106 protein-coding genes and 1 pseudogene (1 of these 107 running past the window's edge) are annotated in these 115,343 nt (G+C 51.1%); 65 read left to right on the top strand and 42 right to left on the bottom strand.

Annotated features, from left to right (window positions below):
* The 4 genes from AC2FNV_RS02955 to AC2FNV_RS02940 form a co-directional block, all read left to right on the top strand.
* On the top strand, positions 1-660 hold the 3' portion of the coding sequence (locus AC2FNV_RS02955; protein WP_170604007.1) for a Gfo/Idh/MocA family protein. It extends 345 nt beyond the left edge of the window; only the last 660 of its 1,005 coding nucleotides appear in the window; the start codon falls outside the window, past its left edge; its stop codon occupies positions 658-660.
* A gap of 152 nt (positions 661-812) precedes the next feature.
* Complete coding sequence (locus AC2FNV_RS02950; protein ID WP_170604008.1) at positions 813-1,700, top strand: NAD(P)-dependent oxidoreductase; 888 nt, start codon at positions 813-815, stop codon at positions 1,698-1,700.
* A 3-nt stretch (positions 1,701-1,703) separates the two neighbouring features.
* On the top strand, positions 1,704-2,585 hold the full coding sequence (locus tag AC2FNV_RS02945; protein WP_170604010.1) for a DMT family transporter: 882 nt from the start codon (positions 1,704-1,706) through the stop codon (positions 2,583-2,585).
* Positions 2,582-3,445, top strand: a complete 864-nt coding sequence (locus tag AC2FNV_RS02940; protein ID WP_170604012.1) for a sugar kinase — start codon at positions 2,582-2,584, stop codon at positions 3,443-3,445. Before AC2FNV_RS02945 ends, AC2FNV_RS02940 begins: the two co-directional genes overlap by 4 nt.
* On the opposite strand, the gene AC2FNV_RS02935 is transcribed toward AC2FNV_RS02940, so the two are convergent.
* Both AC2FNV_RS02935 and uxaC read right to left on the bottom strand, forming a co-directional pair.
* Positions 3,432-4,628 (bottom strand): mannitol dehydrogenase family protein, encoded by a 1,197-nt coding sequence (locus tag AC2FNV_RS02935; RefSeq protein WP_170604014.1) that lies wholly within the window; start codon positions 4,626-4,628, stop codon positions 3,432-3,434. The two genes, AC2FNV_RS02940 and AC2FNV_RS02935, sit on opposite strands and share 14 nt — an antisense overlap.
* Positions 4,629-5,972, bottom strand: a complete 1,344-nt coding sequence (gene uxaC, locus AC2FNV_RS02930; RefSeq protein ID WP_170604321.1) for a glucuronate isomerase — start codon at positions 5,970-5,972, stop codon at positions 4,629-4,631.
* 124 nt (positions 5,973-6,096) lie between these two features.
* Between uxaC and AC2FNV_RS02925 the strand changes: the two genes are divergently transcribed.
* From AC2FNV_RS02925 to AC2FNV_RS02900, 6 genes are all read left to right on the top strand, one after another.
* Entirely contained in the window at positions 6,097-7,113 is a 1,017-nt protein-coding gene (locus AC2FNV_RS02925) for a Gfo/Idh/MocA family protein (protein ID WP_170604016.1), read from the top strand.
* Positions 7,110-8,111 (top strand): Gfo/Idh/MocA family protein, encoded by a 1,002-nt coding sequence (locus AC2FNV_RS02920; protein WP_170604018.1) that lies wholly within the window; start codon positions 7,110-7,112, stop codon positions 8,109-8,111. The genes AC2FNV_RS02925 and AC2FNV_RS02920 overlap by 4 nt, the downstream gene beginning before the upstream one ends.
* On the top strand, positions 8,108-9,160 hold the full coding sequence (locus AC2FNV_RS02915; protein ID WP_170604020.1) for a Gfo/Idh/MocA family protein: 1,053 nt from the start codon (positions 8,108-8,110) through the stop codon (positions 9,158-9,160). Before AC2FNV_RS02920 ends, AC2FNV_RS02915 begins: the two co-directional genes overlap by 4 nt.
* The gene (uxuA, locus tag AC2FNV_RS02910) at positions 9,157-10,338 is read left to right on the top strand and encodes a mannonate dehydratase (protein WP_170604022.1); all 1,182 of its coding nucleotides are present in this window, start codon (positions 9,157-9,159) and stop codon (positions 10,336-10,338) included. Before AC2FNV_RS02915 ends, uxuA begins: the two co-directional genes overlap by 4 nt.
* A gap of 225 nt (positions 10,339-10,563) precedes the next feature.
* Entirely contained in the window at positions 10,564-11,454 is an 891-nt protein-coding gene (locus tag AC2FNV_RS02905) for an NAD(P)-dependent oxidoreductase (RefSeq protein WP_170604024.1), read from the top strand.
* Positions 11,455-11,471: 17 nt separating this feature from the next.
* On the top strand, positions 11,472-12,335 hold the full coding sequence (locus AC2FNV_RS02900) for a sugar phosphate isomerase/epimerase family protein (RefSeq protein ID WP_170604026.1): 864 nt from the start codon (positions 11,472-11,474) through the stop codon (positions 12,333-12,335).
* 63 nt (positions 12,336-12,398) lie between these two features.
* Here AC2FNV_RS02900 and AC2FNV_RS02895 read toward each other — a convergent pair whose 3' ends face one another.
* From AC2FNV_RS02895 to AC2FNV_RS02880, 4 genes are all read right to left on the bottom strand, one after another.
* Positions 12,399-13,679 carry a TRAP transporter large permease gene (locus AC2FNV_RS02895; RefSeq protein WP_496772345.1) on the bottom strand — a complete coding sequence of 427 codons (1,281 nt, stop codon included), beginning with the start codon at positions 13,677-13,679 and terminating at the stop codon, positions 12,399-12,401.
* Positions 13,680-13,688: 9 nt separating this feature from the next.
* Positions 13,689-14,216, bottom strand: coding sequence for a TRAP transporter small permease (locus tag AC2FNV_RS02890; RefSeq protein ID WP_170604030.1), 528 nt, complete (start codon positions 14,214-14,216; stop codon positions 13,689-13,691).
* 74 nt (positions 14,217-14,290) lie between these two features.
* The gene (locus AC2FNV_RS02885; RefSeq protein WP_170604322.1) at positions 14,291-15,268 is read right to left on the bottom strand and encodes a TRAP transporter substrate-binding protein; all 978 of its coding nucleotides are present in this window, start codon (positions 15,266-15,268) and stop codon (positions 14,291-14,293) included.
* A 58-nt stretch (positions 15,269-15,326) separates the two neighbouring features.
* Positions 15,327-16,112, bottom strand: a complete 786-nt coding sequence (locus AC2FNV_RS02880) for an SDR family NAD(P)-dependent oxidoreductase (RefSeq protein WP_170604032.1) — start codon at positions 16,110-16,112, stop codon at positions 15,327-15,329.
* 263 nt (positions 16,113-16,375) lie between these two features.
* On the opposite strand from AC2FNV_RS02880, the gene AC2FNV_RS02875 reads away from it, so the two are divergent.
* From AC2FNV_RS02875 to AC2FNV_RS02860, 4 genes are all read left to right on the top strand, one after another.
* Positions 16,376-17,056 (top strand): GntR family transcriptional regulator, encoded by a 681-nt coding sequence (locus tag AC2FNV_RS02875; RefSeq protein ID WP_170476247.1) that lies wholly within the window; start codon positions 16,376-16,378, stop codon positions 17,054-17,056.
* A gap of 37 nt (positions 17,057-17,093) precedes the next feature.
* Positions 17,094-17,405 carry a cupin domain-containing protein gene (locus tag AC2FNV_RS02870; protein ID WP_170604034.1) on the top strand — a complete coding sequence of 104 codons (312 nt, stop codon included), beginning with the start codon at positions 17,094-17,096 and terminating at the stop codon, positions 17,403-17,405.
* Between the two features lie 12 nt (positions 17,406-17,417).
* Entirely contained in the window at positions 17,418-17,837 is a 420-nt protein-coding gene (locus tag AC2FNV_RS02865; protein ID WP_496772342.1) for a secondary thiamine-phosphate synthase enzyme YjbQ, read from the top strand.
* A gap of 73 nt (positions 17,838-17,910) precedes the next feature.
* On the top strand, positions 17,911-18,798 hold the full coding sequence (locus AC2FNV_RS02860; protein ID WP_496772368.1) for a sulfotransferase domain-containing protein: 888 nt from the start codon (positions 17,911-17,913) through the stop codon (positions 18,796-18,798).
* 189 nt (positions 18,799-18,987) lie between these two features.
* Here the strand turns inward: AC2FNV_RS02860 and AC2FNV_RS02855 are convergent, their stop codons facing one another.
* Entirely contained in the window at positions 18,988-19,629 is a 642-nt protein-coding gene (locus tag AC2FNV_RS02855; protein WP_254442447.1) for a TetR/AcrR family transcriptional regulator, read from the bottom strand.
* An 85-nt stretch (positions 19,630-19,714) separates the two neighbouring features.
* Here AC2FNV_RS02855 and AC2FNV_RS02850 point away from each other — a divergent pair, with 85 nt between their 5' ends.
* The gene (locus tag AC2FNV_RS02850) at positions 19,715-20,875 is read left to right on the top strand and encodes an efflux RND transporter periplasmic adaptor subunit (protein ID WP_170604040.1); all 1,161 of its coding nucleotides are present in this window, start codon (positions 19,715-19,717) and stop codon (positions 20,873-20,875) included.
* A 12-nt stretch (positions 20,876-20,887) separates the two neighbouring features.
* Positions 20,888-24,031, top strand: a complete 3,144-nt coding sequence (locus tag AC2FNV_RS02845; RefSeq protein ID WP_170604042.1) for an efflux RND transporter permease subunit — start codon at positions 20,888-20,890, stop codon at positions 24,029-24,031.
* Positions 24,032-24,188: 157 nt separating this feature from the next.
* Here AC2FNV_RS02845 and AC2FNV_RS02840 read toward each other — a convergent pair whose 3' ends face one another.
* The 5 genes from AC2FNV_RS02840 to AC2FNV_RS02820 form a co-directional block, all read right to left on the bottom strand.
* Positions 24,189-25,163, bottom strand: a complete 975-nt coding sequence (locus AC2FNV_RS02840; RefSeq protein ID WP_174823137.1) for a zinc-dependent alcohol dehydrogenase family protein — start codon at positions 25,161-25,163, stop codon at positions 24,189-24,191.
* A 125-nt stretch (positions 25,164-25,288) separates the two neighbouring features.
* Positions 25,289-25,696, bottom strand: coding sequence for a universal stress protein (locus AC2FNV_RS02835; RefSeq protein ID WP_170604046.1), 408 nt, complete (start codon positions 25,694-25,696; stop codon positions 25,289-25,291).
* A gap of 58 nt (positions 25,697-25,754) precedes the next feature.
* Entirely contained in the window at positions 25,755-26,204 is a 450-nt protein-coding gene (locus tag AC2FNV_RS02830) for a phasin family protein (protein WP_170604048.1), read from the bottom strand.
* Positions 26,205-26,665: 461 nt separating this feature from the next.
* Positions 26,666-26,959 carry a DUF1127 domain-containing protein gene (locus AC2FNV_RS02825; RefSeq protein ID WP_254442448.1) on the bottom strand — a complete coding sequence of 98 codons (294 nt, stop codon included), beginning with the start codon at positions 26,957-26,959 and terminating at the stop codon, positions 26,666-26,668.
* Positions 26,949-27,173: a DUF1127 domain-containing protein gene (locus tag AC2FNV_RS02820; protein WP_170476265.1), complete on the bottom strand. Its 225-nt coding sequence runs from the start codon at positions 27,171-27,173 to the stop codon at positions 26,949-26,951. Before AC2FNV_RS02820 ends, AC2FNV_RS02825 begins: the two co-directional genes overlap by 11 nt.
* A gap of 131 nt (positions 27,174-27,304) precedes the next feature.
* On the opposite strand from AC2FNV_RS02820, the gene AC2FNV_RS02815 reads away from it, so the two are divergent.
* A complete protein-coding gene (locus tag AC2FNV_RS02815; protein ID WP_496772337.1) occupies positions 27,305-28,225 on the top strand; it encodes a LysR family transcriptional regulator in 921 nt (306 codons plus the stop codon).
* A 40-nt stretch (positions 28,226-28,265) separates the two neighbouring features.
* Here the strand turns inward: AC2FNV_RS02815 and AC2FNV_RS02810 are convergent, their stop codons facing one another.
* Positions 28,266-30,203 carry an FAD-dependent monooxygenase gene (locus AC2FNV_RS02810; RefSeq protein ID WP_496772335.1) on the bottom strand — a complete coding sequence of 646 codons (1,938 nt, stop codon included), beginning with the start codon at positions 30,201-30,203 and terminating at the stop codon, positions 28,266-28,268.
* Positions 30,204-30,340: 137 nt separating this feature from the next.
* Between AC2FNV_RS02810 and AC2FNV_RS02805 the strand changes: the two genes are divergently transcribed.
* From AC2FNV_RS02805 to AC2FNV_RS02750, 12 genes are all read left to right on the top strand, one after another.
* Positions 30,341-30,784, top strand: a complete 444-nt coding sequence (locus AC2FNV_RS02805) for a MarR family winged helix-turn-helix transcriptional regulator (RefSeq protein ID WP_170604053.1) — start codon at positions 30,341-30,343, stop codon at positions 30,782-30,784.
* 338 nt (positions 30,785-31,122) lie between these two features.
* The gene (locus AC2FNV_RS02800) at positions 31,123-32,163 is read left to right on the top strand and encodes a TRAP transporter substrate-binding protein (RefSeq protein WP_170476272.1); all 1,041 of its coding nucleotides are present in this window, start codon (positions 31,123-31,125) and stop codon (positions 32,161-32,163) included.
* Positions 32,164-32,222: 59 nt separating this feature from the next.
* Complete coding sequence (locus AC2FNV_RS02795; RefSeq protein ID WP_170604055.1) at positions 32,223-32,807, top strand: TRAP transporter small permease; 585 nt, start codon at positions 32,223-32,225, stop codon at positions 32,805-32,807.
* A complete protein-coding gene (locus AC2FNV_RS02790) occupies positions 32,804-34,117 on the top strand; it encodes a TRAP transporter large permease (protein ID WP_170604057.1) in 1,314 nt (437 codons plus the stop codon). Before AC2FNV_RS02795 ends, AC2FNV_RS02790 begins: the two co-directional genes overlap by 4 nt.
* 90 nt (positions 34,118-34,207) lie before the next feature.
* On the top strand, positions 34,208-34,972 hold the full coding sequence (locus AC2FNV_RS02785; RefSeq protein WP_496772331.1) for an SDR family NAD(P)-dependent oxidoreductase: 765 nt from the start codon (positions 34,208-34,210) through the stop codon (positions 34,970-34,972).
* A 10-nt stretch (positions 34,973-34,982) separates the two neighbouring features.
* Complete coding sequence (locus AC2FNV_RS02780; RefSeq protein ID WP_170604059.1) at positions 34,983-35,750, top strand: crotonase/enoyl-CoA hydratase family protein; 768 nt, start codon at positions 34,983-34,985, stop codon at positions 35,748-35,750.
* A 4-nt stretch (positions 35,751-35,754) separates the two neighbouring features.
* Positions 35,755-36,237: a MarR family winged helix-turn-helix transcriptional regulator gene (locus tag AC2FNV_RS02775; RefSeq protein WP_170476281.1), complete on the top strand. Its 483-nt coding sequence runs from the start codon at positions 35,755-35,757 to the stop codon at positions 36,235-36,237.
* Positions 36,238-36,239: 2 nt separating this feature from the next.
* Positions 36,240-38,057: a feruloyl-CoA synthase gene (locus tag AC2FNV_RS02770; RefSeq protein ID WP_170604061.1), complete on the top strand. Its 1,818-nt coding sequence runs from the start codon at positions 36,240-36,242 to the stop codon at positions 38,055-38,057.
* Between the two features lie 15 nt (positions 38,058-38,072).
* The gene (locus tag AC2FNV_RS02765) at positions 38,073-38,948 is read left to right on the top strand and encodes an amidohydrolase family protein (RefSeq protein ID WP_170476284.1); all 876 of its coding nucleotides are present in this window, start codon (positions 38,073-38,075) and stop codon (positions 38,946-38,948) included.
* Positions 38,945-39,412, top strand: a complete 468-nt coding sequence (locus tag AC2FNV_RS02760) for a DUF3237 domain-containing protein (protein ID WP_254442449.1) — start codon at positions 38,945-38,947, stop codon at positions 39,410-39,412. Before AC2FNV_RS02765 ends, AC2FNV_RS02760 begins: the two co-directional genes overlap by 4 nt.
* Positions 39,413-39,414: 2 nt before the next feature.
* Complete coding sequence (locus AC2FNV_RS02755; RefSeq protein WP_170604063.1) at positions 39,415-40,965, top strand: acyl-CoA dehydrogenase family protein; 1,551 nt, start codon at positions 39,415-39,417, stop codon at positions 40,963-40,965.
* 48 nt (positions 40,966-41,013) lie between these two features.
* On the top strand, positions 41,014-42,297 hold the full coding sequence (locus tag AC2FNV_RS02750; protein ID WP_170604065.1) for a flavin-dependent oxidoreductase: 1,284 nt from the start codon (positions 41,014-41,016) through the stop codon (positions 42,295-42,297).
* Here the strand turns inward: AC2FNV_RS02750 and pcaQ are convergent.
* The gene (pcaQ, locus tag AC2FNV_RS02745) at positions 42,294-43,214 is read right to left on the bottom strand and encodes a pca operon transcription factor PcaQ (RefSeq protein WP_170604067.1); all 921 of its coding nucleotides are present in this window, start codon (positions 43,212-43,214) and stop codon (positions 42,294-42,296) included. The two genes, AC2FNV_RS02750 and pcaQ, sit on opposite strands and share 4 nt — an antisense overlap.
* Positions 43,215-43,314: 100 nt before the next feature.
* Between pcaQ and pobA the strand changes: the two genes are divergently transcribed.
* The 7 genes from pobA to AC2FNV_RS02710 are packed head-to-tail and all read left to right on the top strand — an operon-like array spanning position 43,315 to position 49,002.
* A complete protein-coding gene (gene pobA, locus AC2FNV_RS02740; protein ID WP_170604069.1) occupies positions 43,315-44,484 on the top strand; it encodes a 4-hydroxybenzoate 3-monooxygenase in 1,170 nt (389 codons plus the stop codon).
* The gene (pcaD, locus tag AC2FNV_RS02735) at positions 44,484-45,269 is read left to right on the top strand and encodes a 3-oxoadipate enol-lactonase (RefSeq protein ID WP_170604071.1); all 786 of its coding nucleotides are present in this window, start codon (positions 44,484-44,486) and stop codon (positions 45,267-45,269) included. Before pobA ends, pcaD begins: the two co-directional genes overlap by 1 nt.
* Positions 45,266-45,664, top strand: a complete 399-nt coding sequence (pcaC, locus tag AC2FNV_RS02730) for a 4-carboxymuconolactone decarboxylase (RefSeq protein WP_170604073.1) — start codon at positions 45,266-45,268, stop codon at positions 45,662-45,664. Before pcaD ends, pcaC begins: the two co-directional genes overlap by 4 nt.
* 28 nt (positions 45,665-45,692) lie before the next feature.
* Positions 45,693-46,421 (top strand): protocatechuate 3,4-dioxygenase subunit beta, encoded by a 729-nt coding sequence (pcaH, locus tag AC2FNV_RS02725; RefSeq protein ID WP_170604075.1) that lies wholly within the window; start codon positions 45,693-45,695, stop codon positions 46,419-46,421.
* 3 nt (positions 46,422-46,424) lie between these two features.
* A complete protein-coding gene (gene pcaG / locus AC2FNV_RS02720; protein ID WP_170604077.1) occupies positions 46,425-47,045 on the top strand; it encodes a protocatechuate 3,4-dioxygenase subunit alpha in 621 nt (206 codons plus the stop codon).
* Between the two features lie 14 nt (positions 47,046-47,059).
* The gene (locus AC2FNV_RS02715; RefSeq protein ID WP_170476301.1) at positions 47,060-47,899 is read left to right on the top strand and encodes a 3-oxoadipate:acetyl-CoA acetyltransferase; all 840 of its coding nucleotides are present in this window, start codon (positions 47,060-47,062) and stop codon (positions 47,897-47,899) included.
* Between the two features lie 32 nt (positions 47,900-47,931).
* The gene (locus AC2FNV_RS02710; protein ID WP_170604079.1) at positions 47,932-49,002 is read left to right on the top strand and encodes a 3-carboxy-cis,cis-muconate cycloisomerase; all 1,071 of its coding nucleotides are present in this window, start codon (positions 47,932-47,934) and stop codon (positions 49,000-49,002) included.
* A gap of 83 nt (positions 49,003-49,085) precedes the next feature.
* Here AC2FNV_RS02710 and AC2FNV_RS02705 read toward each other — a convergent pair whose 3' ends face one another.
* From AC2FNV_RS02705 to AC2FNV_RS02690, 4 genes are all read right to left on the bottom strand, one after another.
* A complete protein-coding gene (locus tag AC2FNV_RS02705) occupies positions 49,086-49,847 on the bottom strand; it encodes an FkbM family methyltransferase (RefSeq protein WP_170604081.1) in 762 nt (253 codons plus the stop codon).
* Positions 49,848-49,904: 57 nt separating this feature from the next.
* A complete protein-coding gene (locus AC2FNV_RS02700) occupies positions 49,905-50,771 on the bottom strand; it encodes a GNAT family N-acetyltransferase (protein ID WP_170604082.1) in 867 nt (288 codons plus the stop codon).
* Positions 50,768-51,586, bottom strand: a complete 819-nt coding sequence (locus tag AC2FNV_RS02695; protein ID WP_170604084.1) for a polysaccharide deacetylase family protein — start codon at positions 51,584-51,586, stop codon at positions 50,768-50,770. The genes AC2FNV_RS02700 and AC2FNV_RS02695 overlap by 4 nt, the downstream gene beginning before the upstream one ends.
* Positions 51,587-51,746: 160 nt before the next feature.
* On the bottom strand, positions 51,747-52,709 hold the full coding sequence (locus tag AC2FNV_RS02690; RefSeq protein WP_170610331.1) for a LysR family transcriptional regulator: 963 nt from the start codon (positions 52,707-52,709) through the stop codon (positions 51,747-51,749).
* Between the two features lie 129 nt (positions 52,710-52,838).
* Between AC2FNV_RS02690 and AC2FNV_RS02685 the strand changes: the two genes are divergently transcribed.
* From AC2FNV_RS02685 to AC2FNV_RS02660, 6 genes are all read left to right on the top strand, one after another.
* The gene (locus AC2FNV_RS02685; protein ID WP_170476312.1) at positions 52,839-53,843 is read left to right on the top strand and encodes a TAXI family TRAP transporter solute-binding subunit; all 1,005 of its coding nucleotides are present in this window, start codon (positions 52,839-52,841) and stop codon (positions 53,841-53,843) included.
* Between the two features lie 84 nt (positions 53,844-53,927).
* Positions 53,928-56,141 carry a TRAP transporter permease gene (locus tag AC2FNV_RS02680; RefSeq protein ID WP_170604088.1) on the top strand — a complete coding sequence of 738 codons (2,214 nt, stop codon included), beginning with the start codon at positions 53,928-53,930 and terminating at the stop codon, positions 56,139-56,141.
* A gap of 4 nt (positions 56,142-56,145) precedes the next feature.
* Entirely contained in the window at positions 56,146-57,384 is a 1,239-nt protein-coding gene (locus AC2FNV_RS02675; RefSeq protein ID WP_170604090.1) for an NAD(P)/FAD-dependent oxidoreductase, read from the top strand.
* 48 nt (positions 57,385-57,432) lie between these two features.
* Complete coding sequence (locus AC2FNV_RS02670; RefSeq protein ID WP_170476317.1) at positions 57,433-58,173, top strand: aspartate/glutamate racemase family protein; 741 nt, start codon at positions 57,433-57,435, stop codon at positions 58,171-58,173.
* Positions 58,174-58,248: 75 nt separating this feature from the next.
* Positions 58,249-58,977 carry a TSUP family transporter gene (locus AC2FNV_RS02665; protein ID WP_170610334.1) on the top strand — a complete coding sequence of 243 codons (729 nt, stop codon included), beginning with the start codon at positions 58,249-58,251 and terminating at the stop codon, positions 58,975-58,977.
* A 16-nt stretch (positions 58,978-58,993) separates the two neighbouring features.
* Entirely contained in the window at positions 58,994-59,998 is a 1,005-nt protein-coding gene (locus AC2FNV_RS02660) for a D-cysteine desulfhydrase family protein (RefSeq protein WP_170604094.1), read from the top strand.
* An 80-nt stretch (positions 59,999-60,078) separates the two neighbouring features.
* Here AC2FNV_RS02660 and acdA read toward each other — a convergent pair whose 3' ends face one another.
* A complete protein-coding gene (acdA, locus tag AC2FNV_RS02655) occupies positions 60,079-61,299 on the bottom strand; it encodes a 3-sulfinopropanoyl-CoA desulfinase (protein WP_170604096.1) in 1,221 nt (406 codons plus the stop codon).
* A gap of 116 nt (positions 61,300-61,415) precedes the next feature.
* On the opposite strand from acdA, the gene AC2FNV_RS02650 reads away from it, so the two are divergent.
* Positions 61,416-62,276, top strand: coding sequence for a LysR family transcriptional regulator (locus AC2FNV_RS02650; RefSeq protein WP_170610337.1), 861 nt, complete (start codon positions 61,416-61,418; stop codon positions 62,274-62,276).
* A 185-nt stretch (positions 62,277-62,461) separates the two neighbouring features.
* The gene (locus tag AC2FNV_RS02645; protein WP_170604100.1) at positions 62,462-63,964 is read left to right on the top strand and encodes a winged helix-turn-helix domain-containing protein; all 1,503 of its coding nucleotides are present in this window, start codon (positions 62,462-62,464) and stop codon (positions 63,962-63,964) included.
* A 96-nt stretch (positions 63,965-64,060) separates the two neighbouring features.
* On the opposite strand, the gene AC2FNV_RS02640 is transcribed toward AC2FNV_RS02645, so the two are convergent.
* The 3 genes from AC2FNV_RS02640 to AC2FNV_RS02630 all read right to left on the bottom strand — a co-directional run bounded on the left by AC2FNV_RS02640 (position 64,061) and on the right by AC2FNV_RS02630 (position 67,522).
* Positions 64,061-64,441 (bottom strand): group I truncated hemoglobin, encoded by a 381-nt coding sequence (locus tag AC2FNV_RS02640; RefSeq protein WP_170604102.1) that lies wholly within the window; start codon positions 64,439-64,441, stop codon positions 64,061-64,063.
* Positions 64,442-64,494: 53 nt separating this feature from the next.
* Positions 64,495-65,319 (bottom strand): class I SAM-dependent methyltransferase, encoded by an 825-nt coding sequence (locus AC2FNV_RS02635; RefSeq protein WP_170604104.1) that lies wholly within the window; start codon positions 65,317-65,319, stop codon positions 64,495-64,497.
* Positions 65,320-65,629: 310 nt separating this feature from the next.
* On the bottom strand, positions 65,630-67,522 hold the full coding sequence (locus tag AC2FNV_RS02630) for an amidohydrolase family protein (RefSeq protein ID WP_496772315.1): 1,893 nt from the start codon (positions 67,520-67,522) through the stop codon (positions 65,630-65,632).
* A 394-nt stretch (positions 67,523-67,916) separates the two neighbouring features.
* Here AC2FNV_RS02630 and AC2FNV_RS02625 point away from each other — a divergent pair, with 394 nt between their 5' ends.
* The 8 genes from AC2FNV_RS02625 to AC2FNV_RS02590 all read left to right on the top strand — a co-directional run bounded on the left by AC2FNV_RS02625 (position 67,917) and on the right by AC2FNV_RS02590 (position 76,548).
* A complete protein-coding gene (locus AC2FNV_RS02625; RefSeq protein WP_170476331.1) occupies positions 67,917-68,090 on the top strand; it encodes a periplasmic nitrate reductase, NapE protein in 174 nt (57 codons plus the stop codon).
* Between the two features lie 31 nt (positions 68,091-68,121).
* Positions 68,122-69,309, top strand: coding sequence for a pentaheme c-type cytochrome TorC (gene torC, locus AC2FNV_RS02620; RefSeq protein WP_217362359.1), 1,188 nt, complete (start codon positions 68,122-68,124; stop codon positions 69,307-69,309).
* Positions 69,310-69,320: 11 nt separating this feature from the next.
* A complete protein-coding gene (torA, locus tag AC2FNV_RS02615; protein ID WP_170604108.1) occupies positions 69,321-71,786 on the top strand; it encodes a trimethylamine-N-oxide reductase TorA in 2,466 nt (821 codons plus the stop codon).
* Complete coding sequence (locus AC2FNV_RS02610; protein WP_170604110.1) at positions 71,783-72,364, top strand: molecular chaperone TorD family protein; 582 nt, start codon at positions 71,783-71,785, stop codon at positions 72,362-72,364. Before torA ends, AC2FNV_RS02610 begins: the two co-directional genes overlap by 4 nt.
* Before the next feature lie 173 nt (positions 72,365-72,537).
* Positions 72,538-74,073, top strand: coding sequence for a cryptochrome/photolyase family protein (locus AC2FNV_RS02605; protein ID WP_170604112.1), 1,536 nt, complete (start codon positions 72,538-72,540; stop codon positions 74,071-74,073).
* Between the two features lie 208 nt (positions 74,074-74,281).
* A complete protein-coding gene (locus tag AC2FNV_RS02600; protein WP_170604114.1) occupies positions 74,282-74,794 on the top strand; it encodes an aggregation factor core in 513 nt (170 codons plus the stop codon).
* A gap of 16 nt (positions 74,795-74,810) precedes the next feature.
* Positions 74,811-75,281 (top strand): TspO/MBR family protein, encoded by a 471-nt coding sequence (locus AC2FNV_RS02595; RefSeq protein WP_254442450.1) that lies wholly within the window; start codon positions 74,811-74,813, stop codon positions 75,279-75,281.
* Between the two features lie 232 nt (positions 75,282-75,513).
* Positions 75,514-76,548 carry a zinc-binding dehydrogenase gene (locus AC2FNV_RS02590; RefSeq protein ID WP_170476341.1) on the top strand — a complete coding sequence of 345 codons (1,035 nt, stop codon included), beginning with the start codon at positions 75,514-75,516 and terminating at the stop codon, positions 76,546-76,548.
* Between the two features lie 138 nt (positions 76,549-76,686).
* Here AC2FNV_RS02590 and AC2FNV_RS02585 read toward each other — a convergent pair whose 3' ends face one another.
* Positions 76,687-77,529 carry a nitroreductase family protein gene (locus AC2FNV_RS02585; RefSeq protein WP_170604116.1) on the bottom strand — a complete coding sequence of 281 codons (843 nt, stop codon included), beginning with the start codon at positions 77,527-77,529 and terminating at the stop codon, positions 76,687-76,689.
* A 124-nt stretch (positions 77,530-77,653) separates the two neighbouring features.
* On the opposite strand from AC2FNV_RS02585, the gene AC2FNV_RS02580 reads away from it, so the two are divergent.
* Genes AC2FNV_RS02580 through AC2FNV_RS02555 form a run of 6 tightly spaced genes read left to right on the top strand, consistent with a single transcriptional unit; the run spans position 77,654 to position 82,435 of the window.
* Entirely contained in the window at positions 77,654-78,376 is a 723-nt protein-coding gene (locus AC2FNV_RS02580; RefSeq protein WP_496772310.1) for a succinate dehydrogenase/fumarate reductase iron-sulfur subunit, read from the top strand.
* The gene (locus AC2FNV_RS02575; RefSeq protein ID WP_170604118.1) at positions 78,376-78,708 is read left to right on the top strand and encodes a succinate dehydrogenase; all 333 of its coding nucleotides are present in this window, start codon (positions 78,376-78,378) and stop codon (positions 78,706-78,708) included. The genes AC2FNV_RS02580 and AC2FNV_RS02575 overlap by 1 nt, the downstream gene beginning before the upstream one ends.
* Positions 78,705-79,058 carry a succinate dehydrogenase, cytochrome b556 subunit gene (locus AC2FNV_RS02570; protein ID WP_496772308.1) on the top strand — a complete coding sequence of 118 codons (354 nt, stop codon included), beginning with the start codon at positions 78,705-78,707 and terminating at the stop codon, positions 79,056-79,058. The genes AC2FNV_RS02575 and AC2FNV_RS02570 overlap by 4 nt, the downstream gene beginning before the upstream one ends.
* A gap of 1 nt (position 79,059) precedes the next feature.
* The gene (locus AC2FNV_RS02565) at positions 79,060-80,820 is read left to right on the top strand and encodes an L-aspartate oxidase (RefSeq protein ID WP_496772307.1); all 1,761 of its coding nucleotides are present in this window, start codon (positions 79,060-79,062) and stop codon (positions 80,818-80,820) included.
* Positions 80,817-81,773, top strand: coding sequence for a fumarate hydratase (locus AC2FNV_RS02560; RefSeq protein ID WP_170476351.1), 957 nt, complete (start codon positions 80,817-80,819; stop codon positions 81,771-81,773). The genes AC2FNV_RS02565 and AC2FNV_RS02560 overlap by 4 nt, the downstream gene beginning before the upstream one ends.
* Positions 81,770-82,435, top strand: coding sequence for a fumarate hydratase C-terminal domain-containing protein (locus tag AC2FNV_RS02555; protein WP_170604123.1), 666 nt, complete (start codon positions 81,770-81,772; stop codon positions 82,433-82,435). Before AC2FNV_RS02560 ends, AC2FNV_RS02555 begins: the two co-directional genes overlap by 4 nt.
* Here the strand turns inward: AC2FNV_RS02555 and AC2FNV_RS02550 are convergent.
* The 5 genes from AC2FNV_RS02550 to AC2FNV_RS02530 all read right to left on the bottom strand — a co-directional run bounded on the left by AC2FNV_RS02550 (position 82,432) and on the right by AC2FNV_RS02530 (position 87,269).
* Complete coding sequence (locus AC2FNV_RS02550; protein ID WP_170604125.1) at positions 82,432-83,058, bottom strand: glutathione S-transferase family protein; 627 nt, start codon at positions 83,056-83,058, stop codon at positions 82,432-82,434. The genes AC2FNV_RS02555 and AC2FNV_RS02550 overlap by 4 nt on opposite strands.
* 44 nt (positions 83,059-83,102) lie before the next feature.
* Positions 83,103-83,846, bottom strand: a complete 744-nt coding sequence (locus AC2FNV_RS02545; protein ID WP_170604127.1) for a sulfite exporter TauE/SafE family protein — start codon at positions 83,844-83,846, stop codon at positions 83,103-83,105.
* On the bottom strand, positions 83,843-84,745 hold the full coding sequence (locus tag AC2FNV_RS02540; protein WP_170476357.1) for a LysR family transcriptional regulator: 903 nt from the start codon (positions 84,743-84,745) through the stop codon (positions 83,843-83,845). The genes AC2FNV_RS02545 and AC2FNV_RS02540 overlap by 4 nt, the downstream gene beginning before the upstream one ends.
* Before the next feature lie 289 nt (positions 84,746-85,034).
* Positions 85,035-86,144, bottom strand: a complete 1,110-nt coding sequence (locus AC2FNV_RS02535; RefSeq protein WP_170604131.1) for an HlyD family secretion protein — start codon at positions 86,142-86,144, stop codon at positions 85,035-85,037.
* A 237-nt stretch (positions 86,145-86,381) separates the two neighbouring features.
* Positions 86,382-87,269, bottom strand: coding sequence for an NAD-dependent epimerase/dehydratase family protein (locus AC2FNV_RS02530; protein ID WP_170476361.1), 888 nt, complete (start codon positions 87,267-87,269; stop codon positions 86,382-86,384).
* A 420-nt stretch (positions 87,270-87,689) separates the two neighbouring features.
* On the opposite strand from AC2FNV_RS02530, the gene AC2FNV_RS02525 reads away from it, so the two are divergent.
* Positions 87,690-88,160 (top strand): c-type cytochrome, encoded by a 471-nt coding sequence (locus AC2FNV_RS02525; RefSeq protein WP_254442467.1) that lies wholly within the window; start codon positions 87,690-87,692, stop codon positions 88,158-88,160.
* A gap of 55 nt (positions 88,161-88,215) precedes the next feature.
* On the opposite strand, the gene AC2FNV_RS02520 is transcribed toward AC2FNV_RS02525, so the two are convergent.
* From AC2FNV_RS02520 to AC2FNV_RS02500, 5 genes are all read right to left on the bottom strand, one after another.
* Positions 88,216-89,868 (bottom strand): caspase family protein, encoded by a 1,653-nt coding sequence (locus AC2FNV_RS02520; RefSeq protein ID WP_170604138.1) that lies wholly within the window; start codon positions 89,866-89,868, stop codon positions 88,216-88,218.
* Between the two features lie 209 nt (positions 89,869-90,077).
* A complete protein-coding gene (locus tag AC2FNV_RS02515) occupies positions 90,078-91,910 on the bottom strand; it encodes a caspase family protein (RefSeq protein ID WP_170604140.1) in 1,833 nt (610 codons plus the stop codon).
* A gap of 42 nt (positions 91,911-91,952) precedes the next feature.
* The gene (locus AC2FNV_RS02510) at positions 91,953-92,639 is read right to left on the bottom strand and encodes a DUF928 domain-containing protein (RefSeq protein ID WP_170604142.1); all 687 of its coding nucleotides are present in this window, start codon (positions 92,637-92,639) and stop codon (positions 91,953-91,955) included.
* On the bottom strand, positions 92,636-94,546 hold the full coding sequence (locus AC2FNV_RS02505; protein WP_170604144.1) for a CHASE2 domain-containing protein: 1,911 nt from the start codon (positions 94,544-94,546) through the stop codon (positions 92,636-92,638). The genes AC2FNV_RS02510 and AC2FNV_RS02505 overlap by 4 nt, the downstream gene beginning before the upstream one ends.
* A 505-nt stretch (positions 94,547-95,051) precedes the next feature.
* A complete protein-coding gene (locus tag AC2FNV_RS02500; protein WP_170476373.1) occupies positions 95,052-95,993 on the bottom strand; it encodes a response regulator in 942 nt (313 codons plus the stop codon).
* Between the two features lie 557 nt (positions 95,994-96,550).
* Here AC2FNV_RS02500 and AC2FNV_RS02495 point away from each other — a divergent pair.
* Together AC2FNV_RS02495 and AC2FNV_RS02490 are read left to right on the top strand one after the other, a co-directional pair.
* A complete protein-coding gene (locus AC2FNV_RS02495; RefSeq protein ID WP_254442452.1) occupies positions 96,551-97,300 on the top strand; it encodes an acyl-homoserine-lactone synthase in 750 nt (249 codons plus the stop codon).
* A 284-nt stretch (positions 97,301-97,584) separates the two neighbouring features.
* Positions 97,585-98,718 (top strand): response regulator, encoded by a 1,134-nt coding sequence (locus AC2FNV_RS02490; RefSeq protein ID WP_170604146.1) that lies wholly within the window; start codon positions 97,585-97,587, stop codon positions 98,716-98,718.
* Positions 98,719-98,779: 61 nt separating this feature from the next.
* Here AC2FNV_RS02490 and AC2FNV_RS02485 read toward each other — a convergent pair whose 3' ends face one another.
* Complete coding sequence (locus tag AC2FNV_RS02485) at positions 98,780-100,126, bottom strand: cytochrome P450 (protein WP_367648108.1); 1,347 nt, start codon at positions 100,124-100,126, stop codon at positions 98,780-98,782.
* Between the two features lie 504 nt (positions 100,127-100,630).
* On the opposite strand from AC2FNV_RS02485, the gene AC2FNV_RS02480 reads away from it, so the two are divergent.
* On the top strand, positions 100,631-101,851 hold the full coding sequence (locus AC2FNV_RS02480; protein ID WP_496772300.1) for a sensor histidine kinase: 1,221 nt from the start codon (positions 100,631-100,633) through the stop codon (positions 101,849-101,851).
* Between the two features lie 532 nt (positions 101,852-102,383).
* Here the strand turns inward: AC2FNV_RS02480 and AC2FNV_RS02475 are convergent.
* The 5 genes from AC2FNV_RS02475 to AC2FNV_RS02455 form a co-directional block, all read right to left on the bottom strand.
* Positions 102,384-103,205 (bottom strand): 3-methyl-2-oxobutanoate hydroxymethyltransferase, encoded by an 822-nt coding sequence (locus AC2FNV_RS02475; RefSeq protein WP_170604152.1) that lies wholly within the window; start codon positions 103,203-103,205, stop codon positions 102,384-102,386.
* Positions 103,202-104,371 carry a fatty acid desaturase gene (locus AC2FNV_RS02470; protein ID WP_170604154.1) on the bottom strand — a complete coding sequence of 390 codons (1,170 nt, stop codon included), beginning with the start codon at positions 104,369-104,371 and terminating at the stop codon, positions 103,202-103,204. The genes AC2FNV_RS02475 and AC2FNV_RS02470 overlap by 4 nt, the downstream gene beginning before the upstream one ends.
* Positions 104,372-104,598: 227 nt before the next feature.
* Positions 104,599-105,369, bottom strand: a complete 771-nt coding sequence (locus tag AC2FNV_RS02465) for an SDR family oxidoreductase (RefSeq protein ID WP_170604156.1) — start codon at positions 105,367-105,369, stop codon at positions 104,599-104,601.
* Complete coding sequence (locus AC2FNV_RS02460; RefSeq protein WP_170604158.1) at positions 105,366-106,406, bottom strand: zinc-dependent alcohol dehydrogenase; 1,041 nt, start codon at positions 106,404-106,406, stop codon at positions 105,366-105,368. Before AC2FNV_RS02460 ends, AC2FNV_RS02465 begins: the two co-directional genes overlap by 4 nt.
* A complete protein-coding gene (locus AC2FNV_RS02455) occupies positions 106,403-107,503 on the bottom strand; it encodes a mandelate racemase/muconate lactonizing enzyme family protein (RefSeq protein ID WP_367648109.1) in 1,101 nt (366 codons plus the stop codon). The genes AC2FNV_RS02460 and AC2FNV_RS02455 overlap by 4 nt, the downstream gene beginning before the upstream one ends.
* 302 nt (positions 107,504-107,805) lie before the next feature.
* Between AC2FNV_RS02455 and AC2FNV_RS02450 the strand changes: the two genes are divergently transcribed.
* Entirely contained in the window at positions 107,806-109,521 is a 1,716-nt protein-coding gene (locus tag AC2FNV_RS02450; protein WP_170610351.1) for a MerC domain-containing protein, read from the top strand.
* 4 nt (positions 109,522-109,525) lie between these two features.
* On the top strand, positions 109,526-110,794 hold the full coding sequence (locus tag AC2FNV_RS02445) for a HupE/UreJ family protein (protein WP_170604162.1): 1,269 nt from the start codon (positions 109,526-109,528) through the stop codon (positions 110,792-110,794).
* A 108-nt stretch (positions 110,795-110,902) separates the two neighbouring features.
* On the opposite strand, the gene AC2FNV_RS02440 is transcribed toward AC2FNV_RS02445, so the two are convergent.
* The 3 genes and pseudogenes from AC2FNV_RS02440 to AC2FNV_RS02430 all read right to left on the bottom strand — a co-directional run.
* A complete protein-coding gene (locus AC2FNV_RS02440) occupies positions 110,903-111,778 on the bottom strand; it encodes an isocitrate lyase/PEP mutase family protein (RefSeq protein WP_170604341.1) in 876 nt (291 codons plus the stop codon).
* Positions 111,779-111,880: 102 nt separating this feature from the next.
* Positions 111,881-112,162: an IclR family transcriptional regulator domain-containing protein gene (locus AC2FNV_RS02435; protein ID WP_496772365.1), complete on the bottom strand. Its 282-nt coding sequence runs from the start codon at positions 112,160-112,162 to the stop codon at positions 111,881-111,883.
* A 228-nt stretch (positions 112,163-112,390) separates the two neighbouring features.
* Positions 112,391-112,597: pseudogene (locus AC2FNV_RS02430) on the bottom strand (helix-turn-helix domain-containing protein); the annotation flags it as partial.
* Positions 112,598-112,635: 38 nt separating this feature from the next.
* On the opposite strand from AC2FNV_RS02430, the gene acnA reads away from it, so the two are divergent.
* Positions 112,636-115,221 carry an aconitate hydratase AcnA gene (gene acnA, locus AC2FNV_RS02425; RefSeq protein ID WP_170604166.1) on the top strand — a complete coding sequence of 862 codons (2,586 nt, stop codon included), beginning with the start codon at positions 112,636-112,638 and terminating at the stop codon, positions 115,219-115,221.
* The last annotated feature ends 122 nt before the right edge of the window (positions 115,222-115,343 follow it).

The raw sequence follows: 115,343 nt of genomic DNA, 5'->3' as shown, positions 1-115,343 counted from the left end.
TATCATCAGACCTTGCAAAGATTGAAAAGCCACATTGAACAAGGCGCAATCGGTAAGGTCGTAAACGTTTCGTTGATTTGGGCAATGCGCAAGCCAGACAGTTATTTTGAGGGAAACTGGCGCACCTCTGGCGGAAGCCCCGTCATGATAAATTTAGTCCACGATATAGACGTACTACGCTTCGCAATCGGCGAAATCTCCGAAGTTGTTGCCTTACGCGGGGCTTCGGTCCGTGGAGCGAACCGAATAGAAAGCGGAGCGGTAGCGATTGCGTTTGATAATGGCGCGACTGGAACAATCAGCTTTGCCGATACTACTCCCAGCCCATGGGGTTTTGAGGCTGGTATTGGCGAAAACCCAAATATTGGCACAACTCATCAAGACATGATGTGGATCACGGGTACCGAAGGTGCAATTAGTTTCCCGTCGCTGAACCTGTGGAACGGTCGTGATTGGGGTACGGCAGCGCAAAAAGAGCAGCTGCCAAAACCAGTTCAAAAACGAACTCCGCTTGAGGCTCAGTTAGATCATTTCCTAGAAGTGATCGATGGTGCGCCTCCGCTTATCGACGTTTCCGATGCAGCGCGAACTCTAGCCGTCGCAACTACGATAGAAGCCGCGCTCAAAGAGCAAGTAACTCACATTCAAGCTAGGGCTTGAAATCTAATTGCGATTATCCCGAATGGGCAGTCTACCTGGCCCAGGTCAAAAAGAATGAGGATCGATTTCAGGGCGTTGTCGGGCTTAAAAAACAGAAACCTCGGCTTCAGATGCGTTGATGAAACCGACTTTACAGATTGAAAGGAAAACCAATGAGCAAACCATCTATTGGGTTCATCGGCCTGGGACTAATGGGCGGAGCCATGGTTAACCGCCTGCAGGACTTGGGGTATTCAATTACAGTACTTGGCAATCGCGATCGAACTTATTTGGATGCGGCAATCGTCCGTGGCGCGCGCGAAGCTGAAAACGCTAAACAGCTGGCAAAATCAAGCGACATAGTGATGCTTTGTATGGGGACATCTGAACAGGTCGAAAACCGCATGCGCGGGGATAACGGCGTCATTTCCGGACTGAATAATGGGGCTATTGTTGTTGATTTTGGCACTTCGCTTCCTGGCAGCACCAGAGCTTTGGCTCAAGAAGTTGCTGACGCAGGCGGCAGCTTCTTGGACGCCCCTCTTGGCCGGACACCTTCACATGCGCTGGAGGGGAAGCTGAATATCATGACCTCAGGGGATAAAACGGCTTTTGACAGAGCAGAACCCGTTTTGAAGGACTTGGGAGAAAACGTATTCTATCTCGGTGCAGTTGGATCGGGGCATACGATAAAACTGATCAACAATTTCTTTGGAATGACCGTCGCAAACGCAATGGCCGAAGCGTTTGCGATGGCTGACGTCGCAGGAGTAAACCGGAAACAGGTGTATGACGTAATGGCCGCCGGGCCTTTGCACTCGGGCATGATGGACTTCGTGAAAGCGTACGGTGTTGAGAAAGATCCAAATCAGTTGGCTTTTGCGATCAAGAACGCTGCAAAGGATCTTGGGTATTATGACCAAATGGCGCGAGATGCAGGAGTGACAAGCGTAATGTCGCAGGGAACGCTTGCTGCATTAAACGATGCGCGAGATAACGGTCAGGCAGATGACATGGTCAGCCAAATGGTCGACTATTATGTAAATCGCTTCAAGACCTGATTGATGGCCGTCACCGCCAGCTCAACCGCGGACCTGCCGCGTCTTGGCATCTTGTTGATGCTGTCGGCATGGCTGCTGTTTTCTTTTGTTGATTTGGGCGCAAAGTGGCTGGCCGTGGCCGGAATTCCGGCGTTTCAATTGGCCTTTATGAGGTATGCTGGGCACTTTGTGATCTCACTAGGTGTGATCGCGAAAGGCGGAGTGGATCCAAGCCGGTTTAAAACCGATCATCCTTGGCAGGTCATCAGCAGGGCGCTTCTTCTGATATCCGCGACTGTTTTAAATTTCTACGCGCTGCAATTCCTTCCGTTGACGGTGGTGTCGGCCATAATGTTTTCAAGCCCTGTCATCGTGTGTTTTCTTTCAGTTTTTGTGCTGAATGAATCTGTTGGCCCTTGGCGTTGGGCTGCCATCTTGCTGGGATTTGTGGGCGTCCTTGTTGTCGTTCGACCATTTGGAGCCTCATTTCATCCGACAATGCTCCTTATCATCTACAATTCGACGGCGCTAGCGCTCTATTCAATTATGACCCGAAAACTTTCCGGAATCGTTGCTGTCGATACAATGCAATTTTATCTGGGGTTAGTCGGAACAGTCGTATTGCTGCCATTTGCTTTGTGGTTCTGGATTCAACCTGAGAACGCTTGGGGTTTGATTGTTCTAATCGGGTTAGGCGTGTTTGGTTGGGGCGGACATCAACTGCTCACCAATGCTCATCGATTTGGTACGGCCAACCAGTTGATGCCTTTCACTTATTCGTTCCTGATTTATGTGGCGATTTGGGGCTATCTGTTTTTTGGAACAGTACCTGACGGCAGTACGCTCGCAGGTGCTGCACTGATAATGACTGCGGGGCTGATTATCTGGAAACGGGAAAAAAAATGACTCGAATAGCCTGCATCGGCGAAGCAATGATTGAATTGTCCATATTGGATGATGGCGCAATAGTGGGCGTTGCTGGCGATACTCTGAACACCGCAATCTACCTGCACCGTCAAGCACCTGATTTGCAAGTGGATTACGTTACCTGCATTGGGGATGATCCGTTTTCAAATCGAATATCCGAGTTTATTTCCGGCCATGGTATTGGAACAGCAGAGATCCATACCATTGCCGGTGCATCTCCTGGTCTTTACGCAATTACAACATCTCACAGTGGTGAACGCAGCTTTACTTATTGGCGAAGTGAGTCCGCTGCGCGGCAACTGTTTTCCGACCTCGATTTTAGTGGACTGGAAATTTACGACGCATTGTACTTGTCCGGAATTTCAGTGGCCATCCTCCCGCACGAAGTCAGGATTGCTTTGCTGAATTGGCTCGATCGAAACCCAGCCAAGTTTATCTACGACAGCAATTATCGACCACGCCTCTGGGAAAGTGCTGATCACGCCCGGCAAATTAATGAACGGCTTTGGCACCGTGCAGACGTGGCCTTGCCATCGATCGACGACGAGATGGCCTTGTTTGGTGAAAGCGCCGAACAAGTCGCCGATCGGTTCGCCAAACACCCCGGCCTTGGTGCCTTAAAACGTGGCGCACAAGGTCCCCTTTCAATCGGTGAAGAGGTACATCAAACCTATTTGCCAGCGGAAAACGTTGTGGATACAACTGCCGCCGGCGACAGTTTTAATGGAGGATACTTGGCCGCTTTGTTGTCCGGAAAATCGCAGGCCGAGGCATTGCTGGCTGGTCATGCGATGGCATCCAAGGTTGTGCAGTTTAGGGGCGCTATTATTCCTGAATAAGCTGCGCTAAATCCTCGGCCCCTATGAGTTTCAATAATCCGATTTCGGGTTCAGATTGTTTAGCTATTCGAGCGATCTCGACAGCTTTGGGATCGTTTACAAGCCTGCCATTAGCTGTCTCCGTAAGACAATACGATATCCACGCTCGCATTCCTTCAACAACCGCATTCGATCCCGTTTCCCGCAACGTAGGAACAAACCGGTAAGGCAGCTTTTGACTCCCATCCATTGCTATTTGGTCCAAACGATGAGCCAACTCCGGGTTTTCGAACCTTCTCATCAGCGCATCCAAATAAGCTGAAACCTGATCCTGAATTTGAGACGGCAAAGTTGAAGCGGCATCTTTCATCAACTGAATTACAAGTGTGCGCAAAACTGGGTCTTGAACAGCCTCATGCACATATTCCAAACCCCTCGCGAGCCCGGCATACGCCAAGAATGAATGTGCGCCATTCAACATGCGAAGCTTTCGCATTTCGTACGGCGCTACGTCTTGAACAATCTGAACACCCGGCCAATCTGGTCGTGGCCCCGCAAAATCGTCTTCAATCACCCATTCCGAAAACGCTTCGGTTGGAACAGCCATCGGATCGCCGCTTATAGCGCGGACGGTATCTGTTGTGGCCGGAGTGATCCGGTCCACCATCGAATTTGGGAAGCGAATGGCACTCCAGTCTATTTCCAATTCTGCGGCGGCCGCGAATTCGACAACTGCACCTTTCAACGCCGTACCGTTTCCGACTTGGTTGTCACAACTCAGCACCGTCACAGGACTAGTTCGTCCGACCAACCCGAATGCAAGAAAACCAATAAGTGTCGAAGGTCCCTGCCCTGCAAGGTCAGCCGCGACTGCCGGGTCGGCAAAGTTCAACTGCCCTTTCGCGTCCAGATGATAGCCTTTCTCGGTTACAGTCGCCGATATGATCTCCACATTCTCCACGGCTTTGATAATCGCGTCTCGATCTTCCGGAACAACGAGAACATTGCGCAAGATATCGACCCGCTTCACGCCCTGCCCTTGCACGCATAAATCGTAGCGATAGCCTTGTTTAGCCAGTCCATCCCTGACCGAAGACGAGCGAAGGCTTACACCGACCACGTCCCAATCACCGGCTTGTTGCGTATAATCCAAAAGATGTGCACGAGCGAAATTTCCAAGTCCGAAATGTAGAATTGTGCCCATCTAGTTTTCCAACCCATAAACCTGCCGAGCGAGGTCCGTTGTAAGCAGCTTTGCCAGTCTTTCAGCGCTCTCCCGTCCAAATTGCCCGTTGGCCACTTGATCCGCCAAATGCACGGCTACACCCCGGCGCCACAGATCATGACGCGCGGGAATCGAAAGGAAGGCGCGTGTATCGTCGTTGAAGCCAGCCAAGTTAAAATATCCAGCAGTCTCAACAACTTGATCGAAATACCGCGCAATACCAGCCTGGCTATCGTGAAACCACCAAGGTGGACCAATACGAAGGCACGGCCAATGCCCTGCCATAGGTGCAAGTTCGCGGGCGTACGTTGCCTCGTCCAAAGTAAACAGCACGATCCTTAATTCTGCATTGTTCCCAACCCTGTTCAAAAGGGCGTCCAACCCATTTACCCAATCCATTGAAACCGGAATATCAGCCCCTTTGTCCCGGCCGAACTTTTTCATTATTACTTGGTTCGTGTTGCGCTTGCTGCCAGCATGAATCTGCATTGTCAGCCCGTCTTCGACTGACATCTGAGCCATTTCAATCAGCATATGCCCATAGAAGCGGTTTGCATCCTGCACTGACCCTTTCTGTTTCTTCAATCGTTGGTACAGTGCATCCGGATCATCCAACCATTCGGTTTGTGCAACTTGGATTCCGTGGTCGGTTGCCGTGCAGCCCATTTCAATGAAAAAAGCCCGGCGCTGTCTCAAAGCTTCCAAGAAACCCGCAAAGCCACCGACATCTGTGCCTGTCAAAACCTCAAGCTTTTCCAGATTCTGAGTAAAGCTTGGGTCGGTCGCGTCCAACACCCCGTCCGGACGAAAAGTCGGCACCACGCGACCACCCCATCCGCTTTCATGGATTGCCTTGTGATGAGAGAGATCGTCCAATGCCGAATCTGTTGTCGCCAGAACTTCTATGTCGAATTTATTGAATAATGCCCGTGGTTTATATTCGTCCCGCGCCAGCCGCTCTGAAATCTGATCATAAATTTCGTTGGCAGTTTGTGGAGACAAATCTTCTGAAATTCCCAGTGTTTCGCGCAGCACGTAGCTGATCCACACGCGTGACGGCGTTCCCAGAAAAAGATCCCAATGTTCGACAAAAGTGGCAAAAATTTTGCGTGGGTCGGTTTTGCGCCCCTCTTTGCCTACACCAAGTCGGTGCAACGGAACACCCTGCGAATAGAGCATTCTGAAAACATAGTGATCCGGAACAACCAATAGCTCAGCCGGGTTCGGAAATGGATCATCATTTGCGAACCAACTTGGGTCGCAATGCCCGTGTGGGGATACAATAGGCAAGTCCTTGACCCCAAGGTAAAGCTCTTCTGCCATCCCCTTCAAAATGCCTGTCAATTTCTGCCTCCGCCGTTAGTCTGCGCACTTGTTAACATATTTTTTACGGCTTGCATCTTTCACGTACAAAGTCTCAGAGTGGCACCGTATGTTGGGGGGATAAATGAATATAGCGTTGATTGGCTTGGGTATGGTCGCAGGCACCCATGTGGCTGCGATAAACGCGTCAGATCAAGATCTCAACCTAGCCGGGGTGTTGGGACGTGACCCTCGAAAGACAGCCAGTTTTGCTGACAACCACGACACCAAGGCGTTCAACTCAATCGAAGAAGTTGCGAATGATCCCAGCTTGGATTTTGCTATCGTCGCGACGCCCCCTGACCAACGTTTGGAACTGATAAAGACCCTGGCGGCAGCAAGCAAACCGGTCTTGATGGAAAAGCCAATCGAAAGAACAATGAGTGCCGCCACAGAGATCGTCGAACTTTGCGACGCAAACAAGATTCCGTTGGGCATTGTTTTTCAGCATCGTGCACGTGAGGCCTCCAAAGCCTTAAAGTCAGCCTTGAATTCCGGCGATCTGGGAAAGATCGCGACTGTCGATATTCGTGTGCCGTGGTGGCGCGATCAAAGCTATTACGATGCACCTGGGCGAGGCACTTATGCGCGGGATGGTGGAGGGGTCATGATCTCTCAGGCAATACACACGCTGGACCTCGCAATGTGGTTATTGGGGCCAATTTCGACCATTCAGGCGATGATGAGGAAGACACCATTGCATGAATTGGAGGCCGAGGACTGGGCCGGAGCAATTTTTGAGATGGAAAACGGTGCCATTGGCACGATGACGGCGACCACTGCCGAATTTCCAGGCGCAGCTGAAACTATTACGATACAAGGCACCAAGGCCAAAGCCCATTTGGGGTCGGGTGTTCTGACACTAACTTATCTGGACGGCAAAGAAACAGTGATCGGGGAGACAGCTTCAACTGGGGGTGGCGCTGATCCGATGGCTTTTACGCACGAATGGCATCAGTCAGTTATCGAAGATTTTGCAAACTCGATCAGGTTGGGAACGCAGCCTATGTCCACTGGGCGTACCGCATTGTTAACCCATGCCGTCATTGATGCAATGCAGGCCGCAAATCGAACTGGCCAAACCACACGAGTTTCTCAATGACGCTAACCTGTGTAGCCCTCGGGCTGGACCACCGTCACATCTACGGTATGACCGAAAACTTGCAAAAAGCTGGCGTGAAATGCGTCGGCTACTGGACGCAAGGGGAGCCCGAAACACTGCCCGGTTTTATCAAACGGTTTCCCGATGTGCCGCGTTTGGATCGACTGGAGGACGCCCTTGGCAGCGGCGCTGATCTGGCCTTGATTTCGTCAATCCCCGCAGATCGCGCGGATTTGGCCATCTGGGCCATGCAAAATGGGATGGACGTGATGAGCGACAAGCCCGGCTGCACGACGTTGGAACAGTTGGGACGGATAAAAAGAGCGGTTTCAGAAACAGGGCGTATTTGGTCAGTCAACTTTTCCGAACGGTTCGAAACTGCGGTTAGCACCCGCGCGACAGAGCTTGTTGAAGCCGGAGCAATTGGACAAGTTGTTCAGACGATCGGATTGGGTCCACACAGATTGAACAGACCAACTCGGCCTGACTGGTTTTTTAGACGAGACCGATTTGGTGGAATTTTGACCGATATTGCGTCTCATCAGATCGACCAGTTTCTGCATTACACCAGTTCAGCCTCTGCCGAAATTACGAATGCCTTTGTTGCCAACTATGCCAACCCAACCGATCCTGAATTGCAGGACTTCGGCGAAATCAATCTACGTAGCGAACGTGCGACCGGATACATCCGCGTGGACTGGTACACACCGGACGCATTGCCAAACTGGGGCGACGGACGACTGACAATTCTTGGTACAGAAGGCTACATTGAGCTCAGGAAATACGTGGATGTGGGCGGCGCACCTGGAACCGATCACATGATCATAGTGAATTCTGAAATCTGCGAAAAGATTGACGCGTCTGACGCTGGTCTTCCGTATTTCTCGCGTCTGGCGAGTGACATTGAACATCGAACTGAGACTGCGATGACGCAGACCCATTGCTTTACGGTCATGGAGTTGGCCCTACGCGCGCAGGAAATGGCGGAAGTAGAATGATCAATGTTGCAATTCTGGGTGCTGGCATTGGTCGCCAACATCTCACCGCATTCAAAAAGTTGGACGAAGAGTTTCATGTGTCAGCCGTTGCCGACAAAGATGCCGCCCGCATAGAAGAAATTCGGGGCGATAACGACTTCATCGCGATGACCGATACCCAAGAGGCTCTTGATGATCCCGAGATCGACGTAATCGACGTTTGCCTGCCCCCACATCTTCACGTTTCGGTCACGCTCGATGCGCTGGCGGCTGGAAAACACGTCATTTGTGAAAAACCTCTGGCCACTTCGATGCAAGACGTGGACAGGATAATTGAAGCGGCTCTTCGTGCTGGGAAACAAGTATTTCCCGTCTTTCAATATCGATGGGGCCCGTCGCTTGCGCAGCTAAGGCATTTACAACGAGAAGGCCTGACCGGCGAGGTTCAAACAGCGGCGTTGGAGACACATTGGTCCCGCGGACCTGACTATTACTCGGTTCCATGGCGTGGAACCTGGGCAGGTGAACAAGGTGGGGCAGTTTTGGGGCACGCTATTCACAACCATGATCTTTTAATGCACTTGGCCGGTGAAATAGCCACCGTGTCTGCAATGACGACAACTCGGGTAAACCCAATCGAGACTGAAGACTGCGCGGCTATTTCATTTTGCATGAACTCTGGAGCTCTATGCACCAGCAATATCACTTTGGGCGCCGCAAAGGACGAAACTCGATTGCGAATTGTGTTTGAGAATTTGACCGCGACCTCCGGTCTGGAACCCTACGCGCCGGGTCAACCCCCGTGGAATTTCGTCGCGCGGGATCCTTCCATGCAGAGAACCATAGATGACGCAATTGCGCGGGCGCCCGGGGAACCAACTGGGTTCGAGGGGTTTTTCACCGAAGTAGGCAAGGCTTTGCGTTCGGAGCCGAATTCGGCAGTTACACTAAGGGACGGTGCGGCCTCTGTCGGTCTTGTTACGGCGATTTATCATGCTGCGCGCACTGGCGAACGGGTAAGCCTACCTATTAGACCTGACCACCCACTATACTCAGGATGGATGCCATGAAACAATGTTGGCGCTGGTTCGGCCCAAAAGACCCGATAGAATTGGATGACCTGCATCAGGTTGGTGTTGAGGGTATTGTAACAGCTCTACATCATATCCCTCCAGGACAGCCATGGGATGAACAATCAATATCCGATCGCCAGTCGTTACTTTCCTCCAGTGGTTTTGGTTGGGATGTGGTTGAAAGCCTGCCGGTTTCAGAGGCGATAAAAACGCAATCTGCGGATATGGCAGAACATGTGTCAGCTTATAAATCCAGTTTAAAGGCGCTGGCCGCGCGCGGGATTGAAACCGTATGCTACAACTTCATGCCAATCTTGGATTGGACGCGCACCTCCTTACGTGCACCGCAGCCGCACGGTGGAACGGCTATGCTGTTCGATCTGACAGATTTCGCAGTATTTGATATACACATCTTAAGGCGTATTGGTGCCGAAGACGAATACTCTGAAAAGATGCGACACGCCGCTAAAACCAGATTCTTGGGCATGTCGGACCAGGCCAAAGTTCAACTGCAAAACAACGTCACCGCAGGATTGCCAGGTGCCAACGATCAGTGGAGCGTCGAAGACGTACGTGCGTTACTGGGAACTTACTCCGGGATTGATCGCGACAAACTGCGTGGGAACTTGATTGATTTTCTCTCTGAAGTGGCCCCGATCGCACAACAGCTGGGGTTACGATTGTGCTGTCACCCCGATGACCCACCATTTTCACTGCTTGGTCTGCCGCGTGTAGTGTCCAGCTCGGATGACTATAGCGCGGTCTTGGACGCGGTCGATCTACCGTCCAGCGGTGCCACATTATGCACTGGCTCCCTCGGGGTGAGCTCCGATTTCGATGGACCAGAATTTGTACGAAGACATGGCGATCGGATACACTTTGCGCACCTTCGCAACACGAAACGCATCGCCCAATCCGACGACAGCAAACCCGACTTCTTTGAAGCGGCACATCTTGAAGGCGACACAGATATGGTTGGTACCGTTCGGGAGCTGATGGCCGAAGAAAAACGTCGCCAAACTGACGGGCGGCAAGACTGGCAAATCCCTATGCGCCCCGATCACGGACAGGAGTTATTGGGCGATCTGGGCGGCCACAGCACTCCGGGTTACCCCTTGATCGGTCGGTTGCGGGGTTTGGCTGAATTGCGCGGGGTGATGGCGGCGTTCACGTAAGTGAAACCGCCATTCAAATTTCTTTTTGGCGGTGACACTTCTTTGCTTGCCTGCAATCCGCTTTCTTCGTTTACTGGTGTCACCTAAACGGGCAGCGGGGTGTCTTCCGGACTCGCCCGGCGTCTGGACAAGGCGCGTGAAATCCCCGCGAAAACCGATGCCTTGCAGCATCATTTTCGAAACGTCAGCCTGTATTCGAACGGCTGAAAAACGGGAGGTTTCTATATGAAAACCGCAGGCGTAATCGGTCTTGGCGATATGGGCAGCGGCCTGGCCAAGAACCTTATTAAAAATGGTTTCGAAACATCTGGTTTCGATTTGAGCAACACCCGCATGAGTGCTTTTGCTGAGATGGGTGGCAAAGCAAAAGATTCTGCCGGCGAGGTCGGTGCCCACGCAGACTGTGTTTTTGTCATGGTAATGAATGGAGATCAGGCCAGAGAAGTCATTCTGGGTGAAGATGGCCTGGTCACAAACATGGTCAAGGGCGGGACGGTCATCCTTTCGGCAACCGTAAAGCCCGCGGAAGCTCGTGCAATTGGCCGAGACATGGAAGGCTCGGGTATCAATCTGATCGACACTCCTGTATCTGGTGGGTTTCCGGGCGCTCAGAATGGCACACTAACGATGATGGCTGCCGGAGCACCAGATGTTCTGGACCGAAACGCAGAGGCAATGCAGGCAGTGTCGGGAACCATCCACCGGGTCGGCGCCAATCCCGGCGACGGCCAGACAGTCAAGGCGTGCCTCCAATCTTTGATCGGGTCGATCTTTTCGGCCACGTTCGAAGCTGCGGCTCTTGCCGCTAAGGCAGGGGTCAGCGGCCAGGCTCTGCTCGACGTGTTCTCATCTTCCAGTGCGGGATGCGGTGTTGTTAACACTGCGCTTGAAAACATCATTGACCGCAAATTTGTCGCAACAGGCAGTCATATAGCGACCATGCACAAAGATTTGACGATATCGCTTGCACTGGCCAGTGAACTTGGGGTCCCTATGCAGACCGCATCGTCAGCCATGCAAGTGTTTCACGCCGGAAAAACCAAATACCCTGACGGTGACAACTGGATCTGCACGCGCGTGATCGAAGAAATCGTGGGCGCGGAACTGCACCGCTGAAGACTGGGAGTTTTCCAATGAAACTTGGTGTAATTTGCGATGGAATCAGTCGTGACCTAACTCACGCCGTAGATGTGATGGACGAATTCGATCTGGAGTACGCAGAGCTTCAGTTTGTCGGCGATACAGAGGTCGGCGATCATACTGCTCAGGAAATTGCCGAAATCAACGCGCTGTTACGTGATCGAGGTAAACCGGTGTCCTGTCTGTCACGACATATTTTTGCGGGCATGACTGCGGCAAACAAACCCGGTGATGAGCTGCACACAAAGCACATGGACGCTTTAAAGCGTGTCATCGACATGGCACACACCGTTGGTTCGCCGTTAGTGCGCATTATGACCCAAAGGAAAGAACAGATTCTCTGGGGTAAAAACGGGGCCGAAAAGTGGAATGTAGCCCATGGCGTCTGGGACACGATGCCGCCATTGATTGCACCGGCCGTCGAATTGGCGAAGTCAGAAGGTATAAGACTTGTGGTGGAAACCGGGAACGGCACCCTGGTCAATTCTAACTACACGGCCCGTAAATTGATTGACGACTTGGACGCCAAAGACACTTTGAAAGTGCTTTGGGACCCAGGGAATAACTGCTGGTGCCACGAGCTTGCATATCCGGATGGTTACAATGAATTGCGGGGCGGTTATTTGGGCCATATCCACATAAAGGATGTAAAAGTCGACACTCCGAGAGCCACACTGGAAGTCCGCCGAATGGGTGAAGGCCAGTTGGCGGATCTGTTTCAACCCATTGCCGACGCGCTTAGATCTGATGGTTATGACGGCGTTATTTCATTCGAAAGCGTTTACCACCCCGGCAATGGAAATTTCGAAGACGGTTTCCGATTGTGTGTGGATAGGTTCAAGCAACAGTTTGGCTGATAAATACCATGTGACTGACAAAACCTAGGTTTCTGAACGCGGATTGAGGGCAAGGTTTGCCCCTCAACCAATTAGATTTGGAAGAGTCATTGAGATGGCCGGAACAAACGTTATCAGCATTAGTGCGACAAGAATGGCCAAATAAAAGGGCCAAATCGTCCGCACGGCTTTCTCCATTGGCAGTTTGCCTACCGCGCATCCAACAAATAGGCACGACCCGACAGGCGGAGTGCACAAGCCCAATCCCAGATTGACCAGTAAGATCATACCGAATTGCAATGGATCGATCCCCAAGCTGTTTGCGACCGGCAGGAAAATTGGCGTGCAAATCAAGATCAGTGCAGCCATATCCATTATCATTCCCAGGACCAGCAAGACCACGTTTATCATCAACAAGATCATAATGGGGTTTTCGGTCAACCCCGTAAGCAGTTCGACCGTTTTGTCTGGCACTCGGTAGAAGGTCAGCATGTAAGCAAATGCACCTGCGCACGCGATCAAGATCATGACCATTGCTGTTGTGCGCACAGCCGAAGACACGGCGATGCAGAAGTTTTCCCAGGTAATGCTGCGGTAAACAATTAAAGTAACGACGAAAGCGTATATCGCGCCGAAAGCACCTGACTCCGTTACTGTGAAGATGCCTGACAATACGCCCCCAACGATTATTACAGCCGTCAGCAAGCCTGGAATCGCACTAACGAAACTTAGGAGAAGCGCACGCCAACCGGGAAATTTTTCCGCCTGATATCCTCGCCTGACGGCCACTAAATACGCTGCTACGGCTAAGCAGATGCACATCAATACTCCCGGAAAAACACCTGCCAGAAACAACTTTGAGATGGAGACACCGCCCCCAGCCGCAATAGCAAAAATAATCATGTTGTGACTGGGTGGAATGATAATCCCGGCAATTGATGAGGTTACAGTCACATTGACAGCGTAGTCGGCATCATACCCTTTTTCCTTCATCACTGGCACAAGAATGGACCCAAGGGCCGAGATATCGGCTATTGCCGAGCCGGAGATTCCACCGAATAGCATCGACGAAAAAACGTTAACTATCCCAAGTCCGCCTCTAACGGCACCGACCGCAGCAGACGCGAACCTGACGAGGCGCATCGCGATGCCGCCGTGAAACATCAACTCGCCAGCAAAAATAAAAAATGGAATGGCCATCAGCGAGAAGACGTTGATGCCGGAGACGATCCTTTGAAAGCCAATCATCAACGGCAACCCTTCAAACCAAAAGGCCGAAATTGCTGCAATACCCAATGCAAAGGCCACAGGCGTTCCAATCAGAACGCAGAGTGCAAATACTGCCAGCAGAAAAAGAATTCCCATCAAACGCCTCTATTCAATGCTGCCGCTACGTTCATCGCCACCGACAAACACACGGATCAGATGACCGATGGAGAACACAAGAATAAGCCCCCCACCAATTGTCAGCGGCAATGAACGCAAACCCTCAGGCACTTGGATCAGCGGAATGAGTGATCCCCATTTGAAAATTGTAAGTCGAGCACCAAACCACAGCATCAACCCACCGAAGCCAGCCATCAGGACATCAGTAGAGACGACCAATACTCTTCTGATCCAAGGGGGAACGGCAGACCGTAAAAGCGAAACAGACAAATGGGAATTGTCGTGCACTCCAACCGCAGCTCCAAGAAATGCGATTGTCATCACAAGCAACAAAGCGACCTGTTCGACCCAAGTTGGTGTGGCGTTCAGGACGTACCGACCAAATACAAGCCAACCGAAGATTACGGTGATCACCACCAGCGCAATACCCGTTAAAACCCGGCAAACATACGCGATCCAATCAAGAATAAGAACCATATTGCGTATCGATACAGGCAGATCGGAAGCTACTTTCATAAGATCATTTCCTGCGTTAAGCACCCGACCACGCATCACCGTGGTCGGGAATTTTCAGGCTAGAGCTTTCTGTCTCAATCTGTTGCCTGGATGGTCTCGACCAACGGGCGTAGATTCGGGTTGGTCGAAAAGTAGGCTTCGTAAACCGGCCCCATTGCAGCCTGAAACGGTGCTTTGTCTGCAACTTCGTTCACAACTACTCCGGCTGCTTCAACCGCTGTACGGCTTGCCGCCTCGCGCTCAGCCCAAAGTTGGCGCTGCAATTCGGCCGACTCCTCCGCCGCTTCGCGGACGGCCGATTGCATTTCAGGTGAAAGGGCACTGAATGTATCAGTGTTTATACAGATGCATTCAGGAATGATCAGATGCTGTGAAAGAGAGTAATAGCCAGCTACTTCAAAGTGACCGGTCGACTCGTACGATGGCCAATTGTTCTCTGCCCCGTCGACGACACCCGTTTTCAAGGCCTGATAAACTTCGGCAAATGCCATTGGTGAAGGGTTTCCTCCAAGCTCGGCTATCATTCCCGTAAACAGGTCGTTGTTCATGACACGCACTTTCATGCCTTCGACGTCAGCAGGCGTATTGATCGCTTTTGTGCCGTTGTAGAACGAGCGAGCGCCAGCATCGTACCAAGCCAGCGGTGTTAAACCCTTTTCAGCCATCCCAGCGGCAATTGCTTCGCCGCCCTCACTTTCCAGAACCCGGAACATGTGTGGCACGTCCTTAAAAATGAAAGGCAGTGAAACAACGTTGGCTTCCGCAACGATCGGACCGATTGGGCCGAGGTTAAAGTTTCCAACTTCCAACGCGCCTGCCCGTACCTGCTCGACAGCGTCAGGTTGGCTACCCAAAGTACCTCCGTGGAACATCTGGACGTTTATTTCGCCGTCCGTCTTTTCGGTTACGAGTTCGGCAAATTTATCCATGGCTATCGTGTTGGGATAACCGTCCACGTGAATATTCCAACCGCGCCAATCTGCTGCAAAAGCTGAGTTGCTCAACACGGCTACCACGGTCGCGGCGCCAAATAGTGCTTTGGATTGTTTCATCGTCATTTCTTCCTCCCTAGAAAATTGGTTTCTTGAGCTATTGTCCGGTCAAAACCGGTTATGAAAAAAGCAGACCCCCGTTGATGTCGATGTTTGCGCCAGTGACGAAAGCAGCTTCATCCGATGCCAGGTAAGCCACCAGGTTCGCGACGTCTTCCGAAGAACCTTCGCGTTTGAGCGGCGTTGCCTCAGCCACGTTGGTTCTCACCTCATTTTTTGTGAAAATGTTGTGAAAATCGGTGTCGATCATCCCAGGACAAACCGAGTTCACGCGGATGTCTGGCCCCAGTTCCTTAGCCAGCCCGCGTGTCATTGTCATAATTGCGCCTTTCGATGCGGCGTAGGCAACCGCACCCGGGCCGCCCCCATCTCTGCCAGCTTGGCTGGCAAAACCAACGATCGCTCCGCCGACGTTCATGTGTGGTAGAGCCGCCTTAACGACGCGCAAGAATGACGTGGCATTCAATTCCATCACGTCTTGCCAGTGGGCTATATCCATTTCCGCGATCGTCTTACGCGCCACTAACCCTCCAGTCACATGCACCAGGACATCAATAGACCCGCCAAAAGCAGAAAGAGTTTCTGAAACAAGTGCTTTGACATCATCGTCTGATGTCATGTCGCCTTGAAGCGAAATTGCGTTTCCTCCGTTTTTCCGGATTTCCGAGACAGCAGAATCCGCCCCTTCAGAAGAACTGTGAAAATTGATCGAGACCGATGCTCCTGCTTTTGCAAGCCGCATTGCGCAGGCGCGCCCAATGTCTCGACCACCACCAGTAACAATCGCGACTTTTCCTTCGAGGTTTTGACGGGCGCCAAATTTCTCTGCGATTGATCCTGTCATTTTTGGTCCTTTCTGATTGCGGGTTCTCTTTGACGGGTTCCATCCAGCGTCCTGACAACCGCACCGCCTCAACGAGATTGCATTATTTAGTCGACTAGGATACTAGTATTGTCAACTGAATATTTCTGGCCATATTGTGCGAACAAGAAATCAGCAGGGTTCAAGAACGTTGGCAGCAGTCGCGCAGAAAGCTAACTTGGCGCAGACACTTTGAATTAACTGGCGCTTTCCCAAACTATTTGAGATGGCGAAAAAGGAAACAAATGCAAAGTCTTAAGGAAAAACTTGCTCGGCGCACGACCGCAGATATCGTGTATGATTATCTGTACGAAGCTATCGTCACACTGGAATTGCTGCCTGGAACCAAGTTGTCAGAGGCAGACATTGCCAAAAGGTTTGATGTTTCCCGACAACCGGTTCGCGACGCTTTCACCAAACTAGAATCGCAAGACCTTCTTTTGATACGACCACAGAAAGCCACTCAGGTGCGTAGCTTTTCAATGGAGCGCATAGAACATGCCCGTTTCGTTCGTTTGGCAGTTGAACTGGAAGTTGTGCGCGCGGCTTGCAGCGTCTGGCGACCCGAGCACGCTCTGGCCCTTAAGGAGAATCTGGCTGAGCAACTGAGCGTTATAGAAAAAAACGAAACGGAAAGATTTCACCAACTGGACTATGAGTTCCACAGGCTAATCTGCGAACTGAGCGGAAAACCCCTGGCATTTGAAACCATTCAAGAATGCAAAAGAAAAATTGACCGGCTTTGCGTTTTGAGCCTCGGCCGCCAAAGCGAAGCCAAAACTCTATACGAAGACCACTTTGACCTTGCCAAAGCGCTTTCCGACAAAAACGTAGATGCGGCAACAAATGTTGTCCGTCGCCACTTGAGCAGGATCGATAACACAATCGAAGAAATACACGCTAAACACGCTGACTACTTTGAGTAAGTTGGAAAATTAGACATTTCAAAAGGACGACCCAGTAATGGTATTGCTTAATCCTATCGTGCCCACCGACCCAGGCGTGACGCGTCAGGTCTTGGCGGATCATCCTAACCTAATGATGGTTTCGTTTCGCTTTGATGAAGGTGCCGAGGGGTTACTCCATCAGCACCCGCATGTTCAGGCAACATTTGTCAAATCCGGTCGCTTTGAATTCACTGTTGGCGATGTGAAAGAGGTGCTTGGGCCAGGCGACAGTATTATTATCCCTTCGAATCAAAAACACGGCTGTATATGCCAAGAAGAAGGAGAATTAATTGACTGCTTCACGCCTCGCAGAGATGACTTCGTGTAGAGTTAAAACTATATGAAACAAGAGTTTTTTGAAGTTTCAGTTTCCACACCCGGAAAGTCACTGACAGATATAAGCGAATTGATACAGCACGAAATCACCAGCCGCAGTTTCCTTTCCGGTTTGCTTACAATCTGGTGCGCTCACACTGGTGCTTCATTGTTGGTCCAAGCAAATGCGGATCCGGACGTGCAGCAGGATATCTTGGATTATTTTGAGAAACTCGTACCCAAGTCTGCGGGAGCGTACCGTCATAAACCTGAACAAGACGACAATGCTCCGTCTCACCTGCGGGCGCTTCTTACCCAGACCCAGTTATCTGTACCGATAAATGACGGACTTCTTCCATTGGGCAAAGTCCAAAGTCTTTACTTGTTTGAACATCGGGAAGCCCCAAAAATCCGACGCCTGAACATCCATTACCTGGGTACTTGAGCGATAGCATTTGACAAAATTGGTCGTCGGCTTCTCGAAATCTGGTATTTTTGAATTCAGGTCCGAGTTGGAGATGGAAATGTTAACGACAGAGCGGCTTAGAGATTATTGCGGCACCGTAACCAACACTGAAATTTGGAACGGCTTCGAATTGCGTCCGGACGACGTAATTGTGACCACACCCCCTAAATGCGGAACCACATGGATGCTGAACATCGTAATGATGCTCATATACCAACGCGTCGTTCCGGATGCCGGAAACTCAAAAGATGCCCCATGGCTTGACTGTGGTTTTCGTGATCGAAAGGAAATCGCGGAATTTTTGAACAGCTTGGACCGTCGCAGATGTATTAAAAGCCACACCCCAATGGACGGGATCGCCTACGGGCGCGAACCGACCTACATCGTTGTATACAGACATCCAGTTGACGCTCACTTTTCATTGCGAACTCATGCGGGAAATATGAAGGAGGACTGGCTCGATTATATGTTTCCAGAAAGCGAGAGCGAGGGGTTTCAGCGTTTTGTTAATGCGCCGGCCACCGATGCTGGGACCGACGATTTAACGCTTGCCTCATTTGTTCATCACTACCAACAGGCAAAAGAGCGCAAAGACAATGGCAACGTGCATTTTTTTCATTACGCCGATATGTCCCGGGATTTATCCGGTCAGGTCGAAAAGCTTGCGCGAATAATGAAAGTGCCTCTACCGCAATCACTCAGGGATGAAATCACTGAGGCAACTAGTTTTAAACAAATGCGAAAAGCCGTTGAAAGTAGTGAGCGCCGTTTTCATAAAGACACGCCTTTCCACGACCTCGCGGATTTCTTTTCTTCTGGCACATCAAACAAGTGGGAGGGGCGCATTTCACCGGAGGAAATGGAAACTTATAGCCGACGAATTCGGAGCCTTTTACCTGCCGAAGAAGTTACTTGGTTGGAAAATGGCTATCAGTTTTGAGTTCGCTGAGTTTGACGCGCTTGTCTGGCATTCTTTGTTCAACCACCACGCTAAGATTCCGAAACGTTTAAATGCATGAATCCCGACATTTAATAAAATCTCGCTCTCAAAAAATTTCGAAAAGTCACTAGAGATCCGTTAATACAGGTCTGCCTCACAATCCGGTGTCGTGACTTTGCATGTCTTGGCCTATTTCAACATTCTTTCTGACACGTCTTTCAGCAGATCATGCAGATCGAACTCCTCACCTTTGTCGGCCAGGCCTCGGTCACGCAAAATAAAAGACAGTCCGTGAACAAAACTCCAAAGCAGGAATCCGCGACGGCGAACCTCTTCGGTGATTCTGGATTCGCCTAGGCATTTTGCGACCTCGGAAAGCAGAATTCCAAAGCTTTGTTGCCCACCCTCCTCGAGCCGGGGGTCAGCAATGCGATCGGTGAATCCCCCAAACTTGAGCCGGAAAATACCCGGCTCGTTCATGGCAAACGCAACATACTCCATACCAATGGCCGTTATACGTTCTGGCGATCCTTCCGGGAATTCTTGCAAAGCGGAAAGCATATTTGCACGATGCCTGGCCATTCCCTCAAGAACAACGGCAACAAGCATTTCGTTCTTGTCTTTGAAGTGTTTGTAAGGTGCTGCCGTGGACACACCTGCCAACCTGCATGCGTCCGAAACTGAAAAACTGTCCGGGCCTTTTTCCTCAACCAACTGCCGCGTCGCCTCTATCAAAGCCGCTCGTAGATCACCATGATGGTAGGCTTTTTTTTCCGCCATTCGGCTTTCCGCGTTGCCGCCAGAGTTCTTGATTATTTTGGTGTCTGTCATGATCCAAGGTTTGGCAGATCACGTATCCCTTGTCAAAGTGAGAAGTTCTAACATATGTTAGAGAGACTAACTTGATGAGGTCAAAATGCCGAATCCAGAGATTTCCGCTTCTGCTCCTGCTAAGCGAAGCCCTTTTTCACGCGTCCTTCACCGCATAACACAGCTTAGTTTGACCGTAGGCGTCATCCTCGTCGCTGCTGCAGCGGTCCACTTAGGAGCTTCTGAGCTTTCGCGCCGAGCGAACGCTGTTCCCGCTCCTGACGCCGCCTCGGTGACGCCCGTTTCAGTAACGCCTATTAGTCAAGAAAGTCATTACTTAGTTGATCGGGTTTTCATCGGTCAGGTCGAGCCACAACGGTCTGCAGATATTTCCTTTGAGTTGAACGGAACCCTCGCAAAAATACTGGTCGACGAGGGAGATGAGGTTTCGAAAGGTCAACTGCTTGCTACGCTGGATATCGCGTTGCTGGAAGTTGAACGTGATCGCCTGTCCGCATCTCGCAAAGCTATAGCGGCGCTGCTTTCCTTTGCCCAAAAAACCGTTGAACGCAGTACAAAACTTATCGAGCAAGGATTTACCAGTCAGGCTCGTCTGGACGAGGCAATAGCTCAGCAAGATGAACTGCTTTCCAGAATGGGAGAGCTAGACGCAGCTTTACGCGACGTGACCGTTCGGATCGACAAATCCAGTATTAAAGCTCCCTTCGCAGGTCAAATTACCTCCCGGCATGTCGACGGCGGTGAAACGCTACTATCTGGAGAGCTTGTTTTGGGAATGGTCGAAATCGTGTCACCGCAGGTGCGAATAGGTATTCCACTTGATGTGGAGCCTTCACTTTTGGCCGATGTTGAAGTCGAAATTGCCGACAACCAGTATCAAGCGAAGCTGGCTACTTTGCGTCCAGATGTCGATCCACTAACCCGGACGCGTACAGCACTTTTTGACCTGAAAGACGGTCCCAACGTCGTGTTTGGACAGACCGCACGTGTTCACATCAGTGACCCGGTCGAAAGTACCGGCACTTGGGTTCCTACAACATCACTAAAAGAAGCGGCGCGTGGTCAATGGACGCTTTTGGTTGCGGACGCTGAGAAAACGGTTCGCATTGCGACCGTAGAGGTAATCCATGCCGAAGATGACCGCGTTTTTGTCAGAGGTATGTTTCCCAACGGCACTGTCTTGATTGATCGGGGGCCACAGCGTGTGACGGTTGGTCAGCGAGTCGCATTTGGCGGCAACGAGTGACGGAGGATACAAATGGAAACCCTTACATTTCGTCACCCCAGGCTTGTCGCTCTAATAATCTTAGTGTTGGTATCCGCTGGGCTGTCATCTTTTCTTTCGTTGGGGCGGCAGGAAGATCCAACAATCACCAATCTGTTTGCAACTGTGACGACTCAGTTTCCGGGTGCGGACCCGGAGCGGGTCGAAGCGCTGGTAACCGCTGAGATCGAGGAAGAGTTGCGGAAAATTTCTGAAGTAGACGAGATAAGTTCGGTTTCCAGATCTGGGATTTCAGTAGTTTCCGTTGAATTGCTTGAAACGCTGGATGAAGCCACCATCGAACAAGTTTGGGCCGAAGCAAGGGATGCGATCGATGACGCCAGTCAGAATTTTCCCACTAGTGTTCTGCCACCAGATTTCGACGCAGAAGGCATTTCCGCCTATTCTGCGGTGATCGCAGTGGCGGCTGACAGCCCGAATTTCCCAATAACGCTGCTATCGCGCCATGCGGAATCCTTGGGCGACAGATTGCGGACGATCCCGGCCACTCGTGCCGTTGATTACTTTGGGCAGCCGGAAGAGGAAGTCCTTGTCAGCGTTGATATGGATAAAGCCGCAGCATTAGGCCTGAGTGCCACTGAAATTTCGCAGCGGATAACCGAAGCTGATGGAAAAGTCCAATCAGGCCGCTTACAGTCCGATGTGGATTTAACCATAAATATCAGTGGGGAAATCGAAACAATTGACCGCATCAGAAGCATTGTTCTGCGCGAAAATGCCGAGGGCGCAGTTGTACTACTGGGTGACATCGCCACAGTGGATCGCGGCCCCCGAATGCCTGAGTCTGCGATCGCATTTGCCAACGGCATGCCAGCCGTTCTTGTGGGCGTTCTTGCTCAAGACGGGGTTCAGATCGACCGGTGGACTGGATTTGTGCGAAAGGAACTTGAAGAAGGTTCTGCGTCAGTCCCTGTGGGTATTCAGGAGTTACTACTCTTTGACCAAAGTAAATACACAACAGACCGCCTGACCGAAGTCGGGATTAACATGGCAATCGGTGTCGCGCTCGTGGTTGCGGTTCTGTTCATAACGCTTGGTGTTCGAGCCGCTGCAATCGTCGCACTTGTTCTGCCGGTCGTTTCGCTTGCCACGCTCGCAACAATGAACATGATTGGACTGCCAATTCACCAGATGTCCGTCACCGGACTGATTGTGGCCTTAGGCTTGCTGGTAGACGCCGCAATCGTGATGACAGACGAAATCCGGCGACGTTTGCAAGACGGGATGGATCGTATCACTGCAGTGCGCGACGCGGTACGCCGATTGGCGGCTCCGCTGTTGGCTTCCACCATCACCACCGCGCTAGCTTTCATGCCCATGATCCTTCTGCCCGGGCCTGCTGGTGACTTTGTAGGCGCCATAGCCATCGCCGTTGTACTTATGTTGGTGTGGTCTTTATTGGTTGCTTTGACGGTCACGCCTGCAATTGCAGGCTGGGTTTTATCTGACAGAAAAGACGCTGGAATACTTGCTCAAGGCATCAGTATCCCAGCACTTGCCCGTCTGTTTGAGGCATCAATACGTATTTCGGTCGCAAACCCAGTGCGGTCCATCGCGCTGGCGTTGGTATTACCCGTTCTTGGATTTGCAGCATTTCCCACTCTGACTGCTCAATTCTTTCCGGGCGTAGATAGAAACCAATTCTACATCGAAATTGATATGCCAGGGGGTACTTCGATTTCCGGCACAACGGCAACAGCACGGCTGATCGACGAAATGCTTTTGGCTGATGCCGGCGTGCAAAGCGTCTACTGGACGGTGGGAGAGTCAGGTCCAGCCTTCTATTACAACATAGTTGGCAATCGCTCGCGTGAGCCCGGATTTGCGCAGGCAATGATCACAACGAAAACTGCGGAAGATGCCGCCCGCCTGGTCGGAGATTTGCAGGGTCGCCTGGACACAGATTTCACCGAAGCACAAATAATTGTGCGCAACCTTGTTCAAGGCCCCCCAGTTGCCGCGCCTATAGAGGTAAAAATACAGGGACAAGACATTACAATTCTTCGCGAGCTGGGTGACGAGATTCGATCGGTCATGGCCAACCTCGATTTGGTGACACAAGCCCGAGCAAGCGTAAATGGCGGCAACCCCCAAATCCGGTTCGAGATTGACGAGATAAATGCCCGCCTGCTTGGCTTGGATGTTGCGGACATAGCAGGTCAGCTGGACGCCGCGTTGGTGGGAGTGACCGGAGGTTCATTGATAGAAGGCACCGAGCAACTACCCGTTCGGGTGCGTTTTGGTGACGAAATTCGCTCTGATCTGAGCACTATAGTCAGCATGCCTATCCTTCTGCCGGACGCTGCTGCAATCTCCGCTACTGGTGTGTTTCCTGCGGTTCCTTTGTCCGAGCTTGCCAAACCCATAGTCGAACCCGCTGAAAGCGTAATTACTCGGACCGATGGCGTCCGTGAAAACACAATTCAGGCATTCATCGTGCCTGGTGTACTACCTGAAGAAGCTCTGCAGGATGTGCTGGAAGCCTTGGATGTTTCGGGATTTGAGCTACCGCTGGGATATACAATGACCTTGGGCGGAGACAGTGATGCACGTTCCAGCACAGTCGGCAATCTGATGGCTTCGGTGGGGTTGATCGTGACACTGTCCATCGCGACAATCGTCCTGACATTCAACTCTTTCAGGTTAACCTTGGTGACGTTGGCGGTTTGTGTCCTGTCGGCTGGTCTTTCTATGCTGTCACTTGCAATCATGCAATATCCGTTCGGCATTCAGGCGATCATTGGCGTGATTGGCTCCATCGGCGTTTCGATAAACGCGGCCATAATAATACTCACCGGCTTGCAACAAGATCCGCGGGCAAGTCGCGGTGACCGAAACGCAATGGCGCGCGTTGTCACCGGTTCCAGCCGGCACATCATCTCGACCACAGTTACGACGTTTGGCGGGTTTCTCCCCCTGATAGTAGGTGGCGGTGCATTCTGGCCCCCGTTTGCGGTGGCAATAGCAGGCGGCGTGTTGCTGTCGACCGTTGTGTCATTTTTCTTCACACCACCTGTTTTTGCATTGGTTTACCAAGGGCGTTTCAGAAAATTACGTATTTCCGAGAAACATCAATCCATTTCAGACAAGGCGGTTATCTCATTAGCGGCAGAGTGAGGATCACCTGTCTCGACGATGCACACTCTGGTAAGAACAAAAGCGCAGTTTCAACCTCATTTCCAGATGTCAGACCTGGAGAAAAAGTGTGGTTTTAGAAAAAGGCTGCAGAATTGGCAAACAAGTCGTAGAGTATGCGCAGCCAGACGGGTCGGAACTAAACACAGAGAACCGCTGCGCCTTGCAATCGTCCGGATCGCAAGTCGTCAAGGGCATCATTCGCGCATTCCAGCGGATAAGTTAATACACGGGTTTCTATAGGTATTTCCGAAACCAATTCAAAAAACTCATCACCGTCTTTCCTTGTCAGATTGGCGACGGAACAAATAGAGCGTTCCTCCCACAGGTCTGAATATGGAAACGACGGTATATCACTCATGTGAATACCGCCGCAAACAATACGCCCTCCTTTGCGGGTTGCTTTAAGGGCAAGTGGGACAAGAGCGCCGACCGGAGCAAATATGATTGATGCGTCAAAACTTTCAGGAGCACTTTCAGAAGAGCCACCGGCCCATTTAGCACCCAATTCCAAGGCAAACTTTTGTGCTGCGATGTCGTCATCTCTTGTGAAAGCATAGACATCGACGCCAAGCGACGTAGCAACCTGACAAAGGATATGAGCTGCAGCGCCGAAACCATAGATACCTAAGGATTTTGGACCGCCAGCCATCCTGAAGCTGCGATAACCGATCAGACCGGCACACAAAAGCGGAGCCAAATCCGCCGCTTCTTTTTCTTCCGGCAACGGGAAAACAAAACTCGAATCCGCCACACAGTATTCGGCGTAGCCACCGTTAATTGTGTATCCTGTAAACCCCGGCTCGTCACAAAGGTTCTCGCGATGAGATCTACAAAATTCGCACCTACCGCATGTATGTCCCAGCCAGGGAACGCCGACTCGCTGACCAATTTTTAGCTTGCCCACCCCGTCTCCCAAGTCACTGATACGCCCGACGATTTCATGTCCTGGGACCAGCGGCAGTACGGGGCTTTTCAGGTCACGATCAACGATGTGCAAATCAGTTCGGCAGACACCACACGCCTCGACTTGCACCTGCACCTGCCCTGCGCCAGATACTGGAATAGGTAATTCACAAAGTCGCAGACTGGGACTCTTCCCATCGAAAACCATTGCTCGCACAGCACACCTCCTTGCAGTGCACTATCTCGAAAACAGCGACCAAGCTCCAGCTTGCCCCGACGCGCGACATTGAACGTCCCGATAGTTTTTGAAGCTAAGTCAACGTGGATGTGGATTCACCTGGTTACGTGAACCGCACACTTTGCATGATGCACAACCCTGTTCGCAGTTGACCCTAGAAAGATATTCTCAAAGCCCGGCTTGTGCGAAGCAATTACAATGCAGTCAACATTTTGTTCATTGGCGAAATCGACAATCGCCCTGCCAGCATGCCCAGAAACCAACTTCGCTTGAGCGCCGGGCAACTCTGACGCACTCTTGAGTAGGTTCTCCTGAATCTCATGGCGTGTGTTCTTGAAAACCTCTTCTGGAATCTGAGACGCCACATACGCCGGAATAGGTTCCTGCACGTGGAGCATAATGAATTCTGCATCGGTGTCAGCCAGCAGGCGCGCCGCTTCAAAAGAAGCCCGAGTATCATGGTCACTATCCAGCGCCACAGGGACTAGAATTTTCTTGTACATGTACAGTCCTTTCGACTGATCGGGTTAAATTCAAGTGGAAACTTCCAATGTTAACACCCTAAACCGGCTCTGACTTTGAAGACTGCCCAACTTTTTTCGCTGTGGTGGTAACATCGTCAATTGTTTTCTCCACGGCTTCCGCTTCAGTTTCTGCCGCATATGCCGCACAACGGGCAACTGTTTCGAACCATTCCTGAGCGTCCGCGATCAGACGTTCTGCTGAGTGACGCTGCCATTCCGTAATCGTTTGCATGGCTTTCGATGGGTCGCCTGCATTGGCCGACGACGCGGTACGCGCCGCCTTAAGTGCAGACCGAACAGCCTCATGACGCCTTTCAAACCAATGTTGTGCAAAGTTTTCTGCTTCTTCCAGCATCTTCTCCTGCGCGTCCCAAAATTGCTCAATCTGAGCGCCAAGAACAGGATTCACAGACTCCGAAGGCTGCATTTGTTTGAACACGTCGATCAATGTTGTGGGGTGTTTTGTTTTCGGCGTCTTATCTGGCATCGAAAGTTCCTCCTCATTCTCTCGCCAGCCATTGTGCCGATGCTCACAAATTCCGCTTTAATTTAGATCAATTTCATCGATCATCTTTGTCCATGACCATTCAACGAAATTCGTTTATTCACTTACGCGACAGGCATCCTGGAAAACTTCTTTTAAAATCAAGAGATGCGGACATTGAATGAGTCATCATTAGTTATTTGTTTAGAAGGCCACCAGTTTCGCATGAGTTGGTGACGAGGTTTTTCAGAAAAAATCTGCCCTAAATTCACGGAGATTCGTCACAACTACCCGCAGCCGAAATAAAAGATCAGACCAGCCCCTTTGGGAGGAGATAAAGAGGCTGGTCCTTTGCGTTGGCGTACACTGTTGAACTTTCGCCGCCGCTTGCGCTGGCATTCTCTGGGAGGAGCGAGAACCAGCAGATTCATAGTGCCTATTAAACACCTGGTAATTACATGTTTTTACAGGTTTTCGGCGTCGCCACCCCAATCATCTGAAAGCAATTTCTCGGCATACATTGGTATGTCTGCCCGCGAGATCCCGATCTGGGTAAGTTGGTGATCACTCATTTCGGATAGAGTTGACATCATTCGCGCCATTTGAAGTGTTCTTAATACTCCGCGCATGCCTGCAAATACTTTGTTCAGTCGCGAAAGGATCAGAGGCAATATACTCTTGGCCCCACGTGACATGGAACTCAAATATAACAATGTGTTATCCGAGTTTGGCCCGACTGCTTGCGATTTAAAGGTCATTTGCTGCCTCCTTTGCCAGTCCTTTGATACTGCCACGCGGAATACCTAAATCATTGAGGTCACGGTCAGTGAGATTAGAAAGTTCGCGATAAGTGTTTAGATAGACCTTTCTTTTGGTGATGGCGGCCCGCACGGCATCCCGCTTTTGCTGAAAGACTGTGCGGCCAGCATGCAGAACGACCTCTAACGAAGTAATCGATCTTGTATTTGCCATAATTGCGCCTCGTCTATTGCTGCATTGCAGTATTTATGCTGCACTGCAGAAGTAACCGAGCTTGATAGCGCTCACAATTTCTTAAATTGGAACAGGACCCATTCCAATTTGGAACAGGCCAATGGTGTGAAATGGATATATCTGCGCAAATGTTGATCTTTGCGACCGTCGTTGAGCGCGGGAGTATTTCTGCGGCTGCCCGGTCAATGGATCAGACCCCTTCTGCTGTAAGCAAACAAATCGGATTGCTTGAAGATCGCGCCCATTACCGCCTTCTTAACAGAACTCGAACCGGTGTGTCGCCTACGCAAGAAGGTATGGAATTTTACCGAAAATGCAGAGCCATGGCCGACAAATTCAAAGAGGCCGAGGCACTTATATTAAATCAGGATGGAACGCCTCGCGGCAAACTCAAGGTTGTGTCAACCGTTGCATTCGGAAAGTCGCAATTGATCCCTCAACTTCCCAAATTTATGGAAGAAAACCCTGAAGTTGAGGTCGCACTTGACCTGACGGACAGGGAAGTTGATTTGCAAAGTGAAGGATTTGACGCGGCCATATGCTTTGACGAACAACACAAAAGCCCTGACACGATCGTGCGCCGTATTATGGAAAGCCGTCGGGTTTTATGCGCATTACCAAAATACCTAGAGCGCTGCGGAACGCCTTCGAACTTTGAACATTTGGCACAACACAATTGCTTAAGGGTTGCGGGAAGCAAGTTTCGGAATTCTTGGGGGCAAGCAGAGATCGACGGCAACCAGTTATTTGTGGCGCAAGGGAATTTTGAAGGTAACAGTACAGATGTGATATACCGGGCGGCTCTTGCAGGTCTCGGGATCGCCAGACTGCCCTGTTATATGGTTGAGCAAGAATTTAATTCGGGCGAGTTGGTTCAGGTCATGCCCGAATATTCGCCGAACAGTACCGACATTGTCGTAATGTTCGCGGACAAGCGAAATTTGGCGCCAAAAACCCGCGCATTCATAGACTTCTTGGCACGTCAATTTAAAAACTCTTCTAAAGATCTGGCGATTGAAACTTGTCCGTAGGACCTTGTCGTTCATTAGCTGAAGCGGCTTATACCAGACTTCAATGTTCAGCTTCGCCAACTAATATACCGGCGAAGAAGTCTGTCAAACCAAGATAATCACCCAGACGCAAGACATTGGCAACGTATTGGTCAGGTCTAACGATCACCATGCATCCGATGTCTCGATCAATTCCTCGCATGGTATAGATGTCGTTGCCAGTTTTGTGGTCGACGCAGAAGACCTTTTCGGCGTCGCGCAGACCATACTTGCCTTTTGCTGGCCTTAAGAACCAGGGCATATCCTCGAAGCTTAGCGACCTAAAGTCCTGTTGAAAAATCGCGCGAACGTCAATCAAGCCGTCAATAGCCTCGCCATGACGCCCGAAAAGTTTAATCGGTGAGCTTGGATCGTTCAGAAGAAAATTACATAGGAGATGAATAGAACCATCCCGAGTGCCTATATCGCCCGATCCGGCAAAGGCGTAAATTCTCCAGCGGGCATCTGCCTCGGCAGTATGCCCCAATTGCATAGGCATGGCGTCAGCGAGCCGCACAACTGGAGCGGAGTGAAACCGCTTTCCGATGACCTGCCCCTTGGCCAGATGCTGATAAGTCGGTTCTGCGATCAAGTCGGATGGTTCATAACGAACGGCGAGTCCGCCAGTAAATTCCAGATTTTCAATGAACTGCTTCTGAATCCGGGGCACATCGGTGCCGTCTAGCTCTGCCTCGCTAGGGGGTGCGCTCATGATACGCGCCCATTTATGGTCGGTTTCCACAAGCCGCTTTGCTTCCAACAACCGTTCAGCGGAATAACTGTGCAAAAGGCTTGGCTTTGAACGCCCAGTCAAAACATGTACGAGTTTCCATCCGAGATTGAATGTGTCTCCCATCGACACATTCATTCCCTGCCCCGCTTTTGGGCTATGCGTATGACACGCGTCACCAGCAGTGAAGACACGGGGCGTCCGGGTATCCACTTCATCTGTGGGTACGTCATCGAATTTATCAGTCAGCCTATGTCCGATCTCGTAAACCGACCACCAAACCACCTCTTTGACGTCAATTGAATATGGCAGAATGATCCGATTGGCCGCAGCAATAATGTCGTTGGCGGTTAAGTTTCGGTTTGCGATCCTTTCTGCCGGATTCAATTTGTCCAGCTCGACATACATCCTGAACAGATATCCGCCCTCACGAGGAAGTATCAGAACATTCCCTTCGGCCGAAGATTGAATAAGGCATTTACGTCGAACGTCTGGAAAGTCAGTATTGGCGAGGATGTCCATTACTCCCCAGGCTTGATGGGCTGCATCTCCTTGCAACTTTCCGCCAATGGCTTTGCGCACATTGCTGCGCGCGCCGTCGCAACCGACAACGTAATTGGCGCGCACTTGAATTGGTTCGGCAGCATCCTCATTCTCTTTCACTGGGTCGAGCACTACTGTGACCGGGTGGTCAGCAGTAACAGTGTCAATCGTCAGATCGCGGACGTTAAAACCGTATCTAGGCTCCAACCGCGTTGGCGCATTTCTCATAACATCTAAGAAAAGCTCATGTATCCGAGCTTGATTCATCAGAGTGTGCGGCATTTCGGATTGATCGTCGGCTACATCTTGAACAATGCCTGCCCGTTTTATGTGACCGGGGTTAGCAGGGTTTGGTGCCCAGAATGTTGTTTGGTTTACCCAATAAGCTTCACGCTTGATCTTGTCCGCAAATCCGAATGCTTGAAACATTTCCATCGAACGGACGTTAACCCCGTCAGCTTGCCCTTTTTCCATTGGACCCATCTTTTGATCCACAATCATCGTTGTAAATTCGCTGAACTGTGAAAGTTGTGCCGCAAGGCATAGCCCTGCTGGGCCGCACCCTACGATCAAAACATCAACGGTTTCGGGAAGAACTCTATTCTCGTCATTATTTTTGGACCCGCCGTTATCAGCTGGCTTTATGTCCGGATCACCAGGTCGAAAACCATTTAAGTAATATTGCATGACCACTGCCCAGTTACTGTTTTGCGGGATATGATATTTGTACTTACTATATTGAGGCAAAAAAGGTATGTATACATATTTTTTTATCAAACTATGGTCGATTGTAGCATTAGTGAACCAAAGTGGCGGAGGCTAAGGTGCAAATTTACGGAATGGCGGGTCATCTTATCCGGCGACTCAATCAAATTTCGACGCATGTATTCTCAACCCGAATGATGGAAGCCGGTATTGATCTGACTTCGGTTCAGTTCGCGGCACTGGACGCTATTCGTACCCGCCCGGGAATCGATCAAGCGACGATTGCGACGATGATAGCCTACGACCGGGCGACAATCGGCGGGGTCATAGATAGGCTTGAACAAAAAAAATACGTGACAAGATCGATCAGCAAGCGAGACAGGCGGGCTCGTGAAGTCACACTTTCTGCGGAAGGAGAAAACATCTACGCCAAGGCTTTACCTGTCGTCGTAGCCCTTCAAAACGAAATCTTGCGTGGACTGAGTTCCAGCGAGCGTGAAGCATTTCTCGAATTCGCGACAAAGACTATCGAGGCCAATTCCGATGAAAATCCAAGCGTCTGAGCAATATGTTGCGCCAATGTCTTCAACACTGAAATAGAAAGCAAATCCTAAAAAAAATCGATTTAGTTGCCGATTTCTGAAACTAACGGAGAAGAAAGCTCAATTTACCTCAGCCCAACATAAAGGCAATGTGAGCAAGAGAGAGGAAGAATGATGTCCAAGCCCAGATTGTATGGTGACACGGTCAGGAACCACGAGGTTCGGTCAAGGAACGCAACTCCTAAGTCGAACCACTTGAAACACCACAACAAAATGGCACAAGATCGTTATAGCTTATAACTACAAAGAGATATCACATAGAGAAGGGTGATACTCATAGGTCATTAAGGGAGGAGACCATGACCAACTCGCGCAGAACTTTACTGAAATCCGCCGTCGCGGCGATTGCTTTCGGCGCCATGGCCACCGCAGCTTTCGCAGCCGATGTCACTTTGCGTATGCATCAGTTTTTGCCCGCGCAGGCTAATGTTCCAAAGAACATATTGGACGTCTGGGCTGACAAGATCGAGGCGGAGTCAGATGGCCGTATCGAAATCCAACGCTTTCCAGCCATGCAGCTAGGCGGCAAGCCCCCCGAACTGATCGACCAGGCCATTGACGGGGTTGCAGATATTGTCTGGACTGTATCTGGTTACACACCCGGCCGCTTTCCCCGGACCGAAGTATTTGAACTCCCCTTCACAATGACCAACGCCGAAGCGGTTTCTCGTGCCTATTGGGATTTGGCCGAAGAAACCATGATGGACGACGACTTCAAACAGTTCAAAGTTCTTGGGCTTTGGGTGCACGGCCCCGGCTTGATCCATTCGAAAGATCCCATTGAAAGTATTGAGGATCTTAACGGCGTGAAACTGCGCGCACCGACACGTGTAACCAACGGCTTGTTCAGCTCGTTAGGCGCTACCCCGGTCGGGATGCCAGTACCTGCGGTACCGGAGGCTTTGTCCAAAGGTGTGATCGATGCCACCGTCATTCCATGGGAGGTGACCGGAGCGTTGAAAGTCAATGAATTAGTGGGAAATCACACTACTTTCGGTGACGATTCATTGTATACGACGACTTTCATCTTTGCGATGAACAAAGATCGTTGGGACGCATTGCCGGACGATCTGAAGGCCATAATTGATGCCAATTCCGGTGCAGAGTTCTCTGCTTTTGCGGGAAAGCAAATGCAGGCTGACGACGATGGGCCACACAAACAGGCCATGGAACGCGGCAATAATATAATAACACTAAGCCCTGAACAGGTCGAAGAATGGAAGGCTGCCTCGCAACCCACCACCGATGCTTGGATTGCCGAGATGGACGAAAAAGGTATGGACGGCACGGGCCTTCGAGCTCGCGCTCTTGAGTTAATCTCGCAATACTCAGGTAATTGATCCGATTGCGTCCCCTGCAGACAAGTGCCTGCGGGGGAAGCTGTCTTTTGGAGTAAATAATGCAGAACATGGTGGAACGCACGGCGCGTTACATGGCCATTCTTGGCGGTATTGTGCTGACGCTACTGGTCTTGTTGACAACAATCAGTGTTCTGGGGCGCGGCCTTAACACGTTTGGGCATTCGGACTTTTTGAACGCCCTTTCGGAATCGGCAGCGCAAGCGTTGATTGCAACAGGCGTTGGACCTGTTAACGGTGATTTCGAACTCGTCGAGGCCGGAGTTGCGTTCGCCATATTCTCCTTCTTGCCGATATGTCAGCTCTACGGAGCGCATGCGACAGTCGACGTTTTTACAAACATTCTGCCACCAAAGGCCAACAAAGTGATTGTTACCTTCTGGGAAGTAGTGTTGTCACTTGTGATATTGCTGATTACCTGGAGGCTGTTTGTCGGCCTGCAAGGTAAAATGGACAACGGCGAAACGACCTTTCTGTTACAGTTTCCTGTCTGGTGGGCCTATGGGTTGAGTTTAATAGCCGCGCTAATTGCGTCCTTGGTGGCTGTTTATTGCGCTGTTGCGCAAGTTATTGAACTTGTGACAGGGCGCTTAATCCTGCCGCATCGTGGGGAGGCGGCACATTGACACTACTAGAAATGGGCTACCTGTCATTTCCCATCCTTTTAATCATGATCTTTATGCGCGCACCGATCGGACTTGCGATGCTATTGTGCGGAATTGGCGGGCTGTATTTCGCCATGGGCGGCGCTAACATGTTCATGTCCAAGCTGAAAACTGAAACCTATTCGACTTTTTCCAGTTATTCACTGACCATTATTCCGATGTTTTTACTGATGGGGCAGTTTGCAACTCTGTCAGGTATGTCTTCGGCTCTGTTCAAAGCAGCTGAGAGTTGCCTGGGCCACCGAAAGGGCGGTGTCGCAATGGCAGCCGTGGGTGCCTGCGCTGGTTTCGGTGCAATCTGTGGGTCATCCCTCGCCACTGCCGCTACAATGAGCCGGGTCGCGCTGCCGGAACTACGCCGATATGGTTATTCTGGCGGGTTTTCAACGGCCACGCTGGCCGCTGGGGGTACTTTGGGAATTCTGATTCCACCTTCGGTAATTCTTGTCATTTATGCAATTTTGACAGAACAGAATATTGCAAAACTGTTCTTGGCGGCCTTTATCCCAGGCATCCTCGCGGCGCTTGGGTATATCGTCACAATATCAGTTTATGTTCGTATGTATCCAGACTCCGCTGGTACCCGCGAGGCAGTCCCTTATGCGGAACGTGTTCGCGCGTTGCTGGATGTCTGGCCAGTCCTTTTGGTATTTGGTCTCGTGGTCGGCGGCATTTACTTGGGATGGTTTACGCCGACAGAAGGTGCCGCAGTTGGCGCAGCTGGAACTGGTCTCATCGCTCTGCTTTCGGGTAATCTGAACTGGCAGGTATTCGTTGAAAGTATCATTGCTACCGCCACAAGCACCGCGATGATCTTTTTTATCGTTTTAGGCGCAGGGCTTTATAACAGTTTTCTCGCTCTTACGCAGGTTCCGCAGGAATTATCCAATTGGGTCGTGAGCCTGGGCCTCAGTCCGTGGACAGTATTGTGCCTGATCTTGGTATTCTACTTGATCTTCGGCTGCCTCATGGACAGTCTTTCAATGATCCTGCTGACTATCCCAATCTTCTTTCCCGTGATCAGTACGCTGGACTTTGGGATGAGTCCCGAGCATGTGGCAATCTGGTTTGGCATACTTGTACTTATCGTCGTCGAAGTCGGATTGATCACTCCTCCAGTAGGGATGAACCTGTTCATCATTAACGCAATGGATCGGTCAACGCCGATGGTTGAAACATACAAATCAGTTATGTGGTTCGTGACGTCTGACATCGTTAGGGTCGTAATTCTGGTCCTTTTCCCTGCTATCACGTTATTCCTGATACCTTAGAGCCGGTGCCAGAGGCCGTTCGCGAATGAATTGTGCAAAAATAGATATGGAACATAACAATGACAAACTATATGCAAATCGAGGCCTGCCGTGGAACTAAATAATACCATTGCTTTAGTTACCGGAAGCGCCAGTGGTCTGGGTGCAGCAACGGCGAAACATTTTGCTGCACATGGGGCCAGAGTCGCCGTTTTGGATTTCAATGAAGCCCAGGCCAACGCTGTTGCTGAAGAACTCAAAGGCTTTGCTGTAGCAACAGATGTGAGAGACAAAGCCGCTGTTGCTGAAGCATTCGAATCCGTTTCAAATTTTTTTGGGTCCCCGCCGAGGATCATAGTCAATTGTGCCGGCGTCGGCATGGCTGCTCGAATAGTTGGTCGGGAAGACAAACTGTCATTTGACGTATTTGAACAGACCCTTCGCGTAAACCTCTTCGGTACATACAACGTGATGAGCCACGCAGCATTGCGAATAGCCAAGCTGAGTTCGCTCGAAGATGGTGAAAGGGGTGTTATCATTAACACTTCTTCAGTCGCATGGGAGGACGGGCAACTTGGGCAGACAGCCTATGCCGCCTCCAAAGGTGCGATCACCGCGATGTCGCTACCCGCCGCACGGGAATTTGCGCAATCAGGTATCCGCGTGATGGCCATTGCGCCAGGATTGTTTAACACCCCTATGATGGAAGGATTGCCGGAAGACGTCGCCGCCAAAATCACAGCAAACATTCCCTTTCCAGCGCGTCTTGGCGAAGCCAACGAGTTCGCCTTGCTTGCCAAACACATTGTGCAAAACCCGTTCCTGAACGGCACGACCATTCGTCTGGACGGTGCTGTACGCCTTCCACCCCGATAAGGAGACCAACATGGACGCCCAAATCCTGAAAGTTGACCGCGAAGGACCGATCGCAACGCTTACCATGAACCGCCCAGATAAGCGGAATGCGATGTGCGAGGAATTGTTGGTCTCACTGGATACATATTTTTCAGATCCGCCTAAAGATGTCCGAGTTGTAGTATTGACGGGAACTGCCGGGCACTTTTGCTCGGGGCTTGATTTGTCCGAGCATGTAGACAGGTCCGCTGAAGAAAACCTGCACCATTCGCGTCATTGGCACAGCGTAATGGACAAAATCCAGTTCGGCGGACTAGCCGTGATTTCTGCGATGTTTGGTGCCGTAATCGGCGGTGGGCTGGAGCTTGCTGCTGCCACACATGTGCGTATCGCCGAACCATCAACAATCTTCCAACTTCCCGAAGGCCGCCGCGGGATATTTGTTGGCGGTGGCGCAACGGCGCGGGTTGGACGTTTGCTGGGACCAGACCGAATGACGGAAATGATGCTGACTGGCCGAAAGTACGGCGCGGAAGAAGGCGTGTCCCTTGGCCTTGCCCACTATTCCACGGCTGAAGGTGAGGCAATGGCGCTTGCGCAAAAGCTGGCTGGCAAAATTTCCCGCAACGCCCCTTTGTCCAACTATCTGATGATCCAAGCAATTCCCAGGATCAACGAGATGTCCCACGGCGATGGGTTGTTCACCGAGTCATTGGCCGCAGCTCTTTCACAAACGACAACGGATGCCCAGGAAGGTTTAAGAGCTTTTCTGGAAAAGCGTGCCCCACAGTTCAGGTAGTCAGATGAACACAGAAAAGCAAAACCTTACGAATTCGACGGAAACCCATGCTGTCAGCGACGCCACGTTGCGCGCGTTCATAGGTTACAGAATGAAGCGTGCTTTTAACGTCGTTCGCGACGACCTTACCGCCACGCTTCGGGCGTTTGATCTGCGTATGCTGACCTACACTGCACTGGTTTTGATCGTCGACAACCCAGGCCTGCGACAATCGCAACTGGCAGACGCAATGGACATCGAGCGCCCAAACCTCGTGATCATTATTGACGAGTTGGAACGCAGAGATCTGATAATCCGGGATCGTGTTCCCACCGATCGCCGTGCGTATGCGCTTAAGGCAACTTTGGCGGGTCGGCAACTCTATGAGAGGGCTGTTGCGGCCGTCACTTCGCACGAAGAAAAACTGTTGGCCAACCTCGATCAAGGCACCATCAAAATTGTTTTTGACGCTTTCAGCGTTATCGAGCAAGCAAAGCGGAGGACCTGAAAGTGCGGCGTACCTCTGATTTTCTTGCCCATTCCATTGCTCGGGAAGATCGCGCGGATGGCACTATCCTTCTGCGGTCGAAACACCCTCTGGGACCTGTTGTAAAATCTTCCAGCGACTGGCTTCATAAGTGGGCTGTGAAATCGCCGAACCAAACCTTCGTCGCAGAACGAAGCGGCGCTGGTTGGCGAAAGGAAAACTACGCGGCAACCTTACAAAAAGTGCGAGCCGTTGCCAGCTCGCTGTTGGCAAGAGGAATGGGACCTGAAACCCCAATCCTTATCATGTCGGGCAACGGAATTGATCATGGTATTTTGAGCTTGGCCGCGCAATATGTCGGCGTGCCAACTGCCCCGGTAGCAGAGCAATATTCGTTGATCCGCGGAGCTCATGACCGCCTACGTCATGCCATCGAACTGGTTGGGCCCAAGATGGCCTATGTCTCAGACGCAGAACAATACGGTGAAGCGCTGTCGATTGAGGTCTTGAATTCAGTTGAAGTAATCGCCAGCCGCACAGGAAGCTATTCTGCAGTTACCTCTTTTGAGGATCTCCTGTTTGGTGACAACGGGGTCGATCTGGATGACGCGCATTCCAAGGTCGGACCGGACTCGATCGCCAAAATCCTGATGACCAGCGGATCGACCTCGGCGCCAAAGGGAGTGATCACGACACAGCGAATGATGTGCGCAAACCAAACAATGCTTGCCGATGCGCTGCCATTTCTGCGCGAACGTCCGCCGCGGATCGTTGACTGGCTTCCTTGGAACCACGTTTTTGGCGGATCTCATAATTTCAACATGATGCTCGCAAATGGCGGCAGCTTATTCATTGACGATGGTAAGCCCGTAAAAGGTCTGTTTGAACGTACGTTGGAAAATCTTGCCATGGAAACGGGAACGCTCAGTTTCAATGTGCCGGTTGGGTACGCAATGCTGTTGGGGGCGTTGCAAAGCGACATTGATCTTCGCCAACGCTTCTTCAGGGATCTGGATCTGATCTTTTACGCTGGTGCCTCTTTGCCACAGGACATCTGGTCTGGCTTTGAACAAATGGCGATGGAAATGAAAGGTGAAATCCCCCTGATGACCACCTCGTGGGGGCTGACGGAAACCGCGCCAGCAACAATGATGCAAAGTGAGCCAATCAATCGATCTGGCGTTGTCGGCGTTCCCATGAACGGCGTCACACTCAAACTGATACCCGATGAAGAAATGCGCTGCGAAGTCCGCGTAAAGGGTCCCAACGTTACGCCAGGTTACTTCAAGGATCCCAAAAAAACGGACCAAGCTTTCGATGACGAAGGATTCTTGATTACCGGGGACGCGATGCTGTTCGTTGACCCAAGGGATTTAGACAAGGGCATGATGTTCGATGGCCGCATATCGGAAGACTTCAAACTTCTCACCGGTACCTGGGTGCGGGCTGCGCAGCTTCGTATGGATATGCTGACCTGGCTGGCGCCTATAGCGAACGATATCGTCGTCACCGGCGCAGACAGAAATCAAATTGGTCTCCTAATCTTCCCTGACCAAGAAGAACTAACGTTACAGGGATATGAATTGATTGATGACAACGGTGCTTACCGTTGCGATTTGCTGCAGGGTGAAATCCGCCGCCGTCTGGCGGAACGTGCGAGCAAAGTTTCAGGCAGTTCCACCCGCGTTGCCCGGGCAATTATTCTTAGCAAGCCCGCGTCAATGTCCGACGGTGAAATAACCGCCAAGGGCAATCTCAATTTTCGCAAGGTGCTTACGGAACGTCAGCGATTATTAGAGCGTCTTTATGACGACGCCGACCCCGCAACCATCAATATCTGAGAAAGGAAAAGGCAAATGGTCGATATTTCCAAAGTTCGCGCGATCGACATCCACACTCACGCCGAGGAACCTTGCGGTTGCCACTCAGACGACGGGTACGACGACTTGCAGGCGACAATGGCTAAGTATTTCGGTGCGCCGTGGAGCCATCCTCCGACGGTTCCAGAGACCGCGCAGCATTATCGAGATCAAAACATTGCCGCCGTGATCTTTCCGGTCGATGCCGAGCGCGAAACCGGCTACCGGCGCTATAAGAACGAAGAGGTTGCTGAACTAGCTGCTGATAACGACGATGTGCTTATCCCCTTTGCTTCGATCGACCCGCACAAGGGCAAAATGGGCGCGCGCGAAGCGCGACGCCTCATTCGGGATTTTGGGATAAAGGGGTTCAAATTCCATCCCACGATGCAAGGCTTCTTCCCAAACGACCGAATGGCGTACGAGTTGTACGACGAAATAGCGCAAGCGGGTTGTATTGCGCTTTTTCACACCGGTCAGACGGGTGTCGGTTCAGGTATGCGAGGTGGCAATGGGATGCGGTTGAAATACTCGAACCCAATGTTCATGGACGATGTGGCCGTCGACTTTCCCGACATGAAGATAATACTCGCGCACCCATCGTTTCCTTGGCAGGAAGAGGCGCTTGCCGTAGCTCAACATAAGCCGAATGTTTATATCGACCTTTCGGGTTGGTCGCCCAAATACTTCCCGGAAATTCTGGTCAAATACTGCAACTCGATATTAAGAAAAAAGGTCTTGTTTGGATCGGACTGGCCAATGATCACCCCCGAACGCTGGCTGTCGGATTTTGAAAAGATCAACATTAAGGACGAGCTTCGACCCGATATCATCAAGGGCAATGCCGCCCGACTGCTGGGGCTGGCTGAATGATGTTGCCCCCTACCCCTTCCCTTGCCCTTTCATTCACCCTTCGGATTCAACTCGGGGCTCCGTTGGAACTGGGTCAAGGTCGCGCCGGTCAGCGGCGCATAATACCGATTGTTGGCGGCGAAGCGATCGGACCGGACATCACCGGCGAGGTGATGAACCTCGGCGCCGATTGGCAGACGATATTTACCGACGGAGCAGCCCACTTGGATACACGGTACGCGCTGAAAACCCACGATGGCGTTGTCATCGAGATCGTAAACATTGGAACTCGGCGCGGCCCTCCTCAGATCATGGCTAAGCTGGATACCGGAGAAGACGTTGACCCTAAACTCTACTACATGCGCACAGCGGCACGTCTGGAAACCGGGGATAATCATTATGGCTGGGTAAACCACACATTGTTCGTATGCTCTGGAGTCAGACACTCTTCAGCCGTGGAAGTTGCATATTACCGGGTAACTTGATCATGAAGCCTTTCCAAGCTCCTCTTGAAGACATTTTATTCTCTCTCAACCACATAGCACGGGCGACCGAATTGCCGGATTGGGACCCCGAATTGGCTAGTTCAATAGGCAAACATTTCGCTGTTTTTGCTGAGGCTGAATTTGCACCGTTAGATGAACCCGGCGACATTCAAGGCTGCGTCGTAAAAGACGATAGAGTCTACATGCCCGATGGCTTCGCCGAGGCATACAAATCGTATGCAGAACAAGGTTGGCAGTCGCTCACCATGCCCGAAAAATTCGGCGGGCAAGGCGTAGGCGCGTTGGTTTCCGCGATCACATCCGAAATCTTTTCGGGAGCCAATCACAGCCTTCAGATGGTAACAGGACTTGCTCCCGGAGCCGTGCGGACACTTTTGAATTTCGGCAACGCCGAACAGAAATCTCGATTTATTCCTTCGCTGGCATCAGGTGAAGCGTTGGCTACGATGTGTCTGACAGAGCCCGGCGCTGGGTCCGATCTGTCGCGCGTGACTTGCAAGGCACGGCCCAATCGCAACGGCTGGACAATCTCAGGTGAGAAAATCTTTATATCCGGGGGCGATCAGAACTTGAGCGAGCGCATCTATCATTTGGTGCTTGCGCGCACGTCCAGCGGCGGCGTCAAAGGCCTGTCGCTGTTTCTTTGCCCTTGTACGCGCCCTGACGGAACTCGAAACGGAGTTTTCGTGACCCGGATCGAGGAAAAAATGGGCCTGCATGCTTCACCAACGTGTCAATTGACCTTTGAGGAGGCCGAAGCAGAACTATTGGGCAGTGAAGGCCGGGGATTGCAGGCAATGTTCACGATGATGAACCACGCCAGACTGGATGTAGCTCTTCAAGGTGTCGCTCATGCTGCGCGCGCGCATGATATTGCCGAAACCTATGCAAGCCAGCGTGTTCAAGGGCGTGGAGAAAGCGGTAACCCAGTGACATTGAGCCAACACACCGACGTGCGTCGCATGCTGGACGAGATAGACTGGCTGGCGCTAAGCAGTCGCAGCCTTGCACATTTGGCTTACGTAAATTTGGAACACGGTGAGTCACCCGATCTGGTCGAATTCCTGACTCCAGTTGCCAAAGTTTATTGTACCGAAGCGGGTATAAAAGCGTCCGAGTTAGGCATTCAGGTTCTTGGAGGATATGGTTACTTGCGAGAGTACCGATTGGAGCAAACCTATCGGGATGCCAGAGTTACATCAATCTACGAGGGTACAAACGGAATTCACGCTCGCATGCTGGCCACGCGATTGGCGCCAGCGGCGGCAGGTGACGCCTTTGCCGAGTTTGTTGCATTGGAAAATGAAGGGAACTCGTCATGTGAAATCTCTCATGCATTGGATGATTGGCAATCCGCACGCACGCGGCTGGTAAAATCAGACGGAGTTGCATTGGCGAACGAGTTCATGCAAGCAACCATTTCCACAGTCTTGCTTTGTATACGTAACCGAATCCGCCGGGCGGCGAGCCAGCATTCACAGCCGGAAAGAATTACCCGTGTTTGCGATCGGACCGTCAAAAGCACCGTTTAAACAAGATGTAAGAACAAACTCCCACATCCAGAGAAAGAAGAAAGCGATATGGCAGATCAAAGAGTAATGATTGCCGGTGGAGGAATCGGAGGCCTGTCTCTGGCTTTGACGCTGAACCAAATCGGTGTTGACTGTATTGTCTTTGAAAGTGTGGAAAATCTGCGTCCATTAGGCGTGGGGATTAACCTTCAGCCAAACGCTGTGCGCGAGTTGTTCGATCTTGGGTTAACATCAGACGATCTTGATGCATTCGGAGTTCCAGCAAAGGAATGGGCGCTGGTTGGATTGAATGGGCAAGAGATATATTCCGAACCTCGCGGCACGCTGGCTGGCTATGACTGGCCACAATATGCCGTTCATCGAGGGTCATTCCACATGGCGTTGTACCAACGGTTGTTGGAAAGAGCGGGTCCTGATGCCGTTAGGTTAGGCTCGCGGGCAACTGGTTACGAAATTAACCCTGATGGCTCGGTCTCTGTCCTGTTACAGACCGGATCGGGTAAAACGCGCGAAACCGGGACGCTTCTGATCGGCGCAGATGGCATTCATTCATCCATCCGGAGCCAAATGCACCCTTGTCAGCCTCCGATCCATTGGGGCGGCTCAGTGATGTGGCGCGGCACTACGCAAGCAAAGCCAGTCCGCACAGGGTCATCCTTTGTCGGACTCGGGACACACAAGCACAGAATGGTGATGTATCCAATCTCGCACCCCGATCCAAATACTGGTTTGGCGCAAGTGAACTGGATTGCCGAAGTTACATTCGAAGACCCGAGCGCACATCAGACAACCGGATGGTTTCGACAAGTAGAAACGAACGATTTCGCTCATCACTTTGATGATTGGACCTACGACTGGCTGGATGTACCTGCCCTGATCCGCGGGGCCGAAGTCACGTATGAAAACCCAATGATTGATCGCGAGCCGGTCGAGACTTGGGTCCACGGACCCGTTGCCTTGCTCGGAGACGCCGCCCACGCGATGTATCCAACTGGATCGAACGGTGCCAGCCAGGCTATAATGGACGCTCGTATTTTAGGGTCAATGCTGCTGGAACATGGACTGAGCAACGAAGCATTGACTGCATACGACGCAGCGCTTTGCGGTCCAATTTCTGACCTTGTTTTGCGCAATCGGAACGCCGGACCTTTTGGCCTTTTGAACATCGTCAATGACCGATGCAGCGGAGATTTTGACGATATTGACAATGTTATTTCTCCTGCGGAGCGTTCGGAGTTCATGGCCAAATACAAGGCTGCTGCGGGTTTTGCGCGCGATGCGTTAAACCGGGCCAAGCCAACGATTGCACCGGGTGCTCGATTGAAAAACTAGGATAGTAGGCTAAGCTTTTTGAGCGCGTTGTTGACAGCCAAGCCGAAGACTCGGGCCTGCGGTGACAGAATTTCATCGGGTCTGTGCATTAATCCGACAGGTCCACGTGTAATCGTAGTATCGAAAGGTAAGGCCTCCATCCGCTCATCCGCTATTTCGTTGGCAACCACGCCCTCCGAGATGATCCAGATTGCGTCAGATTGTCTGGTAAAAACCCGACCAAACGCGCCAGAAACTGTTTCCAGCTTGCGTTCGATTTCTCCGACGCCATGAGCAATAAGATATCGGTCGACCAATGGCCGAATTGCCGAACCTTTTGGTGGATAAATCACTGGCCATTCACCAATACGCTGAAGGTCCGGCCTTTGCAGAAGTGGATGCCCAGCGCGCACGACAAATTCGACCCGCTCTTCGTAAAGCTGCGTGAACGAAATTCCTTGCATGGTGTCCGGCTGCCCAAGCCGACCGATCACAAGGTCCAGATCACCAAGGCGCAGGCGCTCGACAAGATAGCCATGCGGCCCGTCAATAATACGTAAGCTGGTATTGGGGTTAAGTTCCATGAACTCGGTGAAAACGGTTGGCATCAGCCTTGCAGCAACCGATGGCAAGGCTCCGACAGACAACCGGATCTTACCTTGTGCCCCGACCTGCTCGACGCCAGTCAAACCTTGCTGAATGGCAGCCAGAGACATTTCAGCAAAATGCAGAAACACCTCTCCTTGTTTGGTTAATGATACGCCGGCACGATTTCGCACCAAAAGCGTCGCCTCCATAATCTCCTCAAGCTCTTTCAGTGTCTTTGAGATAGCCGGCTGTGTCAGATACAATTTTTCTGCCGCAACTTTCAAACTCCGCTCGCGACAGATTTCGACGAAGCACTGAATGTGTCGGAATTTAATACGGCGGTCGATCATTTACTTGCCAATTAAGGAAATTATTTCGGACGTATTATCATTTTACTTCACCATTTCATGCAATCAATATGTGTAGTGAAAAACATGGGAGGAGACATCTATGCGTACGCAGGTCGCAATTGTCGGCGGTGGCCCATCTGGTTTGTTGCTAAGCCATCTTCTCCACCGCAATGGTATCGATACCATTGTTCTGGAACGTAAAACGAAAGAATACGTGTTAAGTAGAATTCGCGCAGGGGTCTTGGAAACTGGCTTTGTGGACCTAATGCGAGAAGCCAAAGTGGCAGATCGCATGGACAAAGAGTGCATGATCCATGATGGCACGGTGATTTCATATGGGAACAGCCAATTTCGAATTGATTTCAAAGAACTCACCGGCAGTCATGTTGTGGTATACGGCCAAACCGAAGTTACTCGGGACTTGTATGAAGCCCGCGATGCGATGGACGGAAAGATTGTCTTTAATACCGAAGGTGTCACAATCCACGATGCGGACACTGTAACACCATACGTCACTTACAACGTAAGTGGTGCCGAACACCGTATCGACTGCGACTTTGTGGCGGGATGCGACGGATTCCACGGGGTCAGTCGAAACACGATTCCCTTGTCGGTTCGCCGAGAGTACGAAAAACTATACCCATTTGGCTGGCTGGGGATTTTATCCGAAACACCGCCGGTTCATGATGAGCTCATTTACTCCGGCTCTGATCGAGGTTTTGCCTTATGTTCTATGCGCAATCAAAATCTAAGCCGATACTACATCCAGTGTCCTCTGTCAGATACGCCGAGCGATTGGACCGACGCAGCTTTTTGGCAAGAACTCAAGCGCCGCATTCCTGAAGAATTTGCTGAAAAGTTGATAAGTGGACCATCCATTGAAAAATCTATCGCGCCACTTCGGTCTTTCGTAACGGAACCGATGCGCTGGGGTCGCTTATTTCTTTGCGGTGATGCGGCCCATATTGTTCCTCCCACTGGGGCCAAGGGATTGAACACTGCGGCCAGCGATGTCCATTATCTGAATAATGGTCTGTTACAGTTCTACCAAGAAGGTAACAGTGAGGGGATCGACCGATACTCGGAAAAGGCCCTGGCCCGCATCTGGAAAGCCGAGCGTTTCAGTTGGGCCGCAACCAAACTCCTGCATAATTTCCCGGACCAAAATGCCTTTGACCTAAAGATCCAGCAAGCGGATGTGGACTTTCTAAGTGACAACCGCGAGGCGCGATCAGTTTTTGCCCAAAACTATGTGGGACTGCCCTACTGATGCGAATGGCCGATTTAAAAAGTGTCCAATTGCATTGGCGTGAGGACGGCAGCCATGATGGGCATGTGGTTGTATTCGCTAATTCTTTAGGAACCGATCTGCGCCTTTGGGACAAGATTATTCCCTTATTGCCTATAGATTATCGGCTGATCCGGTTTGACTTACGCGGACACGGTCTGTCCTCTTGTCCATCCGGCCCCTACTCAATCGACGAACTGGTATCCGATACCGAAGACTTGATGGATCATCTCGATGTTTCGTCGTGTGTATTTGTAGGCCTTTCAATCGGAGGAATGATTGGACAGGCATTGGCCGCACGCCGCCCGGATCTGATAAAATCTATGGTCCTTTCCAACACTGCTGCCCAAATGGGGGGTGCAAAACTATGGCAGGATCGCGTCAAGGCGATCAGGTCGAGTGGAATAGAAGGCCTGTCAGAACAAATTCTTGATCGTTGGTTTGGCCCGGACTTTCGCGATCATCGCGAAGTTAACGCTTGGCGAAATATGCTAACTCGCACGCCGGTCGAGGGCTACGTCGGCTGTTGTCTGGCTATTGCCGAAGCCGACCTAAGCTTCACGACCCCAACTTTGCGCCTGCCCACGCTTGGGATCGCGGGCACAATGGACGGCGCCAGCCCACCTGACTTGGTTCGGCACACAATTAATATGATCCCCAACGCCCGGTTTGAATTGATCGAAGGGGCGGGACATCTGCCCTGCGTCGAGAAACCCGCCCAGTATGCCGATCTTTTAACCGAGTTCCTGAAGGAGACATTTAGATGAGCGATCGATTCGAGACCGGCGCCCGTGTCCGCCGAAATATCCTCGGCGACGAACATGTAGACCGCGCCGAAAGCAACAAAACCGCTTTTGATGCTCCATTCCAGACACTGATTACCGAAAGCGCTTGGGGGACAGTCTGGGCCTCGGATGGGATAAGCGACAGGGAACGTTCAATGCTGACACTTGCTCTGTTGGCCGCGTTGGGCAACTTTGAGGAAATACCAATGCATATCCGCGCCACAGAACGAACCGGAACCAGCAAATCGGATGTTTTGGAAACTTTCCAACACGTAGCAATTTATGCGGGCGTTCCCCGAGCCAACCACGCGTTGAAACTGGCCAAAGATACCTACGCGGAAATGGAAACAGAACAAAGGTCGCAAGCGTCCCGATGATCCCGAATACTAAAAGGAGAACCGCCCAATGACAAAAAACGGCGAATTCTACCAGCGAGACCGAACTTGGCACCCGCCTGCGGTAACACCTGATTACAAAACCAGCGTCACCCGATCGCCGCAGTACTCGCTAATTTCTCTGCAAAACTCAGTCAGTGAAGTTACGGGACCAGTATTCGGCCACAACGACATCCATGCACTGGATAACGACCTAATACACAACTACGCCCAAGCCGGAGATGCGGCAATCGGTGAAAGGATCATCCTGCATGGCCGGGTTTTAGATGAAAACCACAGGCCAATTCCGAATACGCTGGTGGAAGTTTGGCAAGCAAATGCAGGTGGTCGCTATCGCCACAAGAAGGATACTTATCTCGCCCCGATAGACCCCAACTTCGGGGGCTGTGGGCGCACTCTGACAGACGAGAGTGGATATTATTTTTTCCATACGATAAAGCCCGGCGCGTACCCATGGCGTAACTGGGTTAACAACTGGCGACCCGCGCATATTCACGTGTCGATCTTTGGGACAGCATTCGCGCAAAGGCTGATAACGCAATGTTATTTCGAAGGTGATCCACTTATTGATAAGTGCCCCATCGTTCACACAATCCCGGACGCTCAGGCCCGCGCACAGCTTGTCGCAGCGCTCGACATGAACGCTTCTGTTCCACTGGACAGCATCGCCTACAAGTTTGATATTGTACTACGGGGCCGACGCTCGACCCTGTTTGAAAACCGGCTGGAAGGGAACTGATCCATGATCCAGAAATTGGATTATCTGAAGGAAACACCGTCCCAGACCGCCGGGCCTTACGTCCACATTGGCCTTGCTCCAGGTGCAGCTGGTTTTGACATCTATGAGAAGGAATTAGGTTGGGATATAGCGGGACCAAATGCAAATGGTGAACGTATTCGCATCGAGGGCGTCGTTATCGACGGTACAGGGTCGCCAATCAAAGATGTCATGCTTGAGGCGTGGCAGGCCAATTCGGAAGGGCACTATGCTCATCCTGAAGAGGGTGGAACTGTCGAAGACGGTTTCAAAGGTTGGGGCCGCGTGATTACCGACTTCGAAACAGGTGAATGGGCATTTGACACAATCAAACCGGGTCGCACGCGCGGCCGCGATGTGGGCCAACAAGCACCCCACATCAACCTGTGGATCGTTGCCCGTGGTATCAACGTTGGCTTGAACACCCGCCTGTACTTTGACGACGAAACAGAGGCTAACGCTGTTGACCCTGTATTGAATCTAATTGAGTGGGAAACGCGACGAAGCACACTTCTTGCAAAGCGCAATGATCGCGACGGGCATGTCGTGTATCGTTTCGACATCAAGTTGCAAGGCCACAATGAAACAGTCTTTTTCGACATCTGATCCAGAATAGTAAAATGAAAAAACCATGCATAATCTGCTGCGCAATCACCGGATCCGTGGCGCGGAAAGAAAACAATCCCGCAGTGCCAATTACAGTTCAGGAACAGGTTGAAAGCACTCACGAAGCGTTTGAGGAAGGTGCCAGCATCGTACACGCCCACGTGCGCAACGACGACCAGACGCCCAGTTCAGATCCGGAACGCTTTGCACGTCTTAAGGAGGGCATTGAGAAGCACTGCCCTGGAATTATTATACAATTCTCGACCGGTGGACGCTCTGGCGCGGGGAAAGAACGCGGAGGCATGCTACCATTATCGCCCGATATGGCGTCTCTTTCCGTGGGCTCCAACAATTTTCCAACCAGAGTGTACGAAAACCCGCCGGATCTTGTCGATTGGCTGGCCGAAGTCATGCGCCAATACAACGTAACGCCCGAAGTAGAGGCATTTGACCTCAGCCACATTTTCCAAGCAATTCGCATGCATCAGCAAGGAAAGCTTTTTGGCAAACTGTATGTTCAGTTCGTGATGGGCGTCAAAAACGCAATGCCCGTCGATCGAGAAGTTTTCGATTTCTACAAAAAGATGATGCAGGAACGCGCACCAGATGCGGAATGGTGTGCGGCAGGTATCGGAGCGAACCAGATCGTGGTGAACGAATGGGCAATCGCTGCAGGCGGTCATACCCGCACGGGACTAGAGGATAACGTGCGTCTAGATCGCGAAACATTGGCTCCGTCGAACGCGGCCCTTGTCCGTCGGGCCGTTGAACTGTGTGAAAAACATGAACGCCCGGTGGCGACGTGGCGACAAGCAAGGGAATTACTGGGGTTGAAGTCCCCAGATGTCGTGTAATCATTGCGGCGCGTAACGGCGGCGAGAAATTAATGGCAGATGTTTTCACCCATCCTTGGCTTGGTGGATTATTCGGAGATAGTGAAACTGAGGCCCTGCTTTCGGCGGAAGCGACGTTGAAACGTTTGCTTGCTGTCGAGGCCGCCTATTCCCGCGCTCTGGGCGTCGTTGGAGTTGTGGACAAAAACACCGCCAACGAAACTGCTGAACATATTCTGCAGTTTTCTCCAGATATGGCTGAACTTCGTCGAGGCACGGCCGAAGACGGCGTCGTTGTCCCAGCTTTGGTAACTGCACTTCGTACTGGCCTGCCACTGCGGTGTGAAAAGGCACTACACATCGGACTGACGTCTCAGGATGTGATCGACACAGCCACGGTAATGATGTTCAAGCAGGTTTGCGACCTGTTTGCAAAACGGCTTGAGGCAGTAACAGGGACACTCGCAGCCCTCAATGAAATACATGGAAATAAATGGATAATGGGGCGAACCAGAATGCAAGCAGCTCTGCCCATTGCAGTTTCCGACAGGTTGAGCATTTGGACGCGCCCGCTTGCAGAGCTTCTCGAACGCTTGCACCAGCAGCAAGCTTGTCTTTTCCGCCTACAGCTCGGGGGTCCGGTCGGCACCCGCGATTCAATAGGTGCGAATGCAAATGAAATTGCTGACCAAATGGCCGATGAACTGGGCCTTATCAATTCAGGTGTTTGTTGGCACACTAATCGCAGCGCTTTTGCGGATTTCGCCAATTGGCTTTCCCTTGTGACCGGAGCGCTAGGAAAAATTGGACAGGACGTCGCGCTCATGACGCAACAGGGTGTGGACGAAATGCGCCTCAGCGGGGGCGGTCGGTCTTCAGCCATGCCGCACAAACAAAACCCGATCCTTGCCGAGCTGCTGGTCACGCTTGCGCGCTATAATGCGACTTTGGTTTCGGGTATGCATCACGCAGTCGTGCATGAGCAAGAACGCTCAGGAACTGCATGGACGCTTGAATGGATCATTCTTCCCCAACAAATAATGACGACCGGACGCGCGTTGGTCGCTTCAAACACCTTTCTTGAACAGATAGAAACTATCGGAAGCGATGCCCCAATCGCCTAATTTGAGGAAATTAAACTTGGAATGTTGCGGCGAAAACTGAATGCAGAAACTGCTTAATTTAGACAGTCTAGATCCCCAACAAGCTATGGTTCAAACAGAATACTCGGGAATTGCTCGGATACACGCTTTGATAGGAGCGCTTCAGATACGTCATGGTCAACGCCATCCAACGTGCAGTTTTTGTAAAAGGCCAGGCTATCAGCCAGCGATTGCGTGGCGGCACTTTTTTCGCTCTCATTAAGAAAAGGGACGTGCGTCGAAAGATAAAAAGCTGGTTTTTGCACTTTCAACCAAGGTTGAAGGGCCGGTACCAACGAAAACTCTGCTCCTTCAACGTCCATTTTTACCAATGAAACATCACTCAAATCGACTTTTTCACTGAACTGCTCCCAAGCCAAGCTAACAACATCTGTCCCGTTTTCATTTGCCGCCAAAACAGACGTCATAGAATCTCCTGGTTCGCCGCCCAGGCTGGACATGCGTAGAATCCCGGTTGAGTTCCAAAGAGCCACACCAAAAGCCGTTACATTACGAATATTGTTCAATTCGAGGTTCCAGTTAAGAAACCTGTAGGCGACCGGGTCCGGCTCGAAACACCAAACATGGCGCGCCCGGCGAGACGCGTACAACACCGTTGCGCCAGCCCACGCCCCTACATCGATATAGTCGCAGTCAGGCGAAAGATATCGATCCAAAACCTCAAAGGTTTCAGGTTCCCAAAGGCCAGAAGATGCTTTTTTCCAGAACTTGGAATGGTAAGGGTCAAGGCGAAAAGGTTCGCCGTTGAGAGTTCCATTGAAATACCCGCGCGCGCGGTAGAACATTTTTTGCGCGTTTGTGATCACGAGTTGTCTCCGGTCATTATTCGTTCTGTTTTGCCGTTATTGGCAGGATGAAGATCTTTAATCGAGCTTTAAAGACAGTAACTGCAACTCTGTGTAGAGGTGATCGACTGCACTTCCAGACAAACTGGGAGACTTTACAAAGCGTGGAGCTGGCAGCGTGATTTGCGTGCCAGAAGCGGGGTCTTTTCCACAAAAGCGCCTGTCCGCAGACAAGACCGCATCGTTCGAAGGCAGCAAAATATTTGCGATCTGCTGTCCAAATTCAGCCAAAAACCCAGATCGGGCATCTCGGGTGTAAAGAACATCCAACCAAGGTTGGTCGTCGCCTTTTACAGTACTTGCGAACACGATCAGCGTTTCAAAGTCGCCTTTGCGAAATACTATAGGCACCACTCCAAACGGCAATAAATCTTGAAGAATATCCTGCTCTTGCTCCGTGGATCGAGACAGAATTTCCTCGATTTCAGAAATAGCTTCAATGTTGTCTGTGCTTTGCGCGTTTCGCTGCCAATCCCACCGGAAGTCATCCAAAGATTCAAAACCAGCCGCCCGCAGAACACCCATTGTTCTTGGATTGCTTGTGCTTGTCATACTGGTGAAATGACGCTCAGGGTCAGAGGTCGCTTCGGCCATCAGTCGCAGACCAGCGCCATTACCCCGATGATCTTTTTCAAGGTACCACGCGCACATGTTTGTGATGCCCAAGCGATTCCCATCAACAATTCGGTCGGAATGAATCGCGCCAACATAGCCGACAATACGCTGGTCGACCTCGGCAACATATCCGTAATTCGGCTTGCGCATCCCCCAGTCGTACTCAAATATTCTGCGCCAGCGTTCAGGAGAAATCTTTCGGCTCATCTTTCCGTGTAAAAGCTCGATGGCTGGTGCAATGTCACTTTGCACTGCTGGTCTTATGATCATGGTAAAAATGCTTCTTTAGGCGACACAAAATATGCTGCCGAGTGTTCGTGAAGAACTGACAATAATTTCTCGCTGAAATCCCAGATTGCATCATCATGAACGGCGTGATGAGTGATGAAACCCGTAGGCTCTTCGGAATCGACCAGACCCTTGCGTCTTGCGCTCAGATGGTCAGTCAAAAATGAAATCGATTTTTCCGTGCCTGTAAAATGCGCTCCGCCTTTCCACTTGATTGGATCGCAATGCACATTCACAAGGTTAAGACCCGGTGCAGCCTCCATTGCGTGCCGTGCTTCGCCAGTCGATAATCCGACAAAACCCAAGCCTGCAAGATGTTCGACAATCAGGGGATCAATTCGATTCCATGGTGGAACCGCAACCGGCACAAAACGATCTTCTTGAAAAAGGCCGCGCAGCAAAGACTTCCCTTTCTCAAGTTCGGCCAACACTACACCCAACGGTCGTTGTAACCCGAGTTCCCAAGCTCCTTGAACATTCATTCCCGAAGCGTGATTTGTGTGAGCATATCCATGTTGGAGAACGTAAGCGTACTCGTTCAAGTGGACAGCTTCCGCCAACTGACTATCAGCGTAAGCTGGAATTACTGCTAACCCGATCGGAGCTTCGTAGTTTTCGGAAAGGGCCAAGAGCCTTGAAAGCTGTGGCCCAGTCGTAGTCGCGTCGTCATCGCGCCACCAGAAAGAGGCTTTCTTCCCTTGCTTGGCCCAATTGTTCAGTTCGTTCCTTAAACTTTCCCAAGCCACGTTCTCAGGCCCGACCTTGGAAAAGCTCTCAACACTTTCCATCCGCTCCATTAACCTTCCTATCTCAACGCTGGCGGATCTTCTGAAAATCACAACAGCTACTTTAGCTATACCTATTGAACCGACTAAGAATAGGGAAGCGTCAGAAGCGTTTTGAAAAGAACCGCAGTCCGACGCAGTGTTGTCATGGTGTGCCAAGCGTCAACGAGCGTTAAGGTTCCTGCCTGTGGAACAAAACTTCGGATCGAGGATTCGCACCAACATCGTTCAACATTTTCAACACCTCTTCTTTCCATCCAGCCTTGATCTTGAGCGCCAATTGCGAAGGTGGCCGATGATCAGGTACCAAGATTGCGTACTCGTATCTAAGCGGTTTCTTAAATGGTACGAACACCACCCTTCCGTTGGAAAGGTTCAATTCCTGTTCGGTAGCGACCGTCAAAGGATCCACGATAGTGCAACACTGGCCAGAGCTGACAAAGGGGATGAGCGGAAGGAAGTACTGGCACGTGACGCTTGGACTATACGTTGATGAGACGGCTTGAAATTCCGCCCTTATTTTTCTTTGAAAGGGATGCGTTGCATGCAATCCCCCCATTGGTATTCTGTCCAGATCTGAAATCGATATACCGCTTTTCGCGGCCAGAGGGTTGTCTCGATCAAGGGCGCAAAAGCAATCCCCATAAATTATTTCAGCAGAAAACTGGGATTGCCTGCCAGTAGAAAATTCGAAATCCGCAAAACCAAAATCAATGTTTTGAGTACCCGCCAATTCCACGATTTGTGGCGAACTGCGTGTAGAAAGCGTAATTTCAATATCCGGATTCTCACCAACTGAGTTGCTGATGTATCGAGGGAAAAGATAAGCTGAAGGTCCCGGCATGGTGGCTATGTTTAAACTGCCACTGCTGGCTTTGACCAACCCTTCCATAGTTCTGGAAATGGTTGAAATGCGGTCCAGGATACCCGTGGTTTCGGCCAGCAGATAATGCGCCTCAGGAACCGGGACGAGCCGGCGCCCCCGGCGCTCAAATAGCGTCAGCCCAAGCTTTTTTTCAAGGTTCTTGATGGCGAGACTGATAGCTGGCTGAGTACGATTCAGCTTCTTTGCGGTCTGAGAGATGGAACCTGTTTCCATCACCTCGCGAAAGACTGTGAGCTGCGTAAGATTCATTTCTTGTATATAAGTGAAATCTCAGTTTTGTAAAATATAACAAATTTGTATTTATGGAAATTGCCTCTACGCTTACAGGATCGAAATTCGGGCAAACCGAATCTGATGTTCCAGAACCGGGAGAATGAAATGAACTTTGTGAAAACCTTGAAGGGCCTCGCATTGGCCAGTGTTCTTGCAGCGCCTGCAATGGCACAAGACCCCACCTTTTTCCGCATTGGCACGGGTGGCGCAGGAGGAACGTATTTTCCGATCGGCGGCACCATTGCCAACGGAATTTCGGCCCCTCCCGGATCCCGCCCATGTGAAGAAGGCGGCCAGTGCGGTGTTCCTGGCCTGATCGCAATCGCGCAGTCCACTACTGCTTCTGTCTTCAATAATGCGGCTGTGCAGAATGGTGAGCTAGAAGCTGGACTAGCTGCTGCTGATGTCACCCGCTCTATGTATTTGGGAGAAGGAAAATTCGAAGGCAAACCGCATCCCAAGCTGCGTATTGTCGCCAACTTGTTCCCAGAAGATTTGCACCTAGTGTTGCCGGCAGGAGAAACAATCAATGATCTGAGCGATTTGGAAGGAAAACGTGTCGGTATCGCCCAAGCAGGTTCAGGTACTCAAGTCGCAGTACTTCAGATGCTCGAAGCTTGGGGCGTCAATCGCGACAACATGGACGAAGCTGAACTGAACAACAGTCAAAGCGCCGAGCGTTTGGCTGACGGTCAACTGGACGCATATTTCTATGCTGCGGGTTGGCCTGTGGCTGCTATGGTTCAACTATCTTCTACCAAGGGAATGAGCCTGCACTCATTTTCAGATGAAGACCTCGCCAAGATCAACGAAATCATTCCCGCATATATCCCCTCTGCCATTCCAGGCGGCGTTTACGAAGGCGTGGAGTCTGAAACCAAAACGCCTGCTGTAAGTGCGATGTTGGTTGTTTCTTCCGATCTTTCGGAAGATCTCGTTTATCAAATGACCAAAGCACTTTGGAACGACAATACCCGCAAGCTCTTGGATAACGGCCACGCAAAAGGCAAGCAGATTACACCAGACACAGCGCTGGACGGTGTGGAAGCCCTTGGCGTTCCGCTACATCCGGGTGCCGAAAAATTCTATAAAGAAGCCGGTCTGCTCTAAGCCTAAATTTCTGACCAAGACCAGTACGACGGTACCCCGCATGGGGTACCGCACCATAGAGTTTACTCAAATCAGGGTGCCATTATGTCCGATTCCCAGAACCTTGATGACCACGAACTGTCAGCAGAAGAACTTGCAGCGATTGAGGAACAGTTCGATGAAGGTGCACAAGTTAGAAAGGTGACGCCAACTGCTGGCAAAGTGTTGCGCGTTGTCGCCCTGATCTTTGCTTTTTACGAGTTTATAACTGCAGGATTTGGGTTGCCCGCCGATCATTGGCATATGGGCATTTACCTGGCGGGGCTATTCATTCTGATTTACGCGACAATTCCAATCATCGGGTCGAAAAACCTGTACGCGCTAAAGGTTAGCCGTTTTCGGATTGGAAACATCCCACTTTATGACCTTGTATTTATGGCATTTGGTGTCCTTGCCGCCCTTTACGTGGGATTTGCATGGCGCGGAATACCATTCCTTGGCATCGAGGAACAAACCTTTCGGATGGGAAATCCGAACAACTATGATGTATTTCTGGGTGTCGTCATAATTTTGTTGGTTCTGGATATCGCACGCCGCACTCTTGGATGGGTGCTGCCGCTTATTATTTGCGTGTTCATTTCTTATGCTCTTTTAGGGCCGTATTTCCCCGGCTTGCTTCAACATCCAGGCGTTAATTTTAAAACTTTCGTGTCGTCCATGTATTTCCCCCAAGAGGGTATTTATGGCGTCACATTATGGGTTGTCTCGACCATCGTCTTCCACTTTGTGTTGTTTGGCGTGATTGCGCAGCGCACCGGTCTGGGCCAATTGTTCATAGACAACGCCACCATCCTTGCTGGACGGTATACCGGCGGCCCGGCAAAAGTGTCGGTGGTTTCTTCGGCTTTCTTCGGAACTATTTCCGGATCCTCGGTGGCAAACACCGTGTCGACTGGTGCCTTGACTATTCCGAACATGAAGCGCCTTGGTTACCCAGGTCACTTTGCCGGCGGTGTAGAAGCCGCATCCTCGGCCGGCGGGCAAATTACGCCACCAATCATGGGCGCAGCAGCGTTCATTATGGCCGAGTTTCTGGAAGTGCCTTATACGACAATCGTGATCGCGGCGATTTTTCCGGCTATCCTTCACTACGTAGGCGTTTTTGCTGTTGTGCACTTGATGGCGCGAAAGCTAAATCTGCAGGGCCTCGCCAAAGAGCAATTGCCGCAATTAAAGGCAGTTTGGAGCGAAGGCTGGGCCAATATTGTTCCACTGATTGGCCTGCTCGTAGTGCTGTTTTCAGGATACACTCCATTTATGTCGGCGTTTTGCGGCATTTCACTTGCGGTAATCGCAGGAATGTCCCGCCTGAAACAGCCGCCAACATTGATCTATGCGGCAGCGTTTCTTGCGTTTGTCATATGGAAGTTTTCCGACGGTGGCTTTGATATGACAATGACAGCGATCCTTAGCGCGCTTTCCATCGTTGCAACGTTGAACCCACAAAGACGCATAGAGGTTCCTGAAATGTTGCAGGCGGTCGAGTTGGGCGTAAAGTACTCGCTGGCAGTCGGCGCGGCGGCCGCGGCGGTCGGCATCGTTGTGGGAGTGATCAACACAACTGGTATTGGTTTCCGGATAGGCTTCATGGTCACCCAAGGCGCCGGGAATCTCGCCTCTGATTTGTACAACATGATCTCGTTCGGCAGCTTTCAATTCTTTGCCATGGAAGACCTGCAACTGTTCATTTCTTTGGTATTTATTGCGATAGTCTGCATTCTGATGGGGGCCGGCATCCCCACGACCGCGTTGTATATCATGTTGGTTTCTGTTGCTCAGCCGGCGCTGGCGCAATTGGGTGTTCCGCCAATCGCAAGCCATCTGTTCGTACTTTACTACGGTGTCGTATCCGAGATTACGCCACCGGTCTGCACATCGGCCTATGCTGCAGCCGCAATCGCAAACTCCAACCCTTTCCGAACCGGCCTTTCTGCGTTCACGTTAGGGCTTGGTAAGGTTATTGCTCCAATGGCTTTTGTTTACGCACCAGTGCTGTTGTTCGTGTCTTCCACCGGCTTCAATTTATGGGAATTTACATATACGGCGACAAGCTGCATCGCCGGTGTAATCGCCCTTTCTGCCGCAGTGGTCGGGTATTGGTTGACACCATTGAACTTGGCGTCTCGAATTCTTGTCGCGTTTGCTGGCGTGATTTTTGTCGCGCCATCTTTGACTGCCGACCTTATTGCATTGTTGGTCGCTTCACCTGTCATTGTTACCCAATTGATTGCGCGCAATCGCATCCGATCCACGGCCTGAGCAAATGACAGAACAAGTTACAGTCATTGGCGCCGGAATCGTCGGAATTTGTTGCGCCTTGTCCCTGATTGAGCGAGGCATTCCTGTACGTCTACTTGATCGTGGAGAACCGGGCCAGGAGACATCGTTCGGGAACGCCGGAGTGGTTTCGCCTTGGTCGATAATCCCTCAATCCGTACCCGGCGTTTGGAAGCAACTACCGGCAATGCTTTTGAACCCCAAAAGTGCGTTGTCGGTCCGCGCAGCTTTTTGGCCAAAGATGATCCCATGGGGGCTGCGGTTTCTTGGAAACTCCAAAGAGCAAGCTGTCCGAGATACTTCCGATGCGATGGAACTGTTGTGTCGCCCGTCTATTGATCTGTACCGACTGCATCTAAATGGCACTGGTCACGAGGACCTGATCGTCGACAGCTACTATGTTCACGCTTTTCGACGTCCGGAACGGGCCAACCTTGACGGTTTAGACTACCGCATACGTAAGGAGAAAGGCGCAAGGTTGGAGCGAATTGACGGGGAAGAATTAAGCCACTTAGAACCCGCGTTGTCGCGTGATTTCAAGGCTGCCGTTCTGATCAAAGGACAAGCGCGCATTACATCTCCGGGGCGTGTCGGCGCAGTTCTTGCGGAAAAGGCACGCAGCAAAGGCGCTGAGATTGTTAAAACCGAGGTCAATGCCATCGCTCGCGCTCAAGACGGCGGTTGGGAACTGGAAACTTCAGGCGGAACACTGCGAACTCGAAAAATCGTGCTCGCGGCCGGAGTTTGGTCGGTAAATCTTTTGAAACCGTTGGGAATTAAGGTGCCTCTGGTTGCCGAGCGCGGTTACCATATCGAATTTCCAAACCCATCGAGCAGACTCAATCACTCGGTTATGGATGTTGAGGAAAAGATTGTCGCTAGTTCAATGCAGGACGGTCTGCGTGTTGCGGGAACTGCGGAATTTGGGGACATCGATGCGCCGCCAGACCCACGCAAAAAGTCGATCCTTGCTAAGCAGGCCAAGGCAATGTTGCCAGACTTGAACGAAGACGGGTTTCGGTTTTGGATGGGGCGACGGCCGTCCTTCCCCGACAGCCTTCCGGCCATCGGCGAGTTGGCGGGACAACCCGGGCTTTATACGGCTTTTGGGCATTCACACTATGGACTCATGATGGCGCCAAAAACAGGCGAGCTTGTTGCCGACCTGCTGTCGGAACGTCACCTAAACATTGACTTGAACCGCTTTGCTTTGGCGCGGTTCTAGGTCCAATGACTAATCCCCACACCTTGTTTGACAAAGGATCTGAACGAAATGCCAATTTACAACGGAGGTCAGAACATCTGCGGGGCTTCGATAGGCGTTCTTTGTCTGGAAAGCTACTTCCCTAAGCCACCCGGACATATCAAAAATCCATCGAGCCTGCCTTTCCCCATTTTGTACGAGATGATCGACGGCGTTACTGTGCCGGATCTATTGAACAATCCCACACGCGAATTGTTGAAGCCCTTCTTAAAAGGTGCCCAGCGGCTGGAGGCTGAGGGTGTTCGCGCGATCACAGGAAGTTGTGGGTTTCTGGCGCTATTTCAAAAAGAATTGGCAGCATCCGTTTCGGTTCCGGTTTTCGCATCGAGCCTTATTCAAGTGCCTTTGGCTTATCAAATGACGGGTGCCACAGCGCCAGTAGGAGTGATCACTGCAGACGCCTCGGCGCTGACAACCAATCACTTTGAAGGTGTTGGTGCCAATGGTATCCCTGTTGCAGTGAAAGGGCTGGAAAATACAAGTGAGTTCGCCGAAGTAATCCTGCGGAACTCGCGTACAAAGATGGATACCAACCTGATCGAAGCCGAAGTTTTGCAGGCTGTGCGCGAACTCAAACTCGAAACGCCTGAAATTCGATCTATTGTGTTGGAGTGCACCGATTTACCGCCCTATGCTGCCAAGATTCAGCAAGAATTGAGGTTGCCGGTATTTGATCTTACTACATTGGCGCAAATGGCACATTCGGTTTCGGCACGCACACCATATAACGGTCTTATGCCTTGGGCGTAATTTCCACGAAAGAGCCGAAGGTTTAAATATACCTTCGCACCGTGAAAGAGACTGGTTTGCCAAAGGGTGAATAACTTGCTTCTGGAATTGTCCGTTTTGGTCATCGCTGTATTTCTTGGCGCCATGCTGCAGGTTGGGGTCGGCATTGGATTTAGCATTGTGGCCGGACCTTCCATGATGATCCTGCTTGGCACGGCCACGGCTGTGCCTGCGCTTTTGCTGCTCAACACAATTGTTTCGGCGGTAGCGACAGACTGGCGGGCCGTGCCTGCTGAACTGAGCACCATCAAAATGGCAGTGCTTGGGTGCTTGACAGGCGTGGTCGCTGGTCTGGTCGTTTATCCGTTGCTTAGCGAAGCCTTCGTATTGGCACTAACCGGATTTCTTCTGCTGATTGGCGTTGTTACGACATTAATCCCACTGCATAAATCGTTTGGAACAAAAGGCTTTGTGACCGTCAACGGCCTGTCAGGATTAGCGACAGTATGGGCCGCAACACCCGGTCCGCTTATGGTTTTTGGACTGATCGCAAAAGGATTTTCCTCAAAGGAGGTTGCGGTTTTGGTTCAACCCATTGCCTTGGTTGCCTATGGGGTCGCATTTCTGCTGCACAGTATCTCTGACTGGCAATCAATTCCATTTGGTTCCCAGCTAATGGGTTTTGCCGGCGCCGCAGTAATCGGAAGCCTTTGCGGGCGTGCAGTGCGTCCGTACTTGCCGCAAACTCTTGTCAAATCCGCCATTCGAGTAATTTCTCTTTTGGCCTGCTATGTTCTCTTGCGTCGTGCTTTTCTAGCGCTGTGAACTCAACAGGTGAGCTATGAAACAAGATGATCTGTTGTCCAAATTTCCCAGAGCCCAACTTATGTCGGGCCCAACGCCGCTGGAACGACTGGACCGCCTGTCAGAAAAACTTAACATCGAGCTTTGGCTCAAACGCGACGATCTCACCGGGCTTGGATTTGGAGGAAACAAAACTCGACAGCTCGAGTTTTATTTTGGGGACGCGTTGGCACAAGGCGCGGACACAGTTTTGATCACCGGTGCCGTACAGTCGAATTACGTTCGCTCGGCAGCGGCGGCAGCGGCCCGCCTTGGAATGAAGTCAGTTCTGCAGTTAGAGGAGCGGGTCCCCGATATGGGGCCAGAGTATTATCAGTCTGGAAATGTATTATTGGCGAAAATACTTGGCGCCGAGCACATAAGTTTCCCGGTCGGTGAAGACGAAGCCGGGGCGGACTTAGCTTTGCACAAACGCGCCGATGAACTGAGAGCGCAAGGACGAAACCCCTATGTCATTCATCTAGGACTTCATCATCCACCATTGGGGGCCCTTGGTTACGTTGCTGCAGGACAGGAATTGCACCAACAAATGCAAGATTTTGACGCCGTAGTTGTTCCGTCAGGCAGTGGCGCAACTCATGCTGGGTTGCTAACGGGCCTAAAAACTTCAGGAAGTTCTGCCAAGGTAATGGGAATATGCGTTCGTCGAAACTGCCAGTTACAGCATGAACGGATGGTAACGGTTGTCGAGAAACTTGCAAACTTACTAGGTATTGATCCGTCTGCTCTGGTGCGTGGCATTGAAACTCGGGATGAGGCTCTTGCGCCCGGTTACGGACGGCTCGGTCCAAAATCACGTTCAGCGTTAGAGTTAATGGCGCAAACCGAAGGTATTTTTCTGGACCCCGTATACACAGCCAAGACCTTCGCCGGTTTACTGGATCTGGTCCAACGGAACGAAATTCGGCGCGGGCAAAAAGTGGTTATGATACACACTGGCGGCTTGCCTGCTCTGTTCGGATACCAAAAAGAACTTGAATAAGCTTGATGGTCGATTGGAAAAGGGCAATCAAGCAATCGATAAGTCGCAATAAAATACCGAAATGCAGTTCCCGGCACAGTCTATTCAGCGGCCAAATCATTCAAAGCAGTGCTTGAAGTCTGGTATCCGTCGCGGGTCTGCGGGAACTTTTTGCCCAATGCCGAACTGGCAATCTGATTGCGTAAAATCTGCGCGGTCCCGCCACCAATGGTGAACATGCGAACGTCACGGTACATTCGTTCCAATGGTTCCCGGTCGCTGTACCCGCGTGCTCCGAACATTTGAAGCGCATCGTTCACGACCTTTATCGCCATCTCTGAAGCAAAGAGTTTGGCTCTTGCAGCCGTCGCCATTTCAGGGAACTGGCTTCCGTCAACGCCCCCCGAACATGCAGCCTCACGCAATAAGAGCCGCGCGGCATGGATTTGTGTATCCATATCCGCAATCATCCACTGCAACCCCTGGAATTCGGCCAACGGACGCCCAAACTGTTCGCGTTTTAGCAGGTATTTCTTTGCATGCTCGAAAGCTCCTGCCGCGACACCCAAAGCGATCGCTCCTGCGCCCACTCTCTGTGAGTTATAGGCCCGCATGAGGTCAGAAAACCCACGTTCAAGCCCGGACGGCGGATTGATCAGCCAGCGGCTTTGCACCGCGAGATTGTTAAAACGCAGCTCGGCTTCTGGCATGCCGCACAATCCGAGTGTGTTTTCTCGTCCAACTATCTCAAATCCTTTGGGCAATTCTCCGTTGGTGGGATCGGCGTAGACAATAAACCCCCCGATGCCCTTGTCGCAGTTCGCTTCGTCAATCACGCGGGCGAAAACAAGATGCAACTTCGATACACCCCCGCCAGTGATCCAGTGTTTTCCCCCGTTTAAAATGTAGTTGTCTCCAGACTTTCTAGCCGTTGTCTGCATCTCTGTTGCGGCGCTTCCTGCCTCGGGTTCGGTTATGCAAATTGCCGGTTTGTCGCCAGCCAGAACGAGTGGTGCGCAAAAAGACTTTTGCTCCTTATTTCCATAGGCCATGACAGCACTAATTCCACCCATGTTGGATTCAACCACAACACGCGCCGTTAGCGTGCATGCCTTTGCGATTTCTTCGACAACTTCCACAACTTCAAGATAACTTGCCCCCCGACCACCTAATGCCTTGGGAATAGTCATTCCCATGATGCCTGCGTCCACCAATTTTGAGATATTGCTCCAGCAGTAACTGCGGGTCCTGTCCCAATGGGCAGCTTTAGCTGCAAAACCCGGCGCAAGTTCTTTAGCGGCTTTAACAAGTGAGTGAGTCATTGCTTGAATACCTGCTAATAGTTGGGTCACGGAAACGTGATAGAACACCCTTAACAGAGCTTGTTGTTCAAGAAAACAAAGTTAAAGTGTAAGTCTAGTTCAAAGAAACTGAAATAATGCACACACGGTCCCTCAGAAGCCTCGTCAAAGTCTCGCAAGTTGATTCCTTTACCGAGGCCGCCGAACAACTAGGTATGACGTTGTCAGCACTTTCCATGCAGATGAAATCTTTGGAAAATGTGCTGGGCGCCGAATTGTTTGACCGATCAGTACGGCCTCCTCGGTTGACACCAATCGGACGCGCAATCGTCAAAGAAGCCATCCCAATGCTTAGGCACGAGGAAAAGCTAAGCGAAATTTGCCGTCCAAGTGGCGACCTTGCCGGCAATTTTAGATTGGGATTTGTGACAACGGCAGCGGTACGTTTGCTTCCAATGTTCCTCAGATCCGCAAACAAGAAAATGCCACGCGCTGTTTTCGAGTTCGAAACGGGATTGTCAGCCAACTTGGAGCAAAAAGTTCTGTCAGGCCTTTTGGATGCGGCGGTTATCACAGATGCCAATGGGCTTCCCAATCAACTTTCATCTCAGGTTCTGCGACAGGAACCTTTCGTGTTCGCAGCCCATGAAAACCTGCTTGAAAAGGGCTTGAATAATCTTTTGTCCGAGGGCGTATTCTTCCACTTTATGCCAGATACGGGGATTGGAAAGTTAATCGCTCGCGTCATGCTTGATTTTGAACGCCCAGCGCATTCCAAAACAGTCGTACTTGATAATTTGGAGGCGATAATGGAGTGTGTCTCGGCAGGGCTAGGTTTTACAATGCTTCCAGCCCCAGATGTAGAGCGTTACCGCGTGTCGGGAGTAGAAGCGATCGATGCACAAGCATCTCTTCAGCGCGAATTGGTTCTTGTTATGCTTCGTGAAAGTATTCTGGTTCGTCATCGCACCGACCTGGCGACTTTGCTGGGAAGTTAGTGCGATGCTAATCTGATTTTAAACTTCGCCCCGCCGCTCAAAGGTTCCCGTAATCCTAACTTGGCAATTACAAAGACAGTGCGAAACTAAACGCTGGCGTGCGTGTCTCAATGGAAATTTGAGAAAGTGTAAATCTGGGCCGGGTTGGCCTTTGCGAAATATGCTGAAACGGGCAAAGATGAGTTATGAAATATGTCTTTGGTTCATACACTTTGGATGTTCGCCGATTGCAGTTGATGCGGGACGGTGCGGCAGTACCGACCGAGCCGCAAGTATTCGCGCTGTTGCGGCACCTGATAGAAAATCGGGATCGGGTCGTATCCCGAGACGAGATTTTTGACGTAATATGGCGGGATCGAGTTGTATCGGATGCGGCGTTGAGCAGCCGTATTAAGGCAGCGCGCGCAGCCATTGGTGATGATGGTACCCGCCAAGAGTTTTTAAAGACATTACACGGTCGTGGATTTCAGTTTGTAGGGCAGGCAGAGGAACGTTTCGACGGAGCGTCAACCTCGCCAGCATCTGCGCAACCTTCAATAGCGATCCTGCCGACGATGATGGTCTCGCCGACGGACGCTCAACGTGCTTTTGGAGAGGGCCTTGAGGATGACATAAGCGCTGCATTGGGACGAGTTGGCACATTATACGTGGCTCGCCACTCTGGCGGGTCAGACTTAAAGAGCTTGGCCGAAGCACTTGGCGTTCGATATGTACTAGAGCTCAAGTTGCGTTTTTCAGGTGAAGCTTTTCGGCTGAACGCGTCGCTACTCTATGCAGAGCGCATGGAAGAGGTTTGGGCAGACCGCTTCGAAGGGCAACTAGACGATCCTTTCGCAGCCCAAGATCAAGTCGTTTCCGCAGTTTTGGGCCGGCTCGTACCAAACGTGATGATGGTCGAAGTTCAGCGAGCTGCATCCGAGACAAGCGTGACGGATGCTTATCACGAGCTACTGCGCGCGACACCGCTCTGCATGAGGATGGATGCAAAGGACAACCGCCAAGCCGTTGTTCACTTGGAACGCGCACTCATCGCCGATCCTCAACATGCGCTTTCGCACGCAATGCTTGCCTGGTGTCTGGGTCAGCAAGCACTGTCGGAATGGGCGCCTGACAGAGACGCCGCTTTTGCTTCGGCGATGGAACACGGCCAACTTGCCTTGACGCTCGCGCCCAGAGACGCGCTGGTCCTGACATTTGTAGCCAGCGCAGAGGTTGCTGCGGGCGAACATGTCGCGGCGCGACATCATCTGGAAACAGCACTGGACAGGGACCCCAGTCTTGCGTGGGCTTGGGCCATGCTTGGTGCGTTGGAGACCTATTCCGGTCGGCTGTCTAAGGCGATCGCAAACTATGAAAGGGCGCTGCGTCTAAGCCCGCACGACCCAATGCGTTTCAGTTATTATTTTGGGATTGGCGCGGCGCGCTACGGAACCGGCGACTACGAAGGCGCGCTGCCAATGCTGGAACAAGGCTACATTGAAGCTCCGGGGTCTACGTGGGCACCTCGGCTGATAATGGCATGCGCGGCTGAAATGGGAAATACGCAGCGCATGAATGAAGTCGCCAAGGTTGTTCGGAGCCTAAAACCACATGCGACAGCTGAGGAACTTGTCGATTCTGCCCCAATCCGCGACCAAGGCTATCGGGACAGACTTGCCGCTTCCTTTCGCAAGGCGGGTTTCAAGTGACGCCAAACCAATAAAAGAAATTAGTAATCCACACAGCTAACTTAAAACCGTATTGGGCCAAATATGCCCGGTGCCAAGTTCTTTCGTCGCGCCACACTATTTTACAATAATCGATCGTCGCGCCTCTACTGCCGCAAGTGTCAATTTTAAATCTTCCGGCGTGAAACCGGCATCCGTCAGCGTAGCATGAAGGATGCCTGCAATCTCATCAAAATGAGCGTGCGTGACATGCAAATGGGCGTGTGCATAGGCCAAACGCTGGTCGGCAATATTCGCTGGGCCACCTAAGACCGAAGCAAAGAACTTGGTCTGGTGATCAACGAGTTTAGCCAGGTCCACGTCTTCGAAGAAATGGCCGACCACATCACTCTCCAACACGCGGTCGTAGAAGTCGAAAATGACTGCTCGCAACGCGCCCAGACCGCCGTATTTAGCGAACAGCGAAGGAGTTTGAAACGTCCGAATTTGAGCAGTCATAGCCGATACCTTTCTGTTGCCTTCCCAGCCCGGAACGCAAGGCCGTCAATTGTTTATGAGCGGTAAATGACGGCTTCCGCATATTCTGCGGGGACAATCATTGCGTTTGGGTCAACAGAATGTTCACGCGCCACTGCGATCAGATCCGCCGCAAGTTCGGGCGCGCGTTTGCCAACAGCACCAAAGGCTTTGTGAACCGGACCGTAGACCTCGCGCCAATGTTCAACCCAGTACTTTGGTGAGCGCACCCGGAACACAAAGTTGCGTTTTGTAATCTCGATCCGAGCAGCCCCGTCACCAAATAGTTCCTTCAATCGCGCTTCGGTACCCCACTCCAGAGGTGACCGAACCCCGGCTTGCGGCGGGACATGGCGACCGATGGTACGAAAAACGTCTCCAATGAAACTTTCCGGTGTCCAATTAGCCAAACCGATCTTGCCGCCTCTGCGGCATACACGCAGCATCTCTTGGGCGGCGGCCTCTTGGTCGGCGGTGAACATTACGCCGAAAGTCGACATGACAACATCAAACGAACCAGCGTCGAAAGGCAGGTTTTCGGCATCGGCTTCTCGGAAATCAACATCGGCATTCTCAGCTTCGGCGCGCGCAGAACCTGCACGTAATAGACTGGGAACATAGTCGGTGGACACAACGTTGCAGTGTCGCCTTGCCGCGGCCAAAGTGGCGTTGCCATTTCCAGCGGCGACGTCCAAAACTCGTGCATCAGGGCGGAGATCCAACGCTTCGGCCAGATTTTCCCCTACAATCTGAAGGGTTGTACCCACAGCTGCATAATCTCCTGAAGACCAAGTCGCGTGTTGCTTAGCTTTTATAGCGGCAAGATCGAGTGCTGTGGTTTCGACTTCAGCGACGTGCATGTGAGTCTCCCTTCCCAAATCGTTCCTCTCTCAACAAATGCCGTAAGGGCAGGAACAGTGCTTGAAGAGAATCTGGAGAATTTGTGGAGACGCGTGAAGAATAGCTAGAATTTACATAAACTGTCGCCGGAGCACGGCAGACAGCTGAACGTTCTGGTGACAAGGCCCTGGCATCGTGAGTTAGTTTTCTCTGAAAAGTGTCGGCGCAAGCTATACGCAATCACCCGCGGATTCCTATGCGGGGTCAGCGTGGTACGTGGATGCATCAAACCAAGCTAATGCTCATGCCCTATGCTTAAATGACTAGGTCTCAATCCACGTATAAGGGATCAAATCGCTTTGACTGGTCTTCGCCCCAATTCGCCAGAACCGCCTCTGCCCAATCACGTTCTGCCGTGGCGCGATCTTCAAGGACGCCATGGACACGACAAAGGAACAACTGGGAATCGTCTATTGCATTGGCTTGGGCGAACCAGTCCTGAGGGGCAGTTTTGACAGGCGAAAGCTCTGCTATAATTGTTGCTGTCGGCGTTAAAGGCTCAAGGAACGCTTCGTCATCGGTTATATCCTCGATCAAGGTCGGGCGTGCGCCTCCGCTGTCGATGGCAAAGGTGTTCAACCATTGCTCGCGCGAAGCAGGCTCAAAGCGGCCCTGTTCCTCTTGTGGAAAGCGGATTGCCTGACCTGGATAGACATCCTTTTGCACAACGCTGTCTCTTACAACAATTTGTCCGTTTACCAGCACGAACGGAATGCCGGTTGACGGTAAGCCATTGCTTCCATTGCTATATGTCGCTTGTTCTCTAACATTTTCAGGATCAAAGATCGTGATATCCGCAACCATTCCTTCTTGCATCCGGCCGCGGACTTTCATGGCTTGCAATCCGGTGTCGCCGAGAAACTTAGCGTGGTAATAGCTGAGCTGTGCCAGCGTAAAGATAAGCGGAACATCGTTTTCACGCCCCAGTCGCAGAACGGTGGCATGTGTGCCCGCGGACCTTGGGTGACCTGCATAATCTTCGAACGGAGAATCCCACGTCAGAGGCTCGCCTTTGGAATTAAGACTGGGCATTCCATCCCCCGAGACACCAAAACCCGGAATCTTGATCCAGTCCAAAAGCCATTGTTCCCTAGGTGGGCTGAACGCAATCAGCGTTCGCCCCGGCTCATTCGCGGCAAATTCTTCGAATTCCCCACGAGTCACATAGCGGTCAAGTTGAGGGTCAAAAATAGTCTCTTCATATTTGTATCCCATGTTGTCTTCCCAATTCGAGGGAGCAACAATCGAAGCGCCGTAATTTCCCGATCCTGCCGTCCACGGATAATAGCTGGACCATACGTTGTACCCCTTGGCGCGGGCCAACTGCATCTTTTCCTGGTTTTCCCACCATCCATAATCGTTGTCGTGGTGAATATGCAGCGGCGCATCCAGAACCATAGCGTTTACCAAGAGTTTATTTACACCAGTTTGGGTTTCCGTCGGCGTAGAGGCACTTGGGTGAAAACGATGATGCGCAGATGTAAGGCGTCCGTATCTGGCCGCAATCTTCTGGGCTTCTAGCATTTCGTAAGTCGTAATACCTTCTCTGGCATAACCAATTGTGGACCCAACGCCGATTGCACCTTGCCTCAGACCTTCGTCAAGAATCTGCGTAATTTGGTTCATCTGATCCAAAGAACTTTTGGTGACTGACCAGCCGTCAACGCCATCTTCGGCAGCTTTTGCTCGATGCACTGACAATGTCAGCGGCATGGACACATCAGGACCTTCTAGAGCCATTTCGTCATGGATACGCATCCGCGCATATTCTTGGCCAACGACAGTACCAAAATTCGCCTGCGTCGCCCCTTCCCGCTTTGCGTACCACTCGTCGATATTCAACGCCCCAAGCTCAAAATCCATTTGAGTGGTCACACCATCCCGCAGGTTAACCTTTATTCCCCAAGGGTCGAGACCGTGTTGTTCAAGATCGATGAACCCAGGGGCAACGACATGCCCAGTCGCATCAATCGCCTCGTCGCCCTCTATTTGTTGGTCGGTGATCTCAACAATCCATCCTCCTGATATTCCGACGTTGGCGACGGCATCAAAATTCGTTTCAGGGTCCATAACGCGACCATTCAAGATGACGATGTCGTAAGTTTGTGCAATCGGCGCCGTCGCAAAGGCCGAAAATGCTATTGCAAGAAACCCTATTCGCATCAGATGGTCCTCCCTTTGCAGAACGATAACTAGTATTCAAATTCATGCAACTCTGTCGGATTGAACCATGTTTGGTCCAAGAAATATTCACACCGTTTTGCCTTGGCTGTTCTGATGGCAGGGCGCCGCTAGGCTTCGCCAAAGAAGGTTCTTTGGTCGGCTCAGCCCTGACATAATAAAGAACTGTTCTCATGCTGAGCTGTGCCAGAGGGGACCTCAATTCTCTTTGCAAGCTCCAAAGGACGAAACGGAATCTGCTGTCGACGCGATGAAAACACCGCTTTCTGCTCTGCCTCATACGTGCGTCATTCTGCCGCGACTTATCTGTCTTTAGGGTATTCAGATGGTGGTAACATTGGCCTGAGATTACAATCTTAAAGCAGGCGATGTGATTATGTCAGATCAATCCGTCAGCAGATCAAAAGGTACAGCCCGGCGTGAATGGCTGTCCTTCCTATTTATTACGTTGATTTTACTGCCCGGGATTACAGTCCTTGGTGTCGGGGTGTATGGATTTACCGTCTGGCTCCTTCAAATGATCTATGGGCCACCAACCGGATCTCTGTAAAACCCGGAAATGAACCGAGGAGCACGTTAAAATGTCTCTGAAGTCCACGTTATCATCATTCTGGAACACAGTTTCGCGCCCCGCGACGACAATTAGCCTTGGCGTTATCAGTCTCGGGGGGTTCATCACCGGGATCATTTTCTGGGGTGGCTTCAATACCGCTATGGAGTTCACGAACACTGAAGAATTCTGCGTTTCCTGCCACGCAATGCGCGACAACGTATACGTAGAACTTCAATCTACGGTCCACTGGGAAAACCGAACCGGCGTGCGCGCCACCTGCCCGGATTGCCATGTGCCCCACGAATGGACCAACAAGGTCGCAAGAAAAATGCAGGCGTCCAAGGAAGTGTGGGCGGCAGTGTTCGGAACCATTAACACTCGTGAAAAATTCGAAGCCCGCCGCGCGGAACTGGCCAAGCATGAATGGGCGCGTTTAGAAGCCAATAACTCGCTCGAGTGTAGAAATTGCCATGACTACGACAGCATGGACTGGAACGCCATGTCTGCCGAAGCGCGTTTCTATATGGAGTCAGCTGCGGCGCTGGATACAGGCTGTATCGAGTGCCATAAAGGGATAGCTCATCACCTTCCTGACAATGTTGCCGTCGGTAGCCCGGCAATGGCCAAGCTGGAAAACAAGGCAAACTCAGGCAGTTTATCTGTTGGCGAGGACTACTTCGCAATTCGGGATATCCCTGTTTTCGACAGCGCAGACGGTACGGAGCCAGTAGGGAATCTGACCCTTGGCGCCGCCGTCGAAGTGCTGGATGAAAACAATAATCGAATTCAGTTCGCGCTAAAGGCTTGGCGAAAGGACAAGGGTTTTGGCCGGGTGATTTTCGACGAATTCGGGCACAACATCAGAGTTGCAATCCTTTCCAAGGGCACTGCTCAGGACGCCAGCCTTGTCGAGGTATCTGCACCACAAACCGACGAAGCAACCGGGCTGGACTGGGCACCAGTTACCGTTACGCTTTGGTCAGACAAACAGGGATTTGTGGATGAGATCGACGAGCTTTGGAACGTAGCTGAAGAAAGCTACACAGCCAATTGCTCCACCTGTCACGCTCAACCTGACCCTGATCACTTCGGTACCAATTCCTGGCCCGCGCAATTCAATGGCATGGTCGGGTTCACCAACATGGATGAAGCACAAGCCAATCTGGTTTTGACCTACCTGCAGAAACATTCCGCAGACTATAGCGGCTCGCACTGAGGGGGACACCAATGTCAACGCGCCGTGAATTTTTGAAAAGCTCCGGGGCGGCAGGACTGTCCGCAGTTCTGGGCCCAAGCCTCCTTCAGCCGACTACGGCTCGAGCTGAGAAACTGACGTCTGTCGGCAGCTGGAAAACGACAGGCTCGCATTGGGGCGCGATCGAAGCCCTGGTCAAAGGTGGACAGGTGGCGGAAGTGCGACCGCTGGCGGATGACCCGCATCCGACAGATATGATCAACGGAATCAAAGGCCTGATCTATTCCCCTTCCCGCGTGCGTTACCCAATGGCTCGGGCTGAATGGCTCGACAATCGGAAAGATGCCGACCGAACGACAAGAGGCGACAACCGCTTTGTTCGCCTGACGTGGGATGAGGCCCTTGATCTTTTCTTTGAAGAAATGGAGCGTGTGCAGATTTTGCACGGGCCTTCGGGTCTTTATGCCGGGGCTACTGGCTGGCGCCAAACCGGACAGTTCCACTCTTGCATAAATCACATGAACCGCGCTGTCTCAATGTATGGCGGGTACGTCAAAAAAGCAGGCGATTATTCTACCGGTGCAGGTCAGACTATCCTACCTTATGTGCTTGGTTCTACAGAAGTTTACTCACAGGGAACCAGTTGGCCATTGATTCTGGAAAACGCCAAAAACATCATTTTCTGGGCAAACGACCCACTAAAGAATCTGCAAGTTGGATGGACATGTGAAACACATGAGCCTTTTGAATATTTCGATCAATTGAAGGACAAAATAGCCGCTGGTGATATCCGAGCAATAAGCGTCGATCCGGTTCGCACCAAAACGCAAAAACACATCGGGGCTGAACAACTCTATATCAATCCAATGACGGATGTGGCCTTCATGCTAGCGCTCGCACACACGCTGTATTCCGAAGGCCTGCATGACGAAGAGTTCCTTAGTATATACACCCTCGGGTTTGAGCCTTTCATGGCTTATGTTATGGGCGAAGCGGAGGACGGCGTCGAAAAGACACCTGAATGGGCTGCGCCAATTTGCGGTGTTCCAGTTGATACGATCAAAGAATTTGCGCGATTACTTGCGTCAGATCGCACGCAACTCATCTTTGGATGGTCAGTTCAGCGACAACAGCACGGAGAACAGCCATACTGGATGGGTGCGATCATAGCCGCCATGCTGGGTCAGATCGGACTGCCGGGTGGCGGGATCAGCTATTCTCATCACTACAGCGGTATAGGCGTGCCAACTTCGGGTGCCAGTATGCCAGGTGCATTTCCTCTCAACCTGGATATCGGCGTGAATCCTGTGCGCTCGGACGACAATTTTCTGGGCGCCAGTAGCACAATCCCTGTCGCGCGATGGATTGATTGCTTGATGAACCCCGGGGGCACTGTGGAGCACAACGGGCACACGGTCACATACCCTGACATCCGAATGGCTATATTCACCGGCTGCAATCCGTTCCACCATCATCAAGACCACAACAAGATGCGCGTAGCAATCCAAAAGCTGGAAACCATTGTTGCCATTGATTATGCATGGACAGCCACCTGCAGGCACGCTGATTTGGTTTTGCCAGCGTGTACTCAATTCGAACGCAATGATATCGACAGCTACGGATCCTATTCCCGTTCTGGCGTGATTGCGATGAAGAGGTTAGTTGACCCTTTATTCCACTCGAAAACTGATTTTGAGATCTTTTCGCTGTTCTGCCGACGCTTTGGCCGTGAAACGGAATACACGCGTGGGTGGGACGAAATGGAGTGGATCGAAAGCCTTTACGAAACGACCCGCAGTGCCAACGAAGGAAGCTTTGAGATGCCTTCTTTCGAAGAATTTTGGGAAAATGGGATTGTTCGATTTGAAAGAGGCGAACCATGGGTGCGCCATGCAGATTTCCGCGAAGACCCGGAAATCAATGCTCTTGGAACCCCTTCTGGTTTCATCGAAATCTCCAGCCGAACTATTGGCAATTATGGATACGATGACTGTGGAGAACATCCGAAATGGATGGAAAAGCTCGAACGCTCGCACGGTGGGCCAGGGTCCGACAAGTTTCCGCTTTGGTTACAATCTTGCCACCCGGATCAACGTCTTCATTCGCAGATGTGCGAGAGCGATCCTTACCGAGCGACCTACGCCGTGCAAGACAGGGAGCCTGTTTACGTAAATCCTTACGACGCTGCTGAACGAGGGATCGAAAACGGGGATATCGTGCGCGTTTTCAACGATCGCGGCCAATTGTTGGCTGGTGCGGTCCTGAGCGACGATTACCCAAGGGGCGTAATCCGAATTTACGAGGGAGCCTGGTACGGCCCCGTCGACGCAACACCCGGCTCGCTCGACACGTACGGTGACCCCAATACGGTAACTTTAGATGTCGGAGCATCAAAACTGTCGCAAGCAACATCGGCCAACACTTGTATTGTTGAGATAGAGAAATTCGAAGGCGAAGTACCCGCTGTTACAGCCTTTGGCGGACCGAACACTGTATGACTAAGCATTCCCCGGAACTGATACGTTTCTTGTCTACCATGTTTGCCCGTGAACTTGACGAAGCGACCATCTGTGCATGTTTTGACGGGGTTGCGGACGCGTTACTTTCTGAAGTGGCCGGAGCTCACAATCTATTAGATGAAATGAAAACGTGGTCCGATCCCCGGAAAACCAAAAGGGATCTCGCAATCAGTTACGCCAGCTTATTTCTTACCGGTGGCAAAGACTCTGCACCGCTCTATGCGTCGGCGTGGCAAGGAGATGGGGCGCTTATGTCTACCCCCCATTCGAAGATGCAGTCGCTTTTGCAGCAATCCGGCCAAGAAGTTGCTCTCAATTTCTCTGAACCAGCAGATCATCTGGCCATAATCCTGGAATACCTAGCGATGTGTTTGGAACAAAAACCTGACACAATGGATCCAGCTGTATTTGCCTCTGAGTTTATCTTGCCTTGGTACAAAGTGTTTTCTGCCAAGGTTCAAAGTCATCGTTGGGTTGCACCGTTTTACTCGTACCTCGTGACGCTGACTGAGGCTTTTGTGGTGGAATGCGCCGCTGCGCAAACAGCAAAGACATAGGTGCCCTCTGTGCGTGATCGCAAGTTGGCCTTGACCGAAAGAGATTACGCATTGAACGAAATTCCCAATAAGTCTGAAACTGAGACCCGCACCTGTATTCGGACGGCACAATATTTGAAACAAACTGCCCTTGGACGCTCGTTTTTAAGCATAATGAACCTATCCTTCTGAGGATGGAGACGGTCAACAAAATACAGCCAGAGCCAAAACTGATCGTGATTTTGGGCGACCAGCTATCGAAGGATATCGCTGCTCTGCGTGCTGCAGATCAAAAAAGGGACATTGTTTTGTTTGCCGAAGTTATGGCCGAAGCGCGATATGTCCCGCATCACCAGAAAAAGATCGCGTTTGTGCTGTCCGCAATGCGTCACTTTGCCGAAGAGCTTAAGTCTCTGGGTTGGAGTGTTCGATACGTGCGCTTGGATGATCCTGAGAATACAAACAGCTTGGCCGGAGAAATTGCTCGTGCTCAGAACGAACTGAAAATTGCTCGAGCGTTTGTAACCGAGCCCGGAGAATTCAGGTTGTCCCAAGCGTTTACAAACTGTGCTGGATTGGCCGTTCTACCAGATGACCGTTTTCTCGTAAGTCATCAGGAGTTTCGCGATTGGGCAGAGGGACGAAAACAACTGCGGATGGAATATTTCTATCGCGAGATACGTCGCAAAACAGGGTTGTTGATGTCAGGAAACGAACCTGAAGGTGGGCGATGGAACTATGACTCCGACAATCGTAAGCCCGCCATCCCGGATCTGTTCATGCCTCAACCAATGCAGTTTAAGCCAGACCAAACAACCAGGGACGTTTTGCAGCTGGTCGACGACAACTTTGGCGAAAACTTTGGATCCCTTCACCCCTTTTGGTTTGCCGTCACGCGGAATGACGCAAAAATGGCATTGGAGCATTTTGTCAATGTCGCCCTGCCCCAGTTTGGCGACTATCAGGATGCAATGTTGTCCAACGAGCCGTTTCTATATCATTCTGTTCTGGCGCAATACTTGAACACAGGGCTGCTGTCTCCGATGGAGATTTGTCGCCGGGTTGAGCGAGCGTATTACGAAGGTAATGCCCCATTGAACGCGGCAGAAGGGTTCATCCGGCAGATAATCGGGTGGCGAGAATTTGTTCGTGGCATCTATTGGCTGCGAATGCCGGGCTATACGCAAGAGAATTATTTTAACGCCAAACGCCCTCTGCCAACCTTTTACTGGACAGGCGAAACTGACATGGCGTGCATGGCCGCTGCGATTGCGCAGACGCGCGACGAAGCTTACGCCCATCACATCCAAAGACTGATGGTTACAGGCAATTTCGCCTTGCTGGCGGGAATAGATCCGGCCGAAGTACATGAATGGTATCTGGCCGTTTACGCGGACGCCTACGAATGGGTAGAGGCGCCCAACGTGATCGGCATGAGCCAGTTTGCTGACGGCGGGCTTCTTGGGTCAAAGCCCTACGCGGCAAGCGGGAATTACATAAACAAAATGTCGGATTATTGCGCTACGTGCCGGTATGATGTGAAAGAGAAAACCGGCGAAAACGCATGCCCATTCAACCCGCTATTTTGGGATTTTCTGCAGCGCAATTCGGATAATCTGCGAGACAACCCACGTCTGGGAAATGTTTACAGAACTTGGGATCGAATGTCGGAAGCAAAACAAAGCGAATATTTGGAAAGTGCAAAAAAGGTGTTGGAAAGCATTAACTAAACTCCATTAGTATCTAAAAAATAATAATTTTTTCGCCTTCGCCATCCACTCCACGTCGCTGGATTGGATCGTTGTTTCAATATCAGGGTTTAAAGGCATACTTAGCAGCATGATTAAGTGATTTCCGTGTCGTCTCATCAATACTGATCCTGAAACACGTCTTGGCCGTAACTCAAATACAAATCTATAAAATTACAGGATGAAAGTAATGGGCTCATTATTAATATCCCGGACGGCTTTTTTAGCTGTCTTTGCTCTTGCTGCAACCGCAGCTTCGGCTGATTTGCAAGTGAGTTTTTTAGAAGGTGCCCCAAAGGACCGCTTCAACATCAAAAACACGGGTAATTGCAATATCACAGAGTCGACCCTGCGGCTTAATCTCGGAACGTCGAAAGGGGCGCTAATTTTTGACGTTACGTCCAGCGGCGCAGGCGTAGAAGTTTCTCAGCCCTTCGAACTAGTGGAGGGAAGCGCCATCTTAAACGGCGAACCAAAAGTGACAGATGGCATGTCAGGGATCGATTTGGTCATAGGTAATATGCCTCCGGGAGCATTGGTTTCCTTTACGATCGACGTTGATGATACATTGGGAGGTCGGGAAATCACTGTCACCGGCGCCGAGATCGAAGGCGCAACAATATCATTCACCAGCAATGATCAAATCGCCGCGGGTGTCTTTTCATCGCAGTCCAAGGCCGAAATTGCGATAAAAGACTGCTGATGGCGGGAGTGGCTCGATGGGGGACAAGACGCAGATGAGTAAACTGGCGACACGCCTTGCCTTTCTTTTACTCGTCATCGGTGGAGGAATAACGGTCGGCATACTTACGGGTCCCGGAGAATGGTATGCAAACCTAAACAAGCCGGCTTTTAATCCGCCCAATTGGATATTCGGCCCGGTTTGGACCGTCCTTTACGTGCTAATCGCATTGGCAGGTTGGCGAACTTTCGAAAACAATCGTCCCTCTTTGGAAATGAAAATCTGGTGGGTTCAGCTCGGACTAAATTTTGTCTGGTCCCCCGTCTTCTTCGTCTTGCATCAACCGTGGGTAGCCCTTGGCGTAATAGTCTTGTTGTTAACAACAATTATCATATTCATACGGAGGAATTGGGTCGCGGATCGGGTTTCTGCCGTGGCATTTATACCGTATTTTTTGTGGGTCGGTTTTGCATCAATCTTGAATTTGTCAGTCGCGGTTTTGAATTGAACAGAAACTTTGCTGTCAAGAAACTTTGACGCACCGTTTGCAACCCGGCAATGGCTGCCACTGGTTAAACGAAATGGATGCGGTCCCATTTAATTGTCCCTGGGGTGAACACTCGTCGTGACTTGGGCAGGAAGTAGGCTACAGTGACCCAACTTTGGAAAGCCATCGTTCTAACAAAAAAACCAGAGTCGTTGGCTTAGGCTCCTGTAAAAAGACGATTACGAGGGAAAAAATGCGTGCCGCAGTCGTAAGAGAATTCAACCAAGACTTATCGATCGAAAATGTTCCTTCCCCAAGTTGTCCAGAAAATGGCGTAGTTCTTGAGGTCGCCGCTTGCGGGATTTGCCGATCGGATTTCCATGGATGGGTCGGAGGACATCCAAAAGTTTCCAACGGCTCAATTCTAGGGCACGAATATTGTGGAACGGTTGTCGAAGCCGGCGCAAGCGCCAAGCACAATGTCGGTGACAGGTTAATTGCCCCGTTTATTCTGGGATGCGGAGATTGTCCTGCATGCCAGACAGGCGCATCTAACACATGCGAAAAATCCGTGGTTCCAGGGTTCGGTTCGCCTGGGGCCTATGCAGAATTTGTTGCGGTTCCATTTGACCACAACCTAGTACATCTACCGGACACTCTATCCCCTGCCCTTGCAGCCGGATTAGGCTGTCGGGTCACGACAGCATGGCACGCGCTGACGGATCGTGCGAATGTTCGCGTCGGTGAATGGGTTGCTGTTCACGGGACAGGTGGGATTGGATTGTCGGCTTTGCTTTTGGCCAAAATGCTTGGCGCGCGTGTGGTCGTAGTTGATGTCGTTGATGAAAAACTCACTCATGCAAAAGGTTTAGGTGCAGACGCAATTGTAAACGCACAACGGGACAACGTTGTTCAGGCGATTCAAGATTTAACAGACGGCGGTGCTCAGGTTTCCATCGAGGCGCTAGGTATCGAGGCGACGACGAATGCTTCTGTTGAGTGTCTGGCGACACTGGGACGTCATGTCCACATTGGCATGCCTTCTGGTGACGGGATGATGAATATCAACATGCGTGCTATCTATTCAAAACAGTTGGCGTTTTATGGCACGCGGGGTATGCCATCGTGGAAATACCCCTCGCTTTTAGGTATGATCGAGCGTGGCGATGTGGACCTTAGCCCAATGCTTGACAGGGAGGTAAACCTTTCTGATGCAAGCGCAGAGCTTCGCGCAATGAGCGGACCAACACCTCCTGGCACGGCGGTGATTACGAACTTCTCAAGTTAGTATATTCGCGTATGAACTAAAAATGGTTCTTTAGTTCAAGCTCATCAAATCGGTATTGAAAGCGTCGTAACTCGAGCTTTTCCAAGACTCTCCGAAATCCGGGCTGCTCATGCCTGAGCCTCTTGCACCAAAGTTTGTTCAGTCCAATGAAAAACCCTGAGCACGGACAAACTGCCCAAAGTTACCCCGTTCAGATTGGCTATATTGACGTACTTTGTCCTCAGACCATGCGTAGTTATTACTTTCGCCAAAGATCAACGGGTAACGCTGTTTACCATAAGGTTGCGCCATTGCCCGCTCTGCATCATAGCGATCAACCTTCTCAAGAATTTTGTCCTCTTGATAACGGTCAGTGTGACATGTGGCGTTCAATGGCAGGCGCTTTGAAACCGCTGGAGCTTCTGTAGGGAAGCCAAATGCCAGCCCTGCGAAAGGGAAAACATACTCTGGAAGGCCAAGGAGCACAGAAACCTCTGCAGCCTTATTGCGGACCGCACTAATCGGACAGCACCCAAGGCCAAGTGCCTCGGCAGCGGTTACAAAGGCGCCCAGTGCGATTGCGGCATCACCTGTTGCATTGAAGAACGCGTCGAGGTGATCGTTGGCAAATGGGATTCCGCGTCGTTCGTGCAAAAGCCTTTGGCGGCGGTTATTGCCACAAAAAACGGCCATCATCGGTGCCTCGGCCACCCAATCCTGATCCTCTATAAGGTCCACAAGACTCCTTCGAACGATCGGAGACTTTAGCAGCACGATATCGCGTTGCTGCAAATCGCTTTTGGTTGGCGCCGCAAGAGCGACCGCGCACAACATTTCCACCCACCCATCTGGCACGGTTTTGTCTAAAAACGTCCTGCACGAACCACGTGCCGCCATCGAGTCAATAAGATTGCCATGCGGTTCGGTTCCATCAAGCCTAGGCGCATCGCTGAACCGGTAATCAAGCAATTGCTGCAGTCCGAGATTTGTTTCGTTTTTCATGACTTCAATTCTTGTCTATTTCCCATGCAAGCTCTGCTAACAAAAACCGAAAGAAAAATTCGCGGTTATTGAGCTCGGCCATCCAGTATAGTGACAGTGAACCTTTTGGAAGGCATCCCAATCAGTGACTGAACAAACCATCAAGGCAACAATCGAGCGCGGCCCGAATGCTCAGGGTTCTCAGACGAAATTTGATGTGCCGGCTTACGACAATCAAACCGTTTTGGATGTAGTTTCATGGATACAACAAAATATTGATCCGACCCTCAGTTATCGCTTTGCTTGCAGGGTCGGGATGTGTGGTAGCTGTGCTATGATGGTTAACGGTGTCCCGCGCTGGACATGCAGAACGCATATTTCCAAAGTGCTGGTCGGGAACGAGGTTACGATAGCTCCGCTCCGAAATCTGCCAGTTGTCAAAGATCTTGTGGTCGACATGGACGCTTTCTTTGACAAATGGATAACGGCAGAAGGTTTGCACCACGGAGCGCTGACCCGCGAAGACCCGATTGCAAAGGTTGACCCCACATCCTCTGCCAGAGTTGCATCGGATGCGGGGGTTGAATGCATCAATTGCGCGGTCTGCTATGCTGCATGCGACACGGTTTCAGTCAATCAAGAATACCTAGGCCCAGCGGCTCTGCAACGCGCATGGACGTTGTTGAATGACACCAAGGACAACGGGCGGGAAAAAATCCTTGATGCGGTGACAGGAGCCGGAGGATGCCAAAATTGTCACTCAATGGGTTCGTGCACAGCTTACTGCCCGAACGAGCTTGACCCGATGTCCGCAATTGCAGGGCTAAAGAGGGAAAGCGCCAAGTCATTTTTCAGAAAGGGTCGTTGATGCTCAGCATGCGTCTTTACATGCTTCAGAGAATTACCGCTGTAGCAATGGCGCCTTTGGTTCTAGGGCACCTGTTAGTGATGATATACGCCGTACAAGGAGGGTTAAGCACAGCCGAAATTCTGGGGCGAACCAAAGGGTCGTTTTTTTGGTTCCTGTTCTATGGCACCTTTGTACTTGCCGCCTCGATCCACGGTGCCATTGGATTGCGAACGATCGTCTCTGAATGGGCGGGACTAAAAGGCTTGGCTTTGAACTGCTTTGGTTGGCTGACATACGTGGGACTTTTTGTATTGGGAGCGCGCGCCGTTTGGGCGGTGACTTTCGCATGAAGGCGTCCAAGAGCATCACGCCGCGTGCGCATCCTCTCTGGCTCGCTTACGCCCTGCACAGGTTATCGGGGTTGGGTTTAGCTTTGTTCCTACCCTTGCATTTTTGGGTATTGGCACTGGCTGTGACAAATCCCGGGCAGCTGGACAGGTTTTTGCAGCTCACGGATTCTGGGATTGTAAAGCTGGCAGAATTCGGATTGGTGTTTCTGCTTGCTGTCCACTTTTTCGGCGGCTTGCGGCTGATCGCGCTGGAATGGTTACCTTGGACCGCACCACAAAAATCCTTGGCTGCAGGTGCCGCTGCTGTTTCGTTCATGGTTGCAACACTATTCCTTTTGAAGGCTATCTAACATGCGTGTTTCCGAAATCGAAAGACACGACACAGATATACTGATCCTTGGCACCGGCGGCGCGGGCCTCTTTGCTGCGTTGCACGCAAAGCAAACCGCGCCCGAGGCTACAAAAATAACCATCGCTGTCAAGGGGTTAATCGGCAAGTGCGGTTGCACAAGGATGGTACAGGGCGGTTACAACGTTGCCTTGGGCGGCGGCGACACGGTCGAGCGTCACTTTATGGATACTATCAACGGCGGCAAATGGTTGCCCAATCAAGACATGGCTTGGCGGTTGTGCGAGCAGGCCGTTGTGCGAATACGGGAGCTGGAAAACGAGGTTGGCTGTTTCTTTGACCGCAACGCAGACGGCTCGTTGCACCAAAAGGCTTTCGCTGGACAAACAGCGGATCGCACCGTTCACAAGGGGGATCTGACCGGCATCGAGATCATTAATCGGTTGATGGAAAAAGTTCTCGCTTCCGGCGTAGAAAAACTGCAGGAGCACCGCGCCGTTGGGCTGATACCAACGAAAGACGGTGCGGCACTTGCAGGTGTTCTAATGATCGATATGCGCACTGGCGCATTTCGTTTCGTGCGCGCCAAGACTGTCTTGATGGCTACAGGCGGCGGGCCGACAATGTACAAGTACCATACGCCGTCTGGTGACAAAACGATGGACGGGTTGGCCATGGCGTTACGCGCAGGCCTCAAACTGCGGGATATGGAAATGGTGCAGTTTCACCCGACGGGCCTGTTGGCCGGCGATCACACGCGAATGACCGGTACCGTTCTTGAAGAAGGCTTGCGAGGTGCTGGCGGTCAATTGGTCAACCATGCGGGTCAACGGTTCATGTTTGACTACGATGCCAATGGCGAACGTGCGACCCGCGATATTGTAAGTCGCGGCATTTATGCTGAGATGCGAAAGAACAATAACCCGGACCAAGAAGGCGTATTTATTTCCATGTCGCACCTTGGCCCCGAGAACGTGCGCCAGAAATTCAAAGGGATGGTCAAGCGCTGTGCCGACAGTGGCTTTGATCTGGCGGCAGGAAAGGTCGAAGTCGTGCCGACAGCGCATTACTTCATGGGTGGTGTCGTGGTCGACGTTGACACGCGCACCGCAATGGAGGGGCTTTACGTAGCTGGTGAAGACGCAGGCGGAGCGCATGGTTCAAACCGTCTGGGTGGTAACGGAGTTGCCAACTCAACGGTTTATGGCGGCATAGCTGGCGACACTATGGGTGTAGATGTAAAGAAACACGTATATTTTCGCGATCCTGATAATGATGTCCTCGCCGCGGAATTGGATCGTGCGGTTTATCCCCTCCGTCAGAAACCTGATCTGATCATGCCATTGCGCCGTAAACTGCAAGATTGCATGTGGGACAATGTGGGTGTGATGCGTACCGAAGCCGGGATGAAGCAAGGGTTGGGAGGAATTGCGCAAGTTTCAGCAGAGTTGATGACCATCGGGGTAGACGGAAGTAATCTGGCGTTTAACTTAATGTGGCACGATTGGCTAAACCTTCGATCCTTGTGTGATATATCTGAGGTTATAACCAAAGCCGGCCTTGCCCGCCAAAATTCCAGAGGCGCTCACTACAGGGAAGACTTTCCTGAGCCCGGCGCGATGGAGGACAGTGAGTTCACTGTAGCACAGATGCAAAACGGAAACGTCTCTGTGATGCGTGAACCCGTTGAATTTACTATAGTAAAACCGGGTGAGACAGTTTTGCCTGCAGATGCACCCGAAACCTTGGTGGCGACGCAATGATACCGATAAAGCTTATCCAAGAAACCGCGGAAACCCTTATGGACAAGGCCGCGATTGAGATTCCGCAAGATTATCTTGACGGACTGCAAGAGGCCGCGAGGACAGAGGACGGCGATCTGTCATCCTTCGTATTAAAGGCCATGCTCGACAACTATGAGGCAGCAAAAGAAGACCGCCGTGCGATGTGCGGTGATACCGGCGTTCCACGCTGGTTTGTAAAGTTAGGCAATGAGGCCCGGGTCGAGGGGGGAATGGTTGCGCTTGAAACTGCGCTCCGCCGCGCGACGGCCAACGCGACGAATGGCGTTCCTCTTAGGCCCAATCGTGTCCACCCTCTTTGGCGAACAGATCACGATAACAACGTCGGTATCGGTGCTCCCGAAATCGAATATGGTTTTGAACCGGGGGGGGATTGGATCGACCTGATCACCGTGCACAAAGGTGGCCTTTTTGGAACGGATTACAGGATGCTATTTCCATCGGATGGCATTCAGGGGATCAAACGTTTCTATCTCGATAGTCTGATGGCATTCGGTAAGCGTGGACTGGCTTGCCAGCCGGCGATCATTGGAATCGGACTGGGGGGTTCAAAAGATATTTGCATGACTTTGGGCAAGCGCGCCTCGACACTGCGCGTCGTCGGATCGCGAAACTCTGACCCTGAAATCGCCAAGATGGAGGACGAGTTCAAGCACTTAGGCAATTCCATTGGTATGGGTGCGATGGGCTTTGTCGGAAAAAACATGGTGATAGATTGTAATATCGAGGTCGGGTACTGCCACACGGGCGGCATGCCAATGTCCGTGCATGCCTTTTGCTTGTCATCCCGTCGCGCAGTTGCTCGTGTTTACGCAGATGGGCGCGTGGAACATCGAACGGATCCCGACTGGTTCACAGATTATCAGCGTCGGGAAACGATCGATTGGGAACCAATGCATGAGGCCGCAGAATGAGCCCACGAGAAATCCACCTATCAACCACCCCGACCCCCGAAGCTATCGCAGGACTGCAATTAGGCGACGTCGTATATCTGGACGGCCTGATGTACACCGCTCGCGAAGGCGTTTACATGCGCGCGCTGGAAGAAAAGGCCAACATCCCTATGGAGTTGCCCAGCCAGTCGGCAGCAAATTTCCATTGTTCACCGGCCGCCAGAATTAATGCAGACGGTTCTTTCGATATGGGGGCCGTGACAGCAACTGCTTCATTCCGCTTTGCCAAATGGCTGCCAGAGTGGATGGCGAAAACCGGAGCAAAGTTAATTGTCGGCAAAGGCGGCATGACCTCAAGGGATTATAAAGATTACTTCGTACCGAACGGCGCGGTTTATCTTTCCACAGTCGGTTACGGTACTGGCGCATTGTTGGGTCGAGGAGTCGAGAATGTAGAGGCCGTGCATTGGAACGAAGAACTTGGACTTGCCCAAGCAATGTGGGTAATCAAATGCAACAAAATGGGTCCTTTCATTGTCGCCTCTAACCTCAACGGGGAATGCTTGTTTGAAAGGGAGAACGCTAAGATCGCCGAAAACGTGGCGCGCGTTTACGAAGGCACCAAGCCCGCCGTTCTAAAGCGCTATGGCGAGAGTGACGACCGGACAGACGAGGTGATTTAGAAACCTTCGATTTCGTGCTCGGCAAGAACCTTTTGCGTCGCTGACCTTGCACACATTTCTTTCGCGTGCGCCTGAAGGCGGCGTAAACCGACCGACGATTCATGAACCCCGCGAAGCCAACCCTGAAGTAAGAACAAATAAGGGTCGCAGAAACTGTATCGTGATCCCAATGCCCACGGTGACAACGGCAATGTCGCCTCCAAAAACTCCGCGCATTCACGTAAGTTTTGGGGTGCTTTGTCTTTCATATCCCGAATTGAGCTTTGTTGGTCCGCCCACCTTTTCCCTCTTTTGTGATGAGCGAAAGCAACATGCACCGTTGAGCATAAATAGGCGCACAGTGATCTGGCTTGTGCCTGCACAAAAGCGCCGTCCGGCAGAAAACCAAAGTCCCGATGAATTGCCGCTATGTATTCGAGAATGGCAGGATTTTCAGTGACAATTCCTTTGGAGGTTTCCAAAACTGGTAGGCGACCTTTTTGGTTGAGCTTAAGGAACGGTTCAGAAAGATGCTCTCCGTCGGAAATTGAAATCTCGACCGCTTGATAATTCGCTCTGACTTCCTCTAGCAAAATATGGGCAGCCAGCGCAGACGAACCTTTTGAATAATAAAACTTCAACATCTTCTGCGCCTCTCTAATAAAAGGAATAACCGCCAATGGCAGGGCTATAAGATCTCGCTCGCTAAAATTCCCAATCCCATCAGTAGTGTAAGAATAATTAGCAGCCGCCGAAAACCAGTATCGCTTAGCTGGTGAAATACTGCGATGCCAATCTGGGCCGCTATCAACCCACAGGGAACCGTTATTAGTAACGCCGTTAAAGCGATGTCGTCATAGGCACCTCTGAAAAAAAGAAGACTGACGGTCGTGGTCAAAATAGCCACGTTATAAGGTTGTAAAACCGCGCGTGTTTCTGCCTTGGTCCAAGGCCGCAGGGATAGCCACATTGCCGGGAAAGCACCCGAGACTGACGCGGCACCGCCAAGCACTCCGCCGACAAGCCCTATCAGCGAGTCGATCCACGGTGTCGTACGCGTGAAAGCTGGTAAAGACGCGCGGAACCCAAAATAGCTGCCATAAAGAATAAGCATTACCGCGATTGCGATCCGCAATGCCCCAGCATCGATAACCACAAGCAATGAAAGGCCGAGTGGTACACCCAAAAGCCCCGGCATCAAAAACCGGAATAGCCTTCGCGGTTGCGCAAAAATTTCGTGGCGAACGATCCAAAGACCCTGCAAACCAGCCAAAACCGACATCAATGCAACGATAGCAACGGCCCTAATCGGGTCGAGAACCATTAGGTAAAACCCTAGCGCGAAGAGGGCAGTGCCAGAACCTGATAATCCGTTGATAAACCCGCCTGCAAAAGCACCCATCAGAAGGTAGACGACAAATTCTGCACTCATAAGTTCTCGATCGGTTTGTTTCGTGAAGCTATGCTAATGACCTTTGTCAGCGCCCGAAAAAGTTCATCAAGCGCCTGCATCTTTAGCTGGTTTTCCTGATGCACAAAACCGAGCGTTCTGAAGGGAGCATCTGAACCAAGATTCAAACGTTTTACGGGAACCGCGTCCTGCGGCTTGACAGCAAGATCCGGGACGATCGAAACGCCAAGGTTTGCGTGAACCATGCTGGAAATTGCTTCTGGGCTATCCAATTCCATGGTCTCATTGACTTGAATGCGATGCGCCATAATCCAGTTTTCGATAAGCGTTCCGACAACTGCGGTGCGGTCAAAGCGGATAAAGGGGCGTATTTTCAACAGCTCTACAGGATCTTCGATTGGCTCTTCTATTGCAGCTATCAGCTGCATCGGTTCACGGGCTAACTCGCGAAAAACAACGCCTGCTGGCAACAGATGCGGCTTGGACGTGATCGCAGCATCAAGATTTCCACGTTCAACTTCGGCAAGCAACGAACTGGTCAACCCGGGGCGAATATGCAAGCCAATATACGGGTAGTTTGACTTAAGCTCCGCCATTGCCCTTGGTGTTAAACCAGTCAAAGTGGTGCGAAGTACCCCCAAAGAAATGGTGCCACTCAATCCGCCGTCATTTAATACAGAAGGCACCAAGTTGTCATAGTCAGATATTAAGTTTCGAGCCTTAACAACAATCTGACGGGCAATTGGGGTTAATTGCGGTGTTCTGGTATCCCGGTTGAACAGCTCGACCCCAAGATCAGATTCCAAGGCCTGCATTTGCTGACTAACAGCTGCATGCGTCACGTGCACAATGTCTGCGGCTGCGCTAAACGTTTCCGCTTCTGCAATTGCGACCAATGTACGAAGCCTTCGGATAGTCATTTTTCGCGCCCAAGTTTAAGAAAAACTGTCTATAAAGAATCTCGATTAAGATAAATGTTAATGAATGCTTACAAACGAAGCCATTGGTAAAAATTTTAATCCACCAGTACGGTTTTTTTCGGCTTAAATTCCCAACCTTTCAGGACTAGGCCACTAAGAAGTGTCCAATTTACAGCGAGCCTTGCTTGAACGTTCGAACCTATGGCGGTCGAACTAAAGGTTAGGGTTTGCGACAAAAAAGAGTATCTTAGGTGCGAATAGAGCCTCGCACTCCCAGTCGACTGAGGTATCACAAGTAATTCAGTTTCTTTGTGACCCAGAAGAGTATCTCGGCAAGAATACCAATTGCACCGGCCTTTTCAGTCATCACAAGTGCCGTACCAGACGTTCCAAAAGGCAATGCTTTCAGCGTAACGTTATCGGGCAATTCAACCAACACAGGATAGCTGGAAATTCCGGCAAGTTCCCGGATCGACGGCAGGCCAGTCCGCAAGTCGATCGTCCCCTCTGAGAAACCAACTGGCATTGCTGTAATCGTGCCGACCAATTCAGTCCCCGGCTGAGTACGCAGCGCAAGACGGATTTCATCGCCGACATCAACATTGCCCAAGCTTGACTGTGGTAGCGAAGCGACAAGGGCAAAGTCAGCCGGGTCAATAAATGTTATAGCTGCCTGAAGCGTCGTCGCGCGATTTCCGGGGCGCAAAGTAACCGCGCTGACAAGACCGTCGCCAGGCGCACGGACTTCTGTCTGTTCAAGGTTCCATTTGGCCTGCTCCAGCGCCTTTTCCGCTTCAACGACTTCAGCGTCCCGTCCGTCGATCGTTGCGGAAATCCGGCGTTCCAGTCCCGCTTTACGAGCTTCCGCAGCACGAATGCCGGCGGAAAGCTGGTCAATGGTGGCAACGGCTTCTTGAAGTTGAAAGGTCGTCGAAGCGCCTCTTTCCTCTAATTCTATTATGTCATCACGCCTTTGCTCTCCGAATAGAAGCTGCACATTGAGTGAATCGATTTCCGCTTCTGCCGCAGCAAGATCTGTTATCAACTTGTCCGCCGAAGACTTTGCAGTTTCAAGTGATGCCTCAAGTCGCGACACTTCGGCGGCAAAAATTTCAGGATCAATTTTGAATAGAAGATCACCCTCGCTGACAGATTGATTGGCTTCGACTGCAACTTCAATGACTGTGCCCGAAACATTTGGAGCAATATTTGTCTCGATGCCTTGCACCGAAACTGGTCCCGTTGGCGTTGTGTGATTCAAGGCACCAACAACAACGAGCGCAATCACTGCGGCACCTCCGTAGGCTACGGACTTCCAAAAACCATTCCACGGTAGGAGCTTCAGTTTTGCAAATAGCAACCAGATAAGACCGAAATAGAGGCCAAGCACTATCAGCATCGATCAACCTCGCAATATTTGCTTCAACCTGGAGCGGTGAAAGAACCCTCAACCGCTAATAAGTTCGAACTATGCATTAACACACGGCAAATTGGAAACTTTTCAAGGGAGTTCTCATGAACCTGCGTTGGCCCTTCAAAAGGCCCCCAAATGGCGAGTTGAGAACAAGGACGCCACATTGAGAAAACTGTCTGTGCCCAATCGATTACAATCGAAAATATTGATGGTCGGAAATACCTATTTTCCCAATATCTGACGCCAACTGTATTTTGGTTCAAATCCGACTAAATCCTTGGCCTTCTTATTTGAGTAAAAAGTCTCAGAAGACCCCATCGGTTTTACCGGAACATCTTTATAAAAGGATTCGATCAAGTCACTGGTCGGAACATCGACTGAATGATCGTCGTTTGATACATTGAATATTTGATAACCCAGACCATCAGTCTTTAAGCAACACTCAACCATGTGACCAAGGTCGCGGGCGTCGATATAGGCAAAAATGTTCCTGCGTCGCACTTCTGGGTTAGCAATATAATGTGGAAAGTCGCGTTCGTATTCGTGTGGCTCGATTACGTTGTTTATCCGCAGCCCATATATATCAAATCCGGAACGGCACTGAAAACTTCGTGCTGTTACTTCGTTAACGACCTTTGACATTGCATAACTGTCTTCGGGAACAACCGGATGTTCTTCGTCGACTGGCAAGTATTCCGGTTTGCGTTCGCCGTCAGCAAAACAAACGCCATAGGTGGTTTCCGACGAGGCAAATACGATCTTACGGACACCAAATTTTACCGCCGCATCTATCATATTGTAAGTACTCAACGTGTTTACTCGATAGCATTCATTGTCCGACGTCATCAGTAGACGGGGCACCGCCGCGAAATGCACGACAGCATCGTACGACGGAACACCTGTACCGGCTTCCAACTCATCGTATCCCGCATAGGCGCCCATAATGTCGTACACTTGGCCCGCGTCGGTGATGTCGGCCAAACGGTCGCTGACTCCCGGGTGGTTCAGGGGCACTTTATCGACGTTTACGACACGGTGGCCCTGAGCAGCGAGATAGGCGACAGCATGCCGCCCTGCTTTGCCCGATCCGCCGGTAAATAAAATGCGCATTGGAGCCCCCTTAACTATGCCTTGTGCGGAATACCTGATTTGTCCGCCCAACTATTAATTCAATAAATCCCTTGAAAAGGTAAAGCCACCTGAATAGCGAAAATTTGCAGACAAAGGAGATGATCACAGCCTGGATGAAAAAACCACTCTGAACCCGTTTTTAGCGTCGCGCGAGAGTTATGTGATCCACATCAAGGCGACTTGCGAATAAAAGCCCCAATAAGTGAATGTTAAGTGGTAAAATCGCTTAAATCGAGCTGTTTACAGTCGGCAGCCAAAGACTTTTCGGGATGACAGAATGGCTTTTGTTAAAGGTCCAAGACACAATCAGCAGGATATCAATTCAGGCTCTTCTGTGCTGGCGATGTTAACGCGAAGCAGATCACCAATTCTGCAGCGGCCTAATGATTGGTGCAAAACATGAAAAGAACCTGTCAGATTTTTTCACAAATGGCTGACGTTTTAAGATTATTTGGCAACGCGGTTGTTCTATACGTGTGCTTGATCGCCTCCCAGTCTTTTGCAGAAACAGATTCTACTCAAGGCAAAACCCTGTACATAGATTTCTGTGCCAGATGCCACGGTCTCGATGCCGGCGGAAATGGTCCTGACGCCGCCGATCTAGAAACCCAACCCTTGGATTTGAAAAAAATAGCCGATCGCAGAAACGGTGTTTGGCCAATGCTTGAGGTAATGTCAATTTTGGACGGCTATTTGAAATCCACCAACCCGCGCGATGATATGCCTGTTATCACTGAGTTAAATGAAGGTCCAACTATAGAGTTTGATACTGGGAACGGTTTGGTTACGTCAGTTCCTGCCAAGCTTGTAGCGTTGACTGAATACTTGGAAGCCATCCAATCTCCAAAACCCGAGAGTTACGTACCCTGAAGGTCGCTCAGGCAAGCGCTCAGCAACTAACGGCCAGCGAACATATTTAGAGGCGTCAGTTCGCTCGGCGGATTAAAAAATTCAGAAAGAACTGACCGTCAATTCGGCGGGGTTCGTAGACCAACCTTCGACCCGGCTCCAAGCCTTGGGGTAGTTTGACATCAATTCGAACTTTGTAAGGCGTCACAGGTGGGCCAAAATGCGAACTGAGGGTGAAACGCAGGTTCAATTGGCCGTCATCGTCAAATGAACCTTTAAAGTCCTTAAACCAGGGCCCTCCTCCGGTGAACGCCTGAGCCGAAACCAAAGTCAACCTGTTTCCATTCCGATTAATCCTCATCGAGGCCAGCGGTTCAACTTTACCGGGGTAATAGGCCGAGTCTGGGCGGTTTGTCGTTTGCCAATAATCGTCGTCCCATCGACGCCTAATCGAAATTACATAATCTCCGTCAAAGGTCCTCGGTACCGCTGTGGGAACCTCCGCACAAACGCGCCCGTTTTCCTTTCTGAGAGCTGAGAGTGTTTCCTGCGTTTCCCAGCCATCGGCACGTAGCCCAAGATTCTTTCTCGCACTGCGATACCTCGAAAATGCCGATCTGGTGCGAGGCCCCGCCACGCCATCTGCTGCGCCAGCGCTGCATCCAACGCGGTTCAGCTCGGTCTGAATATCACGAATTAGGCTACGAGTTTGCTCGGCATTGTCTTTCTCCGTCGGTGGTGGCACCAAAGCTATTTCTTGCGAATTTCCGTCATCGTCTGAAAACGTCTTGGGCTGAACTTTTGCAAATAGGTCATCCCTCATAGAAAGGGCAAGCGCTACTGCAAAATGCTCATTTTGATTTTCATAACGCTTCAGAAATGCATCAATAGCTTCCAGTGTGGCAACCGATCGCGCCAACTCGAAGTCCGAATAAATCTGACTGGAGAGGCTCTCAGATACGCTTTGGTCAGGCCGCACTTCTGCGGCGGTCGGAACAAGAAAAATGTCTTCGCTGGGCAGAGAGCCGTAAGTGAATGGTTCCTGATATCCATCCGTCAGTTGATAAACAGTGTCCCGCACCTTGCGAAACATCTTGCCAAGTTCCAATCCGGGTTCCTCGATGTGTCTCAGCAATGCTGTAGCATAAGGGCTGTTACGTCCCTCGCCGTCCAGCGCCAAAGTTCCCCCTTTCGCCGCATAGCTTACCAAAACACCACTTGGATCAATTTGGCCCAGTCCCCGCTCAATGGACCTTGTTCCTGCCTCTCTTTGCATTGAAATGAGGAATGGATTGTTCCTACAGGCGTCAATCAGAACAAGTTTAAGCCCCTTGGCGGTCGAAATAGAACTGATGACAGCGTCCAATCTGATCGCTTCGAATTCGACATCCTGATCGCTTCGAAGCTCAGAATTTACAGGGATGAGGAAGTTGTTATTGTCGATTTCTATTCCGTGGCCGGCGAAATAAATAACGGCCATTTCCGCATCTCTTGCGTCTCTACTAAAGTCCCGTAGCGCAAGGCGCATTCCCCGATAATCCAGATTCTGGCTTTCCCAAACTTTGAAACCAATCCTTGCAAGAGCATCGGCAAGGTCTGCGGCGTCATTACCTGCATTCGGCAGATTTGCGACATGATCATATTTGGCGTTTCCGATGACCAGCGCGACTCGCTCGGTTCCAGCTGCGGCAATTACTGAACACGCAAACCACGCCGCAAAGAAAGCCAAAGTTAAAATCAGTCTACGCAAAAGCCAGAACGAACCGAAAACCAATTTACCCCCGGGGAAACCCAAATTGTCTCTTGTTCAGGATAACACAAATTGGGTTCTTTGCGAAAAAGCGCGTTAGGTCTATGAACGATTTCAAACTTGGCGATTAATACTCTGCAATGCTCCGAAGTCGACCTAAATTGCAGAACCTTTAATAATGCAGTTCATCATTGCAGGCTGCCTTTCAGCACAACCGAACGCACGTAACCACCTGATCCGTCAAACCATTTTGTCGGCACCACGTTACTGAGGTCACGCCGTCCGCGTGCTTCGTACTGGAATTGCGCATAAGCCTTGTTACCATTGCCATGCGTTCTGTTAGGCTTTGAGGGCAACCAGTTCGTGTATTTCACTGGTTCACCACTGTACCATCTCCAACCAATTACGGCATTGTCTTCTTTAGGATCCTTTCGGAAACCGAAATACGGCCCCGCCTTATAGCTGACATTCGTTTTACTGTCGTAGCCTACTGAAAAAAACGAAGGATCGTTGGCCATCATTCGCACAACAAATGCGTTCTCCTCGGCAGATGTTATTGATGCAAGGTCTACGCCACACTTTTGCGCTTCGTTGCGCGCGCCAAATAGGTTGCCCGAATACACCATTACGACATATAGATTGCCGCGAAACTTGCCGTAAATACTTTGGCGCAAACCTAAGCACTTTAAAATTCGCGTGATTTCTTCGGACTCGCCGAGCAAATCCAAATCTTCGGCGTTCTGACGCACTGCGAATGGGTTACTAATAAAGCTATCCTCACCCTGTTGAAATGTTCCCATACCCAAAATTGTAAGAACCGCAGGGTCGGCATATCCGGTTTGCTCAAGGCCATGAGCCGCCTGAAGTTCCTTTATCCCTGATCGCGACTTAGGGCCCAGCGCACCATCAGAGGCTCCAACGTCAAACCCGGCATCATTGAGATTGTCTTGCAACTGTTTTTTCCGTTCGCGCCCCGGTATTAGCGTGTCTTCAAGCGCAAGCAACAGCCCTCTCTCTTTCGCCCAGTCAGGAGTGATCTCGGTCATACGTTTCAACACTTCTGGTTCCGAGACCGGGACGGATCGGTATTTTTGGCGGATAAGGTCCCAACCGCGCATCGTGTTCGTTTTCATGGCGGCGGCGATCACGTCTTCTGTCTTCGTCGGAGCTGCCTCGCTGATCGGAGCGTTAGAGACTTGATTACTCGGCAACTGCATCGCGACCGGTTCACTTTTGGGAACCAGATAAATGTCCTCACCAGGAAGAGAACCATAGATGAAAGGTTCCTGAAAACCATCAGTCAGCTCGAAAACACGATCTCTGACACGTCGAAACATCTTGCCAAGCTCTAATCCGGGTTGCTCGATGTGTTCCAAAATAGCTTTTGCGTACGGACTATTCCGGCCATCGCCGTCCTGAGCCAACGTACCGCCCCGAGCGGCATAGCCGACGATTACACCGCCCGGCTCCACTGCCGCCAATCCGCGACCAATGGAGCGAGTGGAGGATGCCCTTGCCATCTGTGCCACAAACGGGTTGTTGCGGCAGGCGTCGACAAGCACAATTTTTAGTCCTGCGGTGTCGGAAATCGATCCGACGATTGCATCCAAACGAATAGCTTCGAATTCGACATCTCGGTCGCTTTTCAGAGTCGCGCTTACGGGTATCAGGTAGTTCGTGTTTTCAATTTCGATCCCATGCCCTGCGAAATACACAAGTGCAACATCGGCATTGGCTGCAACCTCGGCAAAGTCGCGCAATGCGATACGCATTCCGTTATAATCCAAGTCCTGACCCCTGGTAACTTGGAACCCGATGCGCTCCAGAGATCTCGAAATGTCCTCGGCGTCGTTGGATGGATTAGGTAAGCTGGAAACATGCTGATAGGCAGAGTTTCCAATTACAAGAGCCACACGTTTCTCTGGTTCGGCGGCCGCATTGTCATACGCTGCCAAAAAACAGATCAGAGCAAATAACAAGAGTCGCGGAAAAAATGCTGAAAAAATCGCCCACTGAGACATCTTCTGATCCTCTTTCGGCATGCATAGCAAACGGTTTTTGCGTTATGGCAGGGACAAACCTGCAGATGATATCAATTCCCAAAAAGCCATATTCTCGTCAATTCGGACTCTACCCGACAATTCTGTTTCGACAAAGGGTGCCAGCGCATCAAACCACAAACCCTCTGCAGCCAACGCCGTTATGTCTTCTGGCGATTCAATTGTCAGTCCATCTGTCAGTTCAACATAACTTGTTACTTGCGAGTTTACTTGACCGGTTTGTGGATCGGACAACACGACGGTCCATTCGTAGATGGCTCCAGGCTCAAGAACAAAGTCGGAGCGCGCCAGATCCAGCGCATAATAACCTTTTCGGTAGCGGCTTTGACTTGTTTTCATTGCCCCATTTTGTGGCACTCCAACTCGGGCAATCTGCGCGTGCATTTGTCCGCCAAAAGTTTCACCAACAAACCAAACCAAAGGTGGTCGCTGAAGTGTCGTAAGACCCCCGCCCTTTGGAACAAGCAACGTCAAGATACCGTCTTGCTGTTCTATATCGCGGGTTGCTGCACCGACTCGATCTGCCGGTACACCATTGGGCGGGGGCTTGAAAACGATTGGCTTTGTCTTTGATTTCTGGTCGTTAGTCGACTGCTGGGCTGTCGCCTCGGGAAGGCTTGCGAAAAAATACAAAACGCTTAGCGCGCTCAGGAAAAAACACCTTATCGCTATCGACCTTTTCGAAATCATCGCGAAACCCCCCGTTTCGCCATTCCAATTAGCTGATAAATTTCAATTTCACTTTTTTCGTCGTCGTGTCGTAGTTTCCCAACGGGTTCGCAAACAACCAGACCTTCCGTTAGCTCCTTTAAATCTTCGCTCAAACATATTCGAGTTGCGTTCTTGTGTCGATCTTTCAGCGTTTTTCCAAAAGCTTCAATCCGAGAAGCAACATTCACGGTATCGCCCATGATGTTGTATTGAAAGCTACCCTTAGTTCCCAACGTACCACTTAATACAGTGCCGCTATTCAAACCGATCCTTACGTTGTAGTCAGCCAATAGCCCCGTTTGCCTGTTAAAATCTTCAACAGAGTCGGCGATTTGAAGTGCGGTACGGCAGGCGGCCACGGCATCATCGGTAATCTGATCTTTTGTGGTTCTGGGCACTGGTGCACCAAATACCACCAACACACCGTCTCCTGTGAACTTCTCAAGGAACCCACCATTTTCACGGGCGATGCGGCTCATTTCGTTGAGAATTCGACTTGCCCAGTTCATGAACTTCTCTGGGTCGGCTGAACCACCGACTGTCGTGGAACCTGCGAGATCTGCAAAAAGCACGGATACCTGAAGACGCATTGGGCGTGATCTTCCACCGGCAATTATGTAATCGCGCTCTTTCCATATCTGATCCGCCAACGCTGGCGAAAGGTGATCTGAAAACAACTGCGCTATGGCGCGTCTCTGACTGCGCGAAATCCATCCAACAATCAAAAACGTAATTAGAAAAGCAAGCAGCCACGCAAGCGACATCGGCACTACAGGCAACCAAAGGTCTCGCGACATAATTGCGGATGTCCCGGCAAAGATTGCCAAGCCAAACCCTGGACCCAAAAGAAGCGCGACGATAGCTGATCTTGATACGACACCCAACGTTGCGCCGCCAATCGCTGTAATCAGGAACAACACGGCTTGCGACACACGGTTCGGGCTTTTCAAAGGGATAGAACGCTGGGCCGCATAGTTTAACAATTGTTGAACAAATGCAGCGTGGATTTGCACGCCATATGTAAACAGCGATCCTGCCGAGCTATTCAACGGAGTCCTAAAGTCGTCTTTTATAGATTCACTGGTAACGCCAATAATTGCTACCCGGTTCCTGAGTTGATCAATTGGGACATCGCCGTTAAGCAAGTCTTTTGCTCTTACCATTTCCGCTATGGGTAATTCGTTTCCAAACTCCAATAATATTTGATAACCGGTGTCGTCTAACCCTCGATAGCTCCCAAATCCGTCGACCAGCCTTGGAACAGGTGTGTCGCCGAATAAGAGTACGCTAGGATCATCACTCCAGGCTTGAAGCTCGTTCTGAGCTAACGCCAAAAGTGCAAGCTTGGTACCCAATGCAAGCGACAAACCACTTTCTTGCCCCACCAAAACAAGGCCCCTGCGCGCCACGCTATCGTAATCTACTGGGATGTCAGCGAATCCCACACTGTCGGATTCATGAGCAAAATCCGGAGCCTCGATACTGTATCCGCCCGACGAAGCCAGTTTTGTGACCCACACCGCGTCGGCATCATTAAAGGCCGCCTTCAAACGTTCTCTTCCATCAACAACGGCATTGTCCCGGTAGATATCGACCCCAATTGCAGCAACTTTTGCATCGGTAAGGGTTTCGATTATCTCAGCAAGCTTTTGATCCGGTAGCGGCCAACCCCAGTTACGCAGATCCTCGTCAACAATTGCGATTACGACGGCGTCGCTACTTGGATGCTCAGACGCCATTGTACCAATCATCCAGTCAAAATGTGTAAATTCAAGCCGCTGCAGAGCACCCGAAGCTCGGATAACAAAAATACCAGAAAAAATTACTATCGATACAACGATTGCCAGCAAGAACAATTGCACCGGGTTAAGAACGCGGCTTTCCATTTTGTAACAATGGCTTCTTTTTTTTAGCTTGGGTAGGTTCTAAAATTTTTATGCTTTGGCGAAGCCAGACCAGCTACAGCAGCATTTGATGTGAATAGCCCAATAGAAACGCCCCTGTCTGATACGGACTGAAGCCCTCTTGGCACCCAGATCATTCTTGTCAAAGCTTATCAGCGCGGAGCTGCAACAGTCGCTGCCGGCATGAATTACGCCTATCCGGTGTGCAGGGCGTCATAGTCAGCGCACTTTCCCGGAACTTTCCCCAACATCGACGCGGCATTTGGGACCTTGATGATCCTTATTGCAGGGTCAGCGACGATCTTTGTTTGTCATTTGCGTCGCTCCCAATCCATGTTCTGCTAAAACGTCAACTGCCGATTGCACACCCAGGCATCAAAAGGATGGCCGTGGCTGCCGGTTCGCAGGACAAGGAGGAGTCGCATTAGAACAAGAAGAAGTACTTCTTCCAGTTCCATTTTCAGATTTAAAAAATAGATGTTTGCCGCTAGGCGAAGTTCGCCGCTCGACCTTCAGACATTTCCGCCGTTTCAACAGCCTTGTCGATCAAATACAAAGCTTCCATTTTTGTCTTAGCTTCCAGCGGAACCTCTTGACCCACCTGGAAGTCCAGTGAAAGGTCGGTCTTAGCTCGTTCCGTTATCTTTTTCGAAACTTCTGGATTTGAAGAAATCAATCGATCAGCACTAGACTCGTGTTGATTGTCATAAATCACCAGGAATACGCCGTTACCCCAGTATGTCGCCACTTTACGCCCTTCTTGCGTTGCAGAAAGAAGCGCCGCCCCGGCTGACGCCATGGCCTTGCGAAATTCGCTGACAGAGCTTGATTTGTAAACTCGCTCTGCGTCCACGAATTTAACCGCGACGATCTTTGCCGCTTTCGAGTGCATTGTCGAAAGCTGAATGACGTAGTTCTCAAATTCAGCCAACCCAATGCACCCTGGCAAATCTCCAAAGTACTGCGGGTCGCTAAGCCGAACGTCAGGGTATACTTCAGAACCCAAATCTGCGTGTTCGTCCGCTTCAAACACTTCGATGGCCGCTCTGCGTTCCGCTGCCATTCTGTAAGCGTCCGAAAGTCTCTTTTTCAGATCGGAAAACTCAAACGGCTTTGTAACATAGTCTGTCGCGCCAGCTTCGAACGCCTCGTCAATATACTGCTTCTGAACCATGGCGGTTACCATGATGATCGGCGTATACGTATACCCGGGAAGCTTTCGGGCCTCTTCGCAAAGAGCAATGCCGTTCATTTGCGGCATCTGAACGTCGAGAAGTAAGCAATCAAAAGCTTCATCAGGGTTTGAAAGGATTTCAAGCGCTTCGTCTCCGCTCCGGGCGGTGACCACGTCTTTGTAGCCAAAAGCAGCTAACACGCTGTTCAGCAATTCCAAAATGCTCGGGTCGTCGTCTACAGCTAGTATACGCATAAGTATTCACCAAACTTTGCCACCTAACCAACCGCCGGGCATTGCAGACTAAGAGCAGCGGTTGATCGGTGAGAAAACTCTCAGGGTTGGGCAATCCTGTCGGACAAAGGCGGCAAAACGGTGACCTAAGGTAGGCTTCCCTGTGACTACCCGTATTTTTTGCGTATGCTTAACTACGCGTTCCTAACCGCTTTCACTTATCAGAAAATAACCGATATTTTTCCGGTGAAGGACCCGAACTGAGTTCGGCGTCAAGATCGTAGGAATAACCTGCCGACACAACAATCCAAAAATGCGTTGAACGCGAAAGATTCGGACTGTTTCTGGTTTAGATATTGCCTTTTCAAAGCCTTATAAGGCTTGGCGCATAAGAAAAGCTGTCAGAAACTGCAAGCAACACGAAGATTTCACTAGGGTTAAAGCTTAATATGCCACCCTTTCTGTTCCAGGGAGGTGATTAAGCCACACTTGTTTGGCATTTAAAAAATATTCCTCATAAGGTTGTGGACTTACCGAGTGGAATCTTGCCATAAGTGTGGCGAAATTATGAGAAAAATATGGACCGACCACTCAGGTATGAGCAGGCGTACCCCGTTCAGGAAGTTTTTCCGGACCTAAACCCTGCCAATGACACCACTGGCGCGCCGAAAGCTCCGGCGCGACGAAAATTGTTTGGATTCAATCGTAGCTTGCCAACGCCACTGGTTGAGCTGGGCGATATTCGTGCGACTACTATGAATTTTCGCAACATTCATGAACACGGAACGCTTCTTGCCAGATACCTCGAGACGCGAAAGTCCATCTTTATTGATCGGCTAAGGTGGCAGGTTTGCGAAGCGGATGGGATGGAATACGACCAGTATGACACTCCGGCGTGCAGCTGGGTGGTCCTTCATGAGTTCGGTGAAATCCTTGCTGGCGTGCGCCTGTTGCCCACCACGGCAAAATGCGGGGTGTACAGTTACATGCTGCGGGATGCACAAAGGGGGGTGCTGGCAGGCATACCCACTGACATCCTCTTTTTTGACGCTCCGGTAAAATCGAACATTTGGGAAGCATCAAGATTTTTTGTAGCAGATGGTGTTTCGTCAACTCGAAGGCTTGCAGTGCAACGAGAGTTGTTTCATCAAATGACTGTCGTCGCGAGAGAAAATGGAGCCTCAAGTATTCTGGGCATTGTTCCATCAGTTTGGTCGCGTTGGTCGAGGCGGTTGGGCGTAAATGCGTCTCCTGCCGGCGCTAAATTCTCTATTGATGGAACCGTAAGTCAGTCCGTTTTGTTCAACATCAATAGTGCATTAGAATAATAACGGTTTTGGCTTGTTCACAAACCTTTTTGGGGCATATTTCAGAAGAACCGATTGACCACCCGTTCTAAAGCATAGCCAAATCTGAACTCGCAGAAATTAGCGCTTTGGGTGTTCTGTGACTTGTTTTCCGCAGCCCGCAAGCCCTCTGCGTGCCGACTCCTGCCAAAATAAGGTCAAGAAATTACCCCTTTTCCCACGGGATTTCTGTATTTTTGCCGCTGTTTCGTCCCACTCGTCTCCTAGGCTGCATCCGTTAAAACTATAACAACGGTTCACCAGTGATGAGACATTCTGCCCTCGGTAATGATCGGTTCCAAAGCAAGTTGGAACTCCGAGCTCTTAAACAGGCGACGCTGAACGTTCTGGCCGTCGATGACGAGCCTAGTATCTTGGAATTGCTCCAATCGGCGCTTCCTGAACTTGAAAATTGCACCGTGACAGTTGCTGCTTCGGCCGCAGAAGCGCTTCAAAAAATTGAAGCCGCCGAAAAGCCTTTTGACTGCTTGCTTGTAGACATCCAAATGCCCGGAACCACTGGAATTGAGCTGCTTAGGCAAATCAGAAACACTCCTGGCAATCTTGAGACGCCGGTCATAATGCTAACCGCCATGAATGACAGGGCTTATATCGAAGAAGCCTTTTTAGAAGGCGCGTTCGACTATATCACCAAGCCTTTCGATTTCTTTGAACTGCGCAGCCGAATGAACGCAGCTCATCTGTTGATGATGGAAAGAATAAAGACCCAGTCTTCTTCGGCTTCGATTAAAAACCTGCGTGAAGAATTGGACTTCAATCAGCGTTTCAGCTTCGAGGATCCACTCTCGATCGAGGGTCTAGAGCGGTGTTTGCGTTATGTTGAATTTGATAACTATATCGAACAACTCTCACGGAGCAGCCGTTTTGATTCCTGGGTTACCGCAATCAAGCTGCGTGATGCCGAATATCGATTTGACCTGAATGATTTTGGCGCCTTCCGGCATGCGATCTCCGACATAGGCATGTGCATTGAAAAAACGTCACAAGCTGCCGGAGCAGTTTACTCCTATCGGGGTGCTGGCGTGTTTCTAGTAGTAACGCATGGACGAAAGAACACTGAAATGCTTCCAACCGAGGAGCACCTCAATAGGAAATTGAGGACGGTTCTCAGCAACCGTTGCGCCTCTGTTCATCTCAAAACAGTAAAGAGCTCGCCAGTCGCGATGCGCTCGTTTTCGAAGTCAGGCGCGTTTGTCGCCTTGAACAAGGCCCTAGAAAACGTGAAGGAGCGCGAAAGCGGACTAAGAAAAGGCATGGCTGCACTGTCGACGCATCATCCAGATTCCTCAACCAGCCGCAAACAAGAGGTCGAGGGAAGGCTGTTCGATACAGTGCTCAAGGAGATGTACGGCGACAATACCTATCTGGCCCGCAAATAGCGGCCAGTACCAAGTGTTCTGAGACCTAGCTAGACCCTTGTCAAACAAGTTCGGATGGCGTTCAATCGCTGTCGCGAGCTTTATTAGCGTTTAGTATCAGAGGACCACTGGTGCGCATGGTAAACGTCAGAACCGGTTCGGGCATTTCCGCATCTGCAAATGAAAATTCTATGCGGCGCAACACTGAGGCCATCAAAACCATGATCTCTGTCTCGGCGTATTGCGCACCAATGCAAATCCTAGGTCCATCGCCAAACGGAATGTACTGCCCGCGCGGGAAAGATGTGCCAAGGAAACGTTCGGGTCGATATTGCTCCGGGGCCTCCCACAGTTTCTCGTTTCTGTGCAATGAATAAACCGGAAAAAACAGAGCGTCCCCTTTTTTGATCTCTACCCCTTTGATTTCGACATCATCCGATGCGTCCCGCGCGAAAAATGCCGCGGAAGGGTAGAGGCGAAGTGTTTCCTTGATATGAGCGCGCAATAGCGGCATCGACTCGAGGTCCGAGAACTCTATCGGCCCATCTGAGCGAACCGACCGAATCTCATGACGAATTCGGGCCTGCATTTCCGGGTTCAATGCAAGTAAGTAATAACCCCAAGCCAATGCGTTAGCCGACGTTTCATGTCCAGCGACAACAAAGGTCAGAAGATTGTCTACGGTCGTCTCTTCATCCTCGAAATCCGTTTTCAGGGCTTCGATCATGAAATCAAGAAAGTCCTGCGGTTCAACCCGGTTTTCGGATCGCCGTTGTTCTATGACCTGCCGGGCAAGGTCGCGCATTGTGGAGACCGGGGCCATGCTTCGTATCCACTTTTTGCGCGGTAACCACTTTGGCAAACCCATTAGGTCAAACAATGAAATATCTGAGATATACTCAAAGTACTTGATTAGCCCGACGCGAATCTGTTCTGAACTGACTTCCTTATTCCCCGAGAAGATAACCCTGGAGATATTTGTCAAAGTCGATGCTGGCGCCACTTGTGCGATATCCACGGGACCTTGATGTTCCGCCAGAGACTCCGCAACTTCAGTCCCAGTTTCAGCGAAATGACGCGAAAGCACCGGAAGGTTTCTGGCAGCGAACAACGGAGAATACCTGCGCCTTTGCTGACGCCACTTTTCCCCTTCTGAGAGAATCAGCCCGTTACCAACCGCTGATCCGATAATGTCTTTTGTGAACTTGGCTTTAGGAAACGACCGTCCCTGCCCGACCAGCAATTCGGTGATCATTTCAGGGTCGCAAAAATAGTGGATATTCAAAGGTCCACGCACATAAGTTTCGCGCAAAGTTTCGGCAGGTATAACTTCCAGCATGTTTCGGCCAGCGGACCTAGCAAACTGAAGCAACGACACAGGCTTTTCTGCCAGTCTCGCCGAAACTGGAACGACGTCAAATTGCGTCACATTCGTCTTCCCAATTGCAGTCACAGCTCGGTCCTTTTGAGCATTTCCACCTTCCTGCGGTTCCATTTAGGTGAAAAGTTGCCCTTTTAGCAACGCGATCATAAATTTTTGCAGCCAAGTTAGGCACTTGAGCAACAAAACGGCACACTAGCCAACGATGAAGACCTCGCATTTGTCACGCAACAGTTACACTCTGTTTTTTGAATTAGTGCCAAACTGTGAACCAATTTCCGACCAACTAAGTCCTCATTGTTCCGCTACTAATTGGCCCAGAGCGCGATTAACGAAGACTTTTAAATGACAGCCATCGATGCAAAGCTGCCGGACCGGGATACCGGGGAACCGGAAAACCGGCTTCTGCAAAACATAAAAGATTACACTGCCATGAGCTTTGCGCTCTTGTGGCAACGGCAGGCTATTTTCCTTGCCACGACTATCCTCACCGGATTCTTTTTTGATCCTATCAACGCGCTGTTGTTCTACGGGACGATCCTCATTTGCGAAGTGCAGGATTTGATGCTCGCTAAGCGGGTACCTCGTCTCAGACCTGATCAACATAAAGCAATTGCGATGATGGTTGTTTGGATTTTGCTGAACACCATCCTAAGTGCGACCGCGATTTGTTTGTACGCGGTTTCGGTGGCTTGGAAACAGCCAACGGGTGGACATTTTACGCCACTGTTTTTCCTGTTTGCCGCCGCTCTATTTGCAGCAATGAACAACCATCAGTTCGTGTGGGCAATGATTGTTCGCCTGGCGATGTACGGTGTCTCTTTCATGGTGATTGTAGTGAAAGACATCTGGGTCGAACGGCCTGACCTTTCCTCCGAACTATGGCTACATTTCTTTACGGTGATTTTTGTAATGTACTTTCTGATCGACTGCTCGCTGGTATTTTTAAAGCTTTACCGCAAGAACTTGGAACAACTCGAAAAGCTCAAGGAAGAGCACGAAAGAACGAAAGCGGCTTACATAACGAAAACCCAGTTCATTTCTACGGTCAGCCACGAATTGAGAACACCTTTGACATCAATCAAGGGATCTTTGGACCTGATCAATACTGGCGCCCTGGGTGAAGTTCCTGAGTCGATGCAAAACCTAATCCACTTGGCTGGCAAAAACAGCGAACGCCTCGCTTCCCTGATCAACGACGTATTGGATATTCAGAAAATGGAAGCCGGCGAAATGAACTATCGTGATGGAATAATCGATGTTCACTCTTTGGTAAGAGAAGCGATTTCCTGCAATCTGGGTTATGTCAGCGCTCATAACGTCGAAATTTTAGAGGATATTCGTGGAGACGAAGAAGTCTTCATCAAGGGGGACTCATCGCGTCTCCTGCAAGTTTTGGCGAATATGATATCCAATGCTGCCAAATTTTCATTCGACGGTGGCGAGATCACTGTTGGATGCGAAAAAATCGGCGAAAATGTTCGTCTGTTTGTAAAAGACCAAGGCATTGGTATCCCGAAAGGTAGCAGGAACAAAGTCTTCGACCGCTTTTCCCAAATTGACTCCTCTGATGAGCGTCATGCGGGCGGTACTGGACTTGGGATGAACATCTCAAAAGAAATTGTCGAGCATTTTGGCGGCACAATTGACTACCGAAGCACGCTCGGCAAAGGCACAGAATTTTTCATTGAGCTTCCGGTCGCGGATACCGGCGATTCCCGATCCATTGGGCGCGCGCATTCGTTACACCCTTGGGCCGCGCAATCCAAATAACATGGAGATATTAAGAATGCTGCATCGTGTCTTCGAAACGCCTCTTACCAAACCGACGCCATGCTGGCCGTCAGAGAAAGCAGGTTTTCAAAAAATGAACACTTAACGCTTCAAAAAGTTAATGCCGTTCCGAATGGGATCGGAACGGCACACTCGTTACCATATACAATTCCGAACTTGCGGTAGGTCCACATCATTCGGATTAACAAGCCACCAATGTTTAGGCGGCGACCTCATACTACCCACTACAGAGGGAGTGTTATCTACGCATTGGCAATATCCCGGTTTTTACGCCAATTAGCTGTTTTCAGGGACGGAATGGGGAAACAAAACACCTCTCAGCCACCGCATTGTAAATGTTTTGAAACCACGCCATCGATTCGGCACTTTCGGGCGGATGACTCTTGCGGAACCCAGCAGGAATTGAACTGGCTGATGTCCAAACTTCCCTAACATTGGTAATTTACCGCAGGATGACATCTCTACCGATCGGATATAATCGTTTTATAACAGATTGTTAAACTGCGTTTCACTATTCTCTGTCCAAATGTTCAGCGAACTTTTCGTATTCTAAGTCGGAGATATCTGCAGTTTCATATTGGTCGGGATAAGCCCCTGTTTGTGCGGCTTTTTTAAACGCCTTCAAAGCCGATCGACGAGCAGACCTGATTTGTTGCTGCAACGCATACAAATCTCCAAAAGCGCGCGCGTGGCGAGGTCTGTCAGGTTGCTCGCCGCAGACGTCATTTTGGAAAAGATAGATAATGTCGCCACCCGATCCGGAACCCAACGATGACGTAATGAGGGTTGTGCGTTTGCTAATATCGGCCATGACCCGATCACAAATAACCTCTGCCTCGACTGAAAAGGCTCCGGCGTCTTCCATTCGCCGAAAAGCCCGCCAAAGTTCCAAAGCTTCATCAGCGGTTTTCCCTATCGCGCGCAATCCACCGTTCCAAGTCGAGCGGCGCGGAACTAAGCCGAGGTGGCACATCACAGGTATCTGCTCGCGCGCCAATAGCTCAACGATATGCGGACCGCGCGCCGTATAAACAGAGTCAGCGCCGTTTTTCATGGCAAGAAACGCTTGGTCCAAAACGTCTTTCTCGGTTGGGTGATCCGGCATAGGGATCGCTGCTGTATAGAACAAATTTGGCGCACCGCGTCTTACAGCCACTGCGTTGATGGCATTTCCCATGATCAAATCTAGACCCGCGTCAGCCGCGGCAGAGGCTTCTTCTTCAGAATTTGCGGTAGTCTGCACCAGTTTCCTGATACCCTTAAATTCCCGTAAGTCTGCTGCGGTGTAATTGCGCAAAGAAAACTTGGCGTCCCAGTCATAGATGCGTTTCACGATTTTTCCCCTGACTTGGCAATCGTCATTTCTTTTGGCGCCAAATCACCGATCGAACGCTCTGCCAGCACACTTTCCTTGTTCCGTTTCGTCTTGGCCGACGCAGGAAGTGGCGTGTCCCAAGCATAGTCCGGGTCAGTTTTTTGCCGATCCCAAATCTCCAACATCTCACGCCATGCGCCCTGCAAGCTACGCGGGGCAGGCATGTCGTTCTCTATCTCCTTTGCCAAAGCTGGCAGATTATAGCACGGCACGCCAGCATACATGTGGTGTTCCGTGTGCCAATTCATGTGCCAATAGAGAAACTCGACAAACTTAGGCAGCCTTATTGAGCGGGTGTTCTTACGAAAGTCAGCGGAATCTTCGATCAATCCGCAGTGCTGGGTTAATCCACAGGCGTAGCTCAACCAATTTGCGATGTAACTCGGAACCGTGAAAATCAAAGGAAGCACCCAGACACCAGTGGTCAGAGCCAACAAAAGCACGACTGAATGAAACGCAATCAAAAGTCGCGACCACCAAATCGACCTTGTGCGCTGAACCGGCTGATCTCGATGCAAAGCATCAAGCCATTCGTTGGCCGGGACATTGGTCGCTCCAACTTTGCCGCAGGCGTCAAGACAGGTGAGCCAAACGGTCGATAAGAATCCTCCTTTACCAAAAGTACGCCCTGGCTGCGTAAATAAGTTGAAAGTGAACATTTGAAGTAAGAAAGCACGCCCCACGTTTGGATGTATCGGCAGCAGCACTTCTCGGTCACCTTCCGGATGCAGGGTGTAGCGGTGGTGGTAGGTGTGGCTCGCGGCATAGTCGAACGGGTTCCACCAACTAATCAGACTGAAAAGATATAAGAAGGCCTGGTTCAGCCACTTTGTTTCGAACACCGTTCCATGGCCAAGCTCATGTACAGCTGTGCCCTTGTAAAAAGAGGCAACCGTCCCATGGGCAAACAGTGCGATAGCGAAGAGTATCCACCAACTTTGCGTCCAAGTATAAAGTAAGGCGGCACCCGTCAGGCAAAACAAAACCAGGTGACCGCCGGCTTGGAGCCACCCTTTTCGATCAATTCTCTTGGAGAGTTCACGAAATCGCTCCGGCGGCATCTTTGAGCGATACCATTGCACCTTTAAGTCTTCGGTAGCCTCGGACAACGGTTTATATGCCATTCGTTCTGCGCCTCCCCCGCAGACTTCATGCCCTTAAATATAAAACTGCAAACTTATCTTGATCACAAACGATGTTTCTTCACCGTGGATCACGTTCGACCACAGTGTATCCAAGCGAGCTTCATCGCCAAGAGAAAACTCGTTTTCACATGATTTCAAAACAAAGACAGATTAGAGGTTAGCACGCAATATTTTCGCGGAAACGCTCTATTGGACGCTCGACAGCACTAGCGTCCCATCCATCCACCGTCGACGACAAGGATTTCTCCGTTTACAAAATCCGATGCCGACGAAGCCAAAAACACAACCGGGCCCGCAAAATCCGCAGGAGTTCCCCAGCGGCCTTGAGGTGTTCGTTCAAGAATTGATTTGGAGCGAACCGGATCGTCCTGCAGCGCTTGTGTGTTGTCTGTGGCAATATATCCGGGTGCGATGGCATTAACGTTAACGCCCTGTGCCGCCCATTCATTTGCCAGCGCTTTCGTCAATTGCCCGATACCGCCCTTTGAGGCCGAATAACCCGGTACAGTGATCCCGCCCTGAAAGGTCAACAGCGACGCGGTAAAAATAATCTTTCCGGATCCTCGGGCGACCATGTCCTTGCCGATCTCTCGGGAAAGCACGAATTGCGAAGACAAGTTTACCTCGATCACCTCATCCCACCATTCGTCGGGATGTTCGGCCGCAGGCTTACGCTTGATGGTTCCGGCGTTGTTGACAAGTATGTCTGGCGTGATCCCGTCGGCCCTGATTTGATCAATGAATCCATGTAATGCGGCGCGGTCAGAAAAGTCGCATTGGTAAGCCCTGAAGGTGCGCCCCATTTCGGTTACGGCCTTTTCAACATCAGAACCGGACAACTCTAGCGAGGCTGACACGCCAATAATATCGGCTCCTGCCGAGGCAAGCGCTTCGGCCATCCCTCGCCCAATGCCCCGTTTGCACCCAGTGACCAGCGCAGTTTTTCCGGTCAGGTCGAAGCTTTGCAGAACATTCATGCGCGCGATCCCACTTTGATTAAACTTTTCATGGCCGTTGGGCTGCGATCCAGCGCTTCGAATGCGGCTTGTATATCCGACAGAGGGCTGACATCGGTAATTACGACATCTGCGTCGACACCGCCGGAGGTGACGACGGCAATTGCTTTCTCGTAATCTTCGGGTTCGTACACCCGGGCTCCGATTAGTTGCAGTTCTCGCCAAAAGAACTGAAAAAGGTCGATCTGAGGCTTTGTCGCGTGGATCGCAACCATCACGATCCGTGCTTTAGTTGCTGCAACTGTTGTCATGGCATCCACGCCCGGTTGAGTTCCGGAAACTTCGAAAACCACATCCGCACCTTTGTCACCCGTGCGGTCATTTATTGCAGCAGCAAGATCCGTTTCGGTTGGGTTCACGGTTTCAAAGCCAAGTTTCGCAGCGATCGCTAACCGATTTGGATTCACTTCAGATATCACTACATTGCCGCCAGCATCGCGGGCGACCATGGCGACCAACACACCAATTGGACCACCGCCAATGACGACCACGTCTTCCCCGGGCTGCAGATCCGACAGTCGGACGTCATGGCAGGCGACTGCAACAGGCTCGATCAATGCGGCATGGTCCATTCGCAGATCATCGGGCAGCCTATGCAAAGTGTGCGCCGGAACAGTCCAGATTTCCTGCATCGCACCATCTGTATCAAGCCCCAAAAACTTCAGGTTCTGACAAATGTGTTTGTGTCCACGCTTGCATGCGGGGCATTCACCACAATGGTCCAGCGGCCGCACAACAACCTTCTGCCCTGGTTGGACGCTATCCACGCCTTCACCTATTGCCTCGACCACTCCGGACATTTCATGACCTATTACCCGGTTCAGCCCAACACGCGCGTCCATATTCCCGTGATAGACGTGCATGTCCGTCCCGCAAATGCCGCAATAGGCAATTCGGATCGATGCCTCCCCGGGGCCAGGCGCGGTTGCCGCGGTTTCCTCAACGGCAAAGCTCTTGTTACCTCTGTAGTAGGCCGCAGAAATCGTCTGGGCAGTCATGGATGCATCTCCTTGTGCTCCGAATTCAGTTTTTCCCAGTCAAACACCACTCCGGTGCCAGGCGTATCTGGGGCCACGGCCAGGCAGTCTTCTACAACCAGCGGACGGGTCGTGTATTGGTCAATCGGAAAAGAATGCACTTCCAACCATCCGGAATTGGGTTGCGCAGACACAAGGCTCACGTGAAGTTCTTGCATTCCGTGGCTGCAAACGGGAATTCCATGTCGAGAGCTGAGCGCTGCCACCCGAAGCCAACCAGTGATACCGCCACAATTGGAGGCGTCAGGTTGGATAAAACTTAGTTTGGCATCGTCAAACGCGTACTCGAATTCATGAATAGTGTGTAGGTTTTCTCCCATCGCCAGCGGAACGCCTGTTGCGTCCGCAATGCGGCCGTACCCTTTGTAATCATCAGGAATCGTTGGTTCTTCGAACCACAGAATATCGGTTTCGGCAAATCCGCGAGCAGCCACTATCGCCTCTTCAACAGTCATGGAATAATTTGCATCCACCATGAAAAACCGATCAGGCCCAAGCATGTCGCGCACCGCTATTGCGCGCGCGAGATCTTCGGCCAGGTCTGGTTGCCCGACTTTGATTTTTACAGCATTGAAGCCGCGGGACAAATACCCTTCGGTTTGGGCCAGCAGTTTCTCCAAAGGGAAATTCAAATCTATCCCGCCAGCATACGCTTTGCACCGATTTGAAACGCCACCAGCCATTTTCCACAACGGCGCGCTTGTCGCTTTACCGCGAATGTCCCACAGCGCAATATCAATGGCCGATATCGCAAAAGATGCTATTCCACCACGCGCCACATAGTGCACATGCCATTGCATTGCGTCGTACAGCTCTTCCACCTGACCCGCGTTTTTCCCTATCAAAAACGGCGCCAATTCGTGTTCGATCATCGCAAGAACAGCGTGTCCGCCCTTGCCGCCTGTATAGGTATATCCTGTCCCTTCGATCCCATCCGCCGTATGGATCGTTACTGTTACCAATTGGAAAAAAGTGTGATCCCCATGTTTTGCGTCAACCAAAACCTCAGCCAACGGAACGTTGAACAGGCGCGCTGAAACATTGGTAATACGTGTCACGATCTTTAAACCTTCCACTGTCTGGCAATAAAGCGAGACTGTAGAAGGATAACTGCAAAAAGGAAGCCCCAAGTTCAACCGCTTAGTGCGGTTCGATGAAGCTAACTTGAAAAGCCCATTTTCAGAACCGGGCCAATTGCGAAAGCGGCCTTGATGGTAGTGCAGGCAACGTCAAATTTCGAAACTATTCGATGGTACTAAAGTATTTGAGCAGGAGTTCCCTTCTCCTGGCAATGAGTGGTAGTGTTTACTGAACAGAGCAATAACCGCTTTGGCCAATTACGGATTTTGGGGGATCACCAATGCCGCGTATCGGCATTTTAGTTTCAGTTCTTATTGTGGGAATTTATGGTCCACATTTGACGCACGCCGATCTTGTTTCACCCTATGGCGGTGAGACGGCACCAAATTTTACCGAACTTGAAGTCAACACAGACCACGTGCGCGTCGCTTTGGAAATCGACTTAAGCGATTATCCGGTATTTGTATCCGAAGACGATGGATCAGGCGTTTCGCTCGCCGAGCGCACGGGACAAACTTTCTCAGTTTCGGCTGATGGTATTCCTCTTGATCGCGTGATTGACGCGGTCGATGTCAGACCCAGATTACCACGCCGAACTGCCGCGTCATCAACCGTGCCACCGCGACCCCGAAGCGATGACGTCGTATTCGTCGAAATGCGGTTTCCATTTTCGGGTCAACCTGAACGGATAAGTTTCACTCCTCCACTCCGTGAAGATGGATTCCCCCTTGCTGTATTGGGTGTACTGGCCAAACACATGGGCGTACCGGTTACAGATTATCGATATCTGTCAAAGACTGAAACCATTCTGCCAGACTGGGAAGATCCGTGGTTTAGTACTTTTGAAAACCCAAACTTGACGCGGCACCACAAGTCACCAGTGATGTCTTTCCTATCGATGGAGCCTAGGGAAGTTCGCCACGAAATCATTTTTAGGCTCCGTGATCTGGAAGCTTGGTCAGACTTGACACTGTCCGGCACCGAGCGCCTGACACCTCAGGATGTTGCTGACATCAAGGTTGCGGCTGCGTCTTTCGTTGAAGCGCGAAACCCGCTCGTGATAAACGGTGAGCTTTCTGAGCCTTCGTCGGTCAGTGTGTCGCGAATTGCAGTTGGGGCAGAGGGGCTTCAGGTTCTTCCCGATACCCTTCCCGCCGATCGAACTACAATGCTTTTGGGTGTGGTTTTGTCCTATCCGCAAGCGGCATTGGCAGATACCGTTTCGATGAGTTGGGAGCTTTTCCCCGATGGGATTGATGCCGTTCCGGTTACTTTAACAGATCCCGCAGGCGGGGTGCCCGCGCAAGCACTTCGAGGCGACGATACCGTCAAATGGACAAACCATTTGAAGACATGGGAAAACCCCCGCACTGTTCCGGTAAAGGTAAAAACCGCTAGTGTCATCTCGTTTCCAACTCTTGCGGTCATTTTCGCCTTAATCAGCATCTGTGCGGGAATTGGCGCATGGCGTGGCACTGGGCGCAAAAGCTTCATTTTTTGGGGCGCAAGCGGATTATGCCTTATGGCGGCGGCCATGTTGTTCCCTGTCAAACAAACGATCTCTATGCCGGGAAAAGGCATGCCAGACGACATAGCATCAAAACAAATCGTTCACGGATTGCTGGACAACGTAAGTGTGGCGATGCTGGAGCCAGAGACCGATGGTATCAACGCCGCAATCGCAGCATTTGTACCAGAGGAAAGCCGAGACGCCGTCAGCGCCGAACTTCAGCGCGGATTGGCCGTAACTTTGCCTTCAGGGGCTCGTGCTCGTACGGACAAAATTTCCAACGTGAATATCGAAACCATAACATCGGAACCGGACAACGATACGCATCAGATACTTGCTAATTGGACATCGTCTGTGAGTGGCGGGCATTGGGGTCACTTGCATCGTCGTGCCATTGCCTACCGTGGGCTGGTAGACGTGTCTAGGTCAGGTGACACCTGGGAACTTGACGGGCTGACCGTGCTCAGTTCAAAGGTGGACGGATAGCCAAATGCGCCATCAACTCGTTCGATTAACCATTCTTCTAGTGCTTGCTATGACGTTCGTTGGAACTTCAGCGCTTGCCCATTTCAAACTGAACCAGAATGTGCGAATCTTTCATGTTGTTCATGGGCTGGACGCGACCGACGTCTACATTCGCACTCCGATGGCATATCTTGTCGCTGATAAACTTGGTCCGGTTGGCCCGGACGGGTTGCCAGCCCCTGCCCCTTTCACAATTAATCGTGTCGAAGATGGGGTTCTGATGCACCTTGTCGATGCCGACATGTTTCGCAAAGAACGGCTGAACTTGGCCGACATACTCGCCGATGATTTAGTTTTTGCAGTAGACGAACGGCGGTTGATCCCCGCGACAGTAATGGCGAACGCTTATCCCATTGGTACAGAACCCGGTTTTGCGACCAAGGATGAAGCAACCTTGGCCCTTTCCGGCCCTAAAACATTTTCACCCAGCAGCGAGGACGTCTATGTCGGTGATACCGTAGTCGATATTCATATCCGGTTTGTAGGAAAGCTGGACGGGACCTACGAAATTTCGATGTCTGCCAACCCGGAGTTGGATGGTCAGGATGAAACCGCGAACCTTGTTTTGGATTACAGGGGCGACAAGATCAGAACTTACCGGGCGACCGGTCTTTTGCACTCACCTATTGAAATTTCCGGGGCGGCGACATCGGCCGCTATTACATTTGTGATCGAAGGTATTAGGCACATTATCGAGGGCATTGATCACGTGCTTTTCGTTTTGTGCATGGTCATCGGGGCGGCGACGTTGCCCGCTTTGTTGTTGCGGGTGACGGGCTTCACATTGGGGCACACAGTTACACTTATTGCGGGTTTCTTTGGGTTTGCGCCTTCTGCACCATGGTTCATCCCCGCTGTCGAAACGGCGATTGCTTTGACGATAATTTTAGCTGCAGCCGACGCCGTGTTCCAACGACCGGAGCGCGCGCAATCAAACACTGCTGCCGTCACAGTGACAGCCGCGATAGGATTGCTGCACGGATTTGGGTTTTCTTTTATGCTACGCAATATTCTTCAGGTGGATGCCACAAACGTGTGGCAAAGCCTGCTGGCATTCAACCTGGGCGTCGAATTAGGTCAGCTTTTCATCGTCGCAATGGTATGGCCGCTGGTGGTATTTCTTCGCAGAATGCCACCGAAAGTTTGGATTGGCGCGCGTGGCGTCGTAGCCGTCTCGGTTTCTGTCATCGCAATGATTTGGGCGTTTGAACGCATCTCGGGCGTTTTTGCCTAAAGGTCCAATGCTTATCGCGGGGAGCAAACCCTGTTTTTGATGGTTCGTTTTAGGAATGCCCCACATGTACATTGTGCCGCAATTTAGCGGCAATAACCCTTTGAGTATTTAGATTCGAGAGTACCGCGCTTCCATTTCATCATAGAAGTCTTTGTTTACGGCCCCCTGCCGCATTTCAAACCGTGCGACAGGACCGCTTTCATCCATTCGACCATCGGATTTCAAAATGGACAAAGCGTCGTGCATTCCTTTAAGCGCACCCTGAAGCGCCACGTTAGCATAAAGGACCAGGCCAAATCCCATCTGATCAAGCTCGTCAAAGTCAATAATCGGGGTTTTACCGCCTACAACCAAATTGACCAATTGCGGCGTTCCGATAAGCCGTTTGGGAATTTCGCGAATTTCATCGACAGTTCGCGGGGCCTCAACAAAGGTAATATCTGCACCGTCTTCGATAAAGGCCTGCGCACGCTCAATGGCTGCATCAAAGCCTTGTGTCGCGCATGCATCAGTGCGTGCCACGATCAAAAAATTGGAATCCAGACGCGTGTCCGCGGCAGCCTTTATCCGGCTGCGTGCTTCGTCCAAATCGACCACATCTTTTCCGGAAAAGTGCCCGCATCGTTTCGGATTGATCTGGTCTTCGATTTGAATTGCGCTGGCTCCAGCTCGTTCTAATGTTCGCACAGTGTGATGAACGTTCAGCGCGTTGCCAAATCCTGTGTCAGCGTCAACCACAATTGGAAGGTTTGTTGCGTTACGAATAGCAGAAGTGTGGTGAGCAATCTCGGTCAGCGAAACAAAACCGAGATCTGGCATGCCGAGGTAGGTGTTAGTCAGGCCGGCACCTGAAATATAAACAGCCTCAAATCCCAGTTGATCGATCACTCGAGCCGCAAGGGCATTGGCTGCGCCCGGCATTAGGATTGCTCCGCCCTGGTTCAGTCGTTCGCGAAATGCTTTGTTAATTTCATGGTTCAGCATCGCTGCAAACTCCTTTACGGCTGTTTCGTGTTCCTCCCTACGAGCGTGGCTCACCTCTGGCAAGAGATGCAGTTTTCCGTTCTGTCAGGTGAAACGTACCTTTCAGCCAGAGGACAATCCACGCGCCAGACTTTCCAAAAGGGGGATTGCGTTCGCTCGCGCCTCTTCATCAAATCTGTTGACTAGGCCCGAGACTGTAAGGGCGCCCATAAGGTTACCGGACCCGTCAAAAACCGGAGTCGCAATCGAAGAGATATTCGGGTTGGTGTGGCCCACTGAGCTGGCAGTTCCATTTTTGTTGAACTTGCTCAAATCGCCGACATCTTCGCCCGAAAAATGACTCAGGACCAAACCAGACGCTCCGGTAGAAAGTCGTAAACGCATCCTCTCCTCTACATGGAACCGCAACAGATTTGGGGAATTTTCTCTGTATAAACAGATACGTTCATTACCATTTCGCACATAAAATGAAGCCGTCTCACCCGTAGCTTCAACAAGGATTTTAAGCGAAGGCGCAACATGTTCCCTTTTGGTAAAGTCGCGCCGAAAGATGAGCCCAAGACGCCAAACACTGGGCCCGACACTGAATCTTCCGTCTTTGTCCCGTCGAATGAAACCGTAAATATCCATCGAGTTCGTCAGCCGCAGTATTGTGCTTTTATGCAGACCCGTTTCCTCAGCAAGTTCTGCTAGGGACATGCTTGGCCGTTGCGTGGAAAATGCGCTCAGGATCGACATCGCGCGTTCTACAGATTCGGTGCGATTGGCTGTCAAATGTGTTTTACCAGGTGAAATCAGTCCCCAAACATCTTGCTGCATTTGGCCCGGACTGTCTAGTTAACGGCAAATTCAGGAGAATGGCTTTGCGATTTAAGAACCTAGTAGGAACCCAGTATCGAGCAGTTGACTACTGCGAGATGATCGGCAGCGGGTACCGCAGCCTGCCCTATTCGCTAAGAGTGTTGGCTGAAAACGCTGCCCGGCATTCCCAGGAAGGCGCTGCGGCGCATGATGTTCTGGCAAGAGACGGTCAGGCGGTTCCATTCCGACCCGCCAGATTGCTGCTACACGATATGTTGGGAATCCCGGCCTTGATCGACATAATGGCCATGCGAAACAAGCTGGAAGAACAAGGCGGCAATCCAGCAAAGGTCGACATGAGCCTCCCGGTTGATTTGGTCATCGATCATTCGATGTCGATCAATCATTGGGCTGACAAGTTTGCCCTCACTAAAAACATGGATCGCGAATTCGAGGTTAACCGAGAGCGTTTTGCCTTTCTCAAAGCTTGCGAGGCTCGATTCCCGAGGCTCAGGGTTATTCCGCCAGGGGGTGGGATTTGCCATCAGGTAAATTTGGAATACTTGGGCCAGACTGTTGTTCCTTCCAACGAAGATCCCGGCATTCTGATCCCTGACTCTTGCCTAGGCACGGACAGTCACACCCCTATGATCAATGCACTTGGTATTATGGGCTGGGGCATTGGCGGGCTTGAGGCCGAAGCGCAGCTATTTGGAGAGACAACACCCGTAAACGTTCCGCAGGTTATCGGGTTGGAAGTCATAGGCAAACCGTCGGATGACGTTACTGCCACGGATATCGCACTCGTAATTGCTGAAAAGCTTCGGAAAATTGGTGTTGTCGACACTTTCGTTGAACTTTTCGGCAGCGGCTACAACTCTCTCAGTGTCGCGGACCGTGCCACGATCGCGAATATGGCGCCGGAATATGGGTCAACTATGGTGTTTTGCCCCGTTGATGCACGCACTACCGGATATCTGCAACAAACTGGCCGGGGTCAGAACGTAGCCAGAACCGAAGCATACTGCCGATTGCAGAACCTTTGGGTTGAAGAGGTGGACCTCAAGATCGAGTATGAAAAGGTAGTTACGCTTGACCTCAGCCAAATAGGCCGTTCCGTATCCGGCCCTTCCCGCCCTGAACAACGTATTGATTTGGCTGCTGCGACTGACCGCTTGACTCTCGACGGCGAGGTCGAACGTCGAGTCCCTGTGCCGGGAACCGACTATGACATTGGCGACGGTGATGTAATTATCGCTGCGATCACCAGCTGCACAAACACCGCGAACCCGCGGAATATGGTGCTGGCCGGTCTCTTGGCGCGAAATGCGGTGGCACGTGGTCTATCGGTGAAACCACACGTAAAAACGTCGCTGGCACCCGGATCAAGGGTCGTCGCAAAATACTTGTCGGATAGCGGTCTGCAAGACCCGCTTGATGCGCTGGGTTTTGAAGTGGCCGCTTTTTCCTGTTCGACTTGCAATGGCATGTCCGGGCCGCTGCACCCTGCCCACGAAGCGGCAATCAAAGAAAATGACATCAAAGGCATCGCGGTATTGTCGGGAAACCGAAATTTTGCTGGACGCATCCATCCTTTGGCCTCGCGTAATATGATTGCGTCACCGCCACTGGTCGTAGCCTATGCCTTGATGGGTACTATTTTGAAGGACATCACATCTGAGCCTTTGGGTTTGGACAAGAACGGTGAACCAGTAATGCTGACCGATCTCTGGCCTTCTGCGGACGAAGTTGCGGAGATTGTTGAAAAACACGTGACACCTGAAGAGTTTCAAAGCAATTACTCTTCCATTGGCGAGATCAACGACAAGTGGAATGCTTTGAAGGTTGGAACAGGCACGTACGATTGGGCTCCTTCGACCTACGTTTCATTCCCACCTTTTGTTAAGGATATTCAGTCGGCAAACTCCGGCATCGCTCAATTGAAAGGCCTTCGCCCGCTCGTCATTCTTGGCGATAGCGTAACGACCGATCATATTTCTCCCTCTGGCATTATTACTCCCGAATCCGAAGCGGGGCAGTTTCTTCAAAAAAGCGGCGTTGAACCCCGAGACTTCAACTCCTTCGGCACTCGCCGAGGCTGTTCAGACGTGGTCATTCGCTCGACTTTTGCCAACTACAGGCTGCGTAACGAAATGACACCGGACCGGGAAGGATCGTGGACCCGGATTGAACCCGATGGTCAGGTTGCAAGCATCTACCAAGCTATTGAAACCTATTTGGAACGGGGTCAAAAACTTGTCGTTATCGGAGGCAAGGAATATGGCTGCGGGTCTTCTCGCGACACAGCAGCAAAAGCCCCATGGTTGGCGGGCATCCGGGCGGTTATCGCGGAAAGTTTTGAACGCATTCACCGCTCAAACTTAGTTAACATGGGGATTGCCCCCCTTTGTTTTCTTGACGGTGTTAACAGAAACACGCTTCGGTTGGATGGTTCAGAGACTTTCGACATCGATCTAAACGAAGATCTGACCGGAGCCACCCTTACAATTCACCGCAAAGACGGAAGCATCGAGACTACGCCTTTGGACCTGCGGCTATACAACGAAGGGGAACGGGCGACTTTTGCCGAAGGCGGCTTGTTGCCTCGCGCGTTCCGAAACTTCTTGGCCGGAGCAGCATAATGCCTGAACGCTTGCGCGCCGCATTTTATCGCGGGGGAACTTCCAAGGCCGTGGTTTTCAACGGTGCGGACCTGCCACATGATCCTGCGCTCTGCGATCGCATTTTCTTGCATGTTTTGGGC

Source organism: Ruegeria sp. BHSA163 (assembly GCF_059613365.1).
Note: the sequence above shows the minus strand (reverse complement) of the source record. Positions and strands in the feature narration are given on the sequence as shown.

What these genes read in the sequence shown, in the direction of transcription:
- AC2FNV_RS02950 (WP_170604008.1), top strand. Translation starts at nt 813, where the DNA reads ATGAGCAAACCATCTATTGGGTTCATCGGCCTGGGACTAATGGGCGGA.
- AC2FNV_RS02945 (WP_170604010.1), top strand. Translation starts at nt 1,704, where the DNA reads ATGGCCGTCACCGCCAGCTCAACCGCGGACCTGCCGCGTCTTGGCATC.
- AC2FNV_RS02940 (WP_170604012.1), top strand. Translation starts at nt 2,582, where the DNA reads ATGACTCGAATAGCCTGCATCGGCGAAGCAATGATTGAATTGTCCATA.
- AC2FNV_RS02935 (WP_170604014.1), bottom strand. Translation starts at nt 4,628, where the DNA reads ATGGGCACAATTCTACATTTCGGACTTGGAAATTTCGCTCGTGCACAT.
- uxaC (WP_170604321.1), bottom strand. Translation starts at nt 5,972, where the DNA reads ATGGCAGAAGAGCTTTACCTTGGGGTCAAGGACTTGCCTATTGTATCC.
- AC2FNV_RS02925 (WP_170604016.1), top strand. Translation starts at nt 6,097, where the DNA reads ATGAATATAGCGTTGATTGGCTTGGGTATGGTCGCAGGCACCCATGTG.
- AC2FNV_RS02920 (WP_170604018.1), top strand. Translation starts at nt 7,110, where the DNA reads ATGACGCTAACCTGTGTAGCCCTCGGGCTGGACCACCGTCACATCTAC.
- AC2FNV_RS02915 (WP_170604020.1), top strand. Translation starts at nt 8,108, where the DNA reads ATGATCAATGTTGCAATTCTGGGTGCTGGCATTGGTCGCCAACATCTC.
- uxuA (WP_170604022.1), top strand. Translation starts at nt 9,157, where the DNA reads ATGAAACAATGTTGGCGCTGGTTCGGCCCAAAAGACCCGATAGAATTG.
- AC2FNV_RS02905 (WP_170604024.1), top strand. Translation starts at nt 10,564, where the DNA reads ATGAAAACCGCAGGCGTAATCGGTCTTGGCGATATGGGCAGCGGCCTG.
- AC2FNV_RS02900 (WP_170604026.1), top strand. Translation starts at nt 11,472, where the DNA reads ATGAAACTTGGTGTAATTTGCGATGGAATCAGTCGTGACCTAACTCAC.
- AC2FNV_RS02895 (WP_496772345.1), bottom strand. Translation starts at nt 13,679, where the DNA reads ATGGGAATTCTTTTTCTGCTGGCAGTATTTGCACTCTGCGTTCTGATT.
- AC2FNV_RS02890 (WP_170604030.1), bottom strand. Translation starts at nt 14,216, where the DNA reads ATGAAAGTAGCTTCCGATCTGCCTGTATCGATACGCAATATGGTTCTT.
- AC2FNV_RS02885 (WP_170604322.1), bottom strand. Translation starts at nt 15,268, where the DNA reads ATGAAACAATCCAAAGCACTATTTGGCGCCGCGACCGTGGTAGCCGTG.
- AC2FNV_RS02880 (WP_170604032.1), bottom strand. Translation starts at nt 16,112, where the DNA reads ATGACAGGATCAATCGCAGAGAAATTTGGCGCCCGTCAAAACCTCGAA.
- AC2FNV_RS02875 (WP_170476247.1), top strand. Translation starts at nt 16,376, where the DNA reads ATGCAAAGTCTTAAGGAAAAACTTGCTCGGCGCACGACCGCAGATATC.
- AC2FNV_RS02870 (WP_170604034.1), top strand. Translation starts at nt 17,094, where the DNA reads ATGGTATTGCTTAATCCTATCGTGCCCACCGACCCAGGCGTGACGCGT.
- AC2FNV_RS02865 (WP_496772342.1), top strand. Translation starts at nt 17,418, where the DNA reads ATGAAACAAGAGTTTTTTGAAGTTTCAGTTTCCACACCCGGAAAGTCA.
- AC2FNV_RS02860 (WP_496772368.1), top strand. Translation starts at nt 17,911, where the DNA reads ATGGAAATGTTAACGACAGAGCGGCTTAGAGATTATTGCGGCACCGTA.
- AC2FNV_RS02855 (WP_254442447.1), bottom strand. Translation starts at nt 19,629, where the DNA reads ATGACAGACACCAAAATAATCAAGAACTCTGGCGGCAACGCGGAAAGC.
- AC2FNV_RS02850 (WP_170604040.1), top strand. Translation starts at nt 19,715, where the DNA reads ATGCCGAATCCAGAGATTTCCGCTTCTGCTCCTGCTAAGCGAAGCCCT.
- AC2FNV_RS02845 (WP_170604042.1), top strand. Translation starts at nt 20,888, where the DNA reads ATGGAAACCCTTACATTTCGTCACCCCAGGCTTGTCGCTCTAATAATC.
- AC2FNV_RS02840 (WP_174823137.1), bottom strand. Translation starts at nt 25,163, where the DNA reads ATGGTTTTCGATGGGAAGAGTCCCAGTCTGCGACTTTGTGAATTACCT.
- AC2FNV_RS02835 (WP_170604046.1), bottom strand. Translation starts at nt 25,696, where the DNA reads ATGTACAAGAAAATTCTAGTCCCTGTGGCGCTGGATAGTGACCATGAT.
- AC2FNV_RS02830 (WP_170604048.1), bottom strand. Translation starts at nt 26,204, where the DNA reads ATGCCAGATAAGACGCCGAAAACAAAACACCCCACAACATTGATCGAC.
- AC2FNV_RS02825 (WP_254442448.1), bottom strand. Translation starts at nt 26,959, where the DNA reads ATGACCTTTAAATCGCAAGCAGTCGGGCCAAACTCGGATAACACATTG.
- AC2FNV_RS02820 (WP_170476265.1), bottom strand. Translation starts at nt 27,173, where the DNA reads ATGGCAAATACAAGATCGATTACTTCGTTAGAGGTCGTTCTGCATGCT.
- AC2FNV_RS02815 (WP_496772337.1), top strand. Translation starts at nt 27,305, where the DNA reads ATGGATATATCTGCGCAAATGTTGATCTTTGCGACCGTCGTTGAGCGC.
- AC2FNV_RS02810 (WP_496772335.1), bottom strand. Translation starts at nt 30,203, where the DNA reads ATGCAATATTACTTAAATGGTTTTCGACCTGGTGATCCGGACATAAAG.
- AC2FNV_RS02800 (WP_170476272.1), top strand. Translation starts at nt 31,123, where the DNA reads ATGACCAACTCGCGCAGAACTTTACTGAAATCCGCCGTCGCGGCGATT.
- AC2FNV_RS02795 (WP_170604055.1), top strand. Translation starts at nt 32,223, where the DNA reads ATGCAGAACATGGTGGAACGCACGGCGCGTTACATGGCCATTCTTGGC.
- AC2FNV_RS02780 (WP_170604059.1), top strand. Translation starts at nt 34,983, where the DNA reads ATGGACGCCCAAATCCTGAAAGTTGACCGCGAAGGACCGATCGCAACG.
- AC2FNV_RS02775 (WP_170476281.1), top strand. Translation starts at nt 35,755, where the DNA reads ATGAACACAGAAAAGCAAAACCTTACGAATTCGACGGAAACCCATGCT.
- AC2FNV_RS02765 (WP_170476284.1), top strand. Translation starts at nt 38,073, where the DNA reads ATGGTCGATATTTCCAAAGTTCGCGCGATCGACATCCACACTCACGCC.
- AC2FNV_RS02760 (WP_254442449.1), top strand. Translation starts at nt 38,945, where the DNA reads ATGATGTTGCCCCCTACCCCTTCCCTTGCCCTTTCATTCACCCTTCGG.
- AC2FNV_RS02755 (WP_170604063.1), top strand. Translation starts at nt 39,415, where the DNA reads ATGAAGCCTTTCCAAGCTCCTCTTGAAGACATTTTATTCTCTCTCAAC.
- AC2FNV_RS02750 (WP_170604065.1), top strand. Translation starts at nt 41,014, where the DNA reads ATGGCAGATCAAAGAGTAATGATTGCCGGTGGAGGAATCGGAGGCCTG.
- pcaQ (WP_170604067.1), bottom strand. Translation starts at nt 43,214, where the DNA reads ATGATCGACCGCCGTATTAAATTCCGACACATTCAGTGCTTCGTCGAA.
- pobA (WP_170604069.1), top strand. Translation starts at nt 43,315, where the DNA reads ATGCGTACGCAGGTCGCAATTGTCGGCGGTGGCCCATCTGGTTTGTTG.
- pcaD (WP_170604071.1), top strand. Translation starts at nt 44,484, where the DNA reads ATGCGAATGGCCGATTTAAAAAGTGTCCAATTGCATTGGCGTGAGGAC.
- pcaC (WP_170604073.1), top strand. Translation starts at nt 45,266, where the DNA reads ATGAGCGATCGATTCGAGACCGGCGCCCGTGTCCGCCGAAATATCCTC.
- pcaH (WP_170604075.1), top strand. Translation starts at nt 45,693, where the DNA reads ATGACAAAAAACGGCGAATTCTACCAGCGAGACCGAACTTGGCACCCG.
- pcaG (WP_170604077.1), top strand. Translation starts at nt 46,425, where the DNA reads ATGATCCAGAAATTGGATTATCTGAAGGAAACACCGTCCCAGACCGCC.
- AC2FNV_RS02715 (WP_170476301.1), top strand. Translation starts at nt 47,060, where the DNA reads ATGAAAAAACCATGCATAATCTGCTGCGCAATCACCGGATCCGTGGCG.
- AC2FNV_RS02710 (WP_170604079.1), top strand. Translation starts at nt 47,932, where the DNA reads ATGGCAGATGTTTTCACCCATCCTTGGCTTGGTGGATTATTCGGAGAT.
- AC2FNV_RS02700 (WP_170604082.1), bottom strand. Translation starts at nt 50,771, where the DNA reads ATGATCATAAGACCAGCAGTGCAAAGTGACATTGCACCAGCCATCGAG.
- AC2FNV_RS02695 (WP_170604084.1), bottom strand. Translation starts at nt 51,586, where the DNA reads ATGGAGCGGATGGAAAGTGTTGAGAGCTTTTCCAAGGTCGGGCCTGAG.
- AC2FNV_RS02690 (WP_170610331.1), bottom strand. Translation starts at nt 52,709, where the DNA reads ATGAATCTTACGCAGCTCACAGTCTTTCGCGAGGTGATGGAAACAGGT.
- AC2FNV_RS02685 (WP_170476312.1), top strand. Translation starts at nt 52,839, where the DNA reads ATGAACTTTGTGAAAACCTTGAAGGGCCTCGCATTGGCCAGTGTTCTT.
- AC2FNV_RS02680 (WP_170604088.1), top strand. Translation starts at nt 53,928, where the DNA reads ATGTCCGATTCCCAGAACCTTGATGACCACGAACTGTCAGCAGAAGAA.
- AC2FNV_RS02675 (WP_170604090.1), top strand. Translation starts at nt 56,146, where the DNA reads ATGACAGAACAAGTTACAGTCATTGGCGCCGGAATCGTCGGAATTTGT.
- AC2FNV_RS02670 (WP_170476317.1), top strand. Translation starts at nt 57,433, where the DNA reads ATGCCAATTTACAACGGAGGTCAGAACATCTGCGGGGCTTCGATAGGC.
- AC2FNV_RS02660 (WP_170604094.1), top strand. Translation starts at nt 58,994, where the DNA reads ATGAAACAAGATGATCTGTTGTCCAAATTTCCCAGAGCCCAACTTATG.
- acdA (WP_170604096.1), bottom strand. Translation starts at nt 61,299, where the DNA reads ATGACTCACTCACTTGTTAAAGCCGCTAAAGAACTTGCGCCGGGTTTT.
- AC2FNV_RS02650 (WP_170610337.1), top strand. Translation starts at nt 61,416, where the DNA reads ATGCACACACGGTCCCTCAGAAGCCTCGTCAAAGTCTCGCAAGTTGAT.
- AC2FNV_RS02645 (WP_170604100.1), top strand. Translation starts at nt 62,462, where the DNA reads ATGAAATATGTCTTTGGTTCATACACTTTGGATGTTCGCCGATTGCAG.
- AC2FNV_RS02640 (WP_170604102.1), bottom strand. Translation starts at nt 64,441, where the DNA reads ATGACTGCTCAAATTCGGACGTTTCAAACTCCTTCGCTGTTCGCTAAA.
- AC2FNV_RS02635 (WP_170604104.1), bottom strand. Translation starts at nt 65,319, where the DNA reads ATGCACGTCGCTGAAGTCGAAACCACAGCACTCGATCTTGCCGCTATA.
- AC2FNV_RS02630 (WP_496772315.1), bottom strand. Translation starts at nt 67,522, where the DNA reads ATGCGAATAGGGTTTCTTGCAATAGCATTTTCGGCCTTTGCGACGGCG.
- AC2FNV_RS02625 (WP_170476331.1), top strand. Translation starts at nt 67,917, where the DNA reads ATGTCAGATCAATCCGTCAGCAGATCAAAAGGTACAGCCCGGCGTGAA.
- torC (WP_217362359.1), top strand. Translation starts at nt 68,122, where the DNA reads ATGTCTCTGAAGTCCACGTTATCATCATTCTGGAACACAGTTTCGCGC.
- torA (WP_170604108.1), top strand. Translation starts at nt 69,321, where the DNA reads ATGTCAACGCGCCGTGAATTTTTGAAAAGCTCCGGGGCGGCAGGACTG.
- AC2FNV_RS02610 (WP_170604110.1), top strand. Translation starts at nt 71,783, where the DNA reads ATGACTAAGCATTCCCCGGAACTGATACGTTTCTTGTCTACCATGTTT.
- AC2FNV_RS02605 (WP_170604112.1), top strand. Translation starts at nt 72,538, where the DNA reads ATGGAGACGGTCAACAAAATACAGCCAGAGCCAAAACTGATCGTGATT.
- AC2FNV_RS02600 (WP_170604114.1), top strand. Translation starts at nt 74,282, where the DNA reads ATGGGCTCATTATTAATATCCCGGACGGCTTTTTTAGCTGTCTTTGCT.
- AC2FNV_RS02595 (WP_254442450.1), top strand. Translation starts at nt 74,811, where the DNA reads ATGGGGGACAAGACGCAGATGAGTAAACTGGCGACACGCCTTGCCTTT.
- AC2FNV_RS02590 (WP_170476341.1), top strand. Translation starts at nt 75,514, where the DNA reads ATGCGTGCCGCAGTCGTAAGAGAATTCAACCAAGACTTATCGATCGAA.
- AC2FNV_RS02585 (WP_170604116.1), bottom strand. Translation starts at nt 77,529, where the DNA reads ATGAAAAACGAAACAAATCTCGGACTGCAGCAATTGCTTGATTACCGG.
- AC2FNV_RS02575 (WP_170604118.1), top strand. Translation starts at nt 78,376, where the DNA reads ATGCTCAGCATGCGTCTTTACATGCTTCAGAGAATTACCGCTGTAGCA.
- AC2FNV_RS02570 (WP_496772308.1), top strand. Translation starts at nt 78,705, where the DNA reads ATGAAGGCGTCCAAGAGCATCACGCCGCGTGCGCATCCTCTCTGGCTC.
- AC2FNV_RS02565 (WP_496772307.1), top strand. Translation starts at nt 79,060, where the DNA reads ATGCGTGTTTCCGAAATCGAAAGACACGACACAGATATACTGATCCTT.
- AC2FNV_RS02560 (WP_170476351.1), top strand. Translation starts at nt 80,817, where the DNA reads ATGATACCGATAAAGCTTATCCAAGAAACCGCGGAAACCCTTATGGAC.
- AC2FNV_RS02555 (WP_170604123.1), top strand. Translation starts at nt 81,770, where the DNA reads ATGAGCCCACGAGAAATCCACCTATCAACCACCCCGACCCCCGAAGCT.
- AC2FNV_RS02550 (WP_170604125.1), bottom strand. Translation starts at nt 83,058, where the DNA reads ATGTTGAAGTTTTATTATTCAAAAGGTTCGTCTGCGCTGGCTGCCCAT.
- AC2FNV_RS02545 (WP_170604127.1), bottom strand. Translation starts at nt 83,846, where the DNA reads ATGAGTGCAGAATTTGTCGTCTACCTTCTGATGGGTGCTTTTGCAGGC.
- AC2FNV_RS02540 (WP_170476357.1), bottom strand. Translation starts at nt 84,745, where the DNA reads ATGACTATCCGAAGGCTTCGTACATTGGTCGCAATTGCAGAAGCGGAA.
- AC2FNV_RS02535 (WP_170604131.1), bottom strand. Translation starts at nt 86,144, where the DNA reads ATGCTGATAGTGCTTGGCCTCTATTTCGGTCTTATCTGGTTGCTATTT.
- AC2FNV_RS02530 (WP_170476361.1), bottom strand. Translation starts at nt 87,269, where the DNA reads ATGCGCATTTTATTTACCGGCGGATCGGGCAAAGCAGGGCGGCATGCT.
- AC2FNV_RS02525 (WP_254442467.1), top strand. Translation starts at nt 87,690, where the DNA reads ATGAAAAGAACCTGTCAGATTTTTTCACAAATGGCTGACGTTTTAAGA.
- AC2FNV_RS02515 (WP_170604140.1), bottom strand. Translation starts at nt 91,910, where the DNA reads ATGTCTCAGTGGGCGATTTTTTCAGCATTTTTTCCGCGACTCTTGTTA.
- AC2FNV_RS02510 (WP_170604142.1), bottom strand. Translation starts at nt 92,639, where the DNA reads ATGATTTCGAAAAGGTCGATAGCGATAAGGTGTTTTTTCCTGAGCGCG.
- AC2FNV_RS02505 (WP_170604144.1), bottom strand. Translation starts at nt 94,546, where the DNA reads ATGGAAAGCCGCGTTCTTAACCCGGTGCAATTGTTCTTGCTGGCAATC.
- AC2FNV_RS02500 (WP_170476373.1), bottom strand. Translation starts at nt 95,993, where the DNA reads ATGCGTATACTAGCTGTAGACGACGACCCGAGCATTTTGGAATTGCTG.
- AC2FNV_RS02495 (WP_254442452.1), top strand. Translation starts at nt 96,551, where the DNA reads ATGGACCGACCACTCAGGTATGAGCAGGCGTACCCCGTTCAGGAAGTT.
- AC2FNV_RS02490 (WP_170604146.1), top strand. Translation starts at nt 97,585, where the DNA reads ATGAGACATTCTGCCCTCGGTAATGATCGGTTCCAAAGCAAGTTGGAA.
- AC2FNV_RS02470 (WP_170604154.1), bottom strand. Translation starts at nt 104,371, where the DNA reads ATGGCATATAAACCGTTGTCCGAGGCTACCGAAGACTTAAAGGTGCAA.
- AC2FNV_RS02465 (WP_170604156.1), bottom strand. Translation starts at nt 105,369, where the DNA reads ATGAATGTTCTGCAAAGCTTCGACCTGACCGGAAAAACTGCGCTGGTC.
- AC2FNV_RS02460 (WP_170604158.1), bottom strand. Translation starts at nt 106,406, where the DNA reads ATGACTGCCCAGACGATTTCTGCGGCCTACTACAGAGGTAACAAGAGC.
- AC2FNV_RS02450 (WP_170610351.1), top strand. Translation starts at nt 107,806, where the DNA reads ATGCCGCGTATCGGCATTTTAGTTTCAGTTCTTATTGTGGGAATTTAT.
- AC2FNV_RS02445 (WP_170604162.1), top strand. Translation starts at nt 109,526, where the DNA reads ATGCGCCATCAACTCGTTCGATTAACCATTCTTCTAGTGCTTGCTATG.
- AC2FNV_RS02440 (WP_170604341.1), bottom strand. Translation starts at nt 111,778, where the DNA reads ATGCTGAACCATGAAATTAACAAAGCATTTCGCGAACGACTGAACCAG.
- AC2FNV_RS02435 (WP_496772365.1), bottom strand. Translation starts at nt 112,162, where the DNA reads ATGCGTTTACGACTTTCTACCGGAGCGTCTGGTTTGGTCCTGAGTCAT.
- acnA (WP_170604166.1), top strand. Translation starts at nt 112,636, where the DNA reads ATGGCTTTGCGATTTAAGAACCTAGTAGGAACCCAGTATCGAGCAGTT.